The organism is Komagataeibacter medellinensis NBRC 3288, assembly GCF_000182745.2.
GTDB lineage: Bacteria > Pseudomonadota > Alphaproteobacteria > Acetobacterales > Acetobacteraceae > Komagataeibacter > Komagataeibacter medellinensis.
In genome coordinates this window covers 2,290,555-2,402,302 of record NC_016027.1, presented here as the reverse complement: position 1 = coordinate 2,402,302, position 111,748 = coordinate 2,290,555, and the positions used below count along the sequence as shown (strand labels likewise).

Annotated in this window: 121 protein-coding genes, 4 tRNA genes, 1 other RNA gene and 1 pseudogene (1 of these 127 cut by a window edge); 74 read left to right on the top strand and 53 right to left on the bottom strand. The window is 61.6% G+C overall.

What is annotated here, in order from left to right; genetic code table 11:
* Positions 1 to 12 precede the first annotated feature (12 nt).
* Positions 13 to 103: transfer RNA gene (locus GLX_RS11290), tRNA-Ser, on the top strand.
* A gap of 336 nt (positions 104 to 439) precedes the next feature.
* On the opposite strand, the gene GLX_RS11285 is transcribed toward GLX_RS11290, so the two are convergent.
* From GLX_RS11285 to GLX_RS11275, 3 genes are read right to left on the bottom strand one after another with little or no spacing between them, the layout of a single operon-like run.
* Positions 440 to 712, bottom strand: a complete 273-nt coding sequence (locus tag GLX_RS11285) for a hypothetical protein (RefSeq protein ID WP_014106082.1) — start codon at positions 710 to 712, stop codon at positions 440 to 442.
* Positions 712 to 2,124: an MBOAT family O-acyltransferase gene (locus GLX_RS11280; RefSeq protein WP_014106081.1), complete on the bottom strand. Its 1,413-nt coding sequence runs from the start codon at positions 2,122 to 2,124 to the stop codon at positions 712 to 714. Before GLX_RS11280 ends, GLX_RS11285 begins: the two co-directional genes overlap by 1 nt.
* Positions 2,124 to 3,500 (bottom strand): GDSL-type esterase/lipase family protein, encoded by a 1,377-nt coding sequence (locus GLX_RS11275; protein WP_014106080.1) that lies wholly within the window; start codon positions 3,498 to 3,500, stop codon positions 2,124 to 2,126. Before GLX_RS11275 ends, GLX_RS11280 begins: the two co-directional genes overlap by 1 nt.
* Positions 3,501 to 4,047: 547 nt before the next feature.
* Between GLX_RS11275 and GLX_RS11270 the strand changes: the two genes are divergently transcribed.
* The 3 genes from GLX_RS11270 (at position 4,048) to GLX_RS11260 (ending at position 8,100) form a co-directional block, all read left to right on the top strand.
* Positions 4,048 to 5,502, top strand: a complete 1,455-nt coding sequence (locus tag GLX_RS11270; RefSeq protein ID WP_231850333.1) for a lytic transglycosylase domain-containing protein — start codon at positions 4,048 to 4,050, stop codon at positions 5,500 to 5,502.
* A 761-nt stretch (positions 5,503 to 6,263) separates the two neighbouring features.
* Positions 6,264 to 6,956: a DUF459 domain-containing protein gene (locus GLX_RS11265; protein ID WP_041247830.1), complete on the top strand. Its 693-nt coding sequence runs from the start codon at positions 6,264 to 6,266 to the stop codon at positions 6,954 to 6,956.
* Positions 6,957 to 7,284: 328 nt separating this feature from the next.
* A complete protein-coding gene (locus GLX_RS11260; RefSeq protein ID WP_014106077.1) occupies positions 7,285 to 8,100 on the top strand; it encodes an SDR family NAD(P)-dependent oxidoreductase in 816 nt (271 codons plus the stop codon).
* A 123-nt stretch (positions 8,101 to 8,223) separates the two neighbouring features.
* On the opposite strand, the gene GLX_RS11255 is transcribed toward GLX_RS11260, so the two are convergent.
* On the bottom strand, positions 8,224 to 9,588 hold the full coding sequence (locus GLX_RS11255) for an 8-oxoguanine deaminase (RefSeq protein WP_014106076.1): 1,365 nt from the start codon (positions 9,586 to 9,588) through the stop codon (positions 8,224 to 8,226).
* Positions 9,589 to 9,735: 147 nt separating this feature from the next.
* On the opposite strand from GLX_RS11255, the gene GLX_RS11250 reads away from it, so the two are divergent.
* Both GLX_RS11250 and GLX_RS18180 read left to right on the top strand, forming a co-directional pair.
* Positions 9,736 to 10,293, top strand: a complete 558-nt coding sequence (locus GLX_RS11250; protein ID WP_041247828.1) for a DsbA family protein — start codon at positions 9,736 to 9,738, stop codon at positions 10,291 to 10,293.
* A gap of 360 nt (positions 10,294 to 10,653) precedes the next feature.
* On the top strand, positions 10,654 to 10,869 hold the full coding sequence (locus GLX_RS18180; RefSeq protein WP_148268591.1) for a hypothetical protein: 216 nt from the start codon (positions 10,654 to 10,656) through the stop codon (positions 10,867 to 10,869).
* A gap of 15 nt (positions 10,870 to 10,884) precedes the next feature.
* On the opposite strand, the gene GLX_RS11245 is transcribed toward GLX_RS18180, so the two are convergent.
* From GLX_RS11245 to GLX_RS11215, 9 genes and pseudogenes are all read right to left on the bottom strand, one after another.
* Positions 10,885 to 11,886: a tyrosine-type recombinase/integrase gene (locus GLX_RS11245; protein WP_014106074.1), complete on the bottom strand. Its 1,002-nt coding sequence runs from the start codon at positions 11,884 to 11,886 to the stop codon at positions 10,885 to 10,887.
* A gap of 29 nt (positions 11,887 to 11,915) precedes the next feature.
* A pseudogene (locus GLX_RS19370) lies at positions 11,916 to 12,062 on the bottom strand (helix-turn-helix domain-containing protein); the annotation flags it as partial.
* A complete protein-coding gene (locus GLX_RS11240) occupies positions 12,055 to 12,303 on the bottom strand; it encodes a hypothetical protein (protein ID WP_014106073.1) in 249 nt (82 codons plus the stop codon). The pseudogene GLX_RS19370 and the gene GLX_RS11240, both read right to left, overlap by 8 nt.
* Before the next feature lie 178 nt (positions 12,304 to 12,481).
* Entirely contained in the window at positions 12,482 to 12,622 is a 141-nt protein-coding gene (locus tag GLX_RS18480) for a hypothetical protein (RefSeq protein WP_014106072.1), read from the bottom strand.
* Entirely contained in the window at positions 12,619 to 12,831 is a 213-nt protein-coding gene (locus GLX_RS11235) for a hypothetical protein (RefSeq protein ID WP_014106071.1), read from the bottom strand. The genes GLX_RS18480 and GLX_RS11235 overlap by 4 nt, the downstream gene beginning before the upstream one ends.
* The gene (locus tag GLX_RS11230) at positions 12,831 to 14,471 is read right to left on the bottom strand and encodes a ParB/RepB/Spo0J family partition protein (protein ID WP_014106070.1); all 1,641 of its coding nucleotides are present in this window, start codon (positions 14,469 to 14,471) and stop codon (positions 12,831 to 12,833) included. The genes GLX_RS11235 and GLX_RS11230 overlap by 1 nt, the downstream gene beginning before the upstream one ends.
* Positions 14,468 to 14,713 (bottom strand): hypothetical protein, encoded by a 246-nt coding sequence (locus tag GLX_RS11225; protein ID WP_014105487.1) that lies wholly within the window; start codon positions 14,711 to 14,713, stop codon positions 14,468 to 14,470. The genes GLX_RS11230 and GLX_RS11225 overlap by 4 nt, the downstream gene beginning before the upstream one ends.
* A complete protein-coding gene (locus GLX_RS11220; protein ID WP_014105488.1) occupies positions 14,700 to 14,963 on the bottom strand; it encodes a hypothetical protein in 264 nt (87 codons plus the stop codon). Before GLX_RS11220 ends, GLX_RS11225 begins: the two co-directional genes overlap by 14 nt.
* A 198-nt stretch (positions 14,964 to 15,161) precedes the next feature.
* Positions 15,162 to 15,410, bottom strand: a complete 249-nt coding sequence (locus GLX_RS11215) for a hypothetical protein (RefSeq protein ID WP_041247372.1) — start codon at positions 15,408 to 15,410, stop codon at positions 15,162 to 15,164.
* 171 nt (positions 15,411 to 15,581) lie between these two features.
* On the opposite strand from GLX_RS11215, the gene GLX_RS11210 reads away from it, so the two are divergent.
* Positions 15,582 to 15,818 (top strand): hypothetical protein, encoded by a 237-nt coding sequence (locus GLX_RS11210; RefSeq protein ID WP_014106067.1) that lies wholly within the window; start codon positions 15,582 to 15,584, stop codon positions 15,816 to 15,818.
* Between the two features lie 26 nt (positions 15,819 to 15,844).
* Here the strand turns inward: GLX_RS11210 and GLX_RS11205 are convergent, their stop codons facing one another.
* From GLX_RS11205 to GLX_RS16625, 3 genes are all read right to left on the bottom strand, one after another.
* Positions 15,845 to 16,099: a hypothetical protein gene (locus GLX_RS11205; RefSeq protein ID WP_148268588.1), complete on the bottom strand. Its 255-nt coding sequence runs from the start codon at positions 16,097 to 16,099 to the stop codon at positions 15,845 to 15,847.
* Between the two features lie 95 nt (positions 16,100 to 16,194).
* Positions 16,195 to 16,845: a hypothetical protein gene (locus tag GLX_RS18170; protein WP_148268587.1), complete on the bottom strand. Its 651-nt coding sequence runs from the start codon at positions 16,843 to 16,845 to the stop codon at positions 16,195 to 16,197.
* Between the two features lie 79 nt (positions 16,846 to 16,924).
* A complete protein-coding gene (locus GLX_RS16625) occupies positions 16,925 to 17,377 on the bottom strand; it encodes a helix-turn-helix domain-containing protein (RefSeq protein WP_050856121.1) in 453 nt (150 codons plus the stop codon).
* Positions 17,378 to 17,955: 578 nt separating this feature from the next.
* Here GLX_RS16625 and GLX_RS11195 point away from each other — a divergent pair.
* From GLX_RS11195 to GLX_RS11025, 35 genes are all read left to right on the top strand, one after another.
* Positions 17,956 to 18,150: an RNA-binding S4 domain-containing protein gene (locus GLX_RS11195; RefSeq protein ID WP_081477896.1), complete on the top strand. Its 195-nt coding sequence runs from the start codon at positions 17,956 to 17,958 to the stop codon at positions 18,148 to 18,150.
* Between the two features lie 527 nt (positions 18,151 to 18,677).
* Positions 18,678 to 19,031 (top strand): hypothetical protein, encoded by a 354-nt coding sequence (locus GLX_RS11190; RefSeq protein WP_014106062.1) that lies wholly within the window; start codon positions 18,678 to 18,680, stop codon positions 19,029 to 19,031.
* On the top strand, positions 19,028 to 19,240 hold the full coding sequence (locus GLX_RS11185) for a hypothetical protein (protein WP_014105492.1): 213 nt from the start codon (positions 19,028 to 19,030) through the stop codon (positions 19,238 to 19,240). The genes GLX_RS11190 and GLX_RS11185 overlap by 4 nt, the downstream gene beginning before the upstream one ends.
* On the top strand, positions 19,237 to 20,268 hold the full coding sequence (locus tag GLX_RS11180; RefSeq protein ID WP_014105493.1) for a DUF7146 domain-containing protein: 1,032 nt from the start codon (positions 19,237 to 19,239) through the stop codon (positions 20,266 to 20,268). Before GLX_RS11185 ends, GLX_RS11180 begins: the two co-directional genes overlap by 4 nt.
* Positions 20,255 to 22,105 (top strand): hypothetical protein, encoded by a 1,851-nt coding sequence (locus tag GLX_RS11175; RefSeq protein ID WP_014106061.1) that lies wholly within the window; start codon positions 20,255 to 20,257, stop codon positions 22,103 to 22,105. Before GLX_RS11180 ends, GLX_RS11175 begins: the two co-directional genes overlap by 14 nt.
* A gap of 279 nt (positions 22,106 to 22,384) precedes the next feature.
* A complete protein-coding gene (locus tag GLX_RS11170; RefSeq protein WP_014106060.1) occupies positions 22,385 to 22,687 on the top strand; it encodes an HNH endonuclease in 303 nt (100 codons plus the stop codon).
* On the top strand, positions 22,687 to 23,325 hold the full coding sequence (locus GLX_RS11165; protein WP_014106059.1) for a helix-turn-helix domain-containing protein: 639 nt from the start codon (positions 22,687 to 22,689) through the stop codon (positions 23,323 to 23,325). The genes GLX_RS11170 and GLX_RS11165 overlap by 1 nt, the downstream gene beginning before the upstream one ends.
* Before the next feature lie 20 nt (positions 23,326 to 23,345).
* Positions 23,346 to 23,915: a phage terminase small subunit P27 family gene (locus GLX_RS11160; protein WP_014106058.1), complete on the top strand. Its 570-nt coding sequence runs from the start codon at positions 23,346 to 23,348 to the stop codon at positions 23,913 to 23,915.
* Positions 23,915 to 25,552, top strand: a complete 1,638-nt coding sequence (locus GLX_RS11155; protein ID WP_014106057.1) for a terminase large subunit — start codon at positions 23,915 to 23,917, stop codon at positions 25,550 to 25,552. The genes GLX_RS11160 and GLX_RS11155 overlap by 1 nt, the downstream gene beginning before the upstream one ends.
* Before the next feature lie 6 nt (positions 25,553 to 25,558).
* Positions 25,559 to 26,878, top strand: a complete 1,320-nt coding sequence (locus tag GLX_RS11150; protein ID WP_014106056.1) for a phage portal protein — start codon at positions 25,559 to 25,561, stop codon at positions 26,876 to 26,878.
* Positions 26,879 to 26,880: 2 nt separating this feature from the next.
* The gene (locus GLX_RS11145; RefSeq protein ID WP_014106055.1) at positions 26,881 to 27,579 is read left to right on the top strand and encodes an HK97 family phage prohead protease; all 699 of its coding nucleotides are present in this window, start codon (positions 26,881 to 26,883) and stop codon (positions 27,577 to 27,579) included.
* A gap of 41 nt (positions 27,580 to 27,620) precedes the next feature.
* The gene (locus tag GLX_RS16620) at positions 27,621 to 29,159 is read left to right on the top strand and encodes a phage major capsid protein (RefSeq protein WP_014106054.1); all 1,539 of its coding nucleotides are present in this window, start codon (positions 27,621 to 27,623) and stop codon (positions 29,157 to 29,159) included.
* 41 nt (positions 29,160 to 29,200) lie between these two features.
* Positions 29,201 to 29,503 carry a hypothetical protein gene (locus tag GLX_RS11135; RefSeq protein WP_014106053.1) on the top strand — a complete coding sequence of 101 codons (303 nt, stop codon included), beginning with the start codon at positions 29,201 to 29,203 and terminating at the stop codon, positions 29,501 to 29,503.
* Positions 29,503 to 30,147, top strand: coding sequence for a head-tail connector protein (locus GLX_RS16615; RefSeq protein ID WP_014105503.1), 645 nt, complete (start codon positions 29,503 to 29,505; stop codon positions 30,145 to 30,147). Before GLX_RS11135 ends, GLX_RS16615 begins: the two co-directional genes overlap by 1 nt.
* The gene (locus GLX_RS11125) at positions 30,140 to 30,541 is read left to right on the top strand and encodes a phage head completion protein (protein ID WP_014105504.1); all 402 of its coding nucleotides are present in this window, start codon (positions 30,140 to 30,142) and stop codon (positions 30,539 to 30,541) included. The genes GLX_RS16615 and GLX_RS11125 overlap by 8 nt, the downstream gene beginning before the upstream one ends.
* Positions 30,528 to 31,067, top strand: coding sequence for a hypothetical protein (locus GLX_RS11120; protein ID WP_014105505.1), 540 nt, complete (start codon positions 30,528 to 30,530; stop codon positions 31,065 to 31,067). Before GLX_RS11125 ends, GLX_RS11120 begins: the two co-directional genes overlap by 14 nt.
* Positions 31,064 to 31,627 carry a phage tail terminator protein gene (locus GLX_RS11115; RefSeq protein ID WP_014105506.1) on the top strand — a complete coding sequence of 188 codons (564 nt, stop codon included), beginning with the start codon at positions 31,064 to 31,066 and terminating at the stop codon, positions 31,625 to 31,627. The genes GLX_RS11120 and GLX_RS11115 overlap by 4 nt, the downstream gene beginning before the upstream one ends.
* Positions 31,627 to 31,878 (top strand): DUF2635 domain-containing protein, encoded by a 252-nt coding sequence (locus GLX_RS11110; protein ID WP_014105507.1) that lies wholly within the window; start codon positions 31,627 to 31,629, stop codon positions 31,876 to 31,878. Before GLX_RS11115 ends, GLX_RS11110 begins: the two co-directional genes overlap by 1 nt.
* A complete protein-coding gene (locus GLX_RS11105) occupies positions 31,875 to 33,350 on the top strand; it encodes a phage tail sheath subtilisin-like domain-containing protein (RefSeq protein ID WP_014105508.1) in 1,476 nt (491 codons plus the stop codon). The genes GLX_RS11110 and GLX_RS11105 overlap by 4 nt, the downstream gene beginning before the upstream one ends.
* Before the next feature lie 9 nt (positions 33,351 to 33,359).
* Positions 33,360 to 33,737: a phage tail tube protein gene (locus GLX_RS11100; protein ID WP_014105509.1), complete on the top strand. Its 378-nt coding sequence runs from the start codon at positions 33,360 to 33,362 to the stop codon at positions 33,735 to 33,737.
* Positions 33,734 to 34,045: a phage tail assembly protein gene (locus tag GLX_RS11095; RefSeq protein ID WP_014105510.1), complete on the top strand. Its 312-nt coding sequence runs from the start codon at positions 33,734 to 33,736 to the stop codon at positions 34,043 to 34,045. The genes GLX_RS11100 and GLX_RS11095 overlap by 4 nt, the downstream gene beginning before the upstream one ends.
* Positions 34,046 to 34,162: 117 nt before the next feature.
* A complete protein-coding gene (locus GLX_RS16610) occupies positions 34,163 to 36,388 on the top strand; it encodes a lytic transglycosylase domain-containing protein (protein WP_014105511.1) in 2,226 nt (741 codons plus the stop codon).
* Entirely contained in the window at positions 36,389 to 37,693 is a 1,305-nt protein-coding gene (locus GLX_RS11085) for a DNA circularization protein (protein ID WP_014106052.1), read from the top strand. It abuts the gene before it with no gap.
* Entirely contained in the window at positions 37,690 to 38,838 is a 1,149-nt protein-coding gene (locus GLX_RS11080) for a phage baseplate assembly protein (protein WP_014105513.1), read from the top strand. Before GLX_RS11085 ends, GLX_RS11080 begins: the two co-directional genes overlap by 4 nt.
* Complete coding sequence (locus GLX_RS16605; RefSeq protein ID WP_014105514.1) at positions 38,838 to 39,314, top strand: phage baseplate assembly protein; 477 nt, start codon at positions 38,838 to 38,840, stop codon at positions 39,312 to 39,314. Before GLX_RS11080 ends, GLX_RS16605 begins: the two co-directional genes overlap by 1 nt.
* Complete coding sequence (locus GLX_RS11070; RefSeq protein WP_014105515.1) at positions 39,311 to 39,790, top strand: phage GP46 family protein; 480 nt, start codon at positions 39,311 to 39,313, stop codon at positions 39,788 to 39,790. Before GLX_RS16605 ends, GLX_RS11070 begins: the two co-directional genes overlap by 4 nt.
* The gene (locus GLX_RS11065; protein ID WP_014105516.1) at positions 39,762 to 40,877 is read left to right on the top strand and encodes a baseplate J/gp47 family protein; all 1,116 of its coding nucleotides are present in this window, start codon (positions 39,762 to 39,764) and stop codon (positions 40,875 to 40,877) included. The genes GLX_RS11070 and GLX_RS11065 overlap by 29 nt, the downstream gene beginning before the upstream one ends.
* A complete protein-coding gene (locus GLX_RS11060; RefSeq protein WP_014106051.1) occupies positions 40,877 to 41,473 on the top strand; it encodes a YmfQ family protein in 597 nt (198 codons plus the stop codon). Before GLX_RS11065 ends, GLX_RS11060 begins: the two co-directional genes overlap by 1 nt.
* A 147-nt stretch (positions 41,474 to 41,620) precedes the next feature.
* Positions 41,621 to 43,711, top strand: a complete 2,091-nt coding sequence (locus GLX_RS16600) for a glycine-rich domain-containing protein (protein ID WP_050856120.1) — start codon at positions 41,621 to 41,623, stop codon at positions 43,709 to 43,711.
* On the top strand, positions 43,711 to 44,124 hold the full coding sequence (locus GLX_RS16595) for a hypothetical protein (protein ID WP_014105519.1): 414 nt from the start codon (positions 43,711 to 43,713) through the stop codon (positions 44,122 to 44,124). The genes GLX_RS16600 and GLX_RS16595 overlap by 1 nt, the downstream gene beginning before the upstream one ends.
* Positions 44,121 to 44,591 (top strand): phage fiber-tail adaptor protein, encoded by a 471-nt coding sequence (locus GLX_RS11045; protein ID WP_014105520.1) that lies wholly within the window; start codon positions 44,121 to 44,123, stop codon positions 44,589 to 44,591. Before GLX_RS16595 ends, GLX_RS11045 begins: the two co-directional genes overlap by 4 nt.
* Positions 44,592 to 44,690: 99 nt before the next feature.
* On the top strand, positions 44,691 to 44,993 hold the full coding sequence (locus GLX_RS11040; RefSeq protein WP_014105521.1) for a hypothetical protein: 303 nt from the start codon (positions 44,691 to 44,693) through the stop codon (positions 44,991 to 44,993).
* 2 nt (positions 44,994 to 44,995) lie between these two features.
* On the top strand, positions 44,996 to 45,481 hold the full coding sequence (locus tag GLX_RS11035; RefSeq protein ID WP_014106049.1) for a hypothetical protein: 486 nt from the start codon (positions 44,996 to 44,998) through the stop codon (positions 45,479 to 45,481).
* An 11-nt stretch (positions 45,482 to 45,492) separates the two neighbouring features.
* Entirely contained in the window at positions 45,493 to 46,236 is a 744-nt protein-coding gene (locus GLX_RS19000; protein WP_014106048.1) for a hypothetical protein, read from the top strand.
* 1 nt (position 46,237) lies between these two features.
* Positions 46,238 to 46,438 carry a hypothetical protein gene (locus tag GLX_RS11025; RefSeq protein WP_014106047.1) on the top strand — a complete coding sequence of 67 codons (201 nt, stop codon included), beginning with the start codon at positions 46,238 to 46,240 and terminating at the stop codon, positions 46,436 to 46,438.
* Positions 46,439 to 46,513: 75 nt separating this feature from the next.
* On the opposite strand, the gene GLX_RS18475 is transcribed toward GLX_RS11025, so the two are convergent.
* The gene (locus GLX_RS18475; protein WP_158309232.1) at positions 46,514 to 46,672 is read right to left on the bottom strand and encodes a hypothetical protein; all 159 of its coding nucleotides are present in this window, start codon (positions 46,670 to 46,672) and stop codon (positions 46,514 to 46,516) included.
* Positions 46,673 to 46,696: 24 nt separating this feature from the next.
* Here GLX_RS18475 and GLX_RS11020 point away from each other — a divergent pair, with 24 nt between their 5' ends.
* Positions 46,697 to 47,695, top strand: coding sequence for a hypothetical protein (locus GLX_RS11020; protein WP_014106046.1), 999 nt, complete (start codon positions 46,697 to 46,699; stop codon positions 47,693 to 47,695).
* Between the two features lie 13 nt (positions 47,696 to 47,708).
* Positions 47,709 to 48,200, top strand: a complete 492-nt coding sequence (locus GLX_RS18745) for a hypothetical protein (protein WP_014106045.1) — start codon at positions 47,709 to 47,711, stop codon at positions 48,198 to 48,200.
* A 104-nt stretch (positions 48,201 to 48,304) separates the two neighbouring features.
* Here the strand turns inward: GLX_RS18745 and GLX_RS11010 are convergent.
* Positions 48,305 to 48,379: transfer RNA gene (locus tag GLX_RS11010), tRNA-Thr, on the bottom strand.
* Between the two features lie 95 nt (positions 48,380 to 48,474).
* Positions 48,475 to 50,616, bottom strand: coding sequence for an AsmA family protein (locus tag GLX_RS11005; protein WP_014106044.1), 2,142 nt, complete (start codon positions 50,614 to 50,616; stop codon positions 48,475 to 48,477).
* 209 nt (positions 50,617 to 50,825) lie between these two features.
* Between GLX_RS11005 and ilvD the strand changes: the two genes are divergently transcribed.
* A complete protein-coding gene (ilvD, locus tag GLX_RS11000; RefSeq protein ID WP_014106043.1) occupies positions 50,826 to 52,688 on the top strand; it encodes a dihydroxy-acid dehydratase in 1,863 nt (620 codons plus the stop codon).
* A 203-nt stretch (positions 52,689 to 52,891) separates the two neighbouring features.
* On the opposite strand, the gene GLX_RS10995 is transcribed toward ilvD, so the two are convergent.
* A complete protein-coding gene (locus tag GLX_RS10995) occupies positions 52,892 to 53,140 on the bottom strand; it encodes a hypothetical protein (RefSeq protein ID WP_050856167.1) in 249 nt (82 codons plus the stop codon).
* Between the two features lie 441 nt (positions 53,141 to 53,581).
* Here GLX_RS10995 and GLX_RS10990 point away from each other — a divergent pair, with 441 nt between their 5' ends.
* A complete protein-coding gene (locus GLX_RS10990; protein ID WP_231850332.1) occupies positions 53,582 to 54,235 on the top strand; it encodes a hypothetical protein in 654 nt (217 codons plus the stop codon).
* Here GLX_RS10990 and GLX_RS18635 read toward each other — a convergent pair whose 3' ends face one another.
* On the bottom strand, positions 54,236 to 54,412 hold the full coding sequence (locus GLX_RS18635) for a hypothetical protein (RefSeq protein WP_014106040.1): 177 nt from the start codon (positions 54,410 to 54,412) through the stop codon (positions 54,236 to 54,238). It lies immediately after the preceding gene.
* A 67-nt stretch (positions 54,413 to 54,479) separates the two neighbouring features.
* On the opposite strand from GLX_RS18635, the gene GLX_RS10985 reads away from it, so the two are divergent.
* Together GLX_RS10985 and GLX_RS10980 are read left to right on the top strand one after the other, a co-directional pair.
* Complete coding sequence (locus GLX_RS10985; protein ID WP_014106039.1) at positions 54,480 to 55,334, top strand: DNA/RNA non-specific endonuclease; 855 nt, start codon at positions 54,480 to 54,482, stop codon at positions 55,332 to 55,334.
* A 30-nt stretch (positions 55,335 to 55,364) separates the two neighbouring features.
* A complete protein-coding gene (locus tag GLX_RS10980) occupies positions 55,365 to 55,649 on the top strand; it encodes a hypothetical protein (protein WP_014106038.1) in 285 nt (94 codons plus the stop codon).
* A gap of 197 nt (positions 55,650 to 55,846) precedes the next feature.
* Here GLX_RS10980 and rpsI read toward each other — a convergent pair whose 3' ends face one another.
* A complete protein-coding gene (gene rpsI, locus GLX_RS10975) occupies positions 55,847 to 56,350 on the bottom strand; it encodes a 30S ribosomal protein S9 (protein ID WP_014106037.1) in 504 nt (167 codons plus the stop codon).
* Between the two features lie 5 nt (positions 56,351 to 56,355).
* Positions 56,356 to 56,838: a 50S ribosomal protein L13 gene (gene rplM, locus GLX_RS10970; protein ID WP_014106036.1), complete on the bottom strand. Its 483-nt coding sequence runs from the start codon at positions 56,836 to 56,838 to the stop codon at positions 56,356 to 56,358.
* 231 nt (positions 56,839 to 57,069) lie between these two features.
* Here rplM and GLX_RS10965 point away from each other — a divergent pair, with 231 nt between their 5' ends.
* Both GLX_RS10965 and GLX_RS10960 read left to right on the top strand, forming a co-directional pair.
* Entirely contained in the window at positions 57,070 to 58,416 is a 1,347-nt protein-coding gene (locus GLX_RS10965; RefSeq protein ID WP_014106035.1) for a hypothetical protein, read from the top strand.
* The gene (locus tag GLX_RS10960; protein ID WP_014106034.1) at positions 58,416 to 59,276 is read left to right on the top strand and encodes an SDR family oxidoreductase; all 861 of its coding nucleotides are present in this window, start codon (positions 58,416 to 58,418) and stop codon (positions 59,274 to 59,276) included. Before GLX_RS10965 ends, GLX_RS10960 begins: the two co-directional genes overlap by 1 nt.
* Before the next feature lie 20 nt (positions 59,277 to 59,296).
* Here the strand turns inward: GLX_RS10960 and GLX_RS10955 are convergent.
* Positions 59,297 to 59,372 (bottom strand) — tRNA-His (locus GLX_RS10955).
* A 43-nt stretch (positions 59,373 to 59,415) separates the two neighbouring features.
* A complete protein-coding gene (locus GLX_RS10950) occupies positions 59,416 to 60,621 on the bottom strand; it encodes an aminotransferase (protein ID WP_014106033.1) in 1,206 nt (401 codons plus the stop codon).
* Positions 60,622 to 60,782: 161 nt separating this feature from the next.
* Here GLX_RS10950 and GLX_RS10945 point away from each other — a divergent pair, with 161 nt between their 5' ends.
* The 6 genes from GLX_RS10945 to GLX_RS10920 all read left to right on the top strand — a co-directional run bounded on the left by GLX_RS10945 (position 60,783) and on the right by GLX_RS10920 (position 67,542).
* On the top strand, positions 60,783 to 61,121 hold the full coding sequence (locus GLX_RS10945; RefSeq protein WP_014106032.1) for a P-II family nitrogen regulator: 339 nt from the start codon (positions 60,783 to 60,785) through the stop codon (positions 61,119 to 61,121).
* Positions 61,122 to 61,243: 122 nt separating this feature from the next.
* Positions 61,244 to 62,704, top strand: coding sequence for a type I glutamate--ammonia ligase (gene glnA / locus GLX_RS10940; RefSeq protein ID WP_014106031.1), 1,461 nt, complete (start codon positions 61,244 to 61,246; stop codon positions 62,702 to 62,704).
* 219 nt (positions 62,705 to 62,923) lie between these two features.
* Positions 62,924 to 63,967 carry an NAD(P)H-quinone oxidoreductase gene (locus tag GLX_RS10935; protein ID WP_014106030.1) on the top strand — a complete coding sequence of 348 codons (1,044 nt, stop codon included), beginning with the start codon at positions 62,924 to 62,926 and terminating at the stop codon, positions 63,965 to 63,967.
* Positions 63,968 to 63,979: 12 nt separating this feature from the next.
* The gene (locus GLX_RS10930) at positions 63,980 to 64,771 is read left to right on the top strand and encodes an alpha/beta fold hydrolase (protein WP_014106029.1); all 792 of its coding nucleotides are present in this window, start codon (positions 63,980 to 63,982) and stop codon (positions 64,769 to 64,771) included.
* A gap of 126 nt (positions 64,772 to 64,897) precedes the next feature.
* Positions 64,898 to 66,058 carry an energy transducer TonB gene (locus tag GLX_RS10925; protein ID WP_014106028.1) on the top strand — a complete coding sequence of 387 codons (1,161 nt, stop codon included), beginning with the start codon at positions 64,898 to 64,900 and terminating at the stop codon, positions 66,056 to 66,058.
* Positions 66,059 to 66,087: 29 nt separating this feature from the next.
* A complete protein-coding gene (locus GLX_RS10920; protein ID WP_014106027.1) occupies positions 66,088 to 67,542 on the top strand; it encodes an AMP nucleosidase in 1,455 nt (484 codons plus the stop codon).
* Between the two features lie 107 nt (positions 67,543 to 67,649).
* On the opposite strand, the gene GLX_RS10915 is transcribed toward GLX_RS10920, so the two are convergent.
* From GLX_RS10915 to GLX_RS10900, 5 genes are all read right to left on the bottom strand, one after another.
* On the bottom strand, positions 67,650 to 68,465 hold the full coding sequence (locus GLX_RS10915; RefSeq protein WP_014106026.1) for a TIGR00282 family metallophosphoesterase: 816 nt from the start codon (positions 68,463 to 68,465) through the stop codon (positions 67,650 to 67,652).
* Positions 68,466 to 68,479: 14 nt separating this feature from the next.
* Positions 68,480 to 69,091: a 5-formyltetrahydrofolate cyclo-ligase gene (locus GLX_RS10910; protein WP_014106025.1), complete on the bottom strand. Its 612-nt coding sequence runs from the start codon at positions 69,089 to 69,091 to the stop codon at positions 68,480 to 68,482.
* A 9-nt stretch (positions 69,092 to 69,100) separates the two neighbouring features.
* Positions 69,101 to 69,260: non-coding RNA, 6S RNA (ssrS, locus tag GLX_RS16740), on the bottom strand.
* A gap of 9 nt (positions 69,261 to 69,269) precedes the next feature.
* A complete protein-coding gene (locus GLX_RS10905; protein WP_014106024.1) occupies positions 69,270 to 69,611 on the bottom strand; it encodes a cell division protein ZapA in 342 nt (113 codons plus the stop codon).
* Between the two features lie 3 nt (positions 69,612 to 69,614).
* Positions 69,615 to 69,878, bottom strand: coding sequence for a hypothetical protein (locus tag GLX_RS10900; protein ID WP_041247368.1), 264 nt, complete (start codon positions 69,876 to 69,878; stop codon positions 69,615 to 69,617).
* A 56-nt stretch (positions 69,879 to 69,934) separates the two neighbouring features.
* Here GLX_RS10900 and GLX_RS10895 point away from each other — a divergent pair, with 56 nt between their 5' ends.
* Together GLX_RS10895 and thiE are read left to right on the top strand one after the other, a co-directional pair.
* On the top strand, positions 69,935 to 70,354 hold the full coding sequence (locus GLX_RS10895) for a hypothetical protein (protein ID WP_231850331.1): 420 nt from the start codon (positions 69,935 to 69,937) through the stop codon (positions 70,352 to 70,354).
* Positions 70,355 to 70,413: 59 nt separating this feature from the next.
* Positions 70,414 to 71,049 carry a thiamine phosphate synthase gene (gene thiE, locus GLX_RS10890; protein WP_014106021.1) on the top strand — a complete coding sequence of 212 codons (636 nt, stop codon included), beginning with the start codon at positions 70,414 to 70,416 and terminating at the stop codon, positions 71,047 to 71,049.
* A 92-nt stretch (positions 71,050 to 71,141) separates the two neighbouring features.
* On the opposite strand, the gene epmA is transcribed toward thiE, so the two are convergent.
* Positions 71,142 to 72,161, bottom strand: coding sequence for an EF-P lysine aminoacylase EpmA (epmA, locus tag GLX_RS10885; protein ID WP_014106020.1), 1,020 nt, complete (start codon positions 72,159 to 72,161; stop codon positions 71,142 to 71,144).
* A 53-nt stretch (positions 72,162 to 72,214) separates the two neighbouring features.
* On the opposite strand from epmA, the gene GLX_RS10880 reads away from it, so the two are divergent.
* The 6 genes from GLX_RS10880 (at position 72,215) to GLX_RS10855 (ending at position 77,791) form a co-directional block, all read left to right on the top strand.
* Positions 72,215 to 73,285: a lysine-2,3-aminomutase-like protein gene (locus tag GLX_RS10880; protein ID WP_014106019.1), complete on the top strand. Its 1,071-nt coding sequence runs from the start codon at positions 72,215 to 72,217 to the stop codon at positions 73,283 to 73,285.
* Positions 73,286 to 73,381: 96 nt separating this feature from the next.
* Positions 73,382 to 73,948: an elongation factor P gene (gene efp, locus GLX_RS10875; protein ID WP_014106018.1), complete on the top strand. Its 567-nt coding sequence runs from the start codon at positions 73,382 to 73,384 to the stop codon at positions 73,946 to 73,948.
* A gap of 108 nt (positions 73,949 to 74,056) precedes the next feature.
* Positions 74,057 to 74,878, top strand: a complete 822-nt coding sequence (locus tag GLX_RS10870; protein ID WP_014106017.1) for an inositol monophosphatase family protein — start codon at positions 74,057 to 74,059, stop codon at positions 74,876 to 74,878.
* Between the two features lie 79 nt (positions 74,879 to 74,957).
* Positions 74,958 to 75,743 (top strand): hypothetical protein, encoded by a 786-nt coding sequence (locus GLX_RS10865; RefSeq protein ID WP_231850330.1) that lies wholly within the window; start codon positions 74,958 to 74,960, stop codon positions 75,741 to 75,743.
* Between the two features lie 12 nt (positions 75,744 to 75,755).
* Positions 75,756 to 76,802: a hypothetical protein gene (locus GLX_RS10860; RefSeq protein WP_014106015.1), complete on the top strand. Its 1,047-nt coding sequence runs from the start codon at positions 75,756 to 75,758 to the stop codon at positions 76,800 to 76,802.
* Between the two features lie 26 nt (positions 76,803 to 76,828).
* Positions 76,829 to 77,791 carry a peptidoglycan -binding protein gene (locus GLX_RS10855; RefSeq protein WP_014106014.1) on the top strand — a complete coding sequence of 321 codons (963 nt, stop codon included), beginning with the start codon at positions 76,829 to 76,831 and terminating at the stop codon, positions 77,789 to 77,791.
* Between the two features lie 146 nt (positions 77,792 to 77,937).
* Here the strand turns inward: GLX_RS10855 and GLX_RS10850 are convergent, their stop codons facing one another.
* From GLX_RS10850 to GLX_RS10840, 3 genes are all read right to left on the bottom strand, one after another.
* On the bottom strand, positions 77,938 to 78,513 hold the full coding sequence (locus tag GLX_RS10850) for a tetratricopeptide repeat protein (RefSeq protein ID WP_041247814.1): 576 nt from the start codon (positions 78,511 to 78,513) through the stop codon (positions 77,938 to 77,940).
* Positions 78,514 to 78,625: 112 nt separating this feature from the next.
* Positions 78,626 to 78,751 carry a type B 50S ribosomal protein L36 gene (gene ykgO / locus GLX_RS10845; protein WP_003617324.1) on the bottom strand — a complete coding sequence of 42 codons (126 nt, stop codon included), beginning with the start codon at positions 78,749 to 78,751 and terminating at the stop codon, positions 78,626 to 78,628.
* A 98-nt stretch (positions 78,752 to 78,849) separates the two neighbouring features.
* On the bottom strand, positions 78,850 to 79,785 hold the full coding sequence (locus GLX_RS10840; RefSeq protein ID WP_014106012.1) for a hydrogen peroxide-inducible genes activator: 936 nt from the start codon (positions 79,783 to 79,785) through the stop codon (positions 78,850 to 78,852).
* Positions 79,786 to 79,915: 130 nt separating this feature from the next.
* Between GLX_RS10840 and GLX_RS10835 the strand changes: the two genes are divergently transcribed.
* From GLX_RS10835 to GLX_RS10825, 3 genes are all read left to right on the top strand, one after another.
* Positions 79,916 to 80,458 (top strand): peroxiredoxin, encoded by a 543-nt coding sequence (locus tag GLX_RS10835; protein WP_014106011.1) that lies wholly within the window; start codon positions 79,916 to 79,918, stop codon positions 80,456 to 80,458.
* A gap of 148 nt (positions 80,459 to 80,606) precedes the next feature.
* Positions 80,607 to 81,134 carry a carboxymuconolactone decarboxylase family protein gene (locus GLX_RS10830; protein WP_014106010.1) on the top strand — a complete coding sequence of 176 codons (528 nt, stop codon included), beginning with the start codon at positions 80,607 to 80,609 and terminating at the stop codon, positions 81,132 to 81,134.
* Between the two features lie 137 nt (positions 81,135 to 81,271).
* A tRNA-Asp gene (locus GLX_RS10825) sits at positions 81,272 to 81,348 on the top strand.
* A 171-nt stretch (positions 81,349 to 81,519) separates the two neighbouring features.
* Here the strand turns inward: GLX_RS10825 and GLX_RS10820 are convergent.
* The 11 genes from GLX_RS10820 to tkt form a co-directional block, all read right to left on the bottom strand.
* The gene (locus tag GLX_RS10820) at positions 81,520 to 82,341 is read right to left on the bottom strand and encodes a fructosamine kinase family protein (protein ID WP_014106009.1); all 822 of its coding nucleotides are present in this window, start codon (positions 82,339 to 82,341) and stop codon (positions 81,520 to 81,522) included.
* Positions 82,338 to 82,817 (bottom strand): low molecular weight protein-tyrosine-phosphatase, encoded by a 480-nt coding sequence (locus tag GLX_RS10815; RefSeq protein ID WP_014106008.1) that lies wholly within the window; start codon positions 82,815 to 82,817, stop codon positions 82,338 to 82,340. The genes GLX_RS10820 and GLX_RS10815 overlap by 4 nt, the downstream gene beginning before the upstream one ends.
* Positions 82,818 to 82,969: 152 nt before the next feature.
* Positions 82,970 to 83,521, bottom strand: a complete 552-nt coding sequence (locus tag GLX_RS10810; protein WP_014106007.1) for a gluconokinase — start codon at positions 83,519 to 83,521, stop codon at positions 82,970 to 82,972.
* Positions 83,518 to 84,222 (bottom strand): ribose-5-phosphate isomerase RpiA, encoded by a 705-nt coding sequence (gene rpiA, locus GLX_RS10805; RefSeq protein WP_014106006.1) that lies wholly within the window; start codon positions 84,220 to 84,222, stop codon positions 83,518 to 83,520. Before rpiA ends, GLX_RS10810 begins: the two co-directional genes overlap by 4 nt.
* Positions 84,223 to 84,317: 95 nt before the next feature.
* Complete coding sequence (gene pgl, locus GLX_RS10800; protein WP_041247367.1) at positions 84,318 to 85,067, bottom strand: 6-phosphogluconolactonase; 750 nt, start codon at positions 85,065 to 85,067, stop codon at positions 84,318 to 84,320.
* Positions 85,060 to 85,890: a Cof-type HAD-IIB family hydrolase gene (locus GLX_RS10795; protein WP_014106004.1), complete on the bottom strand. Its 831-nt coding sequence runs from the start codon at positions 85,888 to 85,890 to the stop codon at positions 85,060 to 85,062. The genes pgl and GLX_RS10795 overlap by 8 nt, the downstream gene beginning before the upstream one ends.
* A 27-nt stretch (positions 85,891 to 85,917) precedes the next feature.
* Positions 85,918 to 86,745 (bottom strand): Cof-type HAD-IIB family hydrolase, encoded by an 828-nt coding sequence (locus GLX_RS10790; RefSeq protein WP_014106003.1) that lies wholly within the window; start codon positions 86,743 to 86,745, stop codon positions 85,918 to 85,920.
* A complete protein-coding gene (gene zwf, locus GLX_RS10785) occupies positions 86,742 to 88,271 on the bottom strand; it encodes a glucose-6-phosphate dehydrogenase (protein ID WP_014106002.1) in 1,530 nt (509 codons plus the stop codon). The genes GLX_RS10790 and zwf overlap by 4 nt, the downstream gene beginning before the upstream one ends.
* A 149-nt stretch (positions 88,272 to 88,420) precedes the next feature.
* Positions 88,421 to 89,419 (bottom strand): phosphogluconate dehydrogenase (NAD(+)-dependent, decarboxylating), encoded by a 999-nt coding sequence (gene gnd / locus GLX_RS10780; protein ID WP_014106001.1) that lies wholly within the window; start codon positions 89,417 to 89,419, stop codon positions 88,421 to 88,423.
* Positions 89,420 to 89,533: 114 nt separating this feature from the next.
* The gene (locus GLX_RS10775) at positions 89,534 to 92,392 is read right to left on the bottom strand and encodes a bifunctional transaldolase/phosoglucose isomerase (protein WP_014106000.1); all 2,859 of its coding nucleotides are present in this window, start codon (positions 92,390 to 92,392) and stop codon (positions 89,534 to 89,536) included.
* 107 nt (positions 92,393 to 92,499) lie between these two features.
* Positions 92,500 to 94,611 (bottom strand): transketolase, encoded by a 2,112-nt coding sequence (gene tkt / locus GLX_RS10770; protein WP_014105999.1) that lies wholly within the window; start codon positions 94,609 to 94,611, stop codon positions 92,500 to 92,502.
* Positions 94,612 to 94,951: 340 nt separating this feature from the next.
* On the opposite strand from tkt, the gene GLX_RS10765 reads away from it, so the two are divergent.
* From GLX_RS10765 to GLX_RS10750, 4 genes are all read left to right on the top strand, one after another.
* Positions 94,952 to 95,959: an MBL fold metallo-hydrolase gene (locus GLX_RS10765; protein ID WP_014105998.1), complete on the top strand. Its 1,008-nt coding sequence runs from the start codon at positions 94,952 to 94,954 to the stop codon at positions 95,957 to 95,959.
* A gap of 120 nt (positions 95,960 to 96,079) precedes the next feature.
* On the top strand, positions 96,080 to 96,628 hold the full coding sequence (locus tag GLX_RS10760) for an ankyrin repeat domain-containing protein (RefSeq protein WP_014105997.1): 549 nt from the start codon (positions 96,080 to 96,082) through the stop codon (positions 96,626 to 96,628).
* A gap of 105 nt (positions 96,629 to 96,733) precedes the next feature.
* Complete coding sequence (gene hisC / locus GLX_RS10755) at positions 96,734 to 97,804, top strand: histidinol-phosphate transaminase (RefSeq protein WP_014105996.1); 1,071 nt, start codon at positions 96,734 to 96,736, stop codon at positions 97,802 to 97,804.
* A 137-nt stretch (positions 97,805 to 97,941) separates the two neighbouring features.
* Positions 97,942 to 98,220, top strand: coding sequence for a hypothetical protein (locus GLX_RS10750; protein WP_014105995.1), 279 nt, complete (start codon positions 97,942 to 97,944; stop codon positions 98,218 to 98,220).
* A 277-nt stretch (positions 98,221 to 98,497) separates the two neighbouring features.
* On the opposite strand, the gene GLX_RS10745 is transcribed toward GLX_RS10750, so the two are convergent.
* Positions 98,498 to 99,814 (bottom strand): MFS transporter, encoded by a 1,317-nt coding sequence (locus GLX_RS10745; RefSeq protein ID WP_041247366.1) that lies wholly within the window; start codon positions 99,812 to 99,814, stop codon positions 98,498 to 98,500.
* A 753-nt stretch (positions 99,815 to 100,567) separates the two neighbouring features.
* Here GLX_RS10745 and GLX_RS10740 point away from each other — a divergent pair.
* On the top strand, positions 100,568 to 101,020 hold the full coding sequence (locus tag GLX_RS10740) for a hypothetical protein (protein ID WP_014105993.1): 453 nt from the start codon (positions 100,568 to 100,570) through the stop codon (positions 101,018 to 101,020).
* A gap of 163 nt (positions 101,021 to 101,183) precedes the next feature.
* Here GLX_RS10740 and mdoH read toward each other — a convergent pair whose 3' ends face one another.
* The 3 genes from mdoH to GLX_RS10725 all read right to left on the bottom strand — a co-directional run bounded on the left by mdoH (position 101,184) and on the right by GLX_RS10725 (position 105,339).
* Complete coding sequence (mdoH, locus tag GLX_RS10735) at positions 101,184 to 103,370, bottom strand: glucans biosynthesis glucosyltransferase MdoH (protein WP_014105992.1); 2,187 nt, start codon at positions 103,368 to 103,370, stop codon at positions 101,184 to 101,186.
* Complete coding sequence (locus GLX_RS10730) at positions 103,358 to 104,863, bottom strand: glucan biosynthesis protein (protein ID WP_041247365.1); 1,506 nt, start codon at positions 104,861 to 104,863, stop codon at positions 103,358 to 103,360. The genes mdoH and GLX_RS10730 overlap by 13 nt, the downstream gene beginning before the upstream one ends.
* Positions 104,864 to 104,973: 110 nt before the next feature.
* Complete coding sequence (locus GLX_RS10725; RefSeq protein ID WP_014105990.1) at positions 104,974 to 105,339, bottom strand: winged helix-turn-helix domain-containing protein; 366 nt, start codon at positions 105,337 to 105,339, stop codon at positions 104,974 to 104,976.
* 81 nt (positions 105,340 to 105,420) lie between these two features.
* Here GLX_RS10725 and GLX_RS10720 point away from each other — a divergent pair, with 81 nt between their 5' ends.
* A complete protein-coding gene (locus GLX_RS10720; RefSeq protein WP_050856119.1) occupies positions 105,421 to 105,966 on the top strand; it encodes an N-acetyltransferase in 546 nt (181 codons plus the stop codon).
* A 12-nt stretch (positions 105,967 to 105,978) separates the two neighbouring features.
* On the opposite strand, the gene GLX_RS10715 is transcribed toward GLX_RS10720, so the two are convergent.
* From GLX_RS10715 to GLX_RS10700, 4 genes are all read right to left on the bottom strand, one after another.
* On the bottom strand, positions 105,979 to 107,442 hold the full coding sequence (locus GLX_RS10715) for a mannitol dehydrogenase family protein (RefSeq protein ID WP_014105988.1): 1,464 nt from the start codon (positions 107,440 to 107,442) through the stop codon (positions 105,979 to 105,981).
* A gap of 36 nt (positions 107,443 to 107,478) precedes the next feature.
* Entirely contained in the window at positions 107,479 to 108,594 is a 1,116-nt protein-coding gene (locus GLX_RS10710) for an FUSC family protein (protein WP_014105987.1), read from the bottom strand.
* A gap of 5 nt (positions 108,595 to 108,599) precedes the next feature.
* A complete protein-coding gene (locus GLX_RS10705) occupies positions 108,600 to 110,165 on the bottom strand; it encodes a DegQ family serine endoprotease (RefSeq protein WP_041247363.1) in 1,566 nt (521 codons plus the stop codon).
* A 78-nt stretch (positions 110,166 to 110,243) separates the two neighbouring features.
* Positions 110,244 to 111,401 carry an OpgC family protein gene (locus GLX_RS10700; protein ID WP_041247362.1) on the bottom strand — a complete coding sequence of 386 codons (1,158 nt, stop codon included), beginning with the start codon at positions 111,399 to 111,401 and terminating at the stop codon, positions 110,244 to 110,246.
* A gap of 219 nt (positions 111,402 to 111,620) precedes the next feature.
* Between GLX_RS10700 and GLX_RS10695 the strand changes: the two genes are divergently transcribed.
* Positions 111,621 to 111,748, top strand: partial view of an Mrp/NBP35 family ATP-binding protein gene (locus GLX_RS10695; RefSeq protein WP_014105984.1) — the beginning only. 1,048 nt of this gene lie beyond the right edge of the window; the window shows 128 of its 1,176 coding nt (coding positions 1–128); the start codon lies at positions 111,621 to 111,623; its stop codon lies off the right edge, out of view.

Here is a 111,748-nt window from a genome sequence, read left to right as displayed (position 1 = left end):
CCGGTACCGGCTGGAGAGATGGCCGAGCGGCTTAAGGCGCACGCTTGGAAAGCGTGTGTACGTTAATAGCGTACCGTGGGTTCGAATCCCACTCTCTCCGCCACGATAATCCACTGAAAATATTGAGACATTCCTGTCCGTCATGAGTTCTTGGCGGGATGTTCTCCAAATGTCGTTTTCCATAACGCCACGGAGCAAGGGTCACGTGTGGCTGCCCCTGTCAGAATCCGTTATCATTTCAACACAGGCGTTTCCCGGTTTCCATCAGGATATAAGCCTGTTCTGGCATGGCATGCGTCTGGCAGATCGGCAGATATCATCGCATTGGCGCCAGAGGCGATTTACACGCAGATCCCGAGGCCAGGCGCAGCACCTCGTTCACAACCCCCTTTGTCCTGTCCGTAAAACGCGTCTGTCCTGTTATCGCCTCTTCAATGCATCATTGGTCTGGCGCAGGGGCGAAGCGGTAGCTTTCAATCTCTCGTTCCAATGCACGGACCGTGTCATACGGCACGGTCAGCTTCAGACGCCTTGCGAACGTATTCCAACGCTCTGCCACGGATTGAAGCGTCGTCTGGTATGGCATGGCAGGCGGCAACTGCTCGGCCCAGGCCAGAATGGGCACAGACCCGAAAAATATACCGCTTGCGGCTGCCACCAGCACGATTGCCAGCAAACGGCGCGTGGGGGATTGAGGGGAAGACTTCGTCATCAGAACTGAAAATATATAAAGGGAGCGACACCGCTGGGTCCTGCGGCATCAATCATCAACACGCATAGACCAAACGCAATGGCAAGTATCCAGTCTGGCGTACGTCGCACAGCAGGGAGCGCCCCAACACGCTCAGGTATGTTTTTGGACACGAAATGCAAACCGATACCGAGCGCGATCAGGCCCAGGGTAAAAGGCGTGACCTGTGCAAAACTTCCCGGTTTCAGGGGCGTCATGGACTGCAGGTAAAGCCAGACACTTTCCATATCTTCCGCATGAAAAAACAGCCATGTAAAACAGACGAAGTGGAAGATCACCAGTACGGCCATAACGCGCGCAATACCCCGTGTCTTTTCCAGACGATCGGAGAAAGGGCGCTCCAGCAGCAGGCCACCACCATGCAGGGCACCCCACATGACAAATTTCATGGCCGCGCCGTGCCACAATCCCCCCAGCAGCATGGTAATCATGAGATTGGCGGCCGTACGCACTCGCCCATGCCGACTGCCACCAAGGGGTATGTAGAGATAGTCACGCAGCCAGAAAGATAGCGTCATATGCCAGCGCCGCCAGAAATCGCGTAAAGACGGGCTACGGTAAGGCTGGTTGAAGTTTTGCGGGAACTCGAAACCCATCAGGGCGGCCAGACCAATGGCAATATCCGTATAACCGGAAAAATCGCAGAATATCTGAACGGCGAACCCATAGAGCGCGAATAACAGGTCCAGCGTCGAAAAACTGGCGGGGTCAGCAAAAACCGGGTCAACAAGCTGCGTTCCCAGATAGCTTGCCAGTATGACCTTTTTAAAAAGCCCGCCTGCAATCATTAGCAGGGCTGTTGCCATCGGCGGCGGCGTGAGTGAAGGCCGCTCCAGTTGCGGGAGGAATTTGGAAGACCTTACGATCGGGCCAGCCACAAGCTGCGGAAAGAAAGACATGTATAGCATCATGTCTGTAAAACGACGGCAGCGCGTGACCTTGCCACGGTATACATCCACAATATAGCTGATACCATGAAAGGTAAAAAACGAAATGGCAACAGGCAGAAGGATTTCAATAAGCGGAACGGGCTCTCCCCACCCAACATCGCGCGTCATCTTGTTAAAAGACGTAGCAAAGAAATCGTAATATTTAAAAAATGCCAAGACGAGCAGTTGGATTCCGATCCCGCAACCTACCATCCACTTGCGCAAACGGGGCCTGTCTTCTTCCGGCAGCCATCGACCTACCGAATAGCTGACAGTCGTGCTGGCCAGCAGCAGGATGCAGAAATGCCAGTTCCAGAAAGCATAAAAAACATAGCTTGCGACAACCAGGAAAATCTTCTTGATTTCCCACAGCCCACCGATCAATGCCAGAATGACAGCAACGGCAATAAAGAATAAAGCGAAGTTAAGTGTTGGGAAAAGCATTATTTTTTATGTTTCTGCAAAGACCATAAACTGTAGCCATTCATTAAATCATTGTACAATGACATGGCAGTCTGCTGGTAGCCTGCTTTCAGAAGATGGACATGATCTTTTGCCGCGATTGGTGGATTGCGACGCCCCCAGACAAGAATGGTGCAGCGCCCGTCGGAATGCGTCGTATCGGCCATGGCCTGACGCCAGTCCCACTGCATCCAGTGGTTACGCTGGGCCACACCTGTCTGTGCCTGGCGGACAGTGTTGAGCGCGGGTGGCGTGGCGAAGCCCCTGGCTTCGTATGCCAGCCTCTCACACGAGCGAGTATAAGGGGCCTGCCGTTCCTGGTGAACACCATCAGGCGGCAGTGTGACGACAAGGCCCGCCATGGGTGCGGCACTATGCAAATCATGTATGATCTGTTCATACCGGGCAGCATATGAATCGAAATTCGTAGTGTTGTTGAACCCTTCGTTGGTGCCAAAGGCAACAATCAGCAGGCTTGGTTTGATGTGTCTGATTTCTTCGGATAATATTCTGGGATCAACCTTGCTCACGATATCTATCGTAGAGCCTGTAATACCCAGATTGGAATATAATATTCCTGGCTCTAGCCTTGTCTGGCTCCCTTTCCCAACTTCCCAACCCAGTATATCGACCGGGCCATCACCCATGGCCGAGACGGTAACGGACTGGGTATTGGGCGTGGTGGGCATCCGCAACCACATGGCATCGGCATTCTGGGATGATGCGGTTGAAACGACGGTGTGCCCACCATCATCTGTCTGCACGACAATCTGCCCGCCCCCTGGCTGGCGCAGAAATTCCACCATCCCATGGCCAAGCCCGCCGGCTTCATCTGCGGTAACGGTCATGCTGGCAGGTGCGTCCGCATGCTGCCTGACCAAGCTGATGCCCCACGGGCCTGTCGCCGTCTTGCTGAACGCACTGACAGCAGTCCACCCATTAGAGGAAACAGTAACCTGTGCGGGATGGTAATAGCGAAATGGCACGCCGGGTTGCATGTAGCCCCTGCCCGCATTGCCGAACCGCTGTTGCAACTGGGTGCGCATCTGGTCGCTAAACGCATCGTTAGCGGTGTGGCTATCACCAATCTGCAATATAGTAACGGGTTCTGTCACTTTACCACCCTGTAGGGCATCCAGGGCTTTATAAAAAGGCACAACAGAAGAATAGCGACCCAATTTCTCAATAGATCGGGCTGGTGCCGCATCCTGGGATGCAGCACACCCCATTAACAGCACTGCACAAAACAGGGACAAAGAGCAATTACGAAACAGGCTATTGCTCAGCTTATGGTGAGTGCGTGCCACAGAGTTCCCAATGAAAATCTTTATTGGGGAAATTTTACCATGGAACACCATATCTGTAACCACATATTTTCAGCGTCTGCCGGGCATCGGGCATGCCCGGCAACCTACCCGGCGCTGTGCCGTTGATGAGGGGTAGCGCAAGGAGAAATACTCTGGACAGGCGTCCTAGACATATCATGAACACCAGAGCATGCCCCACCCTTCCCACGATACGACCGCAAACCCCGACAGATTGCACGGGATTGGGTCTACCCCGCCCTGACCATGCCGAAAACCTGTGGGGTCATCTTAATGAATGGCAATACGACACAATATGACCGGAAGAAACAGCCCTATCATTTTCTGTTGTCTTATACACCATGCCGTCACGAACTGAATCATGCCTGAACAGGGCCGCGTTATCAGCGCGCAATTCTGGTATTTATCTATTTTAGAATATCTGTTATTTCCCGCAATTATGCGGTATATTTTGCGCCCCCTGAAGCATGGAATAGCAGGTCTTTTTGTCGTTGCATCTATTGCTGTTTTTTCTTTGACAACAGCATTTTGCCAGCCATCGGGCCTCTCCGCCCATCCCCTGCCGGCCGATGAAGTTGCCATGGCTGTTCCCATGTTACAGGGGCAGGCAACCCTGCTCCATCCGCTTTCCGCAAGCGATGCCGCCCGTCTCCGCGCCGCTTTTGCCGATCAGTCCGCCGGTAATTTTGATGGGGCGGATGCCCTGCTGCGGCAGTTGAAAGATGGCAGCCTGACCGGCAGTGTTCTGGCAGAACGGTGCCTTCATGCATCACATGCCTGCTCCACCCCTATGCTGGAAAGCTGGCTGGCACAATATCCGGATCTTCCGGCTACCCCCATGATGCGGGCCATGCTGGCATTTCGTAGCAATCCCGATGCTCTTGTCGGTGGGAACAGGATGGCTGGCAGGACCCTCAGCGCGACTGACGCACAGAACCTTTACGCACAGGGACAGGACAGGATTGTTCTCGGCAGGGCCTTGGCCACCTCCGCCTTCAGGGAAGCAAGCGGCAGAGTGGCGTTTTATGCGGGCCTGTCTGCCTGGCGGTTGGGGGAAGTACCGCAGTCACAACAGCTATTTGCGTGGGCGGCCAATGCCGATAGAGCCTCCAAAGACCTGCGTAGTGCGGCATCGTGGTGGGCAGGCCGCGCCGCCGGACGTGCGGGCAATACGAAAGATGCCGTGCGCTGGCTTGTGCAGAGTGCACGCTGCAAAGACTGTTTTTATGGGGTAATTGCCCGTCACACCCTTGATAAAAACGAATCACAGAATGATACAGCCGTAATCGCGGTTGCCGATGTAGCCGTGGTTGCCGCACGGCCCGCAGGCCACCGGGCAATGGCACTTCTGCAGGTTGGCCGTATGGACCTGGCCGAGGCCGAACTGCACAATGACTGGGCCAATGCGGACAATATCAATGAACGCCAGTCCATAGGGCTTATTGCACACGCGGTTGAAAATGCTGCCGGAACACCTTACGCTAGGTCCAGCAAGCTTGTTCCTGGCCATGCCCTTGATCTTCCGCATCGCTTTACGCCACGCGGCGGGTTTGTGGTGGACCCCGCGCTTATATATGGGATCATCTCCATTGAATCGCGCTTCCAGCCCACGGTCGTCTCCAAAAGCGGCGCAAGGGGGTTGATGCAACTCATGCCCCTTACAGCCGCGAATTTCGCTGGTAGTCGACTGGAGGATCTCAATAACCCATCCTTCAATCTACTGATCGGGCAGCGTTACCTGATGGCGCTGGCCCGGGATGGCCGCATCAACAACCACCTCATCCGCCTGCTGGCAAGTTATGCGGTGGGCCATGCCATGGTAGCCCACTGGAAGGCGTCCGAACAAAGCACAGATGAGCCCCTTGCCTTTCTGGAGGCCATTCCCAAGCCCAGAGTCCGAAACTGGATCGAGACAGTACTGCTGCATAGCTGGATGTATTCGGAAAAACTCAATCGTCGGCCCGCGACCCTTGATTCACTGGCCCTGGGCGAGAAAGCCAAACTCCCCCTGGCAGCAGAAACATCCTTCCAGTAGGACATGCCTGCCGCCCTGCAATATTACGTTCCCCTGGGAAAGGGCCGTAAACTTCTGGCATTGGCGCTGATACGCCTGATGGTCGTTTCTGATCATTTCTTCCAACTGTCCTGCAAACAATGCCCGCATTGGGGAAACCATCCCTGCCACCCTCACAATACATTCCACCTAAAGTCATGCCAATTATTTCAGAATAGATTGACGATTTTACAGGATCACAGTAAAGAGAAATGATAAATTTTTTTATATATGTTTTTATATTTTTTCATTTAATTTCATAAATATGAATATTTTATTCCATAGATAGTTAACTTATTTGATCAAAAATTTATTAATGCACCTTATTTTTTTGAAAACTGTATTGTAATTATACCCTGTTGATATCAGAATTTTTTAGTTAAGTTCTCATTACCGTGCACCAGTCTGCAGCGAATGCGTTTGAGGTATTTATGTTTTTTTCTTCCAATTGGCTAAAAGGAAATAGCGTTTCCCAAAGCAGGTTTCGCCATCTCATGTGCGCCACTGCCCTGTTTTCCGCGCTATGCACTGGTGCCCACGCGCAAACACCTGCAAACGGAGCGCCCCAACCCGCCTCTCCCACTGCCCCTACAACATCGGTAGCACCTGTAGCGGTACCTGCTTCCAGCGCGACACAGGCAACGCCAGCTACATCGCAGACAGCTGATGCCGCCCCTGCTGCCGTTACGACCCCGCCCGAAGCACAGGTCTGTGTTCCCTCTACAGGTGAAACCGGGCGGGTCCTGGTCATTGGTGATTCACAGGCCCAGGGTCTGGCAGGGGGATTACGGTGGCTTTATCGCACGAACAGAAATATGCGTATTCTGGACCACAGCAAGATTTCCACCGGCCTGGTATCGGTAGCATTTTATAACTGGCCGGATGAGGTCCATAAACTGGCGGCTACTGAACATGCCGATGTTGCTGTCATCATGTTTGGGGCCAATGACAGGCCGCCGGTAAGGGTTCATGGTGCCGTTGACCAGAATCAGCTGGCCAATTTCACAAAAATCTATTCGTCACGGGTGCGCGATATCATCGTGACACTGAAAGATGCACATATCCCCGTTATCTGGGTCGGGCATCCGATGGTGCGTGATGATGTATTCTCGGCTGACATGGCCATCTTGAATAATATTTTCCAGGACCAGGCCATAAAGAATGGTGCACAATTTGTGCCACTATGGTCGGTTTTTTCTGATAACGGGCATTTCTCTGCTTATGGCGAAGGTGTTGATGGGTCAAAAATACGCCTTCGCGCAGATGACGGCGTGCATCTGACCCCAAGCGGCTACCAGAAAGCAGCGAAAATACTCGAACCCATGATTGCCTGTTACCAGCCCAATGCAGTACAGCAAGCTAGGGTTGCCACCACTCCGCTACCAGCCCCCGCATCAACAACAGAACATCAATCCACTGCGGCTGGTCCGTCCTAGAACTTTGGGGGAGTCCATGGAACTGCATGGCAACGTGGCATCACGTATGGCGCATGAGACATTGTGTTGGCCATATGCCGCTTTGTCATCATTACCGGAGGCCGCCCCGTTTCCCCAATTCCATTTCCCGGGACTGTTGTGCCCTCTGACGCAAGGGCGCGCAGGCTTATCACCTGCTCGACGGATTATCTGATTCCCGATACCATGCTCCCCACAGTCAGCAGAACAGTATTCTCCCGCCTGGCCGGGAAAACATCTTGCGGACTGTCTGCACGAGCGCGTATCAGGCGCTACGACAGGCTTAGCTGTCAGGGAAGTAAGTAGGTCATTGGAAAATAGTGCTTTAAACGACAGAGCCCGTCAGGTTGCCATTGTAACGGGTGCAACTGGCGGAATTGGGCGCGCACTGGTCCAGCTCATGCTGGGGCGTGGATATCGGGTCATCATCCTGTCACGCCAGAGCACGGTGGACATACCCGGTGTCACGGTTGTGACCTGCGACCTGACGGATATGGACAGTATTGGCGCAGCAGCCCCGCTCATTACCAGCCATGAACCGATCATTGACGTACTCGTACATTGCGCTGGCGTGATTACCCCGCAGCCCGTGGGGAAGCTGGACAGCACGACCATGGCCGACCAGATCACGGTTGACCTGACAGCACCGATCGAACTGACCAATGCCCTGCTGCCCGCCATGCGCGATGGGGGGCATATCGTGTTTGTCAACTCGATGGCGGCGGTGTTCCCGCTGGCGGGCAGCAGTGTCTACACGGCGGCAAAATTCGGCCTGCGCGGCTTTGCGCGTGCACTGGAGCAGGAACTCAGGCCCCGACGCATACAGGTGTCTTCCCTCTACCCCGCCAGCGTCAACACCCCCATGCTCAGCCGGGAAATGAGCGCGGGTGGGTCGATTTATAACTTCATTGACCCGCCGCAGGAACCTGATGTCACGGCAAGGCGCATCCTTGAATGCTGCGAAGGCCGCAGCCGCGAACGCTTCAGCTCTTTGTTCGACAAGCTATTCACCCATGCCTGCCTTACCTTCATGCCGTTGCTTAATGTGAGCCTGCCCATCATGAAGATACTGGGCCGCCGCGGCTACCGCGCCTATATGCGCCGCCTGTCCGCACGCCGACACTAAAAGACTGCCTGACAATAACTATTGATAAAAATACCAAAAGCTTCAGGGAATGCTGCCTTTTTATAAAAAGGCAGCATTCCCTGAAGCTTCTTGAAAAAATCTTTACAAAAAACTTTTATGATTTCATGCCTGAAGCAGTTGGCGAGCCAGTTCATTATGGCGACGGGCCAGACGCGCGGGATCATGCCCGGTAAATACCCCGTCCCGGATCAGTATCCGACCGTTGACAATACTGTACGCCACCTTGCCCGGCGTGCAGAATACCAGGGCGGCAACAGGGTCCGACTGGGCACCGGCATGGTCGATCCCCCGCAGGTCGAACGCCACAATGTCGGCCGCCATGCCTGCGGCAAGGTGGCCCACGTCATCGCGCCCCAGCACGGCAGCACCACCGCGCGTAGCCAGTTCCAACACTTCACGTGCCTGCATCATCGGCTGGTTGTCCTCCCCCCCCAGCAGGCGGCCCAGCAGCATGGCCTGCCGGGCTTCACCCAGCATGTGGCTGCCATCGTTAGAGGCCGAGCCATCCACCCCCAGCCCCACCCGCATGCCCGCAGCCACCATGCGGCGCACCGGGGCAATACCAGACCCCAGCCGCATGTTGGAACACGGACAGTGCGCCATACCGGTATGGGTCGCGCCAAAGCGCTTGATGCCCGCATCATCCAGCCGTACGCAATGCGCGTGCCAGACATCCGATCCGACCCAGCCGGTATCCTCGGCATATTCAGCGGGGGTCATGTCGAATTTTTCGCGGCTATAGGCGATATCGCTCGCGTTTTCAGCCAGATGGGTATGCAGCATGGTGCCTGTGACGCGCGCAAGGCTGGCAGCATTACGCATCAGGTCACGACTGACGGAAAAAGGCGAGCATGGGGCCACCGCCACCCGTAACATCGAAAAGCGTGCCGGGTCATGATAGGTTTCAATCACGCGCTGGGTATCGGTCAGAATGGCGTCTTCATCCTCCACCACGCGGTCGGGCGGCAGGCCACCCTGGCTTTCGCCTACGCTCATCGCCCCGCGCGCGGCATGAAAGCGCATGCCCATCCGGGCCGCTGCTTCGATCTCGTCATCCAGCCGTGCGCCATTGGGGAACAGGTAAAGATGGTCGCTGGTGGTGGTGCAGCCTGACCACAGCAGTTCGGTCATGGCCGTGCAGGCGGAAACGTGGATCATCTCGGGCGTCAGCCCCGCCCAGATGGGATAGAGCGCCTGCAACCACCCGAACAGCGAGACATCCTGCGCCGCAGGGATGGCGCGCGTCAGGGTCTGGTACATGTGGTGGTGGGTATTGACCATGCCCGGCATCACCACATGGCCGGTCATGTCCAGTACCTCGTCTGCCGGGGGCAGGGGGTCGGCGGGCGTGCCGATGGCTGCCACCTGCCGGTCACGCACCAGTACCCATCCGCCCGCAATCTCGCGCCTGTCCGCATCCATCGTGACCAGACGCAGGGCATTTTTGAGCAGAAGAGAGCGGGACATGATTCTCACCAAGGAATAAAACAGGGAAACATTTCACTTATGCAGCTTTTCAGGGGGGTTGCCTATATGGGCAAAACCGCGAAAGACTCCACCCTACCGTCTGACACATAACCGGACGGCAGCGACCCCGAAGGGAGAACCATGACCATGCCAGCCAGCCCTCTTTACGTCGCCCCGCTTGAATGGGGGCATGGCCCGAAGGTTTTCGAGGCATTCCTGGAACCCACCTGCCCGTTCTCAATGCGGGCGTTCAACAAACTGCCCGAACTGCTGGCGCATGCGGGGGAAGAGCAGATCACCATTAAAATACGCCTGCAATCCCAGCCGTGGCACATGTTCTCGGGCGTGATCGTGCGCTGCATCCTTGCAGCCGCAACGCTGAAGGACGGGCGCGAAGCGGCGCGGACCGTCATGGCCGCCGTGGGGGCGCACCGGGAAGAATTCGAGTTTACTGACCACTGCGCAGGCCCCAACATGGATGCAACGCCCAATGACATCATCAAGCGGATCGAACAGTACAGCGGGCTTGAACTGGCGGCGGCCTTTGCCGTGCCGGAACTACAGAAAGCCATCAAGTGGCAGTGCAGATATTCCCGCCAGAACGGCATTCACGTGTCACCCACCTTCATGGTCGATGGGCTGATCGATTCCGCCATCAGCAGTGGCGATACGGTGGAGGCGTGGATGGGACGGATTTTTTCCTAAGAATTCCCGGGCGCCGCCTTTTTTCAATAAAGGCGGCGTCTTTCAAAGCGTTTTGGAAATGGCTTCACCAAAAACTTCTTCATGATTTTCAAAGCGGAATATGGTGCCGGGTGAGGGATTTGAACCCCCGGCCTTCGGTTTACAAAACCAGCATCACAAAGATACGGAAATATCAATAACTTATTGATATAATTAATAATTTACTCACGTATAATATTTCATGGGTTTGACGTATGACGGGTTTTATGACGGCATGTTCTATTTTGTCTTGATTTCCCCATCATGCTTCCCATGTGTTGAAAGCCGGTCACGCAAACGGCATTAAACTTTTGCGAAATTTTAGCTCGGAGACTTTTCCCCATGGCAGAACACCGCCGGAACACCTTCAACACTGATCCTGACGATCAGGGCTTTTCTCTGCACGCCTATCGTATGGAGGATGAATACGGAGAGCCCATTCCCGGGAGCAAAGCTGACTACGAGATCCGAAGGCATAATGTGCCCCTGACGCTCGATTTCCCCATTACCACCCAAAGTCGGGCGGAAAAGGAAATTCGGGATCGTCGTCAACGCTAGATTTTCTGGCTTTTCTTATTTGATTGGCCGGCTTAGCCAGCCGGCATAAATTTCCGTCGTTTTGACAGAACTATGGCCTAATTGACGGGCCACATCATAAATGGGCGTCTTCTGCTGCAATGCACGGATGGCATAGGTATGCCGAAGGTCATGGCAGCGGAAGACATCCGCTCCCTCTCCCAGCGCCTTGCGGACCAGAACCCGGAACCGACCGGGCACATTGGTGTAGCGTTTGCCCGATGGTGATCTGAACACATAGGGCGAATCGGGATCACGTGGCATCCGTCGCAGGTCATCTGCCAGCCGTGCGGTCAGTTCGATCACGCGCGGCGATCGGGTCTTGGTGCGTGAAAAGGTGCAGGTGGCCGGCACTGACCGCAGATCCAGCTGGGACCATTCCAGCGATGCCCCTTCCTCCTGTCGGCAGCCCGTACGGGCCAGAAACCGGATCAGGTCACGAAAGCCCGGGGGCGCACGCCTGGTCAGCTTTGCCAGCGCACGAATCGGCACGGGCCGAATCGGCTCACGCCGCTCCGGTATTTCTTCCATTTCCTCTGGCACGGGATTTGCGCTGATCCATCCTGCCCGCTTGGCAACCCGCATCACCCGACTCATGATGGTCAGGTCACGGCGCACCGTGGCGCCACTGGCGCCCTTGCGCCTGCGGGCCACCGTATAATCATGCACATCCACGGATGTGATGCCGGCAACGTCCCGACCCGCAAAGTAAGGGTGGATCTGCCCCAGGCTGGTCAGATAGCGCTTCTGTGTGCCCGGCCGCAGATCGGCCATCTGCAGATCCGACCAGCGGACAACTGCTTCCTCCCAGGTGTGCTTCTCCGGCTCAGCTATGCCCGCGCGCCGCTTCTCCGCCTGCTCGATGACTTTCTTGAGCAGTTTGCGAGCTGCCCGGACATCAGTTGTGCGTAGCGACCTTCGCACGTCTCGGCCGTTGACCTGGATTCGCGCGTAATAGGTGCCGTTCGCGTGGCGCCAGAGGTTCTTATCGTTGGGCACTCTTCGGTCGGTCCTGGTCTATTATCGAGATAGAAAGCAATATCGGCCTCGGTCGTGGTCCACCGTGATCCGACCTTGCAGGCCTTCAGGTCGCCCTGCTGGCACAGCTTCTGGGTCAGGCGTAAAGAAACACCCAACAATTCGGCCGCCCGGGGCAGCTGGATGCGTTTACCCACCTGATTCCTCCCCCGTGTCGTTCGTGCCGGTCAGCAGCCCCCGGCCTTTCAGCATGTGCTTGCCGCCCTGGTGCACCAGCTTGGCAATGATCGAGATCCGGCAGCCTTCGGGGTCGGACAGATAACCGACATAATTGCCATCCCTGTCCTGCTGCAGGTTGAAGTCATAGACTTCCTTGCCCAGGACCGTGCCGCGAAAGATCGGATGCTGGCGCCAGTCGCGTTTCGTAGCTGCCATCATGACCGTCCATCCAGCTTGTCCAGCGCTGCCTTCGCGCCAGACAGGAAATCACGCCCTTCCGCGCTATGCAGCGTGTATCCGAATGACTCGAGGGCAGAGATGAAGCTGACGTCTTCGCCGGGTTTATGAGTAGGCATGCATGCCCAGTCATAACCCTTTCTCCATGCTGCTGATCTGCTCACGGCACCACCACCATCCACAGCACGATCAGCGCCAGCCAGATCAGGCTGACCACCAGCACCGCGCGCAGCAGCTCGGCCGTGCTGGGCATGTTGCGTGTGGCCCATGTGATCCATTTTTCGTCGTGGGGATGGATCATGACGTCTCTCCCGGTTCATCAATAAGCCGCACATAATCCTTGGCGATCAGGCTTCTGATCACCACCGTGTGCTGCTGGCCTGTCGCTACATCCTCCAGAATGACGGCCGGGTCAGTAATCAGGCCAACGGCACGATAGATAGGGCCGCTGCCATGCCGACGGTAAATCTGCACTGGATCGTTCTTCGGGTCATAAGGTGCGATCGGCATCAGGCTGCCTCCCCTTTCCTGTCGGCATTACGCACCCACGGCTCGCAGCGCGGGCCAGGCACGCCAAAATGGACCGGGCACCAGTCCGGTGCGCGGCCGACCAGCCACTGGCGCAGGTCGGTCACCTTCGCGGGCGCCTTCTCGCCACGCGGTGCATAGTCTTTCGCAATGGCCTTGAGCGTGCTGCCGCTGACATGCGCCAGCATCTCGGCCGTATCCAGTTCGGGCATCTGGGCATCGGCGTTGATCAGGGCACCGATATATTCAGGCCGGGCATATTCCTCGGGCGGTTTCCATGGCGATGTCTGGCGGTGTGGCGCCACCACGGTCAGGGTCCGCGCCAGCGCCTCGCCCGCCAGTTCCGCCATGCGGGTGAACTCCAGTTCGGGCAGGTCGCCTGCGGGCGAAACCAGCGCGGCCAGAATGTCACGCATCTGGCTGTTGCCGGCCACATAGGCGATCAGCAGGGCGTGGAAGGCATCTTCCGGCGTCATGCGCAGCGGATTGCGCAGCGCCGAACGCAGGGCATTCGTGCGGATTTCGGCCAGATAGTCCTGCCCCGCCTTGGTAATCTGCGGTTCCTCGGCCGGGGTATCATCCGTCTCAACCACCTCGATTGCGCCCGGATCGGAATCGGGTTCCTCAACCACGTCATCGGCCTGGTCATCCGCCACCACGGCAGCGGTAGCCTTCACCGGCTTGATAATGACCGACACCACACTGCAGGCATCATGGTAATGGTTGAGTGGCACGATGGCGTACGCGCGCTTGTGCCGGCTGCGCCTGGTCAATGTCTTGTCCGCCCCGCCGGAACTGTCGGCAAACATCCAGCCAGCCGGCACCTGCGGCAGCAGTGTGGTGGCGTTGTAGTCCACCAGCAGCGCGGGCTCATCGCCGGTCTGGATCAGATCCTCTACCGCGCCGCGCTGCGCTGCCATGAAGCCGGCCGTGTCCGTCGTGGTGAACTGCTCGGGCGATCCGGGCTCGGCAAACAGGTCCTCGTCAAACACGATGCCCGAGGCCTCAACGTCAAACAGGGCGCGTTCGCGGGGGATGCGACGGGTAATGCACTCACCCGCGACGCTGTTCCACTGAACAGCGTCACCATGATAAAGATGGCGCTTTAGCGCCGCTGCCTGAACCTCATGCGCCGCCTGCGAGATCTCGCCCAGTATCCGCCAGCTGGGCAGTTCGCGGCCCGTAAGGGCATCAAGCACTTCGGGCGCCAGCCCGCCCAGCTTGCATATCTGCCCTATCTGCCGATCGGTCATGCCCAGCGCCAGCCCGGCCTTCCGAACCGTGTAGCCATCCGCCACCATGCGCTCGATGTGGCGCCACTGGTCAACTGGGTCCACGGGTACGCGCTGGATGTTCTCGGCCGCCTGCGCCGCCTCGGCCTCGACCTCACTCAACAGATGTGTCACGGCCGGGATCTCGGTCAGCCCGACACTCCGCGCCGCGTTCAGCCTGCGGTAGCCTGCAATTAAAATGTAGCCGCCTTCGGGGTCAGGCCGCACCACAACCGGCTGCAGCACGCCAAGGGCACGGATCGAGCCTTCCAGCGCCGCCGTGACTTCCGCCGTGGGCTGCACCCGGCGCATGTTGCCGTTTTCGTGGATGTCAGCAATGGCAACCATCATGACACTTTCCCCCGAAAGGGAACGTAGGCCGTCTGCATCGCGGTCATCAGCAGTGCCTCCAGCCTTTCACGGCAGGCATCGGCATCCCGTGCGCATGCCCGGGCTGCGCGGTCATAGCCCATTTCCGCCTGCTGGCGGCTGTAGCGGTCCAGGTTACGGGCATTGGCCTGATAGATGCGGGCCTGTTTGGCGTCCTCGTCGGTCAGGCGCGAGAACAGCACTTCGGCATCAATGATCTGCATGGGGTTTCCCCTTGTGTTGGGTCGGGAAGAATGTGGGGAGCGCACAGGCGCGCTTCGGGGCCTCGGTCGCCAGCCGGTCGGCAAGGTCACTCGCCTGCTGGGCCACGTCACAAAAGCCATGGATGGTCAGGTCGGCCGCCAGTTCGCGGTAGGCATCAGCCGCGATCAGCAGCGCATCGGCCGAAAACCGGCGCGATGCCAGCAGCAGCTGCGCCGGCGCGCGGTAGCAGCGCGGCAGCTGGCGGGTCATATCTCGTACCCTCGGGCACAGATGTGCAGCCGGGCACTGTGCTGTTCAGGTGTTTCGATAATAAAACCGCCGCCCAGCCACGCGCCTAAAGCAATGAGCGCAGTAAAAGAAATGGCAAGGAACAGAATGACAGCAGGGCTGGCGCCCTCGCCTTCTGATGGTCTGGGGGCGGGTTTTGGCCGTGGGGGCGCAGGCATCCTAACCATGATGCCTGCGCCCCTTTACCTTGATCCGGTCCATCTGCTGCTGGATCTTGGCCGCCATCTCGCATGCGCCGATCAGGAAGTTGCCGGCTACATCGATATCAATCCCGATGGTCAGCCCAGCGACAGGGCCACACCTGCCACGCACGCCAAAATGCTGCCGCAGCCAACTGTCGTCATTGCGGAATGGCCCGCTCAGCAGATCGCGCGAAAGCATCTGCTGTTCGGTCAGGCGCCAGGACATGCCCTTGGCGTCTTTAAGAAGGAACTTCCCCCTGTCGATGCCAGACGGCACAACGGGGCATGATGTGAGGATAGTAGGCATAACGCACTCCCCGCATGCGGGAATGGCTGTTGTCAGCCATTCCCGCCGCTTCCATCATTGGTGCGTCCAACAACCAATGAGGAACTCGATATGAGTAAAAGAGACAAACTGAACCCCGAAGTGCATGCCGCCCTTATTCAGGCTGCAGCAACACTCACGGGTGCTTATTACGCAGGCCAGCGCCCTTACGGCAGCGGCGCAGGCCCGATTGGCAGCGCGATTTTTGGCGGAACAGACGAAGATGGCGTTGTCGCTACCTTTGGCCGTATGCTGCACAAGGCTGAAGCCAAGTATTTCGAGCACCTGGAAACCGACCATAAGGAATAGTTCGCTCTATTCCGGGGTGCCTGCCATCAGAAGCAGGCACCCACGTCAAATCCCGCTTCAAGCGCCTTTTTACGCGCCACGGCTTCCTGCTCTGTCACAAGCGCATTGGCAAACTGCTCACCCAGTTCCAGCAGGTCACGGTAGTGCTGCGTGGGGAGCGGCTTATCTGCAGGACTGAGGCAAAGGTTCTTGACCAGACTGGCGGCAACCAGTCGGCGCATGCGGATGGCGGACTGAACCCGCTTTTCCGCCAGTTCCATATTTTGATCTGAATTCGACACGAAATCTCTCCATCGCTGGTGACGATGGAGATTATGTCGCATATACCGACATAACTGCGCAAGTTAAATTGTCGGTATGCGCGACATGCTTTGGGTTATTTTTTCCAGAACCCTTGGCTTTCGCGCAGCAGCAGCATCGTAAAGGCGTCTGGCACGGTATAAGTCAGCGCAACTTCGGGTATCTGCTGTGGGGAAATCCTGTTCCAATTAATGCGATTATAAACCGCCTTCGAGAAGACTAACGCTTCCATTATTCTGTATGTATTACGCCCTTGAGAATTATCATGGTAAGCGGTCGAGAATGAACAAATATTCCCTGAATTACGCTGATTAAACACTAAAGGAATCAGATCAATTAGACAGTGCTCTCCGATAGAGTTAACCGCTGCCAATGGACTGCTTTCCATTCCTTCCGGCAGCATTCCAAGCTTTTCAAGTGCCGGAATGTATTTCTTGGTAACATCTAAATCAATCATAACCCTAGCTTGGCATGATTGATCACTTACATGCAGGGTTTCGTAATAAAGACCAAATTGAGAAAATATTCTATAAACACTCCACCCATCGGCATTGATCGTCGGTCTCCCCAAAGGGTTTTTATCATCTTCGGATTCTGCGCTGCCTTGTGCTAAAGCCGACTGCTGATAAAAAAAATTACCTGTAGTCAGCAGGCAAATAGCCGCCGCTTTAAGCCATTTTGAACCGAAAGGCTTAACTCGTGGCGTGAACGTGCATGACTTTGCCATTGTTCCCATTCCGTTCCTGTGCTTAAGCTGATCAAAGCCAGAACAAGATGAGGCATGCATGCCGGATAATGTCACTGTCTTACGCCGCCCCGGTCAAGCCATCTCGGCGCAGGAAGGCGAGCAAGAGCCGTTTCTCATCGCTGGAAAGACCACGCCAAAACTCAAGCATAAAGATCTCGTCAGCATCTTTTGCCTGGTTGATCGTATGTCCCGGCGCAGACGGCTTCGTGCCTCGATACAGGTAATCCAAGGGGACGCCAAAAAAGTCGGCTAGGTCACAGAACGTTCTGAAGCCTGGGTCTTTTCCGCCCTCAATCTCGGCCAGATGTGAGCGGCTGATATCAACGGCGGTCGCTACCTCGATTTGAGGGAGCTTGCGCTCACGACGTAATTTCTTCAGGCGTGCGCCCAGGGATGTATCGTCAACCATAATCCGCAGTCTGGCAGTTTCCGCATAATCTTGTGTCGCAAATACCGACGCTATTTGCTTGACCAGAAATGTCGCTATATGCGACAGATCGCGAATGGACATCAAAACCATCATTCGTAAGGCGGGCGGCGTTCTAAAGGTCGCGACCACTTTAGGGCTACGGCATTCCACCGTCTGCGGATGGAAGCGCGTGCCCGCCAAATACGCGGTCGATGTAGCTGCGATGGCCGGACTCCAGCCTACCGATGTGTGTCCCGATGTCTTTCGCGATCCCCTTCCCCAAGCAACGCAAGCTGATGGAGCTGCTGCATGAATAAACGGCACGCTGTCGCCTCTGCAGTCATGCTGCTCGGGTATCAATCGACTATTGGGTTGTCAGAAATCTCTAAGCGAGTGATGCAACCTCACCTGGGTGAAGGCCGCGCCTCAATTTCGAAAACAGACTCATTCTCGTGTCATGCTCGTTCTTGGGACATGGTCTCGAATAAATATCTACGGACATCATCATTCCTTTTGAAAAGTCAGGAGTTGATGAGACCGGACATTTCACGACGTCAAAATCACCATGAATGTCACATAGACCTGTACCATGGGACGTTACAGTATGGCTTTTCAGCCTTACCCAATAATGAGTCATCTCTAAATAAATCCTCTCTACATCAGTGCAGGGGTATTACTGCATGAGCCAGCTAATATTGTTCCGCTATCTCGCGCACTTCGGATGGGCGCAATCTTTTGGTGAGGCGCGCCGTCTGGTGCGTGCCGGCCGCGTGATGGTGAACGGCAAGCACACAACAGATGAAGGAATGCCTATTTCCCTGTCTGATCAGGTGATCGTGTCTCCGAATCATAATGATCAAGAGGAAAATCGTTAATGTTTTTTATCATTAATTTGAGCGCCATTGACAACTGTGCGGTAATTTCTTCATCTATCGAGGCACCCCCTGGTAAAGACCCATTTCTATCGTCAAATATCTTAAACCCACCTTCAAGTTCTTTTATTACGGCGGACGAAATTACAGGACCTTGCATTTTAACAAGTATTGCAAGCGTTGCTTGTATTATTCTGATCTGGCAGTCCGTCCTAATAAATCTCGCCAACTCTGGGGTGAGACTAGCCTGTACTTCTGGTGCTTTTGTGCGTTCTGAGTTTGACACCGAATCCTCCATGTCTTGGTGTGGTAACCGCATGGTGGTCCGACCGGGCCGGGGCGGCAATGCCCCGGCCTGCAAGGTCGGTATGTAATGTCTGATTTCATGCCTCACGCCCGCTTTGCTGCGCCGGGTGCGCGAACGGTCTCCCCAGTCCGTCGCGCACCCTCTGGCGTGTCGTGTGCGTCCTCCCTCTCTGCAAGTCTCTCCGTCACCAACATTGTGGAGACTGACAGAGAGGACACCCAAGATGTTGGGTATTTCACCCACGCGCGCGGGTATTTCACCCAAGGCCAGCATGCAGGCGCGCCCCATGTCCGGTAGCACCCTGTCCGAACAGTTCCAGACCGCGGTCTGTGCCGAAGTCGAAAGCCGCCGTGCCCATGGGCTCAAGGCGGCCTTCGCACAGGTGGCGCGGCTGTTCGGCCTGACCGAACGCCGCGTGCGTGCCTGCTGGCACCACGAAATCCGCCGCGTCTCGGCCGATGAATGGGAACTGGTGCGTGCCCGCCACCGCCAGCTGCTCCAGCAGCGCCACGACCAGCTGGCGCATGAAATGGAACTGATCATGGCGGCGATTCAGGATGATGGAGGCGTACCATGATCCGCCTGTGGGTTGCCGTGATCCGGTTCGGTGCTGCCTGTTATGAATGGATCGTGGTGGTGGTGCAGGGCGGCCGCATCCGGCTGCATGTGCTGCGCATCAAGGTCATGCAGCACCGGATCGAGGCAACCAACCGCCGCGTCCGCCGCATCATGGCCCGGCAGCAGCGCCGCAAGGCCACCATACAGCAGTGGATCGACCGGCTGTGAACGCCGGCCCCACCCTGCCCGATGCGCGTGAGGTCTCGCGCATGCTGGCGCACAACATGCACGCCCTTGCGCAAACGCTGCTGCCCGGCGGCACGCGGCAGGGTGCGGAATGGGTATGTGGCTCGGTCGCCGGTGAGGCCGGTCGGTCCATGGCCGTGCACCTGCATGGCGACAAGGCAGGCAAATGGGCCGATTTCTCGACTGGCGAGACCGGCGACGCGCTGGACCTGGTCGCCGCCGTCATGACGGCAGGCGACCTGAAAGAGGCATACCGCTGGGCCGTCAATCACCTTGGCCTGCGCGACATGGGCCGCGTGGAAGAACACCGGCGGCAGATCGCGCAAAAGGCCGATGCCACGCCAGATGAAACGGCAGAAAAGCGCCAGAAGCGTGCCCGCGCCATGTGGCTTGGTGCGCGGCATGACGTGATCGGCACGCCGGTCGATCTGTATCTGGCCGGGCGTGGCATCCAGCTGGCCAGCCTTGCATCCGTGCCGCGCGCCCTGCGCTTTTCGCCGGAACATTACTGTCATGAGGTGCGTGGTCCGCTGCCCGCCATGCTGGCGGCCATAACCGATGGCACCGGCGCGCATATCGCCACGCACCAGACATGGCTGGCGCAGGATGACGGTGGCGTGTGGCGCAAGGCGCGGCTCAATGCCAGCAAGAAGATCATGGGCGCGTTCCTGGGCGGATCGATCCGCCTCCAGCGCGGCGCCTCTGGCAAGTCACTCAAGGATTCACCGGCAGGCGAGACGGTCGCAATCGGGGAAGGCATCGAGACATGCCTGTCCGTCGCCCTCGCCTGCCCGGAGATGCGTGTGCTGGCAGCCGCCAGCCTCGGAAACATGGCCAGCGTGCAGCTGCCGGAGCAGATCCGCAGCGTGATCCTGCTGGCTGATAACGACACAAATCCCCAGGCGCAGCGTGGCCTGCGCCGGGCAATCGATTTCCATCTGGCAGCGGGGCGTGAGGTTCGCGTCGCCCGCTCGCCAAAAGGCAAGGATTTTAACGATGCCATCACCTGACTCCTTGCATGATGTCCGCGCCGCCGTTCTCTCGGCCGACCGGCAGTTTCAGGTCATTGACGGCGGAAAGCGTGGCGGTGGACCGCCCGAAGGCGATACCGATCCCGGTCATTGCCCCGTCACACCCATCGGCCATCTCGATGGCACCTATTACCTGCTCGACAGCGTGGGCCAGCTCCGTAGCCTGTCCGCGCGCCAGATCGGCAACCGGCACGACCTGGTCGGGCTGTTCGGCGGCCATGATGACTGGCTACGGGCCGAGTTCCCCAAGAAAGCCCAGTGCAAGATCAAGGATACCAACGGACAGGACACGACCGAGGAACGGATTGTCGATTTCCGCATCAATTCCGTTGCGGCATTCCTGCAGGCCGGCTGCACGGCTGCCGGCCTGTTTGGCGATCATATCCTCATCCGCCGTCCCGGCATCTGGGCCGAGCGCGATGGCATGCCGGTGGTGCATTGTGGCGATCAGGTGCTGATCGGTGACCGGCTGGAACCCGCTGGCACGCGCACCGGCAACCAGATCTGGGCGGCAGCGCCACCAGCTTCACGCCCGGCGCAGCCCTGCGGCCCGGATATCGGGCGTACGCTCCAGCATCAGCTGCAGGAACTGTGGAACTACCGCTGTGCCGGTGGCGCCATCATGGCCATGGGGCTGCTGGGCTGTGCCTATTATGGTGCGGCAATCCCGTGGCGTCCTGCCGGATTCCTGATCGGTGGCGCAGGTTCGGGCAAGTCCTCGCTGCTGACCGTGCTGCGCGGCGCCAGCCCCATGAACTTCTACACGAACGACACGTCAAAGGCCGGCCTGGAGCAGTCGCTCGATGGCCGCGCCATGCCCAGCTTCATTGACGAGGCATCCGACCGTGAAGACCAGCGCGGCGCCCGCGCCCTGCTCGATCTCGTGCTCTCGGCATCGGGTGGCGAAGGAACGCGCGGCAGCCGTGGCGGCGTGGATGGCAAGGCCCGCAAGATCGAGGTTGCCGGCAGCATCATCATGGCCTCCATCTCGCCACCGGACATGAAGGCGCAGCACCTTGGCCGCTTCACCATCATTGACCTGGTGCGGCCTGATGAAGGGGCAGACTACAGTACCGAGCACAAAGAACTTGCCCAGTGGGCGCAGAAGCACGGCGCAGCACTCTGGGGCCGCGCGCTGGCTGGCTGGACACGCTACCGCGACAGTCTCGCCATCTACCGTCGCGCGCTTGCGGCCATCGGCTGTGCCCCGCGTGAGATGGATCAGCTGGGCGCGCTGCTGGCGGGCTGGTTCATCCTGACATCGGACGGCCTGCCGAACGAAAAGCAGGCAGCCGGCGGCGTGGAAGCCGTGCGCGACTTCATCCGCGACCGCGAGGACGTGGTGGCACAGGATGCACCCATGCAGATGGTCAGCCACCTGCTGTCCACCACCGTCCAGCTGCAACGCTCCACCGAACGCAAAAGCATCGGTGAACTGATCGAGCGCGTGCTGACACGCAAGCTGGCGGTCGAGGCGGATGGCCCCGATTTCTCGCGCGGCGTGGCTGGCGAGGTGCTGGCGCAGCACGGCATCCGTGTCATCCGCGCCGATGAGCCGAAAGACAAGCGCGGACGTGACGCACCGCGTCTGGCACTGGGCAACGGCATCTGGTTCGCGCCCAACAATTCCATGCTCAAGGATCTGTTCAACGGCACGCCGTTCGAGGGCAATCGCTGGGTTTACGAGGTCATGAGGCTGGAAAGCGCCAGGCGCAACGCCAAAGCCATGCGTGTCGGCCAGACACCACCGGCAAAATGCATCTGGGTATCAGCAGAAGAGCTTGGCTTTGAGGGAGAAGATGATAATGATGACTGACAACGCGCGCCCATTACTGGTTCACGTAACCAGTCGTAACCGGCATGTAACCGGAAAATGTAGCAATAACAGCGTTGTAACCATGTAACCGCTGTAACCGCGTTTTTCCTTTGTAAAGGCGCATGGGAAGCATTGCGCCTGTTTGCACTCAAAATATCGGTTACATAGGTTACTAAGTTACATATCCTTATAATATACTGATATATAAGGATTTATGCTGTAACCGCGCTTGTAACCTCCATGTAACCGGCAGTTTGCCGTCACAATGTCGAGGCCAGCATGTCCCCAGTCACCACATTCCGCCCGCATGCTCACCTGCAGGCATCGCGTGAGAGCCAGCGTGGCTCCGCGTCCGCCCGTGGCTATGGCCGCCGCTGGCAGCGTGCGCGCCGCCAGTTCCTTCTGGAGCACCCCGTCTGCCAGTGCGGTGATCCCGAATGCCAGCGCCCCGCGACCGAGGTCGATCACATCCAGCCCCATCGCGGCGATTACGACCTGTTCTGGGATGAAGCCAACTGGCAGGCCCTGACCAAGGAATGTCATTCCCGCAAGACGCGCCGTGAAGGCGGCAGGACTTACTGATGCGCACGGCCGCACACATCATGCCCCAGCGTGGCCCGCTGGCGTTCTGGCGGCGTCCCTGCGGCGTGCGGCTGTTCCGCCACTGGGGCGACTGCTCGCGCATCGCTGCTGCCTGCAACGTCACGCCGCAGGCTGTCAGCCAGTGGAAGCGCGTGCCCACCCATCATGTCGAGACCGTCTCCCGCCTGCTCGGCATCACGCCTGACCGTCTCCGTCCCGATCTTGCACAGAGGAAGCTCATGACCACCAGCAGCATGGACCCACGCGACGCAGCAACCGCCCAGGCGCAGCGCGACGAACGTCTGGACCAGCTGACAGCCGAACTGGACGCAGCCCGTCTGGTCGCACAGCAGGCAAACGTCCGCACCCAGTCCGCGCTGACCCGGCTGGAGGAAGCGCGCCTGACATACGAACAGGCGCGCAGCGAATACCGTGCCAAGCGCGCCGCCATCACCCGCCTGCACCGCCAGCTGCGCGACGCCGGCCTGCCCATCCCTGACTTCGATGCCGATCCCGTCCAGCCAGAACCATCCCGCTCCCTGCCTGGATCACCCGCAGGGATAGGGGGGGTCAAAACCACAGACCAAAAAAGCGTGGACCGCACCCCCTCAAAACTCTCACCGCCGCGAAATTCCTGAACTTTTTTTTGGAGACAGACATGATCCGGGGACGCAAACCCACACCGGACGCGATCAATGAAGCGCGGGGAAATCCCGGCAAACGCGCCCGAAAAACTATCAATCTCGATGCCCTTCCTGTTGCCGGCATCGACGCGCCCAAACACATGCGCGCAAAAGGTCGCAAGTATTGGGTTGAGGTCGCAGGATGGCTGTCAGACAGCCGGATCGTGCGCACGTCCGATCGCAACGCATTGGCGCGGTATTGCGAAACACTGGCCGATTACGTGAAGGTCACGGCAGCGCTGGACAAGCAGGGGCATGTGTATGTCACTGAAAGCAACCACGGCACCATGCAGCGGATCTCGCCATACTTCATGGTGCAGGAACGCCTGACCAAGCGGCTGCAGGATCTGGAGGACCGCTTCGGTCTGACGCCAGCATCACGACAGCAGATCCTTGCCCGCATGGCTGCCGGCACACAGTCCTCCTTGCCGCTGGCAGGGGCGCAAAACAATGCGGACCAGTCAACGGGCACGGGGATGCCCGATGCGCCTGCGGTTCCATCTGATCCGCTCGACTTCTTCAATCAGCCGGCCACACGGCACTGATGGACCAGCAGCTCCCCATTCCGCCCATGCCACGGGGTGCCGAGAAGTTCGGCGCCTGGTGGGATGAGGCTGCAGCCCAGCGCGCCTGTGCGTTCTTCCCCGCCATGCTGCGCCACACGGAAGGGGAATGGGCAGGCAAGCCATTTCATCTGCGGGACTGGCAGCGTGACCGGATCGTGCGTCCCCTGTTCGGCTGGAAGCGCGAGGATGGAACGCGCCTGTACCGCTCCGGCTGGATCGAGGTTCCACGCAAGAACGGCAAGACGGAACTGGCCGCCGGCCTCGCACTGCTCCTGATGTTCGTCGATCAGGAGTTCGGTGGCCAGGGCTATTCCATGGCCGTGGATGAAGACCAGGCCAAGATCGTGTTCAACAAGGCCACCGTCATGGTGTCCATGAATGAAGCCCTGTCGAACCGCCTAGAGCTCCTGAAAAAATCCATCTTCTGTCCGGCCCTGCAATCGTCGTTCAAACCACTATCATCCGGCCCGCGCGGCAAGCACGGTTTCTCCCCCACCTTTGCCATTGGCGATGAAGTCCATGAATGGCGTGATGGCGAGCTGGCCGATGTCGTGCACAAAGGGACTGCAGCCCGTCGCCAGCCGCTGGAAATCTACATCACCACGGCTGGCATCAATGGCGTGGGCTACGCCTGGGAACAGCACGAACTGGCCATGGAGCTGCTGGCGGGCGATGTGGTGGACCCCACCATTCTGCCGGTCATCTTCGCCGCGGGCGAGAACGACGACTGGACCAAGGAAGAGACCTGGCGCAAGGCCAACCCGAATTACGGCATCTCGGTCAAACCCGATTACATGCGCGAGGAAGCCGCCAAGGCCGCCCGCTCCCCACGCGCCGAAAACGACTTCCGCCGCTTCCACCTCAACCAGTGGACCGAACAGGTCACCCGCTGGCTGCCGGTCATTGAATGGAAGGCCTGCGCCGGTCCCATCGGGTGGCAGGATCTTCCGGCCCATGTGCGCGGCCGCCGCTGTTTCGGCGGCATCGATCTGTCCCAGGCGCGCGACTGGAGCGCCCTATGCTGGTGCTTCCCGCCCTTCGATGACAATCCTGATGGCGATTACATCTTCATCTGGCGCTTCTGGCTGCCAAAGCAGTCCCTGCTCGATCAGCCTGCCGGCCGTCGCGCCCGCTTCCAGTCTTTTGCCGATAGCGGCGCCCTGACCCTGCTCCCCGGCGCCGTGGTCGATAACGCCTTCATCCGCCACCAGGTCAATGAAGATGCCAAGATGTTCCAGCCGGAATGGATCGGCATCGATCCCTTCAACACTGGCGACATGCCCAACCGCCTCAAGGATACCGACGGCCTGCCCATTGAATACTTCCGGCAGGGTTTTCTCTCCATGTCACCAGCCTGCAAGGGCTTCGAGCGCCTGGTCATCGGCCACAAGATGCAGCACGGCGGCAACCCCGTCGCATCATGGATGGCCCGCAACATCTCCGTCACATCCGACCCCGCCGGGAACATAAAGCCTGACAAATCGGCCGAGACAGGCGCATCGGGCAAGATCGATGGCATCGTCGCCGCGATCATGGCCTACGGTGGCGCCACCCTCAAACCTCCTGAAAAGCCGGTCGGTGTCCAGAACATCAACGGCATCCTCGTCATAGGGTGACTGCACATGCCTCCTGCTATCCGCCGTGAACCGAAACTGTCCTTCCCCGAACGCAAGCCCGCGCCGGTGAACAAGGATGTCGGCACCACAACCATCCCCAGCCTGGGCATGTTCGCGGCATTTGGCGGCTACCCCGCCAGCACCGGCACGCCTGTTACCCCGTTTACCGCGTTGCAGGCCTCGGCCGTTTACGGCTGCGTCAACTGCATCAGCCAAGACATCGGCAAGCTGTCGCTCACCATGCGCCGCAAGCTGCCGGGCAATCGTGGCTACACAGCCGTCACCGACCACCCGTTGCTCACGGTCCTGCGTAAACCCAACCCATGGCAGACCCGCAGCCAGTTCTGGCGCTATCTGTCCACCTCACTCAAGCTGCGCGGCAACGCCTACGCCGCCATCCTGCGCAACTATGGTGGCGAGCCCACATCCCTGATCCCGCTCTCGCCCGATGTCACCACGCCCGTCATCTCCGATACGGGCCGCGTCTTCTACCGCTTCTCCCATCCCATGATCGGACAGGGACAGCTGTGGTATCAGGAAAACATCCTCCACTTCCGCGACATGATGGTGGATGGCGGATATGTCGGCCTGTCCCCCATCGCCTATGCGCAGGATGTCATGGGCGTTGCCATCGCCGCCCAGCGCCATGCCGCCATCCTGTTCCGCCAGGGCAACCAGACCGGCGGCGTGCTCTCCACGGACAAACCCCTCTCACCCGAAGGCGCGGTCCAGATCGCCAATGAAGTCGCCAACCATTACCAGGGCGTGGAAAACTCCAGCAAGCCAATGGTGCTGGGCTCCGGCATGACATACGAGCGCATGACCCTGACCAATGAGGAAGCCCAGTTCCTGGAGTCCCGCCGGTTCTCGGTCGAGGAAATCTGCCGCATCTTCCGCGTGCCACCCCACAAGGTGCAGCATCTGGTCGGCGGCACGTTCTCCGACATCGAGAACGAAGAACAGGCCTATATCAATGATACGCTCCAGCCGGTAGCGACCGAGATCGAACAGATGGGCAGCGAACGCCTTCTGTTCGAGGATGACATCGCCGCCGGCATCGAACTGTATTTCGATTTCGACAGCCTGCTGCGCGGCAACCAGAAAGCCCGGTATGAAGCCTACAGCATCGGCACCCAGACCGGCATCCTGTCGGTCAATGAAGCCCGCGCCCGCGAAGGCCTGCCCCCGATTGATGGCGGCGACATCCACCGTTTCCCGCTCAATACCGGCGACATCAAGCCGCCCTCCCCGCCACCGACCGGCGCACCGGGCGACACCGCCCCCGAAGTCACACCCCAGACAGCCCCCGCACCAGAGGACAACTGACCATGCGTACCGTCTCCCCCGCCCGTTTCGCCAAGATGGCATGGGAATGCCGCGAGCGCGGCGGCACGTCCCGCCTGCCCGACCTGCGCGTCGTGCGCTCCTTCATCACGAAGCTGGATGTGGCGGAAGATGCCGATACCACCCGCCAGCTGCGCTACACCATCACTACCGATGCCGTGGACCGCATGCAGGATGTCATCTCCGCCGATGGCTGGGATCTGAAATCCTACCTGCAGAACCCCGTCGTGCTGTGGGGCCACGACCATGACCTGGTCATCGGCAAGGCAATCGATATCTCCCGCGCCGGTAACGGCCTGGACGCCACCGTGCAGTTCCAGCCCAGTGACATGCCCATTGTCGGTCCCTGGGCCGATTATGCCTTCCGCTCCGGCGTGACCGGCTTCATCCGCGCCACCAGTGTCGGCTTCCGCCCTCTGGAATGGGATTTCACGGAAGACGAGGAACGTGACGGCGACAGCTGGTTCCCCGGCATCGATTTCAAACGGCAGGAACTGACCGAGTTCTCCGTGGTCAGCGTGCCGGCCAACCCCGAAGCCCTGCTCGCGCCCACTGCCACCGCGCCGGATGCCGGGGGGAAAAGCCTTGAAAATCCCGGAACACAGCCAGTCCCGACCAGTATCGCCGTAGCGCATGCGCACCTGCGTGCTACGCGGGCAAGACGGTTCGCGCTCCCGGCCTGATCTTCCCTACGGGTGCGGGCGCGCCCTCAAGAGGACGGAACATGCCCGCACCAATCAATCTCGAATCCCTCAAGGAACTCCGCCGCCAGCGCAAGAAGGCGGCGGATGATTACCGCAATACCGTAGCACGGCTGGAAGAACGCGCCATCGCCCGCGTCAAGGCTGCCGAGGATGGCAGCCCGGTCGATCCCGAAACCGCCCAGACCGAAGACAAGGCCGATAACGACGCCATCACCGCGCTTGAGCGCACCATTGCGGGTCTCGACACCCGTATCGGCCGCGTGGAGGAAGTCCTCAACCTCGACGCCCAGGCGGCAACTGATCCCGAAAACCCGGACCTGCAGCAGGAGGCCGGCATGTCTGGCGGCGTTACCCGCACCATCATCGGCGTGCCCTTCAAGCAGAAACTGGCAGCCGGCGGCCAGTTCATCCACTACATGCTGACCGTTGGCCATGCCAAGAAATACGGTTTCCAGAGCGCGCTCAAATACGCCAAGGAAGGCCTTGGCAACACCGATGTCGAGCGTGCCCTCGCTGCCGGTGGCCAGACCACCGGCGGCGCGCTCGTGCCCCAGCAGTTCGTGGCCGACCTGATCGAGCTGCTCCGTGCCGCCACCGTCGTGCGCCGCGCCGGCGCCCGCACCATCGACATGGCAACCGGTAACCTGACCATGCCCCGCCTGGCCGGCGGCGCCACGTCCGGCTACCAGGACGAACTGGATGACATCGGCATCAGCCAGGAAACCTTCGACGACCTGCAGTTCAATGCCAAGAAACTGACCACCATGGTCCCGGTATCGAACGATCTTATCCGCCGTGCAGCCATGTCGGTGGACCAGATCGTCCGCGATGACCTGATTGCATCGGCCTCGCGCCGCGAGGATCTGGCATTCCTTCTGGGTGCCGGCACGCTGAAAGACCCGATCGGCATCCTGAACATGGGCGGTTCCGTTATCGCGGGCGGTGCGGCAACCCTGACCGGCGCGATCAATACGCTCCAGGCATGTGAACTGACTCTGAAAAACGGCAACAGCCGCATGATCACGCCCGTGTGGATTTTCCACCCGGCGGTGGAAGCCTTCCTCAAGGGCCTGACGAACGAAGTCGGCGGCTACTTCTTCCGTGATGAAATGAACACGGGGAAGCTGTCCGGCTACGATTATTACACCACCACCCAGCTGCCCACGAACCTGCAGGCCGATGGCAAGGGCTCCTATATCTTCTTTGTCGATATGGCGGACATCCTGATCGGTGATGCCTACACTGCCGATATCGAGGTTTCGTATGAAGGTGCCTATGCCGGCACCGATGGCGTGATGGTTTCCGCCTTCCAGCGTGACCAGACCATCTTCCGCATCATCCGCGAACACGACATCCAGACCCGCCATCTCCAGTCCATCGCCGTGGCGGACGTGGATGCGTGGATACCCGGTGGCTGGACCGGCATGTCTGCTGGCGCGCCCTACACCACCCAGGCGCTCAACACATCCGGCTCGGCCGCACAGAGCGCCAACCCGACCAGTGGTACGACCACGTCGGGCAGCAGCAACTCGGGCACGACCGGCACAACGGGCAGCTGACGCTGCCCATCCCTTTCCATTCCTGACAGGAACACCCGATCATGAATTTCCGTCGCGCGACAACCATCGCCCAGCAGGAAGATACACCCCGCGTTCCCGTGCGCCTGACCCGCTGGTGGCGTGGTTATCAAAAGGGGCAGGTCGCCTGCTTCAAGGAAAGCACCGTGGACGAACTCAGGCGCAAGGGCTGGGCCATCCCTTACAAGCCCACAAAGGAAGAAAAGGAAGACGACGAACGTCGCCTGCAGATCCAGCTCGATGGCATCAGGCAGGAGCGGCGCCTGCGCGATTTCGTCATGCAGGGGCTCGCTGAACCCACCAGCCCCAAGCGCGCCCGCGCCTGATGCCCACCACGCTTGTCCTGCGGGTCAAGACGCCACCGCAACGCAAGGCCATTTCCCTTGGCTTTGCGAAGCGGCACCTGCGTATCGACCACGATGATGATGACGACCTGCTGCGCACCTACATCCGTGCCGCAACGTCATGGGTGGAAAAGTTCACCGGCCGCGCCCTCATCACCACAGAATACACCATGGCCATCGGTGACCAGCCCATCGCCAACGCATGGCCCATGACACCGTCTCCCCTGCTGGTCCTGCCGCTGGCCTATTCATGGCCACCCATGCACCCACGGCCGTACCGCCTGCTGCGCGCCCCGTTCCAGACTTTTGGCGGCATTCAGGTCATCGACCCGGAAGGCGCGACCGAAACTCTCTCCCCCACCGACTACTGGCTCGATGTCGCGTCCGAGCCAGCCCGGTTTTCCATGACCGGATCGTTCGGCCTGCTACGCGGCCGTCACCTGCTGGTCACTTTCACCGCAGGCTATGGCGACACCCACAAACAGATCCCCGCTGACATCAGGCTCGCGATCGCCATGCTCACCGCCTACATCTATGAAAACCGGGGCGACATGACCATGGAGGCCATGCCCGACTGGGCCGAGGCCATGCTCTTCAACTACCGCCTGGTCTGGTTCGGTGCCTGAAGACGAACGCATCCGCGTGGGCCGCCTGCGCTGGCCGGTCCTGATCGCGCGCCGCAACCAGATGCCCGACCAGACCGGAACGGGCATCGTCACGTCGTTCGATGGCATGGCAAAGGTCCGGGCCGATGTGCAGGCAGTCGGCGCCATGACCTACTGGGGCACCATGCAGACCGACAGCCCCGCCGTCACCCATCGCATCTTCATGCGCTGGACGGATGCCATCCCCAACACCCACGCCATTTTCCGCACCACACGCCGCAATGACGGCTCGCTGCGGTGGGAACAGTTCCGCGTGCGCCGCTGGAAGGAACTCGGTGGCCGCAAGCGGTTCGTGTGCATCGAATGCGAGCTGGAACAGCAGGGAACGGACAACCAGATCGATGCCACAGAATAGCAACATTCAGATCGAGATATCCGCCTACGCCCCCGAGTTCTCAAAGAAGAACCTGCGCAAGAACCTCCAGATAGCAGGCCGTGAAGTCGCCACCGCAGCCCGCAGGCTCATCCGCTCATCTGTCGGTGGTGGCCGTCTGTATTACGGCGGCGGCGGCAGTATCAAATACCGCGGTGGTACCAGTCCCGGCAAACACCGCGCATCAGCACCCGGGCAGGCGCCGGTCAATGTCACCGGCACACTCGCCCGTTCGATCCGCGCCCGGCTGCTCAAGGGCAAGACCCGCGATGTCGAGTCCATCCGTGACGCTGCCTTCTACGCCAAGTTTCTGGAAGCCGGCGCCAGGGGCGGCAAGGCGGGCAGCCGGAACAAGCGCAGCCGCAGCCAGCTCTACGTCTCCAGTGGTCGCGTTCTGGCACCCCGCCAGTTCCTTTCCACCGCGCTGGCCCAGCGCGCGCCCTCCATCCAGCGCCGCCTGGCCGATGCCGCCGTAAGGGACATTGTGATGGAGCGCGTAAAGACATGAATATCGATGCGGTCATCATGCAGATCCGCGCCTGTTCGACGTTCCTGTCGCTCGATGCCAATGGCGAACGCTGTGCGGCCGGTGCAGCCGAACTGGCCCAGGTGGTGGACAAGGCATGGCTCAAACGCCCCGCCGCCTATGTCATTTCGCTCGATGATGCAGCGGGGGACAACCTCTCCAGCAACGGCCTGGACCAGGACGTGACCGAAACCATCGGCATCGTGGTGGACCTGCCCAACCGTGCCGACCAGCGCGGCCAGTTCGCCTCCTCCCTGCTTGATCTCGCCCGGGCCGACCTGTTCCGCTGCATCCTCAACTGGCGACCGGACTGGGCCAATTCATCGCAGGGTTTCAACTATGCCGGCGGCCATCTCGTGCACATGGATCGGGAGCGGTTGCACTGGCAGTTCGATTTCTCCTTGAAAATCCTGATTACCGATCAGGACGGCTGGCAGCCCCCGGCCGATCCCATCATAGGGATAGAGGCAACATTGACTGATCCCGAGAACGGCAAGGAAACGCCGTTCGGCTTCACGCTCGGTTCGCCTGGAGGCACATAATGAAAATCTACCCGGTCGAGGGGCGGACGGTAAAAGACCCCCGCACCCGCGCGCCAGTTCCCGAAAAGGGCCTGACCGTCTCGGATTACGATCCGTTCTGGGCACGCCGCCTGCGCGATGGCGATGTCACGAAAACACCACCCGCAGTGGATGCGCCCGCACCCGTCGCACAGGCCACCGCCAAGCAGGATGAGGCGGCAGCCCCGGCTGCTGCCAAGGCACAGGCCCCCGCGCAGGAGGATAAGTCGTGAGCGAATCAATCACCTTCCCCAACTATCCCACCACGAACCGCGTCCCGGGCGTGTTTGCGGATATCGACCCCAGCCAGGCCAATACTGCAACGGTGGCGCTGCGCGCGCTCATCATCGCCCAGCGCCTGAAATCCGGCACGGCACCTGCCGGCACGCCGGTCATCATCCCCAGCCCGGCCGCCGCCGTCACCATGTTCGGCGCCGGATCGCAGGCCGCCATTGCGGTATCGCACTATCGCAACATCGACACCTTCGGTGAGCTGTGGGTGCTTCCGCTCGATGATGATGCGGCAGCGCAGGCTGCCGCTGGCGCCATCGCCATATCCGGCACGCCAACCGGCTCGGGCACCATCGTGTTCCTCATCGACGGCGCACTGGTCCCGGTCGCCTATGCCGTGGGCGATGCCGCAGCCGATATCCTTGCCCGCATCCCCACCGCCATGGCGCAGGTCGCCAACATCCCCGTATCGGCCGGCACCATCACCGATGCCTCCCTGCCACTGACCGCGCTCAATGCTGGCGCGTGCGGCAATGACATCCTGCTCGGCACGTCCGATACGTCCTCGGATTACACGTCCGACGGCCTGACCATCACTTTCACCCAGTTCACGGGTGGCAGTGAAAACCCGTCCGCCGCCATCACGCCCGCACTCGCCAACCTCGGCAACCGGACGTTCGATTTCGTGTGCTGTCCCTACACGGACGCCACAAGCCTTGCCGCCATCAAGGAATTCTGGAACGACCAGACCGGCCGATGGTCGTGGCTGCAGATGCTGTTCGGGCATGTCTTCTCCGCCGTGCGTGGCACGCTGGGGGAAGTGACCACCTTCGGTGGCACGGTCAATGACCAGCACCTGACCGTCATGCCCATTGCAGACAGCCCGCATTCGCCCCTGCGCTGGGCGGCAGAAATCACGGCAGGCGTGGCAGTCAAGGTGCGCGCCGATCCGGGCATCCCCATCACCCAGGTAGCGCTGACGGTTCTGCCGCCGTCCCAGCCCAACCAGTGGACGTTCTCCGAACAGAACAGCCTCCTGTATGAAGGCCTGTCCGTGTTCTCGGTCGGTGATGACAGCACCGTCTACATCCTGCGCCTGATCACCACGTATCAGGAAAATGCCGCCGGCATGCCCGATGATTCCTATCTCGATTGCGAGACGATGAATCAGCTGGCCTACGTCATCCGTGACCTGCGCGAGTTCCAGACGCCCTACCTGACCAAGAAGCTGGTGTCCGACACAACCCGCATCGCGGCCGGGTCCAATGCCATCAATGCTCCCGTGGTCAAGCAGGCGCTGATCAGCCGCTACGCAGCGCTGGAAGATGCAGGTTACGTGCAGAACAGTGCCAATTTTGCAGCCGCCATCATCGTGCAGAACGCTGGCGGCGGCCAGCTGCGCGAGCTGCTGCCGATCGATGTCGTCAACCAGGTGCGCGACATCCCCATGCTCATCCAGTTCCGCAAGAGTTAAGGACCGAAAATGGCCAGTTCAGCAGGCATGCGCCGCGCCGGCGTTGGTGCCGGTTTCATCAACGGCGTGCCATACGACATCATCGAATGCCGCTACAGCCCCGCCAGATGGACCCGTGAAACCCTAAAGGGGCAGAACGGCATCCACGGCTATTCCGAAAACCCCCAGCAGGGCCGCATCATCATGTCGATCCGTGATGCCGGCGGCATGACGGTCCGCGACTTTAACGACATGTCGGACGCCGAAGTGCAGCTCCAGCTTGCCACGAACAAGACCGTGGGCGGCTCGGGCCTGTGGTGCACCGAGGCTGTCGAGGTCAGCACCGGGGAAGCAACAATGGAAGTCACGTTTGAAGGCGTGAGCGTTACGGAGACCCCCACATCATGAGCAAGCTGCCCGATCCGGTAAAAACCATCGAGCTTGAAACCCCGATCAACACGAAATCAGGGGCCTGCTACACCCAGCTGGACCTGTGCGAACCCACCGGCGGCCAGGTGCTCAATGCCGAAAAGCACCTCAAGGGGGCCACCATCGGCCCGGTGGACCTGCGCATGTATTCGCTCACGCTGGTCTCGCAGAACGCGGGAATACCGTTTGCCGATATCCGCGACTACTTCCCGATCAGCGTGATCAATGAGGCAACCCGTTACCTCCAGTCTTTTATCGAGGCTGGCCAGGAGACTGGCGGCAGCTAGCCGTTCTCCTGTCGCAGCGGCTGGGCTGGTCAGCACGGGAATCACACAGCCTGACCGGTTCGGAAATGGTCTGGTGGCTGGAGGAAATAGACAGGCAGACTGAAATGGAACGCGAAAATGGCTAGCGGCTTTACCATCACCATTTCCGCAGTCGATAAGGCCAGCCGGGTGATGAACGACATCACCAGGCGGGTCAACGGCATGAATGCCCCCATCCGCCGCTTCCGGGGGGCATTCGGTCGGTTCATGGATGCCAGTGGTGTGCGCCGCCTCGCGGGCGCATTCCGGGACTGGACGGCGGCAGGCCTCGGCACGGCAGCATCCCTGCTCAAGGTCATTGAGCCCATGGGCATCCTGACGGGTGCCGCATCGCTGACAGGCCTCTACAAGCTGACCACCGCCTGGGCGCAGTTCGGCACGCGCCTGGGTTTTGACGCCCAGCGCATAGGCATCCTGCCCCAGAAACTGCAGGCCCTGCAGGGGGCAGCAGAAGAAGCCGGTGCATCAGCCGGGTCCATGACGACCGGCCTGCGCTCCCTGCACGACAACATGGTCGATGCCATCGGCGGCCGGAACAATGAGGCCCTGCTCTATTTCCGCCAGCTCGGCATCCGCATAGGCAGCATGCGCGGCGGCGTCCGCGATGTGACGCAGGTACTCCCTGAACTGGCCGACAAGATTGCCCGGCTGCGCGACCCGACCCTGCAGGCCCGCGTTGCCACCCAGTTGCTGGGTTCTGCCGGTGAAGATCTGCTCCCTTACCTGCGCCGTGGCTCAAAAGGCATGCAGATGCTGGAGGCCGATGCCCGCAGGCTGGGCGTGACCAACCAGAAAGGCGTGCAGGCTGCATCCGATCTTCAACTGGCCCAGACCCGGCTGGGGCTGGCCACGCGCGGCCTCGCCTATTCCATTGCGGAAAAAGCAGGCCCGGGGCTGCAGTCCCTGCTCAACTGGTTTACCGACCTGATCGCCAAGAACCGCGAGGCCATTGCCGCCCGGATCGGGCAGGCAGTCGAGTCCTTCGCCAAATGGATCATGTCCGTGGACTGGAAGCAGATCGGCGATGACATTGCCGAGGTTGCCGATGATGCCCAGAGCGTGGCCAGAAGCCTGGGCGGCTGGAAAGAGACCGCGAAGGATGTCGGCAAGGTCATCATGGCCGTCCTGATCGGCCGGATGCTGCTGGGCCTCGGCATGACGCTGGGCAAGATCGTACAGGTCACTCTGGCCCTCAAGGCCATGCGCACGGCAACCATTGCTGCCGAGGCCGCATCAGCCGCCAGTGCGGCTGCGGCCGCCGCAGCAGGAGGCACTGAGGCGGCAGCGGCAACAGGCGCCGGATCTGTGGCGGAAGGCGCTGCAGTGGCAGGGGGAGCCGCCGCCGCTGCGGGCGGCGCTGCCAGAACGGGCATTGTGGCGCGCACAATGAACATGGGCCGCGCCGGTCTGCGCCTGGGCGGCCGTGCGTTGCCTCTCCTGGGCATGACCGCCCTGGCATATGATGTGTGGAATGAAGTCCTTACCGGTGGCGGCCACCTGGCCCGCAATGACACCATCGTAAGAACACCGCCCCTGAAAAAGGACGTGGCGGCAGAAGCCCGCATCGCCGCCGCGCGTCATGGTCTGGACCCTGACCGGTTTTCCAGCCTGCTCCAGACCGAAGGGGGTGGCTATCGCAACGTATCGCCAGCCGGCGCATTCGGACCGGCCCAGCTCATGCCGGGAACAGCGGGTGGACTGGGGCTTCCCAGGTCCATCAATGATCCGCACTACACCTGGCAGGGCAATCTGGATGGCGGTGCACGCTACTTCAAAAGCCTGCTCGACCTGTTTCACGGCAATTACGAAGCGGCGGAAGCGGCCTATAACGCCGGGCCGAACAAGGCAGGGGTAAAGCTGTTTGCCGCCACCGGCGACCCGTCACGCCTCCCCCGGGAAACGCAGGATTACGTCGCCTCCATTGACGCCCTGACCAGTTCCGCCAAACGCATGCATGCTGATGTCGCGCACGGTGATGGTGTGCCGGTCCCCGCAGATGATGATGCCGCTGGAGAAACGGCTGCCGCTCCGGTCGGTGCACCGCGTGGCCCGGTCTGGCAGGACCGGCCGGCCCAGGGCGCCGCTGCCCGCTCCGGTTCGGACAACGATAGTGCCAGATCTGAAACCGCATCCCGCTCCGGGGGGGGCACCTGGAACGATTTTGCCCGGCGCCTGACCGTTGATCTGCGCGTCCACAACGATGGCCATCCGCAGGCCCCGCGTGTCAGCATAAAGGGCGCACGCATGGCGGGCGGTGGCCCCGCGCCAAAAATCTCCACTGCCATGCCGTCGGAATCGATGTAAATGTCCGTAATCGACCTGTTCATCCCCGCCATATGGCGGGGTGTCCCGTTCCTGGTGCGTGAAGGTTCGCTATCCGGCGGACGACGCACTGCTGTCCATGAATATCCATACCGTGATGACCCATGGCCCGAGGATATGGGCCGCGCACCCCGCGTCATGACACTGGCCGGGCGCCTGGTGGGCGATGATGTGTACCTCCAGCGCGCCGCCCTGCTGGCTGCCTGTGAACTGGAAGGCCCGGGCCTTCTGATCCATCCTACCCTGGGCCCGGTGCAGTGCAGCCTGGTCGAGCCGGTCCAGTTCCGCGACCGGGGCGACGCACAGCGCGAGGTCCAGTTCGATCTGGTCCTGATGCAGGCCGGCTCGCGTCTCTATCCCAACCTGCTCATCAATACCCAGAATGCGATCCTTGTCGCGGTTGCGGCTGCCGTCCTGGCCGTGGCCGACGTTCTGGCCAGCCAGCTTGCCAGCATAAAATCCACCGCCAGTGCCGTAAGCCTGGGGGCGCAGAATGTCGCCAGCGCATGGGGGGCAGGCGCATCGGCGGCCGGCCGCGATCCCGCCGCCATCGCGAACGAAACCTCGGGCCTGACCAGCTATAACGGGCGCTATGCCGGCGGCATGCTGGCCGCGCCCGCACCTGCCAACGCCACTGTGGCCAGCCAGCGCGCTGCCGTCATCACGTCCCGCACCGCGATCGATGCGGCCGTGGCAGCCCTGTCCACAGCCGCACTGTCCGCCGTATCCGATCCTGCCGCCTGCGCCACGGCCGCGCGGGCCGTGGTCGTGGCCATCCGGGCCGCCACCATCAGCCCGGCCGACCAGATCCGCGTGCTGTCTACGCTGGCCGGCTACCAGCCATCCGTCATGGCCACCACGGCCCCCATCGGGGCGGATGTCGCCACCGCACAGACCGCCATGGGCAACGCCCTGCGCCGCTCCGCCATCATCGGCCTGGCCGAAGCGGTCGAGGCGGCCCAGCCGGACAGTGCCGAACAGGCGCAGGCCATGCTGGTCAGCATCATCACCGTGCTCGATGCCGAGATCATCACGGCAGCCGACAGTGCGGACAGCGAAAGCTATGCCGCGCTCCGCGCGCTCCGCACCACCGTGGTGCAGGATCTGAGCGAGCGCGGCGCCCAGCTCGCTCACATCGAGACATTCACGTTCAACGCCTCCATGCCCGCCATCACGCTGGCATGGCGTCTCTACAAAGACCCGACCCGCACCCGCGACCTGGTCGCCCGCGCGGACTGTCCCCATCCCCTGTTCATGCCCCTGCAGTTCGAGGCCCTGGACCAATGAACCTGATCAACGCCCTGGCAGGCGGCGACCTGCCGGACATCAACACCGAAGTCACGCTGACCGTGGGCAACACGAAATGGTCCGGCTGGCAGGAAATCCGTGTCACGCGCGGGGCCGAACGCTGCCCGTCCGATTACGATATCGGTCTGACCGAGAAATATCTCGACACCAGCCAGCTCGACATCATGCCCGGGGAGCCCTGCACGCTTTCCATCGGCGATGTAAAGGTGATCGACGGATACGTGGATATTTACGAAATCGGTGTCGGCACAGGCCATCAGGTCCGTATCGGCGGCCGCTCGCGCTGCTCCGATCTGGTCGATACGCATGCCGTCGTGCCGCGCGGCCAGCTGGGCAGCTGTGATCTGGTCCAGCTGGCCAAGCAGCTCTGCACGCCCTACGGGATCGATGTGGTGACAAAGAACATCACGCTGCCATCGACCACCAGCGACCGCATCATCCAGATCTTCAATGTAACACTCGGGCAGACCCCCTATCAGCTGATCGAGGAATGCGCCCGGTATATGGCGGTCATGGTTTACGATGATGCGGACGGCAACCTTGTTCTGTCATCTGTCGGCACAGACACCCACGCCAGCGGTTTTGCCGAGGGTGTGAACGTACTGGAATGCAGCGTCACCTACCGCATGGATGAGCGCTTCAGTACCTACCTGCCCGTCCTGTTCAGCGTGCAGAACTTCAACGATTTCGACAATGCCAACGCCGGCAACCAGTTTACCCCGCTCAAAGATCCCGGCGTGCCACGCTACCGACCCTATTTCGTGGTCAGTGAACAGAGCTACAACGGCCAGTTCCTGGCTGAACTGCGGGCCAAGTGGGAACTACAGCGCCGGCGTGGCCGCTCGCAGGCCGTGCGCCTGGTCTGCGATTCCTGGCATGACAGGGCTGGCGTACTCTGGACCCCGAACACCCTTGTGCCCGTTCACCTGCCGGCCCTTAAACTGCCCGGCAAGACATGGCTGATTACCGATGTGACGTTCTCCAAGAGTGCCGAGCAGGGCACCACGGCGGAACTGACCCTGATGCCGCCCGAGGCCATGACAGTCGAGCCCGCCGTGCAGACCCCGTTTGACTGGCAGGTGCAGAATGATTTGGCCAGCACTGCCGGGCAGGAACAGGCATAATGAGGCACCTGCTTTCCCGCCTGTTCGGTATTGGCCGCACAACGACTGCGCCGAACGATAGCGGCCCCGTCCAGACCGTGCAGATCAGCCTCAATGAATATGAAACGCTGGATGGCAAGCCGGTCATCATCGCCTACGGCCTGATCAGCTGCCCGCCTGTCGGGTCTGATGTCATGCTCACATGTACTGGCGGCAAACGCACGGACAGCGTGATCACCGGCCACAACCACCAGAAATACCGCCATACCGGCGCGCAGCCGGGTGAGGCCGGCATCGCGAATCCGGTTGTCGGCACCGTCATTCTCGCAAAGGCGAATGGGGATGTTTACATCAAGCCCGCATCCGGCAAGGTCATTGTGGATGGCGGCACAGTCACGGCAAAAGATTTCATCACCGCCGGCGGCGTCAAGCTGTCCGATCACACCCATAGCGGGGTCCAGCAGGGCAGCTCCAGCACACAAGGGCCACAGGGATGACCGATATCCGCCTGGTCTATGACAACACGAAAATGCACTGCGACTGGGTCATCACCAATGGTGATCTGGACACGGACGCGGATCTGGAAACCGCCGTCCTGTTCAGCCTGTTTACCGATGCCCCTGCCCCCAGCGGCACGGTCACGCCCGACGGATCGAACGACCTGCGTGGCTGCTGGATCGACGGGCTGGAAAGTTTCCAGATGGGCTCCCTGCTCTGGACGATCGAGGGTGCGAAGAAACAGGGCAACAGCCTGCTGACCCACGCCCGCACCATATGCGAACAGGCCCTGCAATGGCTGGTCGATGACGGGATCGTGGGCAGTATTACCGTGCAGACATCGTGGCTGAACGCCACATCCTTGAATATCGGCATCCGTCTGACAAAGCCCGATGGCACCGACACATCCTTCCAGTATGCGTGGGCATGGAAGGACACCGCCCGGAATGCCCTATCAACAGCCAACCCTTTCTGACCTGAAATCCCAGGCCCTGAACGATATTGTCTCAAGCAATATCACGAAGGGCCTGTCCCTCCTGCCGCGTTCCGTACTGCGCACCCTGGCATGGTGTTTTTCCAACCTGACCTGGGGCAATTACGACTATCTGGCCTACTGCTACCGGCAGGCGGTCCCTTTTACCGCCACGGATGAAAATCTGGACGGCTGGGGGGCGATGCGCGACATCCTGCGCAAGGATGCCACCACGGCCAGCGGCCAGGTCCAGTTCACCGGCTGCACGCCGGACGTCCCGCTCCCGTCCGGCACCGTCATCATGCGTGCCGATGGGGTGGATTATGCCACCACCGCTGATGCCACGGCCGATGCCTCGGGCACGCTGACGGTGCCCGTTACCTGTCAGTCCACGGGCGCTACCGGAAATTGTGATGCCGGCGTGGCTTTCAGCCTGCTCACATCTGTCTCCGGCATCCCGGCACAGGGCAGCACGCCTGCCGGCATGACCGGTAGCGCCGATCAGGAGACCGACAGCGAATACCGCACCCGGGTGCTCACGGCCTACGCATCCCGCGCGGGTGGCGGCCGCCAGTCCGACTATGTGGAATGGGCGGAAGATGTGGCTGGCGTCACCCGCGCCTGGTGCAACCCGCTCGCCTTCGGCCCCGGCACCGTCACGGTCTATGTGATGCTGGATGATGCGCAGGAGGAAAATGGCGGATACCCGCAGGGAACAGACGGGTGTGCAACAAACGAAACCCGATACACTGTTGCCACTGGCGACCAGCTAGCCGTTGCCAATGCCATCTGGACCGAACAGCCGGTTACTGCACTGGTGGCCGTATGCGCGCCCAAACCGTTCCCCGTGGATGTCATCGTAGCGAACCTTTCCCCCAACACCGCAACCCAGATCGCAGCCATGAAAACCGCTCTGTCTGACCTGTATTTCAGGTCTGGCACCCCTCTGGGCATGACACTGGAACAGAGTGATATCGAAAGTGCCCTGATTTCCACTGGCGCATCGTTCACCATCGCCTCGCCCTCTGGTCCTGTATCCATACCGGTCGGCTCCCTGCCATCCGTCGGCAATCTGGTAGCAACATCCTGATGGGCATTCCCGGCTACTCCGCTGACCAGACACTGGCAGCCTTCAAGCGCACCCTCCCGCGGGGCCGTGCGTGGCCGCGCGGAACCGATACGGTCATGCATGCCGCGCTTGCAGGCTTCATGCCCACGGCCGCACGCTTCATCAACGCCGCCCGTTCCATAGTGCCTGATGTCTTTCCGGCTACGGCCACCAGCGTGCTGGATGAATGGGAAGCAACCCTTGGGCTGCCCGATCCCTGCGCGGGTAACAGTCCCACCATCCAGCAGCGTCGCAACCAGGTAGTGGCCCGTCTGGCTGATACCGGCGGCGCGTCCGTCGGCTACTTCGTCCAGTTTGCCAAAAACCTCGGATACGACATCACCATCACCCAGTTTGCCCCTGCACAGGCGGACTTCCTGTGTGCGGATGACCCGGTTTACGACCCGTTCTGGGCCTATGTCTGGCGCGTGAACGCGGCCAGCACCACCGTCACCTATTTCTCCGCTGATCAGTCCTACGCTGATGATGCACTCGCCGTCTGGGGCAATGCCGTCCTCGAGTGTGAAATTACGGCGCGTGTCCCTGCCCACACCTCTGTCCTGTTTGCATACGGATAATCAATCATGGTCTATCGTATAGACGACACCACAGCAGTTGCGACATTACCAGCAAACCCCACAGACAATATTGGAAATCCGGGTTTTTTTACTGGAGGCTCCACTGGGGGGCAGTCCGCGACACGCGTACGCTACTGGTGGCTCAATATGGTCCAGGAGGAATTATTCGCCATCCCTGCTGCCGTCGGCATGGCGCCCGACAAGAGCAATAACGGGCAGGTTCTGGCAGCAATCAAACAGCTGATTTCCACTGCGCTGTCTGATGGCGGCGTCCTGCAGCTGGTGAACGATGCCACGACTGGCATTGCCTCGCTGGGCTTCAACACCCAGCAGAAAATCGTGGCGGCAACAGATACCGCAGGCACCGTATATTTCCTGCCCCAGACATACACGGACAGCCAGACCGACTATATCCAGCAACTGGGGTACGTGCCCGGCGGCGGGAACGCGGCAGGTTACCTGTCTGTTGTGACGGCCAAGGGCACCTATCAGGGGGCGATGCAGCCGTGGGTCACCGCCAACTTTGTCGCCGGGCTGGCCAATGACGTGACCGTGGCCATGCAATCCATGGGCTTCAACACCCAGCAGGACATCGTGGCCTGTACGGATACGGCAGGAAACGTCCGCTTTCTGCCCCAGACCTATACCGACAGCCAGACCGCCTACATCCAGCGGCTCGGGTATGTCTCCAAGGACAGTTCGGGCCTCTCCTATCTCTCCATCGAGACGGCAGAAGGCAATTACCTGGGCGCCACCCGCGACTGGACAGCCGCTTCCTATGTCGCGCAACTGTCCAATGCCTATACCACGCCGGTTGTAAGCATCGGGTTCAACACCCAGCAGAACATCGTGGCATGCACCGATTCCGCAGGTGTGGTCAGGTTCCTGCCCCAGACCTACACGGACAGCCAGACCGCCTACATCGAGCGGCTCGGGTATGTCGCCAAGGACAGTTCGGGCCTCTCCTATCTCTCGATCGAGACGGCAGAAGGCAATTACCTGGGCGCCACCCGCGACTGGACAGCCGCTTCCTATGTCGCGCAACTGTCCAATGCCTATACCACGCCGGTTGTAAGCATCGGGTTCAACACCCAGCAGAACATCGTGGCATGCACCGATTCCGCAGGTGTGGTCAGGTTCCTGCCCCAGACCTACACGGACAGCCAGACCGCCTACATCGAGCGGCTCGGGTATGTCGCCAAGGACAGTTCGGGCCTCTCCTATCTCTCGATCGAGACGGCAGAAGGCAATTACCTGGGCGCCACACGCGACTGGGCAGCCGCCACCTATGTCGCGCAACTGTCCAATGCCAATACCACGCCGGTTGTAAGCATCGGGTTCAACACTGACCAGAACATCGTGGCGTGCACGGATTCCAAGGGTGTCGCACGCTTCCTGCCCCAGACCTACACGGACAGTCAGACAGCCTACATCCAGCGGCTTGGATATGTCGCCGACGATGGAAGCGGCGCGGATTACCTCTCTATCGAGACAGCATCGGGCAATTACCTGGGGGCAACGCGAAGCTGGACGACCGCGCAGGTCGATGCCGTCTCTCCCGGTCGTCTCCTGAATGTCCAGAAATTCGCCACGCCCGGATCGGCAACCTACACCCCGACGGCAGGCACCAAAACCATCGAGGTGTTGGTCCAGGGCGGTGGTGCCGCTGGTGGTTCGTGCGCAGCAACGGCCAGCAATGAGATTGCAATGGGGGCTGCCGGCGGTGCCGGTGCCTTCGCGTTTGCCCGCTACGCGATATCCAGCCTGGATGTCTCGTCTGGCGTTCCCATTACCGTTGGCGGCTATGGCACGGCATCCGCAGGCAATGCTGGCGGAAACGGGGGCGCATCATCGTTTGGCAGTTACTGCACGGCTCCGGGCGGGATTGGCGGCTTCTATGGCACCGCAAATGTGTCGGCCTCCAATATCTTTTCGGGTTCTTCGGGCAGGTCGGCTACGCCCAGCGGCAGCGGCATACTGGTTTCCGAGATTGGTGAGAGCGGCGGTCCCTGCATTGCAACGGGCGTCGTTACCGGGAACGCCATTGGCGTCATGGCGGGCGGCCGCTCCCGTTTCGGGTCCGGTGGCCCCCCGATGAGCGGCGGTTCGGGTTCCCCCGGCAGCGCGCAGAACTTCGGTGCAGGCGGATCGGGGGCGTGCTGCGGGCCGAATAACACCACGGGCGTCGTGGCCGGGAACGGCGGCGGCGGCCTCATCCTGATCAGGGAGTATGCGTAATGGCCACATCCACATATGCATGGGTGCACAATGGCGTCGTGGGGCAGATCATTACCACCGATGCAACCCTGTCATCGCTCTACGCCCCGGATTTCGTGGCGGCCTGCGTGGACGTCACGGCCGTTTCGCCTGTACCGCAGGAACGCTGGACCGCAACGCAGGCGGCCAGCGGGGCATGGACCTTTGCCGCACCGGTTGCTGCTGTCGTGCCGCTGAAAACACAGGCGCAGGATGCATTGACATCTGCTGCGTCCGCCACATGGCAGGCCTATGGCATGTATGGGGAATCAACACCTGCAGATATCGTGGCTTACCTGAAAGCCCTGCAGGCAATCGCCAATGGCTCTGATGTAACCAGCACAATGTTGCCTGTGGCGCCTGCCGATCTTAATGGGACATCGCAGACATCATGACCGCGTCTTGGGTCGCCAGTCGGGCACGCACAATCCTTTTTCCGGTTCCGGGTGACTCTGCCCTGCGCGGTATCTCCGTTCGACCGTTTCCACGGGCATGGCCGCCCAAGGTTGCCGGAGATGCACTGGACTACAGTGTCGATTACACACCATGGCTGGCAGACTGTAACGACACGATCAGCACAATCGCGGTCAAGGATGTATCCGCTGCTCCTGCCACGGGCCTGTCGATCGACTGGGCGGTCTTCGTCAACGGTATCGTCACCCTTGGCCTGTCTGGCGGCCAGCCTGGGCCACGTTACGAGATCCTCATTACTGTGACCACGGCACAGAAACGCACCATTACCGGGCGTTTCACGCTGTCTGTTTCCGCCTCGGACGACATGCCGGCCGCCAGCGCATGCACACCGCCTGACATCACGTTTACGGCCGGAACAATTACCATAAACGGCACCGCGAACGCGTAGCCTTTAATAACGGTGCACCCGGCATTTCGCTGTGTACGGGTGCACCGACCATATGCAACCTCTGTGCTCGTAATCTGATCGTGCACAAGGGACTGCCCTATGGAACTCTCGCCTCCTGAACCGCCGGGGCAGGAACAGCAGATCAGTCTTCTTTCGCTGGACCGAAGGATGACTGTGATGGAAACGAAATTCGACCTGGACCGCGAAAGCCGGACCCGGTTCGAGCATGGCGTCGCCGCCCAGCTGGCGACCATGAACGGCAATATCGTCTCGCTCCGCGATGAAAACACCCTGAAGAAGGGTACAATCCGGGGAATTGTCCTGGTCCTGTCGTTTGCTGGGTCCAGTGCGGGCGCCGGCGTCATCATGCTGCTCAAGCATCTGGCTGCAGGTGCATCATGATCATGTCGGTATGCACTGGTCTCGATATCAGCCAGCTCAAGCATGAAATCATCGCACCTACGCTACAGGCCATCGCGTTGGATGGTCCGGCCGCCGTAAACCTCGTGACCGGCATCGCCCTGGCGGAAAGCCGGGCGGCCTACCTGCGCCAGTTCAATGGCCCGGCGCTGGGCCTGTGGCAGATGGAGCCGGCCACGCATGATGACTGCTGGACCAATTTTCTCAACAGCACGGCGCAGTCCGTGCTGCGCGGCCGTATCGAGGGTCTGCTGTCCCCCGAACCGCGTTTGACCCAGCTGGTATCCAATCTGCGCTACGCCTGTGCGATGGCGCGCGTGCGTCTGTTCCGCGCCCCGGCCCCGCTGCCTTCTGCCACTGATGCGGTCGCACTCTCCGCCTACCACAAGCAATTCTACAACTCGGTCCTGGGCGCCGCGAACGCCGGGGCCAACCGCGTCCTGTTCCAGGCCGCGATCGATGCATCGTGAAAGGTCGCACCATGAACCCCAAATCGGCATCCGCATGGGTGCGGCAGCCCTCCACCCTGTTCTTCCTGGCCATCGTGGTCGGCACTGCCGTTGCCACCTGGTGCAACGTCATCCCGCAGGGCGCTGCTGCTGCCATGCTGGCGGCATCCCTGCCGCTGCTGCTCAATGACACCACATCCGACACGGCGGCCAATCCCGCCCTGGTCGCCGTGGTGAACGCGCTGGCCACCCACCATGAAGTCGGCTCGGCTGCCATGCAGGTCATCCGCGCCACGGCACCGCACCTGCTGACCGATGGTACGCTGGCCATCACGAAGCCGCCGGCATCCGCCCCGCCATCGCGCTCGACGGGACTGCCCGCCATCGCCTGCCTGATCGGCACGGGCTTCCTGCTGACCGCCTGCGGCTCAACCACGCAGGTCAAGCTGCGCCAGTCGGTCAATGATCTGGAAAGCGCTTATGATGTGCTGGCCGAGCCCATGCCCGACGTGATGGCCGGCAAGGTGCCCGGCATCACCCTGACGGACGCGGACAAGGCCCTGATCAAGAAAGCCAGCCAGACCGTCTATAACGAAATCGCCACGCTCCAAACCGCGATAGACGGCGGCAAATCCCTGACAGAGACCGCTGTATCCGGGCTGGAGACCGATTTCGCATCGTTCCAGACCTGCTGGACCGGCGTGCAGGCCGGCAGCGTGTCCACGTCCTGCACTGACCTGGTGCCCGCCACCACAACCACCACAACGGGGAACTGACATGACCGCTGCCGAAATCAGCGCCATCCTTGGCGCGGCCACCACCATCGCGGGCCTGGTCGAGAAATATGGCCCGGACGTCTACACGGATGTGAAGGACGCGATCGAAAACACCCTGAGCAAATCCGGCCCCACCACGGCCGCGATGGATGCCCTGGCCGCCAAGTGCAAGGCGGCCAACACTGCCATCCAGGCATCATGAAGGGCGTGGCGATCTTCGCCAGCGGAATGGCGGCGGGAGCCGCCATTTCGTTTGGCACCCTCATGTGGCGGTTTGTCAGCGATTGCTGGGCGCGCCCCGATGCATGACCTTCTGGTCTTCTCCGGCGGTGCGATCATCGGCCAGATCCTGGCTATCACCGCTGGCCTCTACCGCAAGGCCCGGCGCGCGCGCGTCATCGATGACCGCCTCGGCCCGCCCGCTCCCTGACCACATAATTCCCCATATCCCGGTGCCCTGATGAAACCATCCGACCTGCACGTTATCTGTGTCTATTCCAACAACCGCCGCTGGAAGTCGCGGGAGCGGCTGCTCTACCGCTTCATCTCTCATATGCTGGACAGCGGCGTCAGCCTGACCATTGTGGAGCATACGATCCGTGAGCGCGACTTCGCGCTGCAGTCCGATGATCCCGCCTTCCGCCATACCCAGCTGTTCCAGGTGCGCGGCACCGACCGGCAGGAAAACTGGCTCAAGGAAGGCCTGATCCGCTATGGCCGCCAGCGCCTGCCGGATTCCGCCCGCTACATCGCCCAGATCGATGCCGACGTTGCTTTCCAGCGCCCCGACTGGGCCACCGCTACGCTGGACATGCTCCAGATCCACCGCGTGGGTCAGCCCTGGTCGTACTCGGTTGATCTCGGCCCCGACGAAAACCCGGTCATGGATGAGAACGACCGCCTGATGGACCGCTCATTCTGTGCCGCCTGGGCTGCCGGCGACATCCGCGTCACCCCGAACGATTACGGCATGGGCCAGCCCACCGCATCGTGGATGCTCAAGGGGGAACGCCGCGACTGGCGCCAGCACTATGGCTACGCCTGGGCATTCCGTGCCGATGTATATGACGCCATCGGCGGCCTGCCTGACTGGCTGGTGACCGGGTCGGCCGACTACATCAGCGCCATGGCCTTTGCCGGCCTGCTCAACACGTCCGACACCTATACGTCCTCCAGCTGCACGCGGCGCCTGCAGCAGTTCGCGGCCCTGTGCGATGAGCATGTGAAACAGGACATCGGCGTGGTGCCCGGCATGCTCTCGCACGGCTTCCATGGCCCCAAGCGCAAGCGGTTCTACCTGGACCGCAAGGATATCCTGCGCGAATCCGGCTTCGATCCCGATCTCGACATCGCATACGACCGCCACGGGCTGCCCTGCCTGGCGCGTGACAACCGTATCCTGCGCGACGGCCTGCGGCGCCTGTCGGTCATGCGTGACGAAGACGCCAACACCATCTGAAAGGAACCGATCAATGGCCCACAATTACGCAGCCGACAGCACATTCCAGGATGTCATGGCCCGTCTGGCAGGAACGGATGCGCCGTTCTCCGCCGTCTGGCCTACGCTCAAGGGCGCGATCCTTTCCGGCCGCGCCCTGACAGCCGCCGAATACCGCCCGCTCAACGCCCTGATCAGGGAGGCACACGCTACCCGCATCGCACGCAATGAGGCCCTGAATGCCCCTCGCATGCATAGCACCGTGGGCGAGGTAGCCAATTCGGTCGGGGCACCTGAAGACACCTCCAGCCCGACCGAAGGAACGACATCCTCGGTTAGTGGAACAGCCATATCCGAAAGCCATCTGGACAAGGTGCAGGAAGACGCGAAAGCAGCCGCCGCCACTGCCACGCCGGATAAACCGACTGCAGCCACCGCCGCTGCCACGCCAGATAAACCGACTGCAGCCGATGCATCTGACGACCAGAAGAACGAGGCGACAGAAACATCGTCCAAGGAAGGCTGAATCAACGGCTGGCTTATGCCGGCTTATTTGCCGGGGTCATGTGCGAAGCGTGCGCTTCGTGCGCCCCATGCGCTTTTCCTAACTGATTGTTTTCTTTGGGTGTATGGTGCCGGGTGAGGGATTTGAACCCCCGGCCTTCGGTTTACAAAACCGCTGCACTACCACTGTGCTAACCCGGCATGGCGGCGGGCCTGACCCGCCAGTTGCGGGTTGCCTGCTGCACCTGTTCCTTTTTGCCGAAATGCCCTGCATGGTCAAGCGGGGATTCCGTTCTTCAATGTGTTGCCATCTTGCCTGCCCAGACTGCGCGGATACGTGCGCGCTCGGCGGCACTCAACCCGTTGGGGCCAATGTTGGACGCACCTGCCTTGCTGGCGGCCGCACCCTGCCGGGCAGATACGCCATGCCCGTGCGCGCCATGCCGTCCCGGATGGCTGGCATGGGGGGCGATGCCTGCGGCCGGGTTGTCATTCACCTCCCGGATGGCGCTGGCGCACGATGAATTTTTGCCCACGCCCCCTTCAATGGTGGGCAGCAGACCTACGGGCGAGAACACGAAACCCGTCAGCACGGACGCCACGGCCCGACCGATGATTTCCGCCCCCGGCCTGACATTCGGACTCTTGAGCGGTCCAGTGATGTAAAGCGGGCCGGGAAAAGACGCGATGGCAAAATGTCGTGAATGGGTAAGCAGTTTATAGTCGATGGTATTGTTACTGAAGCGGATGTCCCCACTGCCCACGGTGCGGGTATCGCCCGTTTCCAGGAGCATGGTGCGGGTGTGGAACACGCCGTCCTGCAGGGGCATGTCGGCAATCAGGCATTTCAGGTCAGTCCGTGCGGGCAGGCCAAGTGCGGAAAGCAGCGCTTTACCCAGTTCCAGCCCCAGCAGGTCGGGCAGGATGGCCGAAATGTCGCCTCCGTCATCCAGCGCCATGGTAATGCCGCCATCGCCATTGCCCACGATCTGCGCCAGCGACTGGCCATGGCCATGCACCACGATATGCCCGCCAATGATCCCCTGCCCATGCAGGTTGTGGCCCATTGCCTGCATCAGACGGGCAAGGTCGATCTGCTCCATGTCGATACGGATGCGCGCATCCATGCCATTGCCCTGCGGCACAAAGGTGCCACTGCTGGCCAGCGTGCCCTTGCCCACGGCAAAATTGAGATGATGGACATCAATCGTGCCATCGCGGATATCCGCCAGCACATCAATGTTGTCGAGCGGGGTATGCCGGTTTTCGATATGGTCGCCATGATAGGCAAGATGGACATTGGTGGCCTTGAGGCGGGGCATGTTGATGGGTGTGGAGGGCAGCACCGCGCCGCTGGCCTGATGCACCTTTTCCTGCGCCGCCTGCTGGGTGGTGGAGGGATGCTCGCCCGGCGTCGCACCAAAGAAACCGCCAAGGTCCGCCAGGTCCACATGGCGTGAATGCAGGTTGGTATCCACGAATGTGACACTCTGGTGCGGGTCCACATCCAGCGTGCCGCCCAGGTCGCTGGAGCCGACCACGCCTTCAAAATTGCGAAAGCGCACCCGCCCGTCATGATAGTCCAGGCTGCCCGCCACATGGTAGGCAGGGGTCTGAGGGATCACTACGCCGGTCAGCGGATAAAGCAGCGACATGTCCGGCCCCGCCAGCGTCAGCCTGAGCCGGGTACCGGCAAAAGACAGCGGATCATCCACCGTGCCCACCAGTGTCAGGCGCGTGGGGCCGTGGCGCACGTCTACATCAACCGGGTAGGGCCTGGTCCTGTCAGCCAGCGAGACCAGCGCCCCGCCCGAGAAATGCCCGATGATGGCCTGCCCGGTATAGGTGCCGCGTACATCCGCCACGATCCGGGGTTGCACATCTCCCTGCCCCGGCGTGGTATGCACCTCGGCACGCATGTTGCTGCGCAGCCCGGCATGAACAAGATGAAGCTGGCCCGCATCAATATTAAGCTCGCCAATGCGTGGCATGGCGGTCGAACCACCGCCACCACTGGCGGGAAACTGATAGTTGGCGGTACCGTCACGCTTTTCGTTCAGTTCAACCACCGGTTTGTCCAGCGCAATGACCGGCAGGTCCAGCTTCCCGCCCAGCAGGGGCCACAGGCGGACCCCCACCATCAGATGGTCGGCGGTGGCAAAGGGCGGCAGGGTGGCGAAACCCTCGGGTTCGTCAATCTTCACCTCATCGGCCGTGATACGGATCACGCGGCCAACATGCACATGCAGGTGCGCAAGCGTTACCTTACGCCCCAGCGCCGCGCCGGCGCGGCGTTCCACCATGGGGATGAACCAGTCCCACGACCAGAATATGACCAGCGCCAGCACACCCACCACCAGCACACCCAGGAACGGAAAACGGATCTGCGCCAGTAAATTACGACGAGGCGGGCTATCAGGCTTTGCGGGCTGTGGCATGGGGCAGGCACTCCTTGTGCGGCGGAAAAACAGGTAACCAGACGAACGGATGGCCGCAAGCGGAGTTGCGGCAGGCTACCGGGCCACCAGCATGGCCAACCATGGTTAACGGCAGGTTTGGACTGGCGCCATGCGCGCGTGTCCTGTATGCGGTCAGGCAGATTCTCCTACCCTTCATGATAACCAGATTGCCGCGAGAGGTCACCGTCATGCCCGCCTATCGTTCCCGCACTACGACCCATGGCCGCAACATGGCCGGTGCGCGCAGCCTGTGGCGTGCAACCGGCATGCAGGATAGTGACTTCGGCAAGCCGATCATTGCCATCGCCAATTCCTTCACCCAGTTCGTGCCCGGCCATGTTCACCTCAAGGATCTGGGCCAGCTTGTAGCCGGTGCCGTGGCCGATGCGGGTGGTATCGGGCGTGAGTTCAATACCATTGCGGTTGATGACGGCATCGCCATGGGCCATGGCGGCATGCTGTACAGCCTGCCCTCACGCGAATTGATCGCGGATGCGGTGGAATACATGGTCAACGCACACTGCGCCGATGCGCTGGTGTGCATCAGCAACTGCGACAAGATCACGCCAGGTATGCTGATGGCGGCGATGCGACTCAATATCCCCACCATCTTCGTCTCCGGCGGGCCGATGGAAGCGGGCAAGATCATCAATAATGGCACCGAGCAGCAGGTTGACCTGATCACATCGATGGTGGCGGCGGCCAATTCCGATGTCAGCGATGAGCAGTCGGCCACCATCGAACGCTCGGCGTGCCCCACCTGCGGGTCGTGCTCGGGCATGTTCACCGCCAATTCCATGAACTGCCTGACCGAGGCGCTGGGCCTGGCCCTGCCGGGCAATGGCAGCCTTGTGGCCACTCATGCCGACCGCCGCGAACTGTTCATGCGCGCGGGGCGCGAGATCGTCGCCCTTGCCCGCCGCTGGTACGAGAACGACGATGCCACCGCCCTGCCGCGCGGCATCGCCACCAAGGCTGCGTTTGAAAACGCCATGTCGGTCGATATCGCCATGGGCGGGTCAACCAACACCGTGCTGCACCTTCTGGCAGCAGCGCACGAGGGCAAGGTGCATTTCACCATGTCCGACATCGACCGGCTTTCCCACAAGGTACCCAACCTGTGCAAGGTCTCGCCCTCGCGCATGGATATCCATATGGAGGACGTGCACCGCGCAGGCGGCATTCCCGCCATCATGGGAGAACTGGCGCGCATGGGCCTGCTGCATCAGGATGCACCCAGCGTACATGCCCCCAGCGTAAGCACTGCACTGACAAAATGGGATATCAGCGCCAGCACGGCGGATGAGGAGGCGCGCACCTTCTTCCGTGCTGCCCCCGGCGGGGTGCGGACCACGCAGGCATTCTCCCAGTCCAGCCGCTATAAGGCACTCGATACCGACCGGGCGCATGGCGCGATCCGGGATGCGGAACACGCTTACAGTCAGGATGGCGGGCTTGCAGTGCTGTTTGGCAACCTGGCGGAAGACGGCGCGATCGTGAAAACGGCCGGTGTGGCGGCAAACCTGCTGACCTTTACCGGGCCTGCGCGCATCTTTGAAAGCCAGGATGCCGCTGTTTCCGCTATCCTGAGCAACCAAATCGTGGCGGGTGACGTAGTGGTGATCCGCTACGAAGGCCCCAAGGGCGGCCCCGGCATGCAGGAAATGCTGTACCCGACCAGCTACCTCAAATCCAAGGGTCTGGCGGAAAAATGCGCACTGATTACCGATGGACGTTTCTCGGGCGGCAGTTCGGGGCTTTCCATTGGCCATATCTCGCCTGAAGCGGCGGAAGGCGGCATCATCGGGCTGCTGGAGGAAGGCGATACGATCGAGATCGATATTCCCAACCGCATCCTGCGCACGACCGTAAGCGATGCGGACCTTGCCGCCCGCCGCGATACGATGGAAGAACGTGGCGCGCGCGCCTGGCAGCCCGACCGCCAGCGTGAGGTCTCGGTTGCCCTTCAGGCCTACAGCGCCCTGACCACCAGCGCGGCCAGGGGTGCCGTGCGCGATGTCAGCCAACTAGGCCGCCGCACCAGCCGCTAACCAACCGTCACGACCCTGAGCCTGTAGCGCCCGGCAGGATCCGTTCCTGCCGGGTTTTTCGTGACAGTTTTTATGAAGTGCCAGAGGCTGCCTGAAAAGGCGATCAGACAACATCTTCCGATCATGAGGACGTTTCTGGCAAAAATTTTCCAGAAAGCATTGAAGAACGCTGCCTTGATAAAAAAAGGCAGCGCCTGAAATCTTTATTGTTTTCCCATCAATGCAGGCGGCAAAGACAGCCTTACCCGACGCTGACCCCGTCGCCCCTGCCCCATGCGCCGGAATGTAATCGTGACATGCTCCCGTAACGCCGCAAGGTCGGGCATGAGAACATTGTGCAGCGAACGCACACTCTCATGCGTGGCATAAAAGCGCAGCGATGTTGCAATGCCGGTAATGATGGCAGCGCCCACAAACACTCCATCGACTTCTATGATCTTTGAATCAAACATGGTTTCCTGACCTGAAGCGCCGGTTGTTCCAGCCTGCATGCCACCGTGCGGGCATGCAGACTGGCGGCGTCTTTCCCTGATTGGTATCCTGTGCCCGCAAACGCGATTGGATGCTGGGGGTTCCCGTACAAACAGATCCCCAAAAAACATTCCGCCTCAATAGTTTGACCCCAAGGGCACGGTGGACAGTAAGCGGATTATTGTGTCATTTGAATGACAGGGATATAATTTTACAGATTGATACACAATCATTACAGAACATATCTGTCATGACCTGGTACCCTACTGCTCTCATTACTTCATGATAGAGTATTGCACGTATCCCCACAGCCGGATGACTGGTTGGGGGTGACAGGACGCAACCTGTCATGACAAAAAAGGGGGCGGCCATCGTTCTGCATAGCCTCCCCCGTTTCCCCTCACGCCAACTGGTGCCTGCCTTTGCCCTGCTCCGATCCTGCCCCCCGTTCCCATGTCATGGTACTGGCCCTGCTGTGCCTGGCGGTACCCGGCCTGATGGCGGCCACGGCCCATGCGGCCGGCACGCCATCCTATCCCACGCCCCTGACCGATGCGCACAGCACCGCCCATGCATGGGGGATCGAAACCCGCATCGCCAGCACGACTCCCTGCCAGGTCGAAATGACCGTAAACCAGACCATCTTCATGGCGCATGTACCCGAGATGGTACAGGCGGGGTTACTAAATACGTTGGTAACCCCCGCATTGCAGAAGCAGGCCCCGCATTACCTGATGAACACGGTGCAGACGGATGTAACACCCGGCTTTGTTCATGCGCTGTTTACCCAGAACGGCGCCCCGGCGCGCTGCCACTTCGCCTGGTCCTATATCGCACCCGATGGCCTGCCCCATTCCATGCTTGGCTTTGACTTCACCCGCGCCGCACATGACCATATCAACTGGGATCACCTGCGTTTTGGCGATATGATTCCCACCGCACAGAACACGGTGGTGGACCCGCAATTCGATACCCTGGTCAATCAGGAAACCGTTGACGTGACCATCGCCCTGGCCCGCGACCATGCTCCGGGTGACCTGCCCCCACCCGGACAGGCAGCAGGTGCACGACCCTGATCAATGCCCGTGATGGACAAGGCTGAACACGAGATCGCCTAGCGCTGCCACCAGCAGCACAACGGTCACCACGCGCAGCGCGATACGCAGCAGGCGCTCGCGCCGCGTGGGGGGCAATTCGCGCCGACGCATGATAAAACGCGGGTCTGGACTGCCTGAATCGGGTTGTTCCACCATTGTCCTGCCCTGCGGGATGTTTCATGAATACGGCCGTTTTACCAGAACAGATGGATAACACCAGTCCATGCCCCCATCCCCCCTGACCCGTTGCCTGCGGCGTGCCGCCTTCGGCCTGCTGGCCCTGTTCGTCAGCCACGCCGCACGGGCGCAGGACTGTACGGCACTGGGCGCGGGTGGGCAGTTACCCGTTCTGGACAATCCCCGCATGGCGCAACAGACCCAGATCCTGTGCAGCAGCAGATTTGCGGTTCTGTATTCCGGTCTGGCGCGCGAACCACTATGGGCCGCGGAACATCTTGACGCCGCGATGATACGTGCCGCCATGTCCACCCCGCGCAAGGGCGAATTCCACCCCGATACCCGCATCCCGCCCGGATCTCGCGCCGAACTGGAGGATTATGTCCGCTCCGGCTACGACCGGGGGCACATGGTGCCTTCAGGCGACATGCCGGACCTACGGACACAGGAAGAAACCTTTGCCCTGTCCAACATCGTGCCCCAGCGCCCCGTGCTAAACCGGGAAAAATGGGCCATGATCGAATCGGGCCTGCGCCGCCTGGCCCTGAGTCAGGGTGAACTGTACGTGGTAAGCGGCCCCGCCTTCCATGCCGCCAGCCTGTCGGCCATAGGCACCGACCGGATACTGGTGCCAACATCTACATGGAAAGCCGTCTATGCGCCCGCCCGGCAGCAGACGGGGGTTTATGTATGCCATAATGTGGCCCGCAATCCCGGTTGCAGCCATGTCAGCGTAGCGGAGTTGACGCACATGACAGGAGTCGATCCCTTTCCTGCCCTTCCCGCGCGCATGAAACAGACCTGCATGACCCTGCCGTTTGGCCGCGCACACACCGCCACCAGCCATACGCGCCGCCGCCGTCGCACCACTACACGGCGACATGTATATTACCGCTGGTAAGATCACGCGCTGGCAACAGGAGAGACAACCATGACTGCCCATTCCACCAAATCCGGCCCTATTGCTACTGACCTTGTGCCTTTTGCCGATAACAGCACCAGCCGCACCATTGGCGGCATGACGGTGGAAAACGGCACCGACAGCATCGCCTTCTACGGTCAGGCCAACCTCAGCCGCGATAAGGCCGGGCTGGAACGCGCGCGCGCGCTGCTGGCGTTCATGCAGCAGGTGGTCGCTACGCTGGGCGCGCAGAAGGACCTGCCCGACAGCCTACCGCCACGCAAGGCCGCCAGGGTGGCCAATCCCTTCGCGTAAAAGAATGATCAAGATTGCCGGGTGCCACCTTTTTTCAGGAAGGTCGCATTCCCCTGAATCTTTTTGAGAAAAGCTACACCAAAAACGTCTTTCCGTTTTGGCGGATAAAAGGCCCAACGCAGAACGGGGCCGATCCATTGCTGGACCGACCCCGTTGCAAAACCCGTATCCCGTGGCATGCCACGGGAAAAGCAGGATCAGCGCTTGCTGAACTGGAAGGAACGACGGGCCTTGGCGCGGCCGTACTTCTTACGTTCAACAACACGCGAATCGCGCGTCAGGAAGCCAGCGGCCTTCAGAATGCTGCGCAGCGCAGGCTCGTAATGGGTCAGTGCACGGCTGATGCCGTGACGGACCGCACCGGCCTGACCGGACAGACCACCACCAACGACCGTGCAGTACACGTCGAACTGGTTGTAGCGGTCAGCCACCAGGAAGGGCTGCGTGATCAGCATACGCAGGACCGGACGGGCAAAGTAGGTGCCGACCGAACGGCCATTGACGATGATGTCGCCCTTGCCCGGCTTGATCCACACACGGGCCACGGCATCCTTACGACGGCCGGTGGCATAGGAACGGCCCTGCGCATCGCGCTTGGCTTCATAGACGGGTGCCGCTTCCTGCGAGGAAACAACCTGGCCGGAAGCAACAGCTTCCTTCAGGTCAGCCAGCGTGCCTGTGCGTTCTTGGGTTTCAGACATGTGGTTCAGCCCCCGACCTTCTGGGTGTTGACGGCATTCTTGCGGTTCAGCGACGCGACATCGAGCACCTGCGGCTTCTGGCCTTCATGCGGGTGTTCGCTGCCGGCATACACGTACAGGTGCTTCATCTGTGCACGCTGCAAGGGGCCGCGAGTGATCATGCGCTCGACCGCCTTGCGCACGACGTGGCCGGGGTTCTTGCCAGTCAAGCGCTGGGTGATCGTACGTTCCTTGATCCCACCGGGATAACCGGTGTGATAATGGAACAACTTCTGGTCCACCTTGTTGCCGGTCAGGCTGACCTTCTCGGCATTGATGATGACGATATTGTCGCCACAATCAACATGCGGGGTGAACTGGGGCTTGTGCTTGCCGCGCAGGCGCTGGGCAACGATGGCGGCCAGACGACCCAGAACGAGGCCCTCGGCGTCGATCAGGGTCCAGCCACGCGTCACCTCGGCGGGCTTCAGCGAAAGTGTGGTCTTCATGGATTCAGTGTTCCGTCCAGTAATGTAGCGGTAACAGGTGGCGCGTTATCATCCGTACGCCACACAAACGTCAAGCACATAATCCCGTATCGGCGGCATTTTTCCGCTAAAAAACCGTGTGTGGTATTATGATACCACCATCTTTCCCGCCCCATATCCCCCACGGGCGATTGCCGAGGGGGGCGCTAATGCGATAGCACTCGGTTCAAGGTTATTACGGATTCAAGGCTCGTGAAGAAATTCTATCCCGCCATTCCCCTGCTCATACTTGTTCTACTGGTTGGCAGTTGGGGGGTGCACCACTTCGCCCAGCGCAGGCTGGAGGCTGGCATTGCGGACTTCCGCGCCTCCCTCGGGCCGGACGCCACGTTCAGTTACGCCACGGCCCGCCCGCGCACGCTGGCGCGCGGCGCGCATTTTACCGCGGTGACCTACCACAACCCGACCATGACGCTGATCGCGGCCGACGTGCGGCTGGGTGGCCTGACCGGCAACAACGTGCAGGGCGAAAAGATCGGCAGCCTTGTCCTGCGTGACGTGAAAGTCATGACACAGGACAGCACGATTTCGCTCGACCAGGTGGCGCTGGGCAACCTTGTCATGCCCAACACCGCGCGCGTCACGGCGGAGACGGCCCGCCCGCTGGGCTTCGATTCGCTTGTGCTGGACACCGGCATCTTCACCAACCTGCACCTGACCATTCCCGCCAGCCAGATCGATATGACCATCGGGCGCATGGCGATCGGCCAGTACGGGGTGGGGCGCTCCTCGCATCTTGACCTGGAGAAACTGGCCACACAGATCAACCTGACCCCCTCGCGCCGCATCGCGGTCGAGCACCTGCAGATTGACGGGCCGGACTTCGCCAGCGAGGTCGCAAGTCTGATCCAGTCGGGCCATCTGATCCATGAGAGCCACCCCCAGACCATGGACCTCAGGAAGGTGGAGATCGCCAGCACCCACCCCATGCTCCAGATCGACCATGTGACCACATCGCGTTTCTCCACCGAAACAGAGGACAAGATGGACACGAACGTGACCAACCTCACGCTGTGGTCCACCGGCACGGACAACTCATCCATCCTCAATTCGTTCGGCTATGACCATTTTACCGGCAACATCCATGTCAACAGCATCAGCGACCGCAGCACGAGCCATGTGCACCTTGAACCGCTGACAGTGCAGGCCCCGGACATGGGCAATCTGTCCGTAGTGGCGGAACTGGACCAGATCCCGTTTGACGACATGGCCATCATTCCCGAGACCGCGCGCATCGTCTCCGCCGCCATGACATGGGAAGACCACTCCCTTGCTGGCAACATCGTGGCTGGCCTGGCCAAAAGCCGGAACATGGAAGTGGGTGCCTACCGTCAGAACCTGCTGACCATGCTGGCTACGTCCGATGATGCTTCCATGCGCGCCATGGGCCGGTTCCTGCAATCCCCGCAGGACCACCCGCTGCAGATCGCACTGCGCCCGATGAAGCCGGTTAACCTGATGATGCTGGGCGTTGCCCTGTCCATGGCGGGCGACCCATCGGTCGCGGCACCGCTGGGCCTGACCATCTCCACGCCCTGATGGGGGAAATCGGTGGCCCGGTGCATGTCATCGGGGCAACCGGCCGCACAGGGCTGGCCCTGTGCCGTAGCCTGGCTACGCGCGGGCACGCGGTCGTGCCCATCGTCCGCAACCTGCCACGGTGGCAGGTGAACGGCACAGGGTTGCGCGCACGGGTAGCCGACCTTGAACACGGGCAGGCCGCACTGCGTGCCGCACTGGCAGATGCCACATCCATTGTCCTGACGACCCACGCCCGCCACCTGCCCGCGCTGCTTGCGGCAGCCCCACCACGGGCACGGATCGTGGCGCTGGGTAGTACCCGCATCTTTACCCGCTGGCCCGATTCCCATGCACGCGGCGTGCAGGACGGGGCGCGGGCCTTCCTCCATTCAGGCCGGCATGGCGTCATCGTACATCCCAGCATGATCTACGGCGCACAGGGGGAGGACAATGTACAGCGCCTGGCGGCCCTGATACGCCGCCTGCCGGTGCTGCCGTTGCCCGGTGGCGGGCAGGCACGTATCCAGCCCATCTGGCAGGGCGACGTGACCGCTGCCCTCATCGCGGCGTTGGAGCGGGAATGGGACGGGCCGCACAGCCTTGTCATTGCTGGCAGGGAACAGGTGGCCTACCGGGATTTTACCCGTGCCGTGGCCATTGCGGCCGGGATACGCCCGCGCCCGGTCGTGCCCGTACCGGGTTCGGTGCTGATGCTGCTGGCACGGCTGCCCGTTCCGGGATTGCCACGCATAAGACCCGCCGAGGTACGACGGTTGATGGAAGACAAGATATTTGACATTGCCCCCATGCAGGCACAACTTGGCCTGATGCCAACGCCACTGGCCACTGGGCTTGCGCGCACATTTACAACCAGATGATTTTTTGGGGAAGTGTGGGTTGGGGCGAACGACGGGGATCGAACCCGCGACAACCGGTACCACAAACCGGCGCTCTACCGACTGAGCTACGTCCGCCACAACTGCGCTGCTATATAGAAAAGCAGCGCAGGCGCGTCAATTACCCTTTTTGGGTTTCAACGATTTTTCCCACATGGAGCCGTTCACGCACCGCCTGCAGGCGTGTGACCGCTGCGGCGATTACTCCGGGCTGCTTGCAAAAGGCAAAGCGAACATAACAGTCTGGTATGGTCACCCCCCTGCTGTCATAGAAGGCGGATACGGGAATGGCAGCGACCCCGGCATGCGCCGTCATCTGCTCGCAAAACGCCACATCGCCACCCGTAAAGCCAAGCGGGGTGATATCGGCAATGATGAAGTAGCTGCCATCGCACGGCAGGACGCCAAACCCGGCCTGGCGCAGGCCATCACCCAACTGCTGACAGCGCGCGCGCATGCCTTCGGCCAGTTCGGTGAAATAGGCGGTATCCTTCTCCAGCCCTACCGCCACGGCGCGCTGCAGGTTGGGCGCCACGGTAAAAGTCAGCAACTGGTGGGCCTTGGCCACCAGGTCGGCCAGCGGGGCGGGTGCCGTGACATAGCCCACCTTCCATCCGGTCATGGAAAAGCTCTTGCCCGCGCTGCCAATGCGAATCGTGCGCCCGCGCATGCCCGGCAACGCCATGAGCGGCAGGTGCCGGGCGGGGGAAAAGGTCAGGTGTTCGTACACCTCATCACACACCGCATAGGCATCGTACTGTGCGAGCAGGCTGGCGATGAAGGCCAGTTCAGCGGCTGTGAACACCTTGCCGGTGGGGTTCATGGGGGTGTTGAGCAGGATCGCCTTGGTACGCGGGCCAAAGGCCGCAGCCAGTTCCGCGCGCGGCAGGTCCCACCGGGGCGGTGCCAGGCGCACCGTGCGCACAGTGGCCCCCAGCATTTCCAGCACTGGCAGGTAGGTGTCGTATAGCGGCTCGAACACCACCACCTCGTCACCGCGGTTGACCAGCACCATGAGCGAGGCGGTGATGGCCTCGGTCGCGCCACAGGTCACCACCACTTCACGCGCGGGATCGACCTCGATCCCGTAAAACCGGGCGTTGGAACGCGCAACCGCCGTACGCAGTTCAGGCAGGCCGGCCAGGGGCGGATACTGGTTGCGACCGTCACGCAATGCGCCGGCCGCTGCCTCCACCATGTCGGCCGGGCCTTCGGTATCGGGAAAGCCCTGACCCAGGTTGATGGCGTCATGCCGGGCCGCCAGGGCGGACATGACGGAAAAAATGGTTGTCGGCAGGCCCGAAAGCATCGTGTTTGCGGGTTTCATCGTGTCATCCTGTCCAAAACGCCAGCAGTGGCCGGTGCGCGCACCTGTTTTTTTGCCTTATCATCCGATTGCCTGAAACCGAAAGCCATGCAACCCTGCCCGGGCCAGACAGACGGCAACGTACGGACCCGCGCCACCAGACGGAAGACAGATACAGCAGCATGAAAAAGATCGAGGCCATCATCAAGCCCTTCAAGCTCGACGAGGTGAAGGATGCCCTGCATGAAATCGGTCTGATGGGCATAACCGTGATCGAGGCCAAGGGCTTCGGGCGGCAGAAAGGCCATACCGAACTGTATCGTGGCGCCGAATACATCATCGACTTCCTGCCAAAGGTGAAACTGGAAATCGTGTGCCCGGACGACATGACCGAACGCGCGATAGAAGCGATCATGGGCGCAGCCCGCACCGGCCGCATCGGGGATGGCAAGATATTCGTCACCCCGGTAACCGATGTCATTCGCATCCGTACCGGAGAACGGGGAGACGATGCCGTCTGAAACGCCATGAGAACATGGGTCCCATGGCGGCAGGACTATCGACAGCAGCCTTACGTTTTCGTAACCATAGCCACCGCGCCGCATGGAACGGCACACCTAAAGTCAGGACAGGTAATTTAAATATGGCAAAAAAAGCACAGGCCCCGGCCGCGGCCTCCACGCCGTCACATTCCACCAAGGCCATCGCCAAAGTCTTTGAGATGATCAAGGAAAACGCGGTGGAAATGGTTGACCTGCGTTTCACCGATCCGCGTGGCAAATGGCACCACACCACCCAGTACGTCACCACGATCGAAGATGATACCTTCCGTGAAGGCTTCATGTTTGACGGTTCCTCCATCGCCGGATGGAAAGCCATCAACGAAAGCGACATGATCCTGCTGCCTGACCCGACCACCGCGGTTATGGACCCGTTCTCCGCCAAGCCGCAGCTTATCCTGATCTGTGACATCATCGAGCCGTCCACCGGGCAGTTCTACAACCGTGACCCGCGTGCGACCGCCAAGCTGGCCGAGCAGTACCTGCAGTCCACGGGCCTGGGTGATACCGCTTTCTTCGGCCCCGAAGCCGAATTCTTCATCTTTGACAGCGTACGCTTCGGCACCGGTCCGAACTTTGGCAAGTACGAACTGGAAAGCATCGAAGGCCCCGGTGCTTCGCTCAAGGACTACCCCGAAGGCAACATGGGCCACCGCCCGACCGTAAAGGGTGGCTACTTCCCCGTGGCCCCGGTTGACAGCGAAGGCGACCTGCGCGCCGAAATGCTGACCACGATGGGCGAGATGGGCCTGCCGATCGAAAAGCACCACCATGAAGTGGCGCAGTCGCAGCACGAACTGGGCACCAAGTTCGACACGCTGGTCCGCTCCGCCGATTTCATGCAGATCTACAAGTACTGCGTGCATAACGTCGCTCATTCCTACGGCAAGACGGCAACCTTCATGCCGAAGCCGATCTATGGCGATAACGGTTCGGGCATGCATGTGCACCAGTCCATCTGGCGCGACGGCAAGCCCACATTCGGCGGCAATGGCTATGCCGACCTGTCGGATGAGGCGCTGTACTACATCGGCGGCATCATCAAGCATGCCAAGGCGCTGAACGCCTTCACCAACCCGTCCACCAATTCCTACAAGCGCCTGATCCCGGGCTTTGAAGCACCCGTTCTGCTGGCTTACTCCGCCCGCAACCGCTCTGCTTCGTGCCGCATCCCTTACGCCACCAGCCCGAAGGCCAAGCGCGTCGAGGTCCGCTTCCCCGATCCGACCGCGAACCCCTACCTGGCGTTCTCCGCCATGCTCATGGCCGGCCTGGACGGGATCAAGAACAAGATCCACCCCGGCGACGCGATGGACAAGGACCTGTACGACCTGCCCCCCGAAGAGCTGAAGCAGATCCCGACCGTTGCGGGCTCCCTGCGTGAAGCGCTGACGGCACTGGAAGCCGACCACGAGTTCCTGCTCGCCGGTAACGTGTTCACCAAGGACCAGATCGAGAGCTATTGCGAAATCAAGTGGCAGGAAGTGTTCAAGTTCGAACACACCCCCCACCCGGCCGAGTTCGAGATGTACTACTCCGTCTGATCTCGCTCTTCCCCCTGCGGGAAGACGGACAGGCAGGGCGCCGGGACCATACAGGTCCCGGCGCCTTTTTCATGTACGGCCACGCCGCTATCCCGTGCGCAACCCTAACGGTCGCCACACGTTTGCTCGATTCTACACCATACACACTGGTCCTGTTCTCCCTATCGCCTACACCATGGTGCCCTACACGGCCCACCAGATACCCCGGAGGACACACAGATGACGCAGAACATTCCCGACACTATGCAGGCCATTGCCTATGGCGCGAACGGCACGCCCGATTCGCTGCATGTCACCACCGTGCCCACACCCCGCCCCGGCGCGGGGGAAGTGCTGGTGCGGGTCATGGCCGCAGGTATCAACCGGCCCGACATCATGCAGCGCAAGGGGCTTTACCCCCCGCCGCCGGGCGCAAGCCCGCTTCTGGGCCTGGAAGTGGCGGGAGAAGTGGTGGCCGTGGGCGAAGGCGTGCCCGCAGGTTCTTTCCCTGCTCCGGGTGCGCGGGTCTGCGCGCTGACCAACGGCGGCGGCTACGCGCAGTACTGTGTTGTACCTGCGGGCCAGTGCCTGCCCTGGCCCACCGGGTTTGACGCCGTGCATGCCGCAAGCCTGCCCGAGACGTTCTTTACCGTCTGGTCCAACCTGTTCATGACGGCGGGGCTGAAGCCGGGCGAGAGCGTGCTGGTGCATGGCGGCACCAGCGGCATCGGCACCACGGCCATCCAGCTTGTGCGCGAGATGGGGGGCACGGTGTACGCCACGGCCGGCACAGCGGACAAATGCACCCTGTGCACGGCGCTGGGAGCAAAGGCGGCCATAAACTACCGCACGGAAGATTTTCCCCAGCGCATAAAGGAACTGACGGAGGGCGTGGGGGTGAATGTCATCCTCGATATGATCGGGGGGAACTATCTGGATGGCAACCTGCGCGCGCTGGCAACCGCCGGGCGGCTGGTCATTATCGCACTGCAGGGAGGGGCCAGAGCGGACGGGGTGAACCTTGCCCGCATCATGACGCGCCGACTGGTCGTGACCGGCACTACGCTGCGCCCGCGTGAGCGTGCCTACAAGGCGGAAATCGCCCGCCAGCTGGAAGAACGGGTCTGGCCACTGCTGGGCAGCCGCGCCATCCGCCCGCTTATCCATGCCACCTTCCCCCTTGCACGGGTTGCCGATGCCCATACACTTATGGAAAACGGGACACATATGGGAAAGATCATGCTGGACCTGCAGCAGCCGCTCACGAATACGACCGCACGATAGGAACACAAGCTGGTGCTACTGAACGTCATTGAGCGTGGACCGGAAGAAACTGCACCCGGTCAGGTCGGCAGGCCGCCCATCGTGCTGTTGCATGGCCTGTTCGGACGGGCGCGCAACCTTGGCTTTTTCCAGCGCCGACTGGCCCTAACGCGGCGTACGCTGGCCATCGACCTGCGCAACCATGGTGACAGTCCGCACGGGCTGATGGACTATAACGTCATGGCCGCCGACCTGCTGGAAACACTGGCCCACCACAACGCGCTGCCCGCAACGCTTGTGGGCCATTCCATGGGGGGGAAGGTGGCCATGACCCTGGCGCTTTCACGACCGGGCATGGTGCACAGCCTGCTGGTGGCCGACATCCCGCCTGCCCATACTGGCCACGGGCAGTTTGGCCTGGGCGAGCAGATGCTGCGCGTGCCCTTTCCCCCCTTTCTGAACCGGGCGGGGGCGGACAGGCTGCTGCAGCACTACATTGCCAATACCGATGTGCGCGCGCTGATGCTCCAGAACATCGAAGTTGGCGAGAACCCGCACTGGACCATCGGCCTGCGCGAAATCGTGGACTCCATGCCCAATGTGGAAAGCTGGCCCTACATACCCGAAGGCTACACCTATCCCGGCCCCACGCTATTCCTGGCGGGTGGGAATTCGCCCTATATCCGCCGTGAGCATTATGCCACCATGCGCAGGCTGTTCCCGTGCTACAGACTGGAACTGATCGAGCATGCTGGCCACTGGCTGCATGTCGAGCACCCGCAGAAATTTGCCGAACTACTGGAAAATTTTACCGAAAGCACCTGAACTCTGTTTCATTGCGTACCCCGTTCTTGACAACGCCCCCCCTGGCGTCAGTTATGCTGTCGATATAACAGGGCAGGCACGCGGCCCCCACGAACAGACCCCTATGGCGGAGACCCGTAGTCGTTCATGACGGTGACACTCAGTCCTTCTTCCCGGCGGCATAATGCCGTGGAACCCGTGCTGGTCCCGCGCAGTACAGAGTCCGGTAACACGCCGCCGCCTGTGGCTGAGACGGACGAGCACGCCCCCCCCCGGCGCGAACGCCTGCTGCCGGGTGCTTTTGTTCCTCCCCCCTCGGGTTACCGCAAACTACGCCCCACCATGTCGGGCCTGATCCGCCCCGACACGGTCGAGACACCCGGCCCCGGCCGGGCCATGGCCATATCGGGGCTGTTGCATGGTGTTCTGCTGGCCGCCATCCTGATCGAATCCGCCCATCATAGCCAGCATGGCTCCCCCAACGCCTCGCAGTCGGAACCGCAGGTTGAGATGGTGTTCTCGCCCCCCACCTCCAGCGGGCTACAGGGCCAGTCCTCGCCCGACATGGCGGGCGGCCAGAACGCGCCGCGCCAGCAACACGAACAGAGCCAGCCCACCGCCCAGGACAACAGCCAGAACCCGCAGACAACGGATGAGGAATCCTCCCCATCCCCCAACACCCCAACACCCGAGACTCCCTCCGCCCCGCCCATGAGCGAGGCACCATCCGACCTGTCGGTGCCACAAGCCGAACGGCATGACGAGTTCAATCCCTCCATGCAGAATTCGGGCCACGGCAACCACCCCGCCCAGCAGTCGCACAGCCAGTCCTCGGCCGGGCGGTATGCCCCGCTTCAGCACCCGCATAACTGGGCGCTTTCGTCCTCGCCTCTGCCACGGCGCAACCAGCACGGGCGCGCGGGCGGCACGGGCGGGCCGATCGACCTCTCGCTTGGTCCTGTGGTGCAGAATGGCAAGATCAATGCCCCCTATTCCACCAATACGCAGATCAGGGGGGTCAGCGATGATTACGGCAGCGAACTCGACCGCTGGATCCGCAGCCATATGTACTATCCCGAGGAAGCCGCCCGCGCGGGTGAGGAAGGCCCCTCTTCCGTACATGTGGAACTGGACCGCGATGGCCATGTGACCAAGGTACGCCTGACCGGCCAGTCAGGTTCCTATTACCTTGATGCCGCAACGGTGGGCATGTTCCGCAACGCCCAGCTCCCCCCCGTGCCACCGGACATGCAGGGCGACACCTTCCCCATCGACCTGACCATCAACTACATCCTGATCCGCCGCTAGGCGGCGCAGGCCAAGGGAGAAACGCCACCATGGATACAGCTACCCTCCTGCGCAGGGCCGGGCGTGATTTTCGGGCCTTTGACAATGCCGATGCAGCCGTGGCCCACATCACGCAGGTCTATGACCATGCGGGCGAACTGATCCGCCACGCCTTCACCACGCGCGATACTTCGGGGCTGGAAGATGCGGTCTATCCCTACCTTGCCTTCACCCCGCAGGCCGCCCTGCCGCCCGATGGGCCACGCCCGCCATTCGATGTGGTGCTGGAGCCGGGTTTCTATGGCACGACCCTGACCCGCCCCACCCTGTTTGCCGATTACTGGCGCGAGCAGATTGCAAGCCTCCTGCACCATTACGGCACTCCGGTACAGGTCGGGCTGTCGCACCAGCCCATCGCGCTACCTTACGTGATGGAAGAGGCGGTAACATCGTTAACCGAATCCGACCTTGCCTGGATCCAGTCGCACTTCGCACTGCCCGACCTGCATGTGACCGATGATTCGATCGCCAACTGCGAATACATCCCCCGTCCCGATACGCCACGACCGCTGGCGCTGTTCACGGCGGCGCGCACCGATTACTCGCTGGCGCGGCTGCACCACTATACCGGCACGGCACCGCGCCACTTCCAGCGCTTCATCCTGCTGACCAATTACCAGCGTTACGTCGATGCATTCCGGGAATACGGCCATGCACAGGTGGATGCGGGATCGGAATACACCGCCTTTGTCGAACCGGGCGAGATCATCCACACCCGCGACATGGCGCACACACCCGGCCATACAGGCCAGAGCCTACCGCAGATGCCCGCCTACCACCTGTGTCGCCCCGATGGAGATGGCATAACCCTGATCAACATTGGCGTGGGGCCCGCCAACGCCAAGACCATTACCGACCACCTGGCTGTGCTGCGCCCGCATTGCTGGCTGATGGTGGGCCACTGCGCGGGGCTGCGCCGCAGCCAGAAGCTGGGGGATTACGTGCTGGCGCATGGCTACCTGCGCGATGACCATGTGCTGGATGACGACCTGCCGCCCTGGGTACCTGTCCCCCCCATTGCCGAAGTGCAGATGGCGCTGCAGGACGTGACCGCGCGTGTAACCGGCCTGCACGATGCCGAAGTCAAGACCCGCCTGCGCACCGGCACGGTCATGACCACGGACAACCGCAACTGGGAACTGCGGCTGGGCGCACTGTTCACCCGCATCAATACCTCCCGCGCCATTGCGGTGGACATGGAATCGGCCACCATTGCCGCCAATGGCTTCCGCTTCCGCGTACCCTACGGCACGCTTCTATGCGTATCGGACAAACCGCTGCATGGGGAACTGAAACTGCGCGGCATGGCCAACGCCTTCTACCGCGAGCGGGTGCGCCAGCATCTGGTGGTGGGAATCGAGACCATGCAGCAGTTGCGCGCCCAAGGTGTGCACCGCCTGCATTCACGCAAGCTGCGTGGGTTTGATGAACCCGCCTTCCGTTAAGTCATTGATTAATAAAAATAATAGAAGTTTTTCGAGTGCCGCCTTTAAAAAAAGGCGGCATTCTTCTGAAGCTTTTTGAAAAAGGCTTCACCAAAAACTTCTTCCTTCTAGAAATCGGGTAACGTGGAAGCCAGATGGCCACCTTGGCGCACCGGCGCCATGCGGCGGGCAAGGCCCGTTGCATCATCGGTTTCCACCATCATGCCGGCAATACTGGCGTCCCCTTCAGCAGGTTGCAGGCGGTCACCGGGCATTTTGCGCACGAAGCGGGCAATCGCCGCCTCCTTGCCCATGCCGATCACACTATCATAATCGCCACACATGCCTGCATCGGTCTGGAAGGCGGTACCACCGGACAGAATACGGTGATCTGCCGTAGGTGTGTGGGTATGGGTGCCAATGACCAGCGAGACGCGACCATCAAGGAAATGGCCCATGGCCCATTTCTCGCTCGTGGCCTCGGCATGCACATCCACCACGGCGGCATGCATGGTTACACCCAACCTATGACGTGAAAGGATTTCGGTCACCGAGCGGAAGGGGTCATCCATCGCATCCATGAACTGGCGGCCCATGATGCTGACCACAAGCGCCTTGCGGCCATCCACCAGTTCCACCACCACGCTGCCCTGCCCCGGCGTGCCGGGCGGGTAATTGGCCGGACGAATGATGCGGGGTTCACTGCCGATATGACCGATCAGGTCACGCCGGTCCCAGCTGTGGTTGCCCAGTGTAATGACATCAGCCCCGGCTGCCAGCAGGTCACGGCCGATGGCGGGGGAGAGGCCAAAACCATGGCTTGCGTTCTCGCCATTCACCACCACCAGATCGAGTGCAAGGTCACGCCGCAGGGTTGGCAGGCGGGAGATCACGGCCTCGCGCCCGACGCGCCCCACAATGTCACCCAGAAACAGTATTCTCAAGAAAACAGCCTTTGTTACCGTGTACGCCCGTCGCCACGACACCGGATCCATTCGCGTTCGGTCACGATCGCGGGCAATGGCACATCATACAGGCCGGTCGGAATACATGTCACTTCCTGAAAGGACAGGCCAAACCCCACTGCCCGCGCACGCGGCAGATGCGCCAGCGTGCGGTCATAATATCCGCCGCCATAACCCAGCCGCATGCCCCGCCGGTCAAACGCCAGCAACGGCACGCACACCACATCGGGCTGCATGGGGGGACCATCAGGGTGAAAGGTGCCGTATCGCCCCTGCTGCATGGAGCAGTCAGACTGCCAGCGGCGAAAGATCAGGGGATGCCCGCGTGGCGGGGTTTCAGGCAGGACGATGCACAGCCCGTCTGCATGCAGGGCCTGCATGACCGGACGCAGGTCACTCTCCCCCGGCAGGGGCCAGACAAGGGCGATACACTCCCCTGCCCCCGCCATACCACGCAGTCCATGCACCATGCGGTGGCACAAGGCTTCCTCCGCCGCCGCGCGGACGGGGTCGGTGGCGAAAGCCTGTCGGCGTCGCGTCATATGGTGACGCAGGGCCTGCTTGGCCCGCACCGTTGGCCACGATTCGGGATCAAGCGATGTCATGAAAACATATACGGAGCCGCCATGGCCGTTGGTCGGATCAGCCCTCCCGGACCTGCTGACGCAGGTGGGTGCCAGGTAACGTGACCACGATCACGACAGTGCCAGCTCCCTAAGGAAGTGCTTATCGGCCCAGGGGTTGAATCATGCCTGACGCACCGGGCAGCCCCGCCCTTTCCATTTACTCTTTTTCCAGCACGTCTGCAATGTTTTCCGCACGTTCGACCAGATTGGCAAGCTGGTCACGCCGGCGCTCATTCTCGATTCGCGCCTGCCGCCCCTGCGCCAGTTGGTGGGCGGTATCGGACGACATCTTTTCCGCCTTCAGGTCATGAATTTCATCAGCCATGAGCAGGGCTGCAAGCGCCAGCAGCCGCCCTTCCCCGCTATGGCCACCCAGTTCGCGGATGCGGTCAATGCGCCGTTCCACTTCCTGCGCCATGGCCTGCAGGTGCTTTTCCTGCCCTTCCTCGCAGCCCACGGCGTAGGAAAAACCGTTTATGCGTACGGTAACCTGGCTCATCGCCTATTCCTTCCGGCCCTCGGGGCTATCCTCGCCCAGCACATCACGCACGCGGGCAATCAGGACATCGATATTGGCCGCCAGCGCCTGCAGGTCTACATCCGCCGGGGCTGAGGCCGCGATGACCGCCTGTTTCGCCCTGCGATCAAGGGCGAAGGCAATGCGGTTGAGGGCAAGTTCAAGACGGTCTGCCGGGTCCTGCCCGGAGGCCGGGGGCGTGTACGCCGCTTCCTGTTCCGATGGCATGATAATGTCAGACACGTTCATCCTTTTCCTCATTCCTCCCCTTGCACTGATCGCCCGGTGTGGTTTCAACGTCAAGCATGATCGACAAACATGACCATTCTATGCACGCGCCTGCCCATGTCACCGTTGCCAGCGCGCCCGACGTGGCGCGGGTCATGGCGGTGGTGATGTCGTTACGCGTGGAATGCCGTGTGGTTTCCCCACCCGGGGCTGGATGCTTCATGGGGGTGGAGTGGTGGCAGGCGGTCGTGGCAGACTGTACGCTGCCTGCCCTGCTGGATTGCGGGCTGGCGGCAGGGTTTGCCGGTACGGGGCTGCGGGCGGGACTGGATGGCGTGATCGTACAGGCCCCGCCCGCACAGCAGCGCGCACTGCACGCGCTGGCACGGGTTACAGGCGGGCAGGTACTGGACGTGCGGCCCGCAACATTCGACCTGCCCCCCGATGGTGCGGGGGAAGCCCTGGCGCGCTACCTGCGCGCACACCGGGCACCATGAATGCCCGTACCATGCGGGGGCTGTTCGCCATCCCCGCCGTGGCATAGGATCAGCATGACATGAATGATTGCCAACTCTACCTCATCACCCCCGAATCGCTCGACCCTGCGGCTTTCGCCCCCTGCCTTGCCGAGGCGCTGGACGCAGGCCCGGTCGCAGCCGTTCAACTCCGCCTGAAAAACGTGCCGGACGATACGATCCACCGTGCGGTGGATGTGCTCCAGCCCGTAGCGCACGCACGCAACGTGGCCTTCATCCTCAACGACCGCCCCGACCTTGCCGTGGCCTGCGGGTGCGATGGCGCGCATGTGGGCATGGATGACGGGGATGTTGCTACCGCACGCCGTATCCTGGGGGCTGACCTGCAACTGGGCGTTTCATGCTACGACAGCCGTGACATGGCGCTGCGCGCGGGTGAGGCCGGGGCGGATTACGTAGCGTTCGGGGCCTTTTTCCCCTCGCCCTCCAAGGAAACGGAAGTCCGCGCGGACCCGGCCCTGCTCACATGGTGGAGCAGCATGATCGAACTGCCCGTGGTGGCCATTGGTGGCATCACGCCAGCCAACTGCGGCGCGCTAGTGCGCGCGGGGGCGGATTTCCTGTCGGTTATCAGCGCGGTGTGGTCTCACCCCGATGGGCCGGGTGCGGGCGTACAGGCCATGAATGCGGCCATCGCCGCAGCGGAAGACGCCTGAAGCCGAAGCAGTCGTAGGGGAAGCTTTCCCCGGAAAGTGTTTGGGGAGAACGCCGCCTTTTTGAAATTAAAGGCGGCACCCGGAAACTTTTGTTATCCTTCTCCCAGCCACTGTACGTCGGCAATACGCCCTGTTCCCGCCGCCAGCATCACCAGCCGGTCAAACCCGAGCGCTATGCCCGCGCATGGCGGCAGGCTATCGAGTGCGGCAAGGAACGCTTCATCCACCGGCCAGTCCAGACCCGCCTCATGCGGGTATGATGCCAGGCGCCGCGCCCGGTCGGTCACGAAACGCTGGCGCTGCTCGGTGCTGTCGGTCAGTTCCTCGAACGCATTGGCCAGTTCAATCCCGCCTGCATATAGTTCAAACCGCAGCGCCACGCGCGGGTCAGCCGGGTCGCGGCGCGCCAGGGCCGCCTGGCTTGCAGGCCAGTGGGTGAGGAAAGTGGGGCATGTACGGCCAATATAGGGTTCCACATGCGCCATCATCAGGCGGAAGAACAGATCCTCCCATGTCTCGCCATTACGGAGCGCGCACCCCGCAGCGCGTGCCAGCGCCGGGGCATCACCCTCATTGGCCAGAATGTCCACACCCACATGGCAACGGAAGGCTTCGGCCACCGTCAGGCGCTCGAAGGGGGCGGCGATACCGATGTCATCCCCCCCCATCCTTACCACGGGCGGCAGCACGGCGCGCAGCAGGGTTTCGGTTTCATCCATCAGGCCATCCAGCGTGGCGCCGGGACGGTACCATTCCAGCATGGTGAACTCATGCGCGTGCAGCCTGCTGCCTTCCGCGTTCCGCCACACCCGCGCCAGTTGGTACACCGGCAGGCCGGTTGCCGCCACAATGCGCTTCATGGCAAATTCCGGGCTGGTATGCAGCCACAGCTTCTGTCGGCTGCCATCCGCGCCCGTGCGCTCGGTGGCAAAGACCTTCAGGTGCACTTCCTCACCCGGAGTCGGCACGGCATAGGGGGTTTCGACTTCCAGGTAGCCCCGCGCATCAAAAAACGCCCGTACCCCACGCAACACCAGGTTACGACGCAGCAGGAAGGGCAGGCGGTCGGCAATATGCACGGGATCGGGGCGGGACGTTACGGAATCGGTCATGGGGCGGGACATCTCCGGTTGCAGCAGGCTGGCCCGCGCAGTACAGCCCCCCCATGGCATCCGCGGTCAATCCCCCCCTTACTCCACCCCCCCGTACACTGCGCAGCGTGGCCGATCTGCTTGCGGCGGGCCTGATTACACCTGCGCAGGCGCCGGGCCTGGAACAGGTGGCAAAAGACTATGCCACGGCCATTCCGCCTGCTTTCGCCAATCTGATCGAGACCCCCGATGACCCGATCGGTCGGCAGGTCATACCCGATGCGGCGGAATGCGAGACGGACCTGACGGAAGACCCGGACCCGATCGGGGATGACGCACTTTCCCCCGTGCCGGGCATCGTGCACCGTTATGCCGACCGCGCATTGCTCAAGCCACTGCTGGTCTGCCCGCTGTACTGCCGGTTCTGCTTCCGCCGCGAACATGTCGGCCCCGGCGGCGGCGTGCTGGATGATGCGGCGCTAAACCGCGCGCTGGAGTGGCTGCGCACGCACCCGGACATTCATGAAGTGGTGATGACCGGCGGCGACCCGCTCATGCTCTCACCGCGCCGCATGCGCGCGATCATGGTGGCGCTGGAGGGGATGGCGCACATCCACACCATCCGCATCCATTCCCGCGTGCCCGTGGCCGACCCCGACCGACTGGATGAAGAGATGGCGGCGGCACTGGAGACCTCACGCTCCATGTGGCTGGTGGTGCATGTCAACCATGCCCGTGAACTGACGCCCCAAGCTCGCGCCGCCATCCGCCGCGTGCAGGTGCGCGCCATTCCCGTGCTGGGCCAATCCGTGCTGCTGCGCGGGGTGAATGACACGCCCGATGCACTCGAAGCACTGCTGCGCGCGCAGGTGGCCACCCGCATCCGCCCCTATTACCTGCACCAGCTTGATCCTGCCCCCGGCACCGCGCGCTTTCATGTGCCCATACGCGAGGGGCAGCGCCTGCTGGCCAGCCTGCGCGGGCGGGTAACAGGCATCGCCTGGCCAACCTATGTAATTGATATTCCTGGTGGCCATGGCAAGGTTCCGATTGCGCCCGACTACCTGCATGAAGGGCCTGATGGATACCTGCACGCGGTCGCTCCCGATGGCACAATCCACCGCCTGGCGCGTGAACACGGGTAAAACGCGGGCGAAAAGACAGCCCGCAACCTTGCCCTTCCGCGCGCGGGGCGTTAGAAGCCGAACCGCCATACTTCCCACAACCATACAGGGACCACCATGAAGCAGCAGGCAAACCTGATCCGCGCCGGACAGGTTATTGAGCACGACGGCCGTCGCTGGACGGTCCTGAAGCAGCAGATCATCACCCCGGGCAAGGGCGGCGCCTTCATCCAGGTGGAGATGCGCGACCTCAAGACCGGCAACAAGACCAACGAACGCTGGCGCACCGCCGATACCGTCGAACGCCTGATGACCGAGGAGAAGGAATACACCTACTCCTACATGGACGGTGACAACATCGTGCTGATGGACCCCGAGACGTTCGAGCAGCTGCTGCTGCCGCTGGACCTGCTGGGGGACCAGGCGCCGTTCCTGCAGGACAACATGACGCTGATCCTGAACCTGGTGGAAGGCGACCCGGTTGGCGTTGTCCTGCCCGCGCAGGTCACGCTGGAAGTGGTCGAGGCCGATCCCGTGGTGAAGGGCCAGACGGCAAGCTCGTCCTACAAGCCCGCACGCCTGTCCAATGGCGTCAAGACCATGGTGCCCCCCTTCATCGAAGCAGGTGAGCGTATCGTGGTCCGCACCGAGGACAGCAGCTACGTCGAGCGCGCCAAGTCCTGACCACCTGCCCATCCTGCCGGGGTGTCCGCACCCTGGCACGGGCCGGTTTTTTCATCCCCAAACCCTCCATCCCACCGCACGAACCAGACAGGACCGATCACCGTGGCAATGCGACTCTCTCCCCATATGACGGTGATGCAGAACGCTGCCCAGAAGGCCGCACGCCGTCTTCTGCGTGACTTCAGCGAAGTCGAGCAGCTCCAGGTCAGCATCAAGGGCCCGGGCGATTTCGTGTCGCAGGCCGACCTGCGAGCCGAAACGACCATCCGCGAGGAACTGGCCCGCGCACGCCCCGGTTACGCCTTCCTGATGGAAGAAAGCGGCGCATCGGGTAACGAGGGCTGGACGTGGCGTTGGGTGGTTGACCCGCTGGACGGAACGAGCAACTTCCTGCACGGCATCCCGCACTGGGCCATCTCAATCGGCCTGCAGCGCCGTCTGCCCGATGACACGATCGAGATCGTGGCCGGTCTGGTGTACAACCCTGCCGCCAACGAGATGTTCTGGGCGGAAAAGGGCGTGGGCGCGTTCCTCAATGATCGCAGGCTGCGCGTATCGGGCCGCCGTTCAATGAACGAGGCGCTGTTCGCCACCGGTATCCCGTTTGCCAAGGTCTCGGCGCGCAACCGCCTGTCATTCGCGCGCACGCTGGGCACGCTCATGCCGCAGGTGGCGGGCATACGCCGATTCGGCGCCGCCGCCCTTGACCTGGCCTGGGTGGCTGCGGGTCGCTACGATGGCTACTGGGAACTGGGCATCAAGCCGTGGGACTGTGCCGCCGGCATTCTGCTGGTGCGTGAGGCGGGCGGCTACGCCACCGACCCCGAGGGCGTAGACCTCAACGATATCGGTGCCTCGATTGATGCAGTGGCGGGCAATACCCACCTGCACGCCCCCCTGCGCGAACTGGTTGCCAGCAGCATTGGCTGAAGGCCCGGTGGGGCAGTCGGCGCTTTGCCGATTGCGCCACCCCCCATCGCCCGGTAGCCTGCCGGTTACGATGCAGTACATGACCTCTTCCCTTTTCCGCCGGTTTCCATCCCGCTCCTGCCTGCGCGGGATTGCGCTCACGGGCCTGATCGCCAGTGTCATGGCTGGCCCCGGCATGCAGGCCCATGCCCAGGTCACAACCAGCCGGGGCGCGCTCGATGCCCTTGGCACCCCACAGAAGCACCCGACCCTGCTGCCCAGCGGGGGAAGCCTGTCCGCATCACAGGATAATACGGATGGTGAGGAGGTGCATGACGACATTCCCGGCAGCCACGCGCCAGCCACCGCCGTTGCCTCGCCCGCAGCCATAGCGGCCCTGCCGCCAGTGGCGACACAGCCACCCGCCAACCCGGTGCTGCGTCCGCCTGAACTGCACGTGCCTGCACATCCCTTCCCTCCCCCACCCGAAGTCAAGGCCGATCCGCAGGCCCGTGGCCGGGCGGAGAAGCTGACCGGGGGCACGCGCCTGCACTTCACCGCGCAGTCCGATGCCATGAACCCGCGCATGATCGCGGCACTACAGACATTTGCCACGGTCATGCAGAAACTGCCTGACCAGCATGTAGATATCGTCGCTTATGGCGAAGGCCGGGCGGATGACCCTTCCACCCCGCGCCGGGTAGCGCTCTCACGCGGGCTGGCCGCGCGCTCGGTGCTGATTCATGCCGGGCTGGCATCCACGCGCATCTATGTCCGCGCAGTGGGCCTGCCGGGGGAAAATGCACAGGGTGCCGGTGCGGATTGTGTTGACGTCACCCGCTCCGGTGTGGTGGCCTCAACATCCTCCACTCCACCCCCGCATTAAGGAAATCCCTGCGTGACACGACCGACGACCTATCTAGTACGCGTCCTGCTTTTTCTTCTGGCCGTCGGGGCTGTCACAGCTCTGCTTTCCTCCACACTCTACCAGGCTTTCTGCAACAATCCCTGGCTGGACGGACTGATTGTGGGTATCCTGCTACTGGGTATCGGGTGGAACATCAGCATGATCCTTCGCCTGATACCCGAAGTGCGCTGGGTCAACATCCTGCGCCACCCGCGTGAAGGACTGACCGCCCCCCCGCCGCCGCGCTTGCTGGCCCCCATGGCATCCATGCTGGCCACCCACGATAAGGGCCGTCGGCTGACCCTCTCCGCCCCGGTCATGCAGTCACTTCTCGACAGCCTCTCCGCCCGGCTGGACGAAGGGCGCGAACTCTCGCGCTACCTGACCGGCCTGCTCATCTTCCTTGGCCTGCTGGGCACGTTCTATGGCCTGCTGCTGACCGTAGGCTCCATTGCCGACGTAATCGGCAACATGACCGTGGGCAGCGGGGACATGAATGTCATGTTCGACCAGCTCAAATCCGGGCTGGCCGGGCCGCTGCACGGCATGGGCACCGCCTTCTCGGGCTCCATGTTCGGGCTGGCGGGCGCACTGGTGCTGGGCTTCCTCGACCTGACAGCCGGGCAGGCACAGACACGTTTCTTCAACGAACTGGAAGAATGGCTGGCCACCATCACCCGTCTTTCCGCAGGCGGGCTACAGGTAGGCGGCAATGATGCGACGGTCCCGGCCTATGTGCAGGCACTTTTGGAGCACACGGCCGAGAACATGGAAAAGCTGCAAACCCTGATGGCGCGCAGCGAGGAAACCCGCGCCCAGGAACAACGCCTGCTAACGGCCCTGAACGACCGGCTGGCCGCTCTTGCTGATAACCGGGGGGAGGAACACCTTCAGGGCATCGAATCGCTGCTGGCGCGGCTGGTGCAGGAATCGGCTGCCGGGCGTGAGCAGATGGCAACTGATATCCGCAATGACCTGCGCCTGCTTGCGCGCACCATTGCCGCAAGTGCGCCCGGAACGAACCACTCCGCTTCCTGACCGCAGATCAAGACAAGGTTCATTCCATGGCGCGTCGTTCCCGTCGTTCTATCCGTTCCGAACTGAATGCATGGCCGGGCTATGTTGATGCGCTGTCAACACTGCTTATGGTCATCATATTCGTCCTGCTTGTCTTTGTGCTGGGGCAGGCGTTCCTGTCGGTCGCGCTGAACAAGCGCCAGCAGGCACTCAATCAACTGGAGCACGAGGTTGCACGGCTGGGACAGATGCTCTCGCTCGAACACAGCCATACCACTGCCCTGCAGGCCGAGGTTGCCGGCCTGCACAAGGCGCATGATGCGGATGTGGCCACCGCCACCTCACTGACCGCCCAACTCAACCAGCAGACCAGCGAGCGCGACAGCGCTCAGGCCCATTCTACGGCCCTTGATGAACAGGTAGCCCAGCTCAATGCCCAACTCAGCGCGCTGAGCGTAGCCCTGGAGGCCGAGGAAGACACGGTGCATGACCGTGACCGCCAGATCAGCAACCTGGGCATGCAGCTTAATGTGGCGCTGGCGAAGAAGGTGGAGCAGTTGCAGCATTACCGCTCCGAATTCTTTGGCCGCCTGCGCAACGTGATGCAGGACCACAAGGGCGTGCAGATCGTGGGGGACCGCTTTGTATTCCAGAGCGAGGTGCTGTTCCCGCCCGGTGGTGCCGACCTCTCGCCCGAAGGCATTCAGGAGATCAAGGTACTGGCCAAGACGCTGCGGCAGGTCGCCCAGCAGATTCCGGGCGATGTGCCATGGATCCTGCGCGTGGATGGCCATGCCGACCGCCAGCCCATCCACTCGGCCTTCCCTAGCAACTGGGAACTGTCATCCGCCCGTGCCATCACGGTGGTCAAGCTGCTGATTGCCGAGGGCATTGACCCACACCACCTGGCCGCGACGGGCTTTTCGGATTACCAGCCGCTGGATAAAGGTACCACGGCGGAAGCCTTTGCCCGTAACCGACGAATCGAATTCCGCCTGACGGATCGCTGACCGCGCCGGATCTGGCAGGCGATACCCCCTGCCTGACCGACCACAAACCTAGAAAAGTTTTTGGTGAAGCTTTTTTTGAAAATCTTTGAAGAACGCCGCCTTTTAAAAAAGGCGGCGCCCAAAGAACTTCTATTATGATTCAGGTATCAGGTCGGCTGCCCGAATGCCTTCAGGCGCAGCTTCTGTGTCTCATGGTCGGCATCAGGCGTGGTGGGATCAAGCTGCAGCACATGCTGCCAGGCTTTCCATGCTGCCTGCCAGTCACCACGCTGCTCTTCGGTATCCTCAAGGATTTTCCACGCCATCACGTCACGCCCGTCATGATGCAGCGCAACACCCAGATCCGCCACCGCCCCATCGAGATTGCGGGCAACAAGGCGCGCCTGCGCGCGGTTGCGCCACAGCACTTCCACCTCAGGCTGAAGTAGCAGCGCATCATCCATGTCCTGCACCGCATCAAGCGGGCGCTGGGCATCAAGATCATCCTGCGCGCGGCGGACCAGCAGGGTGGTGGTGGGGGCCAGTTCCTTCAAACGCTGCTGTTCGATCCGGCCCTGCAGGTCACGCGCGCCACGGGCAGTGGCAGCATGGGCCAGTTCCGTCTCAAGACTGTCGAGCGAGGGTTCAGCCGCAGGCTTATCCCTACCATCTCTGGCGATGATAGCGGGCGGGGCCGCATGGCGGTCCACCCCGTGTGCGGCCACAACGGAGGGCAGGCCCATTCCCAGAAACAGGGGTACGAACGAAAAGCCACGCAGACAGGTTATCAAAAACCGGCCTGCGCGGCTTTGCCGCTGTTCAAAGATGAACCTGACGGTCAAGGCCGCCTGGCAATCAGCCCTGACGGGCCTTCATGCGCGGGTTCTTCTTGTTAATGACATAGACCTTGCCACGGCGACGGACCACACGGCAGTCCTTGTCCCGAACCTTGGCCGATTTCAGGCTGTTTCTGATTTTCATGATCCGACCCTCGACTAATTGCGATATACCGCAAAAGAGGCGCCCGAATAGCCTTCCCTGCGCCCTGAGTCAACTACACAGCCGGATTCTGGAGCACTTTACAGCAGGGAATTCGCCTGTGTGATCGAATCCGGCACGAAAAACGGGGCAATAGTATGGAAATCCGCCGCCCGGGGGGAACGCGGGCGCCATGCCAGGCCGATAGTACGCCATGTCTGTGCACCCGTCACGGGCCGGACCGCCAGCTTCTGGCCATCCAGCAGCGGGGAATCGACTGCAAGCTGCGGCAGCAGCGCCAGCCCCATGCCGGCGCCCACCATTTCCACCATGGTGTGCAACGAGGTTACGGCACATTCCGCCCCATCCGCCGGCGGGTTCCAGCCACGCACCTGGTGGCACATGGCCAGCGTCTGGTCACGCAGGCAGTGCCCGTCCTCCAGCAGGATCATGCGCTCGCGCACGATGTCGCGCACCGGTACCACAGGCAGCTGCGCAAGCGGGTGGTCATGCGGCATGACTAGCATGAAGGGATCGCGCCACAGGGGCAGTATCTCGTTATCGGCGCAGTCCCACGGCATGGCCAGCAGCACAAGGTCCAGCCGCCCCATGCCCAGCTTGGCCATGACGTTGTGGGTCACGTCCTCGTTCAGCGAAAGATGCAGTTGCGGATAGGCATGTGGCAGCCTGCGCACCAGCGAGGCCATGACAAACGGCCCGATGGTAGGAATGACACCGATCCGCAGCAATCCGCTCATCGGCTCCCGCGAGGCCACGGCCACGTCCAGCACACCCTGCAGGGCCTCAAGCGCCGTGCGTGCGCGGGCTATCACCTTGTCCCCCACCGGGGTGAACACGACCTTCTTGCCCACATCGCGGTCCAGCAGTCGGACATCCATCTGCCGTTCAAGGGCAAGGATACCGGCGGACAGCGTGGACTGGGTCACCGCACAGGCCCGCGCCGCACGCCCGAAATGGCGCAGTTCGGCAAGGGTTACAAGGTAGCGCAACTGCTGGGCAGAGGGCATCGGAAGCATCGATAATTCCGATCATGCATATATAAATAATTCACTGGTATGATAGCATCATGACCGGCATAGATACAGGCTCCGGGCTGCGCCATCCGTCGCACCCAACATCATGATCCCTAACAGGAGCCTGCCCAATATGCTGACAATCGGTGACAAGTTTCCCGCCTTCAACCTGAGCGCCGTACCCGGCGGCCCCGAAGGGCTGAAAGGCGAGTTCGTGCAGATCACGGACGAATCGAACGAAGGCAAGTGGAAGGTCGTTTTCTTCTGGCCGCTGGACTTCACCTTCGTCTGCCCGACCGAGATCGTGGCATTCGGCAAGCTGGCCGGTGAGTTCAGCGACCGTGACACCGTGGTGTACGGCGTATCGATCGACAGCGCCTTCGTGCACCTGAACTGGCGCCTGCACCATGACGAACTGAAGAACCTCGAAATCCCGATGCTGTCCGACATCAAGCGCGAGCTGATCGAAAGCTGTGGCGTCATGTCGCAGCAGGCCGGTGCGGCTTACCGCGCGACCTTTGTTGTCGACCCGCAGGGCATCATCCGCCATGTCAGTGTCAATGACCTGTCGGTTGGCCGTAACCCGCAGGAAATCCTGCGTATCCTTGACGGCCTGCAGAGCGACGAGCTGTGCCCGTGCAACTGGAACAAGGGCGACGCTTTCATCAAGGCATGATGGCCCGGTGCGTGTGCGCCTGCGCGGGGTTCATTCCCGTGCAGGGCACATACGCCCCACATCACCCTGCCCCCCCGCACACCGCCCTTTCCTGCCCGCACGGCCACGTAATGGGGCAGGCACAGGCCCCAGCCTACGGACACATGCCATGTCGATCGATTCCATCAAGGCCGCACTGCCGGACTACGCCAAGGATCTGAAGCTCAACCTCGGCTCGCTCGCCAACGATATCGTGCTGACGCCGCAGCAGCTTGGCGGCACGTTCATCGCCAGCGCCATTGCAGCACGCAACCCGGCCGTGACCCACGCCCTGACCGCCGAATACGGCCCCCGCCTCGCGCCCGAGGCGCTGGAAGCGGCACGAGCAGCGGCGGCCATCATGGGCATGAACAATGTCTATTACCGTTTCGTGCACCTTGTGGGCGGTGATTATGCAAAACTGCCCGCGCGCCTGCGGATGAACATCATCAACAACCCCGGCGTGGATAAGGTGGATTTCGAGCTGTGGGCCATGGCCGTCTCCGCCATCAATGGCTGCGGGCTATGCATGGAAAGCCACGAGCGCCAGCTGCGCGCAGCGGGCCTGACTACCGAACATATTCAGACGGCAGTGCGCATTGCCGCGACCGTCAGCGCCATTGCCGTAACGCTGGATGGCGTGGAACTTCCTGCCTGATCCCATCCCGCTGCCCAAAAAACGCCATGAAAGACCCTGTCATGGCGTTTTTTTTTGCCTGCCCTGTTGCCATGTCGGGGGCAGCCTGTTATTTGCCCTTTCACCGAACGGTTGCAGCCCACAGGGCGGCAGCGGATGCGGGTGTAGCTCAGTTGGTTAGAGCGCCGGCCTGTCACGCCGGAGGTCGCGGGTTCGAGCCCCGTCACTCGCGCCATTTTATGGTGCGGCTTTCATAAAGCCTCTCTCCACAGAAATCCCTTTAAATCAAAGAAAAGTTTTTGATGAAGCTTTTTCTAAAAAGCTTCAGGGAACGCTGCTTTTCTGAAAAAAGCCGGCACCCAGAAACTTTTATCACTTCAGTCCTGCCATACAGTCGCGCGATACCTTACCCCACACCCGCCCCATCAAGGTAATGGGCCACAAGGGGCCGGTAGGTCGCGCCAAACAGCCGCAGATGCACCAGCGCAATCCAGAGTCGATAGATGGCAAAACGCGCTTCATATCCCGCCTCAAGCGACTCATGAGCCATGAAGAAAGCAGCAGCGGGCCGGTCAAACACCCCGGCAGTGGCAAGATCCACCTCCGCATGGCCATAACAGCAGCATGGGTCGATCAGCCCCGTCACCCGCCGGGCCGAGACCAGCACGTTCCCACCCCACAGATCCCCATGCAGCAGGCTGGGTGCAGGTCTGGCGGGCAGCAGGTCTGGCAGGCGGTACATCAGGCGCTCAAGCTGATGAGCAAGGTCAATCCCCACATGGTCCAGATGGATGCCAATGCGGCGCTCGGCCCAGAAGCCAGGCCACGTATCCATCCATGTGTTGGGCACCGCTACCGTGCCCAGTGCATAATCGGTGCGCCAGCCGTAACGAACTGCCCCTTCCGGCGGCCTGCCAGTATGCGCCTGCGCCAGTACGCGCCCCAGATCGCCCCAGCAGGTGGCAAGCGGGCCATCGGCGGGCAGGTACTGCAGCACTAGCGCATCCTCATCCACCGCCAGTACATCGGGCACCGGCGCGCCGGTCTCGCCCAACGTGCGCAGCATGGCGGCCTCCGCCAGTGGATCGGGGCCATTCTTGACCACCACCCTGCGCCCGTCATTGAGATAGACCAGCAATGTCTGCGCCAAGTCACCGCCCTGCAGCGGGTGCCAGTTCCACAACTGTCCTCCCAGCAGGGCAGCACCGTGCCGGGCCAGGCGGGTCATGCGCTGTCCTTTTGCAGTTTACCCACCAGTGCCTGCGCCCCGGCGGTCACGTCGTGCCATGTGGTCTCGAACCCGCTGGCATCGCCATAATACGGATCGGCCACGGCATGGCCCTGTCTGCCGGGCACATGGTCCAGCAGCAGGGATAGCTGTGCCCGGCTACCTGCGGGCTGCATGGCCTGCAGATGGGCAAGGTTGGCATGGTCCAGCGCAACGATATGGGTAAAGCGCTCGAAATCCGCAGGCCGAACCATGCGCGCGCGGGCGCGGCTGATATCAATGCCATGGCGCAGGGCAGTGGCACAGGCCCGCCGGTCCGGCGCGGAACCGGCATGCCAGTTGCCGGTTCCAGCCGAATCAACCACCACATCCAGCCCCGCCCGCCGGGCCGCGTCACGGAACGCGGCCTCTGCCAGGGGGGAGCGACAGATATTGCCCATACATACAAACAGTACGGAGACGGGAGAGCGGGTCATGAATGCCTTACCCGATCGGTCAGTTTAAAAATAAAATGTAAGGAAGTTTCTGGTGAAGCTCTTTTCAAAAAGCTTCAAAGAACGCCGCCTTTTTAAAAAAGGCGGCACCCAGAAACTTTTATCCTTCTTTGCCAATGAATGACCTTATCCCGTCAGGGTTGGGGAAATTCCTGCTTCAACAACCCGAGTGTTTCGGCAATCAGGTCCGCAGGCGTTGCTTCCAGATGCACCACTACCGGGTGCTCATCCGCCGTCGGCGCCTCAAGTGTTGCAAGCTGGCTGGGCAGCAGACTGGGGGGCATGTAGTGGCCCCGCCTGCGCTTCAACCGGTCAGACAGCACAGCCTCCGGGATTTCCAGATAGACGAACACGATCCCCTCATTACCGTCCGCACGCAACAGATCGCGGTAGGAGCGCTTGAGCGCCGAGCAGGTCAGGATCCCCCCCTGCCCCGACACCACGCGCTCATGCAGCCATGTGCGGCAGGTCTGTAGCCATGGCAGGCGGTCGGCATCGGTCAGGGGAATGCCCGCCGCCATTTTTTCCACATTGGCGCGGGGATGCAGCAGGTCACCTTCCTGATAGGGCCAACCCAACAGATTATGCAGGCCCTCCGCCAGAGTGGTCTTGCCGCAGCCTGACACCCCCATGATGACAAGGACCAACGGCCTGATACCCTGGTCCTGCAATGCCTTGCCGGTCATGCCGCATGCAACCGCTGCAGGCCATCGGCCGTGGCCACGATCACTTCGGACGTCCGGCCAATGAACAATCCCGTCTCGATCACGCCCACCACACGGTCAAGCTGGTTCTGCAGGGTATCTGAATCGGCAATCTCGCCAAAATGACAATCCAGGATCATGTTGCCACCATCAGTCACGAACACGTTGCCGCTGCGGTCCAGCCGCTGGGTTACTTTCGCACCCAGCGCCTCAAGTTGGCGCGCGGTCGAGTTCCAGCCAAAATTGGCGACTTCCACCGGCACTGGCACGGCTACACCCAGCCGATCAACCAGCTTGCTGTCATCCACCACCACCACGAACCTGCGTGAGGCGGCAGCCACGATCTTTTCACGGAACAGCGCGCCCCCCAGCCCCTTGATCAGGTTCAGCGTGCCCCGCTCCACTTCATCTGCGCCATCAATGTCGATGTCGATCTGCGGGTGAGTGGCGAATGTGACCAGCCTGATCCCATGCGAGCGCGCCTGCTCGGCCGAACGCTCGGATGTGGGAATGGCGCAGAACCGTAGCCCTTCTGCCCAGCGACGGCCCAGCTCCTCGATCATGAAGGCGGACGTACTGCCCGAGCCGAGGCCGACCACCATGCCTTCCTTCACCATGTCGGCGGCCTCGATCGCGGCCTTACGCTTCAGTTCTGCCCTGGGGTCCGTAATATGGGTGGACATGCGCTGTTTCCTCTCCTGCGGGGTATCCCTGCCTTGGGTGCCCCGTCATTCTTATTGGCCCTGCTGCATCTGCACGGTCCTTACACATAACGCACTTATTGCCCTGCCGCCGCCTTGTCCATAAGCCAGACGAGTTCACCCTCGGTCGTGATATGGCTGGCAGGTTCGGCCGGGTCACCGGCACGCACTTTTGCAAAGGCTTCGCGCTTGCCCGCGCCTGCCAGCATGAACACCACATGGCGGCTGGAATGGATGGCGGGATAGGTCAGCGTCAGGCGTGTATGTGGCGCGTCATCGGGCACGCAGGTCGAGACCCACAGCTTCTTTTCCCGCAGCACCGGCTGGCGCGGGAAAAGCGAGGCCGTATGCCCGTTATCGCCCAGCCCCAGCATCACCACATCAAACAGCGGGCGGCCGGGTTGCAGTACGTTGCCGCCATACACCTTTTCCAGTTCAGCCTGATAGGTGGCTGCCGCCTGTGTCGGGTCGCCCGATGTGGGCATGGGGTGCACGTTGGCGGGCGGCACCGTTACGTGGGCCAGCATTTCGGTCTCGACCATGTTGTAATTGCTGGCAGCATCCGCCTCGGGCACGAAGCGTTCATCGCCAAAGAAAAACTGTGTGTTCGTCCACGGAAAGCGGTCACGATATTCAGCGGATGCAAGGATTTGATACAGCCGCCTGGGCGTGGACCCGCCCGACAGCGCCAGCACGAACGGGCCGTCTTTCTTGGCCAGCGCCTGCCCGGTCAGCCACTTCGCCATATGCTGGGCAATGGCCTCGGCATCGGGCAGGACCACCATGGTCCCGGTTTTCACGTCGTGTCCTGTGCTCATGTCATGCATCTCCCAGCACGAATTTCTCGATCCCGTTGGCGAACCCTTCCTCCTCGCACGATGTCGAGACATGGGTCGCCTGCTTCTGCACATCCGGGCTGGCCTGCCCCATGGCGATGGACATGCCGCTCTTGCGGAACATCAGCACATCATTGGGCTGGTCGCCCAGTGTCACCATCTGGCTGGCGGGAATGCCCAGCAGGCGTTCAAGCGCCATGACCACGCCGCCCTTGTTGGCGTCTTTATTGGTCACATCCACGTAGTATGGCTGCGACAGCGCGGCCGATGCCGTATCGCCCAGCGTCTGTTGCAGGTCATGTTCCAGCCGCTTCATCAGGTCGAGGTCATCACTGACCCCGGTGATCTTGACCACCTGATCCAGCTTCGCTTCCACATCGCCGACCACCGGCGGAAACTTGACCGTCCACTGTTCGCGCGCGACATGCGGCGCATCGAGTTTCGAGACGATCCAGTCATTGCCGTTATAGACCCACGGGTCGGCCTTGTGGTCACGGATGATGCCGATCACCTTGCGCGCGGTATCGGCCGGAAGCGTGCGGGCCTCGATCACGCTGAAATCGGGGCGGACCATCATCCCGCCATTGAAGCCCGCGATCGGCTCGGAAATCTTGAGCGGGTCGATCACCATCTTCATGCCCTTGGGCGGGCGGCCGCTGGTAATGGTGAACAGGATACCGCGTTCACGCAGGCGTTCGACAGCCCGGATGGCGCGTGGTGTCAGGATCTTGTCCTTCGTGACCAGTGTGCCGTCCACGTCGGCCAGTACCAGTCTGATCTGGCTGGCCGGGGTTCCGGCTGCGTCCTGGGGCATGTTCACTCTCCCTTATGTGCCGCACCATCAGGTGCGGGGCAGTACAAAACTTTCCATGGCGAAGGCCCACCCATCCTCCGTGTTGGGCTTTGTCACGAAACGGGCATGGGCTTTCACGTTATCCGGGGCATTGCCCATGGCAATGCTGACCCCGGCCTCGCGCAGCATGGGAATATCGTTGTTCATATCCCCGATGCAGGCAGTATCCCGGATATCAGTATCAAGCAGATGCGCCAGTTCTTTTGCCGCATAGCCCTTGTTCGCCTGGGGGTGCGTGATATCAAGGTAAATGGCTGCGGAACGGTGTACGCTTGCCTGCCCCCCCAGCAGGTTTGCAAGGTCATGTTCCACGCCCGGCAGGCTGGCGGGGTCGGATGTGACCCCCATGATCTTGCCCACATCCGTGTAATGTCCGGCAAAGTCATCCACCTGCACGGGCGTGGTCTGCACCACTTCGCGCTCATGGATGACCTGCGGCGTATCCGTCCTGCGCACCAGCCAGTCATGGCCGATGAATAGCCACGGCTCCACATGGCGGGCGAGCAGAAACTCCACCGCCGTACGTGCCGCCTGCGGGTCAAGCGACAGCCGCTCGCGGATCGTGCCATCGGGGTCACAGATCAGGCCGCCATTCAGCCCGGCTATGGGTGTATCGACCCGCAGGGCCTTGACGAACTGCATCATCCCGCGCGGGGCGCGGCTGCTGACAAGGCTGAGGCGGATCCCCGCCGCCCGCAGGTCATCAGCCGCCTTATGCGCCGCCGGCGTCACCTCGCGCGCAGGTGTAATCAGGGTACCATCGATATCGGACACGACAAGGCGCACGGAACGGGTGGATGGGGTCATGGGCATCATCCAATTTTAAGCCAGTGGCGGTGATCGCGCGCAAGCAGGGCGTTGGCCGCTTCCGGCCCCTCGCTACCCGCGGCGTAGAAGGCAAGGCTGCGGGCATCCTGCCCCCAGTCCAGAACAGGCTGGACGGCACGCCACCCGGCCTCGATGTTGTCGGCACGCTGGAACAGCGTGGCATCACCGATCATGCAATCATAGATCAGGGTTTCGTAGCCGGTGCTTGGCCCTTCGCTGAACCACTCGGCATAGTCGAACTTCATGCGCACGCCACCAAGCCGGACCGAAGGGCCGGGCACCTTGGCCGAAAACTGCAGGGTCACGCCCTCGGTCGGCTGGATATGGATGACCATGATGTTGGGGGTCAGCCTGTCCACCGGTGTATCGCGGAACAGGGCATAGGGTGCTGATTTGAAGTGGATCGCGATCTCGGTCTTGCGCGCGGCCAGACGCTTGCCGGTGCGCACATAAAACGGCACGCCAGCCCAGCGCCAGTTGTCGATACGGAACTTCATGGCCATGTAGGTTTCGGTCAGGGAATGGGGGTCAACACCCGGTTCCTGCCGGTAGCCCGGCACCTCCTTGCCCCCCACGACGCCCGGCGCATACTGGCCACGCACCACATCGGCCGGTGCAAGGGAATGGATCGCATCCAGCACCTTTGTCTTTTCATTACGCACCGCATCGGCCTCGAACGAGATCGGGGCTTCCATCGCGGTCATGGCCAGCAGCTGCATGACATGATTGGGCACCATGTCACGCAGTGCGCCCGTGCTTTCATAAAAGCGGGCGCGCTGTTCCACGCCCACTGTCTCGGCAGCGGTAATCTGCACGTGGTCGATGTTCTGGCGGTTCCACAGCGGCTCGAAAAACCCGTTGGAGAAACGCAGAGCCATAATGTTCTGGACCGTCTCCTTGCCCAGGTAATGGTCGATCCGGTAGATCTGCTGTTCTTCCAGCGTGTGCAGCAGACGGGTATTGAGCGCGATGGCGGATGCCAGATCGCTGCCAAAAGGCTTTTCCACGATCACGCGGCGGAAGGTATGCCGCCCCTCACGCACCAGCCCCGCCTCCCCCAACCGGTCAACGATGGGGCCGAAGAAGCGGGCGGCCACCGCAAGGTAGAAGATGCAGTTCTGCTCCCCCACTATGGCGGCGACGTCACTGTAGGTCTGCGGGGCTTCAAAATCACCGCGCACGTAGCGGATGCGGGGCTTCATCCATTCCCACACATCCTCACGCACTGGCACGGCATCCGCCCGGCGGCGGGCTGCAAAATCTTCCAGCGCCTCCCGCACATTCTGGCGCAACTGGTCATCGCCCAATTCCGCGCGATCAACCGCCACAATGCCAAACCCGTCATCCAGCAGGCCCGCACAGGCCAGGTTGTAGATGGCGGGCAGCAGCAGGCGACGCGTCAGGTCCCCCCCACCACCAAAGATGACAAACGAACCCGCCGGGCTGCGCCGGGGGCTGTAATCCTGCCCACCTTCGCCAACCTGCGATACCGCCGAGGCAATGATGTTTTCCATAATGCTGCTATTCCTGAACTGTTTCCGCTCGTCTCCCTCCGCCGGCTGTTCCGGTTGCAGTCATTAAGCGCTGTCATTTCATCCAGGAACAGCCAGGGTCCGTATGCGTAGCACCTCGGTGGCCCGGTCGTTACCGACCGGGCAGCAGGTCAGTTATTCGTACCCTCAATGTGACCGCCAAAACCGAACCGCATGGCAGACAGCATCTTCTCGGCAAAGTTATTGCCCGTGCGTGAACGGAAGCGCGTGAACAGCGATGCCGTGATGACAGGCACCGGCACCGATTCCTCGATCGCGGCCTCGATCGTCCAGCGGCCCTCACCCGAATCGGCCACGTCACCTTTGTAGTCCGACAGGTCCGGGTTGCCCGCCAGCGCACCGGCTGAAAGGTCCAGCAGCCATGAGGACACGACACTGCCCCGGCGCCAGACTTCGGCAATATCCGCCATGTTCAGATCAAAACGCTGGTTTTCAGGCAATTCGGTAGAGTTCTTGGATTTCATCACATCAAAGCCTTCGGCGAAGGCCTGCATGATGCCGTATTCAATGCCGTTATGAACCATCTTCACAAAATGGCCTGAACCTGCGGGACCACAATGCAGGTAGCCCCGTTCGGCACGCGGGTCGAAACCGGGCTTGTCACGACCGGGCGTGCGCGCAATGTCGCCAAGACCGGGCGCCAGGGCGGAAAGGATGGGGTCGATATGGTCGGTAGCCTCTTTCGTGCCGCCGTACATCATGCAGTAGCCACGCTCCAGACCCCATACGCCACCAGATGTGCCGACATCGACATAATCAATGCCCTTCTTCGCCAGTTCGGTCGCGCGACGGATGTCATCCTTGTAGAAGGAATTGCCACCATCAATGATGATGTCGCCCTTACCCATGAGACCATCGAGTTCCTGTACCGCCTGCTCGGTCACTTCACCTGCGGGCAGCATGAGCCAGATGATCTTGCGGCCCGAGAGCTTGCCAACCATGTCCGCAAGGCCCGTGGCGGGCGTGCAGCGACCGCCTTCCCCCTGCCCGCAGACCTTGGCGGTAACAGCCGGGTCCCGGTCATAGGCCACCACGTCATGACCATGCCGGGTCAGACGGACCGAAATGTTGCCACCCATCTTACCAAGACCAACAATACCGATTTGCATGATTAAACACTCCTAAAGCGAGGATGGAACATATCCCCACCCTCCCCTTTTCCAAATGATCACAATCAAGAAACCCGCCCCCCTGGCAGGGAGGCGGGTCCCGGTAGTCGCGGGTCAGACCGCCTGGGCTATATCCTGCCCCAGTTTTTCAAGACCTGCCTTCAGGTCACCATGAATATGCACCCGCAGCACACGGCGGCCCCGTTCGGCCAGTACCTCCATATCACCGCGCGCCTGGGCTTCCTTCACGACGGTGAAGGTATATTTCTCACCCGGCACCGGCAGGTTCACCCCGTCATCACAGGTGATCTGCACGAATACGCCCGTGTCCGGCCCACCTTTGTAAGCCTGGCCGGTGGAATGCTGGAAGCGTGGGCCGAATTCAGCCGCCGTGGCCAGCTTCAGGCCATCACGTACCGCAAGCCGTACTTTCTGTATCCATTCGCGCGTCCAGGTATCACGGTCGATATAGGCCAGAAGGGCCACATAATCGCCCGCCTTGCCTCGGGCAAAATGCGCCTTGAGGATCGCTTCCGCCGTGGTGGCCCCACCCAGCGCCTGCGCGTTTTTCGGGTCGGCATAGAAGGCGAACGGGCCATCCTTGGCAAATGGCTCATACGGCGGCAGCTTGCCGGTCTCGTTATAGGCGGTGGTGATCTTCTTGGTCTCGATCTTCGATTCCTCGACATCGGGCTGATCAAACGGGTTGATCCCGATCACCGCACCCGCGACCGCCGTTGCAAACTCCCAACGGAAGAACTCCTCCAGCACCTGGCGGCGCTCATGCAGTTCGATCGTCACCACCGGCTCACCCGCCTTGACCAGCGCCGCAAACGCCGCGTCCTGCTTCGGACAGGGATCTTCGGCCAGACGCAGGTAGGTGAAGACCCGGTCCTTGCCATACACGCCCGGCTTGCCGATGGTCTCATCATCAATGGGAATGAGGCCCTTGCCTTCCTTACCGGTCGATTCCGCAATCAGCTGCTCAAGCCACGCACCCATGTCGTAAATGCCGGGCGATGCGATGATAGTCACCTTGTCGCGCCCGAAATCGCGCGCGGCCACACCCAGCACCGCACCCAGCACGGCGCCGGGGTTCTGCGCGGGCGGTACGGAAGCGGCACAGGACTTCTCGCCACGCTGGGCGGATTCCAGCAGCAGCCTGAGCGGCAGGCCAGCCACGGCGGCCGGGATCATCCCGAAATCGGACAGCACGGAATAGCGGCCGCCGATCTGCTTCTCGCCGTAGAAGGTCTTCCAGAAACCGTCCTTCTTCGCCACGTCTTCCATGTGTGAACCCGGATCGGTCACGGTGATGAAGTGCGAACCCGCCTTGTTACCCAGCACCTTTTTGGCCTGATCGAAGAAATAGGCCTTGAGGATGTTCGGCTCCAGCGTGCCGCCCGACTTGGACGAGACGATGAACAGCGTTTTGCTGATATCGATCTTCTTCTCGAAATCGCGCACCTGCTGCGGGTCCGTGCTGTCGAGCACATACAGGTGCGGAAAGCCCTCATGCTTGCCAAATGTCTGGGCCAGCACTTCGGGGCCAAGACTGGAACCACCCATTCCCAGCAGCAGCGCGTCCTTGAAGCCGCGCGCCTTCACTTCCGCCTGGAAATCCTCGAACTTGGACAGGGCAGCAACCTGATCATCGGTAATGTCCAGCCATTTCAGCCAGCTTGCCTCGTCCTTACCAGTCCACAGCGTGGCATCCTTGCGCCACAGGCGGCGGATGTTGCCCTTCCTGCGCCATTCTTCCAGTTCGGCATCGACCGCCTTGTGCAGGTCGGCGGGCAGTTTGAGCGCGGTAGAGGTCACCTTCTTGCCAAGGAACGCCGCCTGCTTGGCTGCGACCGAACCCAGTAGGTCATCAAACGCATCGGCAAAGGAGGCAACGCCTTCATCAACCAGCACCTTCGTCACGCCATCAAGGTCCAGGCCGAGAGTCTTTGCCTCTTCCAGCACCTTTTTCGCCCCTGCCACGTCCTGGGTCAGGGTCTCGGCTACCGTGCCGTGGTCACGAAAGGCATCGAAAGTTGCGGGCGGGATGGTGTTGACCGTCTCGGGACCGATCAGCCCGTCCACGTACACCACATCACTGAAGGTCTTGTCCTTTGTGCCGGTGCTGGCCCACAGCAGGCGCTGGGGGCTGGCGCCCGCATCGGCCAGCTTCTTCCAGCGCGCAGAGGCGGTGATCTCTTTCCAGTATTCATAGGCCATCTTGGCATTGGCGATCGCGACCTTGCCGCGCAGCGCCTTCAGGCGATCGGCATCCTTGTCGCCCGCCGCAACACGGCGGTCGATTTCCCTGTCGATCTTCACATCGATGCGACTGACGAAGAAGGAGGCGACAGAGGCGATTTCCTTAACGCTCTCACCACGAGCCAGACGGTCTTCCAGCCCGGTTATGTAGGCTTCGAGCACCTTCTTGTAGGCCTCGTTCGAGAACAGCAGCGTCACATTGACGCTCAACCCGGCCGCAATGGCGGCGCGCACGGCGGGTACGCCCTCTTCCGTGCCGGGAATCTTGATCATGAGGTTACGGGCATCGACCGCCTTCCACAGGCGCAGCGCCTCATGCAGGGTGCCCTCGGTATCACGCGCAAGGTAAGGGGAGACTTCCAGGCTGACATAGCCGTCCACGCCTTTCGTCTGCTCATAGACGGGGTAGAGCACCTTTGCCGCGGCACGGATGTCGTCAATGGCCAGCAGTTCATACAGCGCGCCAGCATCCACCACCTTGTGCTCCAGCACCGAGCGGATCTGGGCGTCGTAATCCGTGCCCTGTCCCATAGCCTTCTGGAAAATGGCGGGATTGGAGGTGACACCCTTCAGGCCGTCTTCCTCCACCAGCTTCTTCAGGCTTCCGTTTTCGGTATAGGAACGCTGGATGAAGTCCAGCCACGGGGACTGACCATAACGGGCCAGTTCCTTTAACGGATTTTCTCCACCTGTTTCTCGCACGCTCATTCCTGTACTTCCTTTGCTTGCCAGCAGGCGCGATATCCCTGCACCGCCAGCGCTTTCTTTGCCTCAAAACAAGGCAGGCAGGGAATGATCCCTGCCTGCCTGTATCCTTATTTTCCTGCCTGCCTGCGGGCTGCGGCTACCACGGCCTCAACGGTAAAGCCGAACTTGACTTCCAGTTGCCCCGCCGGGGCAGAGGCACCAAAGCCGTGCATCACGATCGTCTCGCCCGCAAGGCCGGTATAACGGTCCCAGCCAAGCTGTGCGGCCTGCTCCACCGCCACGCGCGCGGTGATATCGGGCGGGAGCACGCTGTCGCGGTAGGATTTGGGCTGCGCCTCGAACAGATCCCATGAGGGCATGGAGACAAGGCGCACCTTGATCCCGTCCGCCTTCAGCTTCTCAGCCGCCTTGATGATCAGTCCCACTTCGCTACCTGTCGCCATAAGGATGACATCGGGACGCCCCGCGCTATCCGCAAGGACATAGGCCCCTTTTGCCAGACCTGTCGCAGGCGCATAGGTCTTGCGGCAAATGGTAGGCAGGTTCTGGCGGCTCAGCGCCAGCACGCTGGGGCGGTCGGTCAGCTGGACAAGGGTGCGCCAGGCTTCCGATACTTCATTGGCATCGGCCGGGCGGATGAGTGTAACCCCCGGTGTCGCGCGCAGCTGAGCCAGCTGCTCGATGGGCTGGTGGGTCGGACCATCTTCACCCACACCGATCGAATCATGGGTAAAGATATAAGTCACCGGCAGCTTCATCAGCGCGGACAGGCGGATGGGCGGCTTCATGTAATCGGAGAAGATCAGGAAGCCCGAGCAGTAGGCCCGCAGGCCATACAGCGCCATGCCGTTGCTGATCGAACCCATGGCGTGTTCACGCACGCCAAAATGCAGGTTGCGCCCGCCATAGGTGCCATTCCACTGCGGGGGCTGGAAGTCACCCGCGCCATCGAATGTCAGGTGCGTCTTGGTGGAAGGCGACAGGTCGGCCGAACCACCGAGCATCCATGGGTAATTCTTCGCGATCTCATTGAGCACCTTGCCCGAGCTTGCGCGTGAGGCAATGCCCTTCGCATCCGCGTCGAAAACCGGGATGTCGGCATCCCAGCCCTCGGGCAGCGTGCCGGCGAAGATGTGGTCAAGCTGTGTGGCCTCGGCCGGGTATTTGGCGCGGTAGGCGGCGAACAGTTCATTCCATGCCTTGCTGGCTGCCGCCCCACGGGTGGCGATGCCCGCCTGGAAATGCTCCGGCACGCCTTCGGGCACATAGAAGCTCCTGTCCTCCGGCCAGCCATAGAATTTCTTGGTCTCGCGAATTTCCTCCACACCAAGCGGGGCGCCATGGGCTTCCGCCGTGCCTGCCAGGTGCGGCGCGCCCCAGCCGATGATGGAATGCACGATGATCAGCGTGGGCCGCGAGGTCTCTGCCTTCGCCTCCTCCAGCAGGCGGCGCATGTCACCCGTATCGTTGGCGTCCCTGAGTTCGAGCACATGCCAGCCATAAGCCTCGAAGCGCTTGTGCACGCTTTCGGTAAAGGCGATGTGAGTCGAGCCCTCGATGGAGATCTGGTTGCTGTCGTAGATCCACGTCAGGTTGCCCAGCTTCAGGTGGCCCGCGATGGACGCGGCCTCGCTGGAGACGCCTTCCATGTTGTCGCCATCGCCGCACAGGGCATAGACATGGTGGTCAAACAGTTTGAAACCATCACGATTGTAGTGCTCGGCCAGCCATTTCTCGGCAATGGCCATGCCAACCGAGTTGCCACAGCCCTGACCCAGCGGGCCGGTCGTGGTTTCGACGCCTGCCGTATGGTGGTATTCCGGGTGGCCGGGGGTGAGTGAGTCCAGTTGGCGGAACTGCTCAAGGTCTTCCAGCGTCAGGGCCGGGCGGTCATGGGTGATGCCACCGGGGCGCACGTCACGGATTCCGGCAAGGTGGATCAGCGAATACAGCAGCATGGAGGCGTGCCCGATCGAGAGCACGAAGCGATCCCGGTTGGGCCAGAGCGGATTGGCGGGATCATAATCCAGCACGTCGCGCCACAGCGTGTAGGCAACGGGTGCAAGTGCCATGGCGGTGCCGGGATGGCCGGAATTCGCTTTCTGCACAGCATCCATGGACAGCGTGCGGATCGTGTTGATGCACAGCGTATCGATATTGGTGGGCATGCTGCCACCTCCTTCAGGGGCCATGAGTAAAGATCTGGATAGGGAACGCATGGGACCGGCCTCCTTACAGCCATGGTTGTACTCCGGTCAGGCCGTACCTGCGGGCCGGAGCGGGCAACCTTGTCGTGTTCTTTTTTCATGCACCTGCCTACTGGCACGGAGCGCAAGGCAAAGGCTTTTTACGACACGCACCTTCTCACGACCTTCGGGACGGAACAAGCCACCTCGTCAGGCTGTTACCTGCGCCACGCCACCATGGCGCTCATTGCCCTTATTCAGCGCGTGGTTGCAGCCACGGTTGCATGCGTCTCGGACCATGGCGGAATATTGACATACCCTGTCCTGTCCCTCACCTGTCACGCAGCCACATGTCGGCAGACGGAGACCATGCATGCCCCCGCTACCCGCCAGCGACCACACCGATGGCACGCGTTTCTTCAATCCGACCACCATCTGCCCCGAAGGTACGCAGCCTGCGCGCATGCGGCGTCTGGCCATCCTGAAATGGCAGTGGAACCGCCCCCGCTCCGACTGGCCACGATGGATCGAGAACCCAACCCCCATCGGTGACCCGCACGCACGCCCCATGCCGGGCACGGTGGCGGTAACATTCATCGGGCACAGCACATTCCTGATCCGCGTGCCGCACGCCGATGGCACGACCGTGACGATCCTGACCGACCCAATCTTTTCAAAGCGCTGCTCGCCCTTCTCCTTTATCGGACCAAAACGCGTACGCGCCCCCGGGCGCAGTCTGGCCACGTTGCCGCGGGTGGATATCGTGCTGGTGTCGCATGCACATTATGACCACATGGACCTGCCATCCCTGCGCGCGCTGGCACGGCGCGGCGACGACCCGCTGGTGGTCACACCGCTGGAAAATGCCCGCTTCATGCGCGCAACCGGGCTGAAGCGCATCATGGAACTGGACTGGTGGCAGGATGTGGAGGCGCTGGGCACGCGGATCACCTGCACCCCTGCCCGCCATGGCGCCGCCCGCACGCCCTTTGACCGGAACACAAGCCTGTGGGGCGGCTTCATGCTGCGCGATACGACCGGGCGCCAGCTTTTCTTTGCGGGCGATACCGCCGATGGTCGCCACTGGGGCCTGATACGCAACCGCCTGGGCGCGCCCGACCTTGCCTTTTTGCCCATCGGGGCCTACGCGCCGCGCACGCTCATGGAACGCGTGCACACCACGCCGGAGGAAGCGGTAAGCGGCCTGCGCCAACTGGGGGCGAAACAGGGGATCGGCATGCATTTCGGCACCTTCCGCCTGACAGATGAACCCTTTGACGAACCCGTCCGGCGCATGCACGCGGCAGGCCGTGCACAGGGGCTTGCTCCAGGTAGCATGGACGTGCTGCACCATGGCGAATGCCGGGCACTGTTATGGTGAGACCATGACGAAGCCGGATTGCCCGATGTTCTTTTTGGCCAAAGCGTACTATGATCGCGCGCTTCCGACGGGGCCGGCCACCGCCCCCGTTTTCCGCAACCCCACCAGCGAGGCAGGCACATGAGCAAGACAGTCGCCAGCGGCGAACCCGCCGCCGCCGCACCCGAATCCTTCAGCAACGCGGAAATCGAGACCCTGTTCCTATCCGCCGCGCGCGATGGGCAGACAGACCTTGTAAGCGAATTCCTTGCCGCCGGCATCAACCCCGATACCCGCAACGACAAGGGCTACACTGCCCTCATCCTTGCCGCCTATAACGGTCATGCCGAGACCGTGCGCGCCCTGCTGGAAGGCGGCGCAGCACCTGACCTGCAGGATGCCAAGGGGGCCACGGCGCTGGCGGGTGTCGCCTTCAAGGGCGACCTGCCCTGCGCGCGCGTGCTGATGGACCATCAGGCCAGTGTGGACGTGCCCAATTCCGTCGGCCGCACACCGCTGATCTTTGCCGTAATGTTCAACCGTGACCCCATGGTGACCTTCCTGCTCGAACACGGTGCCAACCCCGACCTGCGCGATGGCGAGGGCGTGAGCGCGCGCATCCTGGCAACCCGGCAGGGTAATGACAGCGTGCTGGCCGCCATGCACCGCGTGGACGCCGTACAGAACTGAACCCGACCGCGCGGGCCGCTCCGCTCCCCCCCTGCTTCCCTTTCCTCCCCCGCGCCCCTCTGGCCGCGTGGCCCTGCTGACCCTGATAACGTGGAATTCCGCTTGATGAGCCGTTTCTGGAGCCCGATCGTGCACACCCTGACCCCGTACGTGCCGGGAGAGCAGCCTAGGGTAGCCAACCTCATCAAGCTCAATACCAATGAGTGCCCGTACGGCCCCTCGCCCCGCGTGCTGGAAGCCATCCGCACGGTAACGGATGACACGCTGCGCCTCTATCCCGACCCAACGGCCCATGCCCTATGCGCCGCCATCGGCAGGGCCCATGGCGTGCCGGTCGATCATATCTTTGTGGGCAATGGTTCGGACGAGGTACTGGCCCATGCCTTCCAGGGCCTGCTCAACCATGAGGCACCGCTGCTGTTCCCCGATATCAGCTACAGCTTCTACCCCGTCTATTGCGGGCTGTATGGCATCCGTCACGAAGTCGTGCCGCTGGATGAGGCCATGCGAATCGATATTACGGATTACCGCAGGCCGTGCGGCGGCATCATCATCCCCAACCCCAATGCGCCCACCGGCATAGCACTGGGGCTGGGTGCCATCCGTACCCTGCTGGACGACCACCCCGATGCCGTGGTGGTCGTGGATGAAGCCTATGTCGATTTTGGCGCGGAAACGGCGATTGCCCTGGTGGCGAACCACCCCAACCTGCTGGTGGTGCGCACCCTGTCCAAATCCAGCGCACTGGCTGGGCTGCGGGTGGGCTACGCCATTGGCCAGCCGGACCTGATCGCGGCCCTGACCCGGGTCAAGGACAGTTTCAATTCCTATCCGCTGGACCGTCTGGCGCAGGCTGGTGCCATTGCCGCCATCGAGGATCGGGAATGGCTTGCCAAAACCCGCGAGAAGATCATAAACTCTCGTAACAGGCTGACCGACAGCCTGGGAAAGATGGGGTTTGAGGTCCTGCCCTCGCGGGCAAATTTCATATTTGTCCGCCACCCGGATCGTGATGCCGCCTATCTCGCCGCCGCCCTGAGGGAACGGGCGATCATCGTGCGTCATTTCCGGGCCCCGCGCATTGCACAGTGGCTTCGTATCACCATTGGCACGGATGCCGAATGTCAGGCCCTTACGGACGGCTTGGCTGACGTGCTTGCGCAGAACGGGGTTTAACACCCCGGTTCATCCCGTACCCGGCCTGCCCGGCCTGCCCTGTGAGGCAGGCGGGGAAGGTGGTACGCGCTGATCCTCTTTCCAACTGACAGTAGACAACTCATTTCCTGGACCCGAGGTCCACAGGATACCCAATCATGCGCGCATTCCACGGACAGATGTCCGATAACCAGCCGATCCGTCGCACACTTGCCGAAAAGCAGAAGCAACTGCGCGACCTGCGCGAGACGCTGGCCTCCATGAAATCGCATACCGCCCCCACTCTCCGCGAAAGCGTGCAGAAGCGCATCCGCCAGCTTGAAAGCGAAGTGAGTGCGGCCCCGGCACTCAAGGCCGATGAACGGCGCGGCCCCTCTGGCGGCAACACTGCCGAGCGCCCACGCAACCCGCGCAGGCGGCCCGAACGCGGGATCTGATACATCCCCTGCTACAGGAAAGGCCGGACCCTTGGTTCCGGCCTTTTTTCATACCTAGTGTCATGACGGGCGCTTGAGCGGGGATCGCCTGTTTTCAGGAACGCGGCATTCCCTGAAGCTTTTTGAAAAAAGCTTCACCAAAAACTTCCGTACGATCTGTTTTTCACAATACCCTTACTGACGGGGTACGGCCACGAATGCAAAGCGGGCCTGCTGTTGCCAGCAGGCCCGCTTTTTACGGACTATCCGAGGATGGTCTGCATAATGTTCGGGAAAATCAGTGTCCCAGCGTCACTTCCTCTGCAATGTCACCGCGCGCTGCGGCTTCATTCAGATGGCGGCGCGCTTCAGGCGAGACAGTCAGCACCAGCGTCATCACGGCGGAAGCGACATACAGGCCGGAGAAGATCCAGATGATCCCCTCGATCCCACGCCAGGATTCGAACCACGTCACGATGGCCGGGCCAACCCATGTGCTGGCACCCGCGCCCAGGCCCAAAGCGGACAGGGCAGCCGCCTTTTCCTTCGGGCAAATCTGCGGCACCAGGCCGGACAGCGGCACGAAGGCAGCGATGGTCGCCCCATACAGCGCGCCCATGGCGGCAGCGATGCCAAAGTTGCCGGGGAACATCTGCGGCACGTAGTAGAACAGCGGCACCGTGATCGCGGCACCAATGCAGCCAAACAGGGCAACCACGGTGCGATGGCCCAGACGGTCCGCCGTAATACCGGACACCAGGTTCACCAGAATGTTCGACAGGAAGATGATGGAAAGCAGTTGCAGCCACTGCGACAGCGAGAAGCCGATGACCTTCGTGAAGAACGCCGGCATGATCACCAGGAACGCATATTCGGACGACGTATTGATGGTACGCACGATCATGGCCACGAACGTCTTGGGCTCACGCCACAGGATGCTGATCGAGCTGAAGAAAATCATGCCGGGCTTCGTACCAACGGGGGCAAGGCGCCTGGAACCGATTGGCTCCCGCGTCATGAGCAGCGCCAGCAGGCCACCGAACATGACCAGACCCAGCGAAGACCAGAACGTTGCCATCTCGCCGATCAGCGGAATGGAGAAGCTGGCGAACAGCGAACCCAGCGTGGGCAGGCCGCCGGAGAAGGCGAACCAGAACCACCCTGCGGCCGAGCCAAGCTGACGCGGTGGCGTTGCGGCCGCGATCCACACCAGGAAGCCGTAGGTGAACAGCGGGTAGCCGAAACCACGCATGGTGTAGGCCGCCAGCATGATGGGATAGCTGTTGACCGCCACGCCAAAGGTCAGGAACAGAATTTCGAACACACCCCAGATGGCAAGGCCGATCCACATGACCCGCTTGGGGCCCCACAGGTCAGACAGCGGCCCCGATGCCCATGAGGACAGCGAGACAGTCACGCCATAGATGGTAAACAGAAGGGCTGTGTCGCGCGATGAAATGCCCTGGCCTTCAAGATAGGGGGCAAGGTAGCCGGCTTCGACACCATCGCCGATCATGAAGAACAGCAGGCCCACGAACCCCCAGAACAAGGGTGCGGGAATGCCCAGCCGGTCAGCAAGGGACGTTGATTCGGACAGATTGTCTGTCTGTTTCAAGGGGAGATACTCCTCTTTCACAGGCAGCCGACACGAAGTTGAGGGGCTCCACCTCATTGCGGAGCGTCGATGCAGGCTGCGTCCGCACAGTCCGGCTTTCCGGAAACACCAGTGCGGAACCTCAGTTTCAACAGGGTCGGGCGTGCAATCACCCGGACCGGCTACAGAATGCGGAAACGGCGATGGCCCCAGCGCCAAAACGCCAGCGCATGGTGCCTGGCAAACCTGCTTCCTCAGACATGTTACCGGCCAGAATTGGCAATCCGGCAGGAAAATCCACCTTCAGGTGAAACTTTCATAACAATATGATGAAAAAACACCTGATCGTACGCAACAGAGCGGCACAATCACGTGATCTTCCGTCACCAGACAGACCAGAATTTGGCTAAATATACAAAATCGTTGCGATTCCGAACGATTTCACAATAATGAGATAGTTTCCAACCTCCGCCAAAGCACGAAAAATATATTCAACTTGGATAATCTATACTGCAAGACTGGCGTAAGTGTAAGGGAATTTTCAAATTTTTGGCACGATTTGGATTTTTTCCTGATTATATAAGGATTTTTAAGGACGTATTTTTATGCATACGGAGCATGCATCGCCCAGACAGGCCATCTTTCGCGCAACCGTGGTTCCTGCCATAGTCGGCACCCCGCCTCTGCCGCACGGTCGGGCACCCGCCCGCGTGCGGGCCAGGCCCCGCCTGCGGCATCCACCCATGCCGAACATGGACAAACGGAACGGTCACGGTGAACATCAACCTGTCTCTACGCCTCGCCGCACTGCCGGTTGCATTGCTGCTCTCACCCGCGCTGCTGAGTGCTACGGCCCATGGCCAGAGCCTGGCCACACAGAAGGTACAGCGCGCGATGGATGTGCTGCGCCTCAAGCCGGACCTGGCCAGCAAGCCCTGCCTGGACAAGCTTGATGACCTACACAAGATGGAAAAGGTGATCGAGGAGGCCAGTGAGCAGGCACACAACCCCAACCTGTCACTGGCGCATGACGTGATGGAATCGGATTATGAGGACGCAACAGAGTCCTGCGTACCCGATGCAGCCAAGCTGTGCGCCAATCCCGGCAAACTCGCCAGCAGCAACCAGAAAAAACTGTGCGACGCGCTGGATTCGATCATGTCAGTGGACGGGTCTGATGAAGGGGAAGAAGCCGTCACCGCCCCGCAGGGCACCTCCTCCGACTGACGGGGACAGGCACGCGCATCCTGGCCAGGGCCAGGAAACACAGCAGTGATGAAAATAATAAAATTTTTTGGGTATCGCCTTTTTCCAAAAAGGCGACATTCCCTGAATTTTCCGGGAAAAGACTTACCGGAAAATGCGCCCTGTTCCCCAGCCTCTCAGGCTGTCAGGGCAAGCGCGCAAGCAGTTGCAACCCCTCCGCATTGCCCAGTACGGCTGATTTCTCTGCGCGGTTGAGTTCGCGCACGGCAGTGGCCAGGTCTGGCGCCTCACGCACCTTAAGCAGCCCGACCAGAAGTGCAGGATTGATCGGGCCACCCGGCCGGCGCGGCGGTGGCAGCATGATTTCATGTACCCTGAGCAGCCCCGTGCGCGCCCGCAGGGCGGCAATGGCTTCCTGCACGGGGTGGCCAGCCATCTGGCCCATATAAGCTACGGCCGCCGAGAGCACGGCAGGGGGGGCCGTCTCCTCGGGGATCAGCAGCAGGCGCGCGCGCCGGAAGGCCTGCCCCACGGCAGCGCTACCCGTCAGCACCGCCAGCGGAATGGCGCAGACCAGCCCCAGAGTGACCGGCAGCATCCACAAAAACAGCGGTAGCGAGACACTCCACGCAGCCCCCGCCAGCATCAGGCCCAGTACGGTATGGAGCATGTACAGCCGCACGTTCTGTGCAATCTGGAGTCCCCCCGCATCACGCCGCTGGGCATTCCAGCCGGAATCACGACCCAGCAGGATCGACAGCACGCCACCGGTCTGGATCAGCATGGCGATAGGCGCCAGCAGGCCACCCACCACCGTTTCAACCAGTATGGAGGCCCCCGCCGCGATCCCGCCCCCACAGCCGCGCCGCAGCGGGCCATCAACAAGCAGCAGGATGTAGGCCAGTACCTTGGGGGCCAGCAGCACGCCCATGGTGCCGATGAACATGTATTCCGCCTGCACCGGGTCAACATGCGGCCAGTGCGGATAGAGCAGCTTTGTATCACCGAAATATTCCGGTTTGTAAAAGCGGCTCTGCAATGACACGAGAATACCCACCAGCAGAAAGATCAGCCACAGCGGCGCCGTAACATAGGAGCCGATGCCCATGAGCATGTGCATACGGCTGACCCAGTGCAACCCGCGCGTTGAGACCACTTTGGCATGCTGGAGGTTGCCCTGGCACCACCGTCGGTCACGGATGGCGATATCGGTCAGTGAAGGCGGGCTTTCTTCATATGATCCGCTCAGGGCGGGCACCATATGAATGGCCCAGCCCCCCCGACGCATCAGGGCCGCCTCCACAAAGTCATGGCTCATGATCGCGCCGCCAAAGGGCTTGCGCCCCGGCAGGTGCGGCATGCCTGCCTGTTCGGCAAAGGCTGCGGTGCGGATGACTGCGTTATGCCCCCAGTAATTCCCTTCCGAGCCGTGCCACCAGGCAATGCCATGGGCAATCAGCGGCCCATACACACGGCCCGCGAACTGCTGCATGCGGGCAAACAGGGTGTGCCCGTTTACAATCACCGGTAGCGACTGGATCAACCCCACACCGGGATTATGCTCCATGGCTGAAGTCAGCCGCACGATCACGTCACCGGACATGACGCTGTCGGCATCAAGCGTGATCATCTGCTGGTAGGCCGCGCCATAAGTGCGCACCCACTCGCCTATGTTGCCCGCCTTGCGGTCGGTATTGGCCGCGCGCCTGCGGTAGAACAGTCGCCCGCCCCACCCCGTGGCGCGACACAGGGCCATATAGGCCGCCTCCTCTGCCACCCACACATCGGGATCGGTGGTGTCGGACAGGATGAAAACGTCAAACGCGCGCTCCTGCCGGGTGGCGGCAAGGCTGTCGATGGTGGCACGCAGGCCCGCCATGACACGACCGGGGTCCTCGTTATAGGTCGGCATGAGCAGCGCCGTGCGGGTCAACAGGCGTGGCAGCGAGCCGCCACGCGCAATACCAAGACCCAGCCCGCCACCAGCCAGCATGGAAAAAAAACCTGCTACGGCAGAGGTAAAGGCCAGCGCGATCCACATGAACAACAGGATGAACAGCACCAGCATCACCATACCCGCAACCGAGCGCTGTACGGCATTGAACACCAGGTCCATCTCGTAACCGGCAGCCCCGGTCATGGCCAGGGCGCCACCGATGACCAGCAGGCGGCGCAGGCCGATCAGCTGCCATTCGGTAGAGGGCACGCGCGCGCGGCCATGCAGGTCGGGTGCGTCCTCCAGCGCATGGACGGGCATCTCCAGCGGGGCTGGGCGCGGCAGCGCGCTCCAGCCCTGTGGCAGCCGCGTATCGGTCCCGGCATTGCCCGCAGGGGGCGGTTCGGATGGGGCGCTGGCCGCTACGGTGTCCATCGGTAGACCCATTCTTCCGATACGGGACCATTGTCATCTGCCAACACGCAGTTCAGTTCCGCCACCTTGGCATCGCCGGGTGCGAACTCGAACGTGCTGCGCCAACCATGGATGGGGGGTACCGGCTCGACCACCACATTGCGGATCTCACCTGCGGACGTACGGCATTGCAGGTGGAAATGCGGGTTGTCGGGCAGTTTGTCGAACGGCGTGCCGACAAAGTCGAGATCGAAGAAGCGGGTATGCGAATCATCAGTCGCCGCCCCCACGCGGGTGGCCACAATGCGGGCCAGCCTGGTGGGCCATGGCGTGTCCCACCCCCAGTACATGCGGTAGGTAAACACATATTCATGCCCTGCCGCCAGCGCCTCCTGCGGGCGCCAGAAGGAGACGATATTGTCGTTCACCTCATTGGGGGTGGGAATTTCCACCAGATCCACCGCACCGCTCCCCCAGTCCCCGATCGGCTCGATCCAGAGCGAGGGCCGTTTTTCATAGTTCAACGACACGTCCTCGAAATCAGTGAAGGCGCGCTTGCGCTGCATCAGGCCAAAGCCATGCGGCCTTACATCGCTGAAGGCAGAGAACTGCAGGTCGCGCGGGTTGCGCAGCGGCCGCCACAACTGCTGGCCGCTGCCGGTCCACATGGACAGGCCCTCGCTGTCATGGGCGGCGGGGCGCCAGTCATCCACGCGCGTGCGATCATTCGCATCGAAATAGAACATGCCGGTCAGGGGCGCGATGCCGGATTCCGCAATTGCCTTGCGCGGGTAGAGATAAGACTGGACATCAAAGACCGTTGTCTCGCCCGGCCGGATGGTAAAGCGGAACGCACCGGCCAGTGACGGGCTGTCCAGCAGGGCATGGATAACCACGCTGTCCACGCCTGCCTTGGGCTTTTCCAACCAGAAGGCGCGGAACAGGGCGAATTCTTCACCCGTCGGGTCGCCGGTGCCATCGGCAAAGCCACGCGCGGACAGCCCATAGGTCTGTCCCTTGGCCACGGCACGGAAATAGGAAGCGCCAAGAAAGACGCAGAACTCCTCCATCACACCCGGCGTGTTGATCGGCGCGCGCAGCCGCAGGCCCGCAAACCCGATATCCTCGCTCACGCGCAGGGCGGGATCGTTATAGGTGAACATGTCGGCATTGAAGGCGATGGGGCGCGACTGGCCATCAATCACCTCGTTCATATCGATCCGGGGTGCGTACAGATAGCCACGCGGAAAGAACTCGACATCAAAGCCCAGGTTCTCGCCATGCCACAGGGCCTGTTCGGAGCGGAAGGCAATGGAATTATACTGGTCGAAATTCAGGTTACGCAGTGCAGAAGGCAATGTCTGGGAAGGCGGCTGGTAAGGCTGCTGCGAGAGCTGGTGCGCCAGTGTGCGCACGGTTGCCGAATCAAAATTGGCGCTCTGTGCCGCGCGGGCAGTTCGCACGGGCACGGTACCGGCACCATACAGGACACCAAGTGCCGTTCCCGCCTTCATGAAATCACGTCGTAACACCGAATTAAACTCCAGTTTATTTCTTATTGGTCAGGCATCAGGAACACATCACGACCTGCCTGCGGGTACAGGGACCAGCACAATGACCGTGATCAGGGCGCCTCGTGGCTTTGTGAAGGCAGTGGTGAACACATGGACGCCAATGTCTCAAGCGGGCCGTGGGCAGCGTTACGGGTCGCCTGCTCGATCTCGCGGTACAGACGCAGCACTGCCTCCCCCTCCGCCGAGAGGCCGGCCCCGCCCCCACCGCCGGGGCGTGCGGCTACCAACGGGCGCACGAAGGCAGTGTTCATCGATTCAACCAGCAGCCATGCCCGCCGGTAGGACATGCCCATGGCCCGCGCAGCACCGGAAATGGAGCCCGTAGCCCCGATCTGTTCCAGCAACCGAATCTTGCCATGGCCGAGCAATGGCGTGCCATTGGCGTCCAGCCGTAATGTCAGACGCATTTCCGTCATGGTGTTTTATACTCCCGCCAGCAGCTATACCATTACCCCCTTCTACCGGAAACGATGTTATCTGGAACGGATTTTCCTATCATGAACGTCTCTATACCCCCGCCCGCAACACGGACAGACCCGCTTTTACCTGAATGGCGCCCCATGAATGCCGGGGACCTGGAGGCGGTCGTGGCGCTGGCAGGCCATCTGCACCCCGGCTGCCCCGAACGGACGGACGTGCTCGATGAACGCCGCAGGCTGTGCCCCGAAGGCTGCCTGATCCTGCCCGATGCGCAGGGAAAGGCTGGGGGATACATGCTTAGCCATCCCTGGCGGATGGCAACGCCCCCAGCGCTGGATACATACCTGCACCACCTGCCAGCACGGCCTGACTGCTGGTACCTGCATGACATAGCGATCCTTCCTGCCCTGCGCGGGCTGGGGGCCACGCATGCCGCATTACAAATCATGACACGTCTGGCATGCGCGCGCGCGCTGCGCTGGCTGGCACTGGTTGCAACCGAAGGCGCGGGGCCGGTCTGGGCGCATCTGGGCTTTACGCCCACACCCGGCATCCCACCCGCCATTACCGCCACCTACGGGGCGGATGCCTGCCCCATGCGCCGCGAGTTGACCAGCACATGAAGGGAGCACCCTTCAGCGCGGCAGGCTGGCCCTGACACCCTGATCACGGATAGCCCGGCGTGCGCGGACCACCGCTGCGTCCAATTCGGTCGTATCCATGTCCCGCCAGCCATCGAATGCAGGCAGGGCAAGACCGGCCGCAAGGTCATCGGCAGCGGCCAGCGCAATCTGGTCAGCATCCAGCGTGGGTTCGATGGGGCTGTAGGTTTCGCCACGCTCATCCCGGCCCCGCAGCATTTCCAGATAGGCCGCGATACCGAAGGCAATCCGCTCCAGATCATGCCCGCTGGTAAGTGAGCGGCGCACGGTGTCGGTCCAGAACACCTGCACCTTGGATGCGCCATCGCTACAGATACGCAACAGCGTATCGGCGACCGCCCGGTTGGAAAAACGGCTGAGCAGGCGCTGGCGGTAGGCATCAAGGTCAACGCCTGCGGGGGCATCGATCTGGGGTATGGCATCAAGAGTCCAGTAGGCGTTGGCGAAGCGCTCCAGATCCGCGTCCTCCACCGTTTCGTGCGCATAGCGATAGCCCAGTAGCAGCCCCAGAGCGCCCAGCAGAATGTGCGATGCATTGAGCATGCGCACCTTCACCTGCTCGTAGCCCGCCACGTCATCAACGAACTGCACCCCCGCCTTTTCCAGCGCGGGGCGACCGTTGCAGAATTTGTCCTCCAGCACCCACTGGCTGAAATCCTCGGCCAGAACGGGCAGGTCATCGTCCAGTCCGCTGGCTTCATTCAGCGCGTTGCGGGTGGCCGTATCCACACCGGGGGTAATGCGGTCCACCATGGAACAGGGGAAGGTGACATTGGCCTCGATCCACGCAGCCAGGTCCGGGGCCAGCGCGCGGGCGTAGCCCACGAAGGCTGTATGAGCGATATGACCATTGCTGCGCAGGTTGTCGCACGACATGACGGTAAACGCTGGCACCCCGGCCTCGCGCCTGCGGCGCAGGCCCTCCACTACATAACCAAACACGGTGGCGGGACGGCGCGGATTGGCCAGATCGGCCTGAACGGCTGGCGTATCGAGCCGAAATTCCCCGGTTTTCTCATCAATATTGTAGCCACCTTCCGTGATCGTCATGCTCACGATCCGGGTTTCGGGGTCAGCCAGGCGGCGCAGCACGGCTTCGGGGTCGGCGGGGGCGAGCAGGTATTCACGCAGCGCCCCGATGATGGAGACCGTGCGTGCGCCATCGGCCGCGACCTCGGTCAGGGAATACAGGCCGTCCTGCTGCTGGAATGCACGGGCCTTGGCAGCACCCCGGCTGCCGCCATTCAGCCCTACGCCCGCAATACCCCAGCCGGACTGGCCGGGCAGAGCCAGGCACTGGTCCACATACCATGCCTCATGCGCGCGAAAGAAGTTCCCAACACCGAAGTGGACAATCCCTACACTCACATCTTCCCGTCTATACTGTGGTGCCCGAATGTTGGTGGGAAGGTGGTTGAGGGTGGTTTCCTTCAGCATGGTATCTCCTGCACTGTGTTACCCTGGCCGCTCCATCTACCGCTCAACGCTGTTGCCCGGCGTAATGGGCACGAACGCGGTCTCGGCCAGCACCGGATGGGCCACGAGCGGGAATGGCCCGTCATCCGTCTGCCCATCCGACCATATGTTGCGTATGGCCAGTCGCATGTCGGCATGCAACAGGCCGATGGCAAAACGCATGACGGGGGTCCAATGTTCCCCCGGCGGCTGCAACTGGTCCAGGATCACGCACATATCATCATCCGCCACCGACCTGCCGCGCCGGGTGGCAGCCAGTTGGTCGCAGCGCGTGGCCATCTGGCCCAGCACCTTGACCAGCATGTCGCGCTCATCGGCAAGGGTATCGCCCATGCGGGCGGTTTCGCCCTCCACTGCCGCGCGACCAATGAAAATGGCATCCGAACGGATCCGCCGCAAAAGCCCCGGCAGGCGCGCCACCAGCGGATCATGCCGCGCAAGCGATGTGGGATGTTCGACCTCGGCTTCCTGCACGCCGTCATTAATATCCTGCAGCAGGGAGCGGCACATCCCGTCCACCGTGGCCAGCGCATCGTGGTCGGGGTGCTGGTGCAGCGCCCCAGCCACGAAATCGGCCAGGCGGCGCAGCAGGCTTGCGGCATTGGCAAGCACTTCGCGTCGCGCCTCGTTGCGCAGCACGAAAAAAGAGACAGCGAACGACACCACAACGCCGGTCATGATCGAGGCGATACGCTGCAGCGGCCTTGAAAACGGCTCCCCCGTGGCCGGAAACAGCAGCACGACCATTAGCGTGACAATGGCCACCCGCATCTTGGGCCGCAGGGCCACCAACACCGCCAACGGCATGAGCATGACCCAGAACACCATGCCAACCGAAAGCGCGTACCACTGCTCAAGCGCAATGGCGGACATGCCTGCCGCAGCCCCGATCAGCGTGCCCACGATCTGCTCACGCCCGGTGGAAAGCGTCTGGGTAAGCCGGGTCTGGGTTATGACGATGACCGATGTGATCAGCGCCCAGACCGGTTCATCCAGATGGATGATGGTGGCGACAATGCCCGACAGGATGAGCGAGACGTTCATCCGCACGACCTGCCGCCACGTACCCCGTCGCGTAATGGAAAGCAGCAGGTTCTTCAGCCGTTCATGCATACGGCTCAGTGCCCGCTACCTTCCGGCAGGGGAAAGGGCACCCAGCGCAGGCCATCGGCATTCTGCACCAGAAACAGTACGGTCTTGCGGTGCTGGGTGCGGGCCGCATCAAGCTGGCGGCGCAGGTCAGTGGGCGTATTGACGGCGGCCTGCTGCACTTCGGTCACCACATCACCGGGGCGCAGGCCACGCTCGGCGGCCGGGCTGTCATCGGTCACACCGGTTACCAGCACGCCCTTCTGCCCCTCGGCCATGTTGTATTTCTGGCGTGCAATGTCATCGATCTCGCCCACCGTAAAGCCCATACCTGCCACGGTCATGCTACCCTGTGCCGGGTTCTTTGCCGCCGGGTGGGCATTGTCGGCCTTGTCGGTCTTTTCCTCGGGCAGGGCACCGATGGTGATGTTGATGTTCATCTGCTGGCCCTTGCGCCAGATACCCAGGTGGGCCACGCTGCCACCCGCCAATTCGGCCACAAGGCGCGGCAGGGCACGACCATCTATATCCTTGCCGTTCAGGCTCTGGATCACGTCGCCGGTCTGCAGGTGGGCGTTTGCGGCCGGGCCCTTGGGCTCGACGCCTGCGATCAGCGCGCCATGGGCGCTTTTCAGGCCAAGGCCATCGGCAATTTCCTGCGTCACGTCCTGAATCCGCACACCAATCCACCCGCGCGTGACCCGGCCGTGCTGGCGCAGTTGGGCAATGATGCCCTGCGCTTCGGCCGAGGGGATGGAAAAGCCGATGCCGATCGACCCGCCCGAGGGCGAGAAGATAGCGGTATTGATGCCGATCACCTCACCATGCAGGTTGAACAACGGCCCGCCGGAATTGCCCTTGTTGATGGGCGCATCGGTCTGGATGAAGTCATCATACGGCCCCTGCTCGATATTGCGCCCGCGCGAGGAGACGATACCCGCCGTAACCGTGCCCGACAGGCCAAACGGGTTGCCGATCGCCAGCACCCAGTCACCTACGCGGGCAGTGTCGCTATCGCCAAAGGGCACGGCAGGCAGTGGCTTGGGGCTGTCCACCTTCAGCACGGCAAGGTCGGTGCGGTCGTCATGGCCCAACAGGCGGGCCTTGAGCACGGTATTGTCCTGTAGCGTGATGGTGATCTGGTCGGCATGGCGGACAACGTGGTTGTTGGTCACGATCACGCCTGAAGGGTCGATGATGAAACCCGAGCCCAGCGCCTGCATCTTGCGCGGGGGCGCGTTGGGACTGTCCTGGCGGTTCATGAAATCGTGGAAGAATTTCTCGAACGGCGAGCCTTCGGGGAAATTGGGCACCTGCGGCGTGTTGTCGCCGTCATCCCCATCATCGCCATCCTCTTCGCCGGGGCGGACCATCTCGGTGGTGGAGACATTGACCACGGCGGGCAGCAACCTTGCCGCAAGGTCGGCAAAGCTGTCGGGCATGTTGCGCCCCTCACCGGGCAGGTGCATCGGCGTTGCGGCGGCCGGTGCTGGCGCGGGTGCCGGGTCGGCCGCCTGCGCGACATGCCCCCCCAGCGCCGTGGCCAGCCCTACGGCAAGGCAGGATCGGGAAAATGCAGCGACACGAAGGGACATGGGGCTCATATATCCTGCTGAACGGGATCGGGACGGAGCACCTATATCACGCCCTTCATGTACGCGGAAACCGCCACGTCAGTTCCGGCACAGCGGCACACCCGGCGGCACCGCGCCACCGTGGGCGGGCCGTGACTGGCGCGCGGCCTGGCGGGCACGCTCGCGGTTACGCGCAACGCCCAGCAGCACGACAAACCCCACCACATTGACCACAACCTGCATGGTCCAGCCGGTGCCGAAACTGGTCAGCGCCAGGCGCGCATACAGGTCGATCAGGGTGCCGGCGGTAAAGATTTCCAGCGAATGGCGACCGAACAGCGCCATGAGCTGGCCGCCCCTTGTCGCGGCCAGCGCCGTTGCCCGCCCCGATGACTGGACAAGGTAGAACAGCGCCAGCACATCAAGCAGCCGCCATGGCGAGAGGATCATCTTGTCCGGCACCGCCATGGCCAGCAGCCGCAGGTCCGCCAGCCCCCAGTCCGTCCATGGAAAGGACTGCACGGCGGAAAACGCCAGATACCCCCCACACACCCACGCCAGCCCCGGCACACGCGGCAGGCTGCCCCCGTGCTGTCCCGCAACACGGGCTGCGCACACCCCCAATACAAACAGGAACTGCCAGGCCAGCGGGTCGAAATACCAGCCATCAGGGTCCAGCCAGTTGGGAAAGTTCAGCCGCGGGTCAAAATTGACCACCAGCCACACCGTAGCGCTAAGACCCAGCACCACCGGCGTGCCCACGCCGCGCAGCAGCACGAACAGCGGCCCAAAGCCGAGCAGTAGCACGATATAGAGCGGCAGGATATTCAGGTTGCCCGGCAACGCCTGCAGCGAGAGCACCCGCCACGCCGCATCAAGCCCGTGCGCCAGTTCCGGCTCAAGAAAATCAACCGGCACCGGCCAGAAATGCCGCCATATGCGGATGGTGGCGATGCACACGACCACCATCACCATCTGGTACACATAAAGCTGCCAGCACCGCCGCCCGATCCGCCCCAGTACCGTACCCGCCGGCTTCTTGCCAAAGGCCCGCCCGTAGGCCAGCCATGAAGCATAGCCCGCCAGCAGCACGAACACCTCCGCCGCATCGGCAAAGCCTATGTTGCGCATGGTAAAGCGGTTGAGCACATCCTGTGGAATATGGTCGATACACATCATGAGCAGTGCCATGCCCCGCAGTGCATCGATTCTGTGGTCACGCCGGTGGGGTGCCTGTGGCAGAGGGGAATTACCCATAATGGTTCCGTAATGATCCTGTCGGCAAGAATGATGCAGTCCCGGTCCGGAACCTGCGGGGCTGTCTGCCCAGCGTAAAGCAGCAAAACTGCCCGAAAGCCATTCCCACCGGGCAGGGATGCCCCGCAGGAGCAGCATGGCGGCGAGGTTTTCGTTTCATGACTCGACCACCCTGCCCCCCGCCTTCTATACCCGCATGGGCGCCAGAACAGGGAGTGCATGACAATGACCAGCACCGAGCGGACAACCCCCGAGCGGACAACAATAGAAAACGTGCTGCGGCACGTCCGTACACCCGATGGCGCAGCCTGCGTGGCCGACCTGGGCAGGCTGGATGCCTTCATGGT

Coding starts and splice junctions, on each gene's coding strand:
- GLX_RS16610 (WP_014105511.1), top strand. CDS start 34,163: ATGGCTAGCGGCTTTACCATCACCATTTCCGCAGTCGATAAGGCCAGC.
- GLX_RS10765 (WP_014105998.1), top strand. CDS start 94,952: ATGCCCCCGCTACCCGCCAGCGACCACACCGATGGCACGCGTTTCTTC.
- tkt (WP_014105999.1), bottom strand. CDS start 94,611: ATGCGTTCCCTATCCAGATCTTTACTCATGGCCCCTGAAGGAGGTGGC.
- GLX_RS11285 (WP_014106082.1), bottom strand. CDS start 712: ATGACGAAGTCTTCCCCTCAATCCCCCACGCGCCGTTTGCTGGCAATC.
- GLX_RS18480 (WP_014106072.1), bottom strand. CDS start 12,622: ATGATCCATCCCCACGACGAAAAATGGATCACATGGGCCACACGCAAC.
- GLX_RS11005 (WP_014106044.1), bottom strand. CDS start 50,616: ATGCCACAGCCCGCAAAGCCTGATAGCCCGCCTCGTCGTAATTTACTG.
- GLX_RS16595 (WP_014105519.1), top strand. CDS start 43,711: ATGGCCACATCCACATATGCATGGGTGCACAATGGCGTCGTGGGGCAG.
- GLX_RS10855 (WP_014106014.1), top strand. CDS start 76,829: ATGGCGCGTCGTTCCCGTCGTTCTATCCGTTCCGAACTGAATGCATGG.
- GLX_RS10725 (WP_014105990.1), bottom strand. CDS start 105,339: ATGACGGAAATGCGTCTGACATTACGGCTGGACGCCAATGGCACGCCA.
- GLX_RS11135 (WP_014106053.1), top strand. CDS start 29,201: ATGAATTTCCGTCGCGCGACAACCATCGCCCAGCAGGAAGATACACCC.
- GLX_RS11170 (WP_014106060.1), top strand. CDS start 22,385: ATGTCCCCAGTCACCACATTCCGCCCGCATGCTCACCTGCAGGCATCG.
- GLX_RS11255 (WP_014106076.1), bottom strand. CDS start 9,588: ATGTCCCGCTCTCTTCTGCTCAAAAATGCCCTGCGTCTGGTCACGATG.
- GLX_RS10730 (WP_041247365.1), bottom strand. CDS start 104,863: ATGAAGGCGGGAACGGCACTTGGTGTCCTGTATGGTGCCGGTACCGTG.
- mdoH (WP_014105992.1), bottom strand. CDS start 103,370: ATGGACACCGTAGCGGCCAGCGCCCCATCCGAACCGCCCCCTGCGGGC.
- GLX_RS10710 (WP_014105987.1), bottom strand. CDS start 108,594: ATGCATGAACGGCTGAAGAACCTGCTGCTTTCCATTACGCGACGGGGT.
- GLX_RS11100 (WP_014105509.1), top strand. CDS start 33,360: ATGGCCAGTTCAGCAGGCATGCGCCGCGCCGGCGTTGGTGCCGGTTTC.
- GLX_RS11085 (WP_014106052.1), top strand. CDS start 36,389: ATGTCCGTAATCGACCTGTTCATCCCCGCCATATGGCGGGGTGTCCCG.
- glnA (WP_014106031.1), top strand. CDS start 61,244: ATGGCAAAAAAAGCACAGGCCCCGGCCGCGGCCTCCACGCCGTCACAT.
- pgl (WP_041247367.1), bottom strand. CDS start 85,067: ATGCATGACATGAGCACAGGACACGACGTGAAAACCGGGACCATGGTG.
- GLX_RS11095 (WP_014105510.1), top strand. CDS start 33,734: ATGAGCAAGCTGCCCGATCCGGTAAAAACCATCGAGCTTGAAACCCCG.
- GLX_RS18635 (WP_014106040.1), bottom strand. CDS start 54,412: ATGGTGGAACAACCCGATTCAGGCAGTCCAGACCCGCGTTTTATCATG.
- GLX_RS10925 (WP_014106028.1), top strand. CDS start 64,898: ATGACGGTGACACTCAGTCCTTCTTCCCGGCGGCATAATGCCGTGGAA.
- GLX_RS18745 (WP_014106045.1), top strand. CDS start 47,709: ATGGCCCACAATTACGCAGCCGACAGCACATTCCAGGATGTCATGGCC.
- GLX_RS11070 (WP_014105515.1), top strand. CDS start 39,311: ATGACCGATATCCGCCTGGTCTATGACAACACGAAAATGCACTGCGAC.
- epmA (WP_014106020.1), bottom strand. CDS start 72,161: ATGACCGATTCCGTAACGTCCCGCCCCGATCCCGTGCATATTGCCGAC.
- GLX_RS11250 (WP_041247828.1), top strand. CDS start 9,736: ATGCCAGCCAGCCCTCTTTACGTCGCCCCGCTTGAATGGGGGCATGGC.
- GLX_RS11160 (WP_014106058.1), top strand. CDS start 23,346: ATGATCCGGGGACGCAAACCCACACCGGACGCGATCAATGAAGCGCGG.
- GLX_RS11120 (WP_014105505.1), top strand. CDS start 30,528: ATGCCACAGAATAGCAACATTCAGATCGAGATATCCGCCTACGCCCCC.
- GLX_RS10945 (WP_014106032.1), top strand. CDS start 60,783: ATGAAAAAGATCGAGGCCATCATCAAGCCCTTCAAGCTCGACGAGGTG.
- GLX_RS10810 (WP_014106007.1), bottom strand. CDS start 83,521: ATGACCGGCAAGGCATTGCAGGACCAGGGTATCAGGCCGTTGGTCCTT.
- GLX_RS10795 (WP_014106004.1), bottom strand. CDS start 85,890: ATGCCCCAGGACGCAGCCGGAACCCCGGCCAGCCAGATCAGACTGGTA.
- GLX_RS10910 (WP_014106025.1), bottom strand. CDS start 69,091: ATGACATCGCTTGATCCCGAATCGTGGCCAACGGTGCGGGCCAAGCAG.
- GLX_RS18180 (WP_148268591.1), top strand. CDS start 10,654: ATGGCAGAACACCGCCGGAACACCTTCAACACTGATCCTGACGATCAG.
- GLX_RS10720 (WP_050856119.1), top strand. CDS start 105,421: ATGAACGTCTCTATACCCCCGCCCGCAACACGGACAGACCCGCTTTTA.
- GLX_RS11220 (WP_014105488.1), bottom strand. CDS start 14,963: ATGACCCGCCAGCTGCCGCGCTGCTACCGCGCGCCGGCGCAGCTGCTG.
- GLX_RS10995 (WP_050856167.1), bottom strand. CDS start 53,140: ATGTTTGATTCAAAGATCATAGAAGTCGATGGAGTGTTTGTGGGCGCT.
- GLX_RS11225 (WP_014105487.1), bottom strand. CDS start 14,713: ATGCAGATCATTGATGCCGAAGTGCTGTTCTCGCGCCTGACCGACGAG.
- GLX_RS10935 (WP_014106030.1), top strand. CDS start 62,924: ATGACGCAGAACATTCCCGACACTATGCAGGCCATTGCCTATGGCGCG.
- GLX_RS10985 (WP_014106039.1), top strand. CDS start 54,480: ATGCCCCCATCCCCCCTGACCCGTTGCCTGCGGCGTGCCGCCTTCGGC.
- GLX_RS10790 (WP_014106003.1), bottom strand. CDS start 86,745: ATGATGCCCATGACCCCATCCACCCGTTCCGTGCGCCTTGTCGTGTCC.
- GLX_RS11280 (WP_014106081.1), bottom strand. CDS start 2,124: ATGCTTTTCCCAACACTTAACTTCGCTTTATTCTTTATTGCCGTTGCT.
- GLX_RS11270 (WP_231850333.1), top strand. CDS start 4,048: ATGGCTGTTCCCATGTTACAGGGGCAGGCAACCCTGCTCCATCCGCTT.
- GLX_RS11195 (WP_081477896.1), top strand. CDS start 17,956: ATGAGCCAGCTAATATTGTTCCGCTATCTCGCGCACTTCGGATGGGCG.
- GLX_RS10900 (WP_041247368.1), bottom strand. CDS start 69,878: ATGAACGTGTCTGACATTATCATGCCATCGGAACAGGAAGCGGCGTAC.
- GLX_RS11115 (WP_014105506.1), top strand. CDS start 31,064: ATGAATATCGATGCGGTCATCATGCAGATCCGCGCCTGTTCGACGTTC.
- GLX_RS11215 (WP_041247372.1), bottom strand. CDS start 15,410: ATGTCCTGGCGCCTGACCGAACAGCAGATGCTTTCGCGCGATCTGCTG.
- GLX_RS10830 (WP_014106010.1), top strand. CDS start 80,607: ATGTCGATCGATTCCATCAAGGCCGCACTGCCGGACTACGCCAAGGAT.
- GLX_RS11020 (WP_014106046.1), top strand. CDS start 46,697: ATGAAACCATCCGACCTGCACGTTATCTGTGTCTATTCCAACAACCGC.
- GLX_RS11210 (WP_014106067.1), top strand. CDS start 15,582: ATGAGTAAAAGAGACAAACTGAACCCCGAAGTGCATGCCGCCCTTATT.
- GLX_RS11110 (WP_014105507.1), top strand. CDS start 31,627: ATGAAAATCTACCCGGTCGAGGGGCGGACGGTAAAAGACCCCCGCACC.
- GLX_RS10760 (WP_014105997.1), top strand. CDS start 96,080: ATGAGCAAGACAGTCGCCAGCGGCGAACCCGCCGCCGCCGCACCCGAA.
- GLX_RS11065 (WP_014105516.1), top strand. CDS start 39,762: ATGCCCTATCAACAGCCAACCCTTTCTGACCTGAAATCCCAGGCCCTG.
- GLX_RS16605 (WP_014105514.1), top strand. CDS start 38,838: ATGAGGCACCTGCTTTCCCGCCTGTTCGGTATTGGCCGCACAACGACT.
- rpsI (WP_014106037.1), bottom strand. CDS start 56,350: ATGTCTGAAACCCAAGAACGCACAGGCACGCTGGCTGACCTGAAGGAA.
- gnd (WP_014106001.1), bottom strand. CDS start 89,419: ATGCAAATCGGTATTGTTGGTCTTGGTAAGATGGGTGGCAACATTTCG.
- GLX_RS16600 (WP_050856120.1), top strand. CDS start 41,621: ATGGTCCAGGAGGAATTATTCGCCATCCCTGCTGCCGTCGGCATGGCG.
- GLX_RS11190 (WP_014106062.1), top strand. CDS start 18,678: ATGTTGGGTATTTCACCCACGCGCGCGGGTATTTCACCCAAGGCCAGC.
- GLX_RS16615 (WP_014105503.1), top strand. CDS start 29,503: ATGCCCACCACGCTTGTCCTGCGGGTCAAGACGCCACCGCAACGCAAG.
- GLX_RS10700 (WP_041247362.1), bottom strand. CDS start 111,401: ATGGGTAATTCCCCTCTGCCACAGGCACCCCACCGGCGTGACCACAGA.
- ilvD (WP_014106043.1), top strand. CDS start 50,826: ATGCCCGCCTATCGTTCCCGCACTACGACCCATGGCCGCAACATGGCC.
- GLX_RS11060 (WP_014106051.1), top strand. CDS start 40,877: ATGGGCATTCCCGGCTACTCCGCTGACCAGACACTGGCAGCCTTCAAG.
- GLX_RS11155 (WP_014106057.1), top strand. CDS start 23,915: ATGGACCAGCAGCTCCCCATTCCGCCCATGCCACGGGGTGCCGAGAAG.
- GLX_RS10950 (WP_014106033.1), bottom strand. CDS start 60,621: ATGAAACCCGCAAACACGATGCTTTCGGGCCTGCCGACAACCATTTTT.
- GLX_RS11165 (WP_014106059.1), top strand. CDS start 22,687: ATGCGCACGGCCGCACACATCATGCCCCAGCGTGGCCCGCTGGCGTTC.
- GLX_RS10820 (WP_014106009.1), bottom strand. CDS start 82,341: ATGACCCGCCTGGCCCGGCACGGTGCTGCCCTGCTGGGAGGACAGTTG.
- GLX_RS10750 (WP_014105995.1), top strand. CDS start 97,942: ATGCGCGCATTCCACGGACAGATGTCCGATAACCAGCCGATCCGTCGC.
- GLX_RS10865 (WP_231850330.1), top strand. CDS start 74,958: ATGACCTCTTCCCTTTTCCGCCGGTTTCCATCCCGCTCCTGCCTGCGC.
- GLX_RS10705 (WP_041247363.1), bottom strand. CDS start 110,165: ATGTCCCTTCGTGTCGCTGCATTTTCCCGATCCTGCCTTGCCGTAGGG.
- GLX_RS10840 (WP_014106012.1), bottom strand. CDS start 79,785: ATGCTTCCGATGCCCTCTGCCCAGCAGTTGCGCTACCTTGTAACCCTT.
- GLX_RS10980 (WP_014106038.1), top strand. CDS start 55,365: ATGACTGCCCATTCCACCAAATCCGGCCCTATTGCTACTGACCTTGTG.
- GLX_RS11040 (WP_014105521.1), top strand. CDS start 44,691: ATGGAACTCTCGCCTCCTGAACCGCCGGGGCAGGAACAGCAGATCAGT.
- rpiA (WP_014106006.1), bottom strand. CDS start 84,222: ATGTCCACCCATATTACGGACCCCAGGGCAGAACTGAAGCGTAAGGCC.
- rplM (WP_014106036.1), bottom strand. CDS start 56,838: ATGAAGACCACACTTTCGCTGAAGCCCGCCGAGGTGACGCGTGGCTGG.
- GLX_RS11080 (WP_014105513.1), top strand. CDS start 37,690: ATGAACCTGATCAACGCCCTGGCAGGCGGCGACCTGCCGGACATCAAC.
- GLX_RS18475 (WP_158309232.1), bottom strand. CDS start 46,672: ATGTGGTCAGGGAGCGGGCGGGCCGAGGCGGTCATCGATGACGCGCGC.
- efp (WP_014106018.1), top strand. CDS start 73,382: ATGAAGCAGCAGGCAAACCTGATCCGCGCCGGACAGGTTATTGAGCAC.
- GLX_RS10850 (WP_041247814.1), bottom strand. CDS start 78,513: ATGGGCCTGCCCTCCGTTGTGGCCGCACACGGGGTGGACCGCCATGCG.
- GLX_RS10870 (WP_014106017.1), top strand. CDS start 74,057: ATGCGACTCTCTCCCCATATGACGGTGATGCAGAACGCTGCCCAGAAG.
- GLX_RS10905 (WP_014106024.1), bottom strand. CDS start 69,611: ATGAGCCAGGTTACCGTACGCATAAACGGTTTTTCCTACGCCGTGGGC.
- GLX_RS10960 (WP_014106034.1), top strand. CDS start 58,416: ATGGGGGAAATCGGTGGCCCGGTGCATGTCATCGGGGCAACCGGCCGC.
- GLX_RS10715 (WP_014105988.1), bottom strand. CDS start 107,442: ATGCTGAAGGAAACCACCCTCAACCACCTTCCCACCAACATTCGGGCA.
- GLX_RS11045 (WP_014105520.1), top strand. CDS start 44,121: ATGACCGCGTCTTGGGTCGCCAGTCGGGCACGCACAATCCTTTTTCCG.
- hisC (WP_014105996.1), top strand. CDS start 96,734: ATGAGCCGTTTCTGGAGCCCGATCGTGCACACCCTGACCCCGTACGTG.
- GLX_RS11175 (WP_014106061.1), top strand. CDS start 20,255: ATGCCATCACCTGACTCCTTGCATGATGTCCGCGCCGCCGTTCTCTCG.
- GLX_RS11150 (WP_014106056.1), top strand. CDS start 25,559: ATGCCTCCTGCTATCCGCCGTGAACCGAAACTGTCCTTCCCCGAACGC.
- GLX_RS11035 (WP_014106049.1), top strand. CDS start 44,996: ATGTCGGTATGCACTGGTCTCGATATCAGCCAGCTCAAGCATGAAATC.
- GLX_RS10920 (WP_014106027.1), top strand. CDS start 66,088: ATGGATACAGCTACCCTCCTGCGCAGGGCCGGGCGTGATTTTCGGGCC.
- GLX_RS16620 (WP_014106054.1), top strand. CDS start 27,621: ATGCCCGCACCAATCAATCTCGAATCCCTCAAGGAACTCCGCCGCCAG.
- zwf (WP_014106002.1), bottom strand. CDS start 88,271: ATGGAAAACATCATTGCCTCGGCGGTATCGCAGGTTGGCGAAGGTGGG.
- GLX_RS11145 (WP_014106055.1), top strand. CDS start 26,881: ATGCGTACCGTCTCCCCCGCCCGTTTCGCCAAGATGGCATGGGAATGC.
- GLX_RS18170 (WP_148268587.1), bottom strand. CDS start 16,845: ATGGCAAAGTCATGCACGTTCACGCCACGAGTTAAGCCTTTCGGTTCA.
- GLX_RS11235 (WP_014106071.1), bottom strand. CDS start 12,831: ATGCCGATCGCACCTTATGACCCGAAGAACGATCCAGTGCAGATTTAC.
- GLX_RS11240 (WP_014106073.1), bottom strand. CDS start 12,303: ATGATGGCAGCTACGAAACGCGACTGGCGCCAGCATCCGATCTTTCGC.
- GLX_RS10775 (WP_014106000.1), bottom strand. CDS start 92,392: ATGAGCGTGCGAGAAACAGGTGGAGAAAATCCGTTAAAGGAACTGGCC.
- GLX_RS16625 (WP_050856121.1), bottom strand. CDS start 17,377: ATGTCCATTCGCGATCTGTCGCATATAGCGACATTTCTGGTCAAGCAA.
- GLX_RS19000 (WP_014106048.1), top strand. CDS start 45,493: ATGAACCCCAAATCGGCATCCGCATGGGTGCGGCAGCCCTCCACCCTG.
- GLX_RS11185 (WP_014105492.1), top strand. CDS start 19,028: ATGATCCGCCTGTGGGTTGCCGTGATCCGGTTCGGTGCTGCCTGTTAT.
- ykgO (WP_003617324.1), bottom strand. CDS start 78,751: ATGAAAATCAGAAACAGCCTGAAATCGGCCAAGGTTCGGGACAAGGAC.
- thiE (WP_014106021.1), top strand. CDS start 70,414: ATGAATGATTGCCAACTCTACCTCATCACCCCCGAATCGCTCGACCCT.
- GLX_RS10835 (WP_014106011.1), top strand. CDS start 79,916: ATGCTGACAATCGGTGACAAGTTTCCCGCCTTCAACCTGAGCGCCGTA.
- GLX_RS10895 (WP_231850331.1), top strand. CDS start 69,935: ATGATCGACAAACATGACCATTCTATGCACGCGCCTGCCCATGTCACC.
- GLX_RS10880 (WP_014106019.1), top strand. CDS start 72,215: ATGGCATCCGCGGTCAATCCCCCCCTTACTCCACCCCCCCGTACACTG.
- GLX_RS11275 (WP_014106080.1), bottom strand. CDS start 3,500: ATGGTGTTCCATGGTAAAATTTCCCCAATAAAGATTTTCATTGGGAAC.
- GLX_RS11025 (WP_014106047.1), top strand. CDS start 46,238: ATGACCGCTGCCGAAATCAGCGCCATCCTTGGCGCGGCCACCACCATC.
- GLX_RS10815 (WP_014106008.1), bottom strand. CDS start 82,817: ATGACCCGCTCTCCCGTCTCCGTACTGTTTGTATGTATGGGCAATATC.
- GLX_RS11230 (WP_014106070.1), bottom strand. CDS start 14,471: ATGATGGTTGCCATTGCTGACATCCACGAAAACGGCAACATGCGCCGG.